The organism is Ruegeria sp. Alg231-54 (assembly GCF_900143525.1).
Classification (GTDB): Bacteria; Pseudomonadota; Alphaproteobacteria; order Rhodobacterales; family Rhodobacteraceae; genus Ruegeria.
This window is the reverse complement of the sequence record NZ_FREZ01000005.1, coordinates 114,197-226,981: the sequence shown is the minus strand read 5'-3', so window position 1 is coordinate 226,981 and position 112,785 is coordinate 114,197. Positions and strand designations below refer to the sequence as shown.

117 protein-coding genes and 2 pseudogenes (2 of these 119 only partly in view) are annotated in these 112,785 nt (G+C 57.5%); 48 read left to right on the top strand and 71 right to left on the bottom strand.

Features of this window, described 5'->3' with window-relative positions; translation table 11 throughout:
• From pgk to DHN12_RS11745, 7 genes are all read left to right on the top strand, one after another.
• Window positions 1–1,112, top strand: the 3' portion of a protein-coding gene (pgk, locus tag DHN12_RS11775; RefSeq protein WP_108860368.1) for a phosphoglycerate kinase. Its footprint begins 79 nt before the window's first position; only the last 1,112 of its 1,191 coding nucleotides appear in the window; the start codon falls outside the window, past its left edge; the stop codon is at window positions 1,110–1,112.
• A 61-nt stretch (window positions 1,113–1,173) separates the two neighbouring features.
• A complete protein-coding gene (locus tag DHN12_RS11770) occupies window positions 1,174–1,518 on the top strand; it encodes a lysozyme inhibitor LprI family protein (protein ID WP_159090020.1) in 345 nt (114 codons plus the stop codon).
• A 165-nt stretch (window positions 1,519–1,683) separates the two neighbouring features.
• Window positions 1,684–1,983, top strand: coding sequence for a septum formation initiator family protein (locus tag DHN12_RS11765; protein WP_199913500.1), 300 nt, complete (start codon window positions 1,684–1,686; stop codon window positions 1,981–1,983).
• Window positions 1,984–2,147: 164 nt separating this feature from the next.
• Window positions 2,148–3,137 (top strand): pyruvate dehydrogenase (acetyl-transferring) E1 component subunit alpha, encoded by a 990-nt coding sequence (gene pdhA, locus DHN12_RS11760; RefSeq protein ID WP_058273998.1) that lies wholly within the window; start codon window positions 2,148–2,150, stop codon window positions 3,135–3,137.
• Window positions 3,138–3,152: 15 nt separating this feature from the next.
• A complete protein-coding gene (locus DHN12_RS11755; RefSeq protein WP_108860366.1) occupies window positions 3,153–4,520 on the top strand; it encodes a pyruvate dehydrogenase complex E1 component subunit beta in 1,368 nt (455 codons plus the stop codon).
• 14 nt (window positions 4,521–4,534) lie between these two features.
• On the top strand, window positions 4,535–5,833 hold the full coding sequence (locus tag DHN12_RS11750; protein WP_108860365.1) for a pyruvate dehydrogenase complex dihydrolipoamide acetyltransferase: 1,299 nt from the start codon (window positions 4,535–4,537) through the stop codon (window positions 5,831–5,833).
• A 145-nt stretch (window positions 5,834–5,978) separates the two neighbouring features.
• On the top strand, window positions 5,979–6,215 hold the full coding sequence (locus tag DHN12_RS11745) for a hypothetical protein (protein WP_108860364.1): 237 nt from the start codon (window positions 5,979–5,981) through the stop codon (window positions 6,213–6,215).
• 6 nt (window positions 6,216–6,221) lie between these two features.
• Here the strand turns inward: DHN12_RS11745 and cysE are convergent, their stop codons facing one another.
• Window positions 6,222–7,031 carry a serine O-acetyltransferase gene (cysE, locus tag DHN12_RS11740; protein ID WP_108860363.1) on the bottom strand — a complete coding sequence of 270 codons (810 nt, stop codon included), beginning with the start codon at window positions 7,029–7,031 and terminating at the stop codon, window positions 6,222–6,224.
• 84 nt (window positions 7,032–7,115) lie between these two features.
• Between cysE and DHN12_RS11735 the strand changes: the two genes are divergently transcribed.
• Complete coding sequence (locus DHN12_RS11735; RefSeq protein ID WP_108860362.1) at window positions 7,116–7,454, top strand: TraR/DksA C4-type zinc finger protein; 339 nt, start codon at window positions 7,116–7,118, stop codon at window positions 7,452–7,454.
• Here DHN12_RS11735 and DHN12_RS11730 read toward each other — a convergent pair.
• The 11 genes from DHN12_RS11730 to DHN12_RS11675 form a co-directional block, all read right to left on the bottom strand.
• The gene (locus DHN12_RS11730; protein ID WP_108860361.1) at window positions 7,435–7,731 is read right to left on the bottom strand and encodes a hypothetical protein; all 297 of its coding nucleotides are present in this window, start codon (window positions 7,729–7,731) and stop codon (window positions 7,435–7,437) included. The two genes, DHN12_RS11735 and DHN12_RS11730, sit on opposite strands and share 20 nt — an antisense overlap.
• A gap of 7 nt (window positions 7,732–7,738) precedes the next feature.
• Window positions 7,739–8,149: a hypothetical protein gene (locus DHN12_RS11725; protein WP_234416627.1), complete on the bottom strand. Its 411-nt coding sequence runs from the start codon at window positions 8,147–8,149 to the stop codon at window positions 7,739–7,741.
• Window positions 8,150–8,221: 72 nt separating this feature from the next.
• Window positions 8,222–8,593, bottom strand: coding sequence for a hypothetical protein (locus DHN12_RS11720; RefSeq protein ID WP_159090019.1), 372 nt, complete (start codon window positions 8,591–8,593; stop codon window positions 8,222–8,224).
• On the bottom strand, window positions 8,571–9,050 hold the full coding sequence (locus DHN12_RS11715) for a hypothetical protein (protein ID WP_108860358.1): 480 nt from the start codon (window positions 9,048–9,050) through the stop codon (window positions 8,571–8,573). Before DHN12_RS11715 ends, DHN12_RS11720 begins: the two co-directional genes overlap by 23 nt.
• 170 nt (window positions 9,051–9,220) lie before the next feature.
• Window positions 9,221–10,399 (bottom strand): phage major capsid protein, encoded by a 1,179-nt coding sequence (locus DHN12_RS11710; protein ID WP_108860357.1) that lies wholly within the window; start codon window positions 10,397–10,399, stop codon window positions 9,221–9,223.
• Window positions 10,400–10,433: 34 nt separating this feature from the next.
• Window positions 10,434–10,979 carry an HK97 family phage prohead protease gene (locus DHN12_RS11705; RefSeq protein WP_108860439.1) on the bottom strand — a complete coding sequence of 182 codons (546 nt, stop codon included), beginning with the start codon at window positions 10,977–10,979 and terminating at the stop codon, window positions 10,434–10,436.
• Window positions 10,980–11,005: 26 nt separating this feature from the next.
• On the bottom strand, window positions 11,006–11,224 hold the full coding sequence (locus DHN12_RS11700; protein ID WP_108860356.1) for a hypothetical protein: 219 nt from the start codon (window positions 11,222–11,224) through the stop codon (window positions 11,006–11,008).
• Window positions 11,217–12,380: a phage portal protein gene (locus DHN12_RS11695; protein WP_108860355.1), complete on the bottom strand. Its 1,164-nt coding sequence runs from the start codon at window positions 12,378–12,380 to the stop codon at window positions 11,217–11,219. The genes DHN12_RS11700 and DHN12_RS11695 overlap by 8 nt, the downstream gene beginning before the upstream one ends.
• A 112-nt stretch (window positions 12,381–12,492) precedes the next feature.
• On the bottom strand, window positions 12,493–13,185 hold the full coding sequence (locus DHN12_RS11690) for a hypothetical protein (protein WP_108860354.1): 693 nt from the start codon (window positions 13,183–13,185) through the stop codon (window positions 12,493–12,495).
• A gap of 191 nt (window positions 13,186–13,376) precedes the next feature.
• On the bottom strand, window positions 13,377–14,603 hold the full coding sequence (locus DHN12_RS11685) for a DNA-packaging protein (protein ID WP_108860437.1): 1,227 nt from the start codon (window positions 14,601–14,603) through the stop codon (window positions 13,377–13,379).
• Between the two features lie 642 nt (window positions 14,604–15,245).
• Window positions 15,246–16,286: a linear amide C-N hydrolase gene (locus tag DHN12_RS11675; RefSeq protein ID WP_108860353.1), complete on the bottom strand. Its 1,041-nt coding sequence runs from the start codon at window positions 16,284–16,286 to the stop codon at window positions 15,246–15,248.
• Window positions 16,287–16,732: 446 nt separating this feature from the next.
• Here DHN12_RS11675 and DHN12_RS11665 point away from each other — a divergent pair, with 446 nt between their 5' ends.
• Window positions 16,733–17,989 carry a DEAD/DEAH box helicase gene (locus DHN12_RS11665; RefSeq protein ID WP_108860351.1) on the top strand — a complete coding sequence of 419 codons (1,257 nt, stop codon included), beginning with the start codon at window positions 16,733–16,735 and terminating at the stop codon, window positions 17,987–17,989.
• Window positions 17,990–18,030: 41 nt separating this feature from the next.
• Here the strand turns inward: DHN12_RS11665 and mltG are convergent, their stop codons facing one another.
• The 7 genes from mltG to fabD all read right to left on the bottom strand — a co-directional run bounded on the left by mltG (window position 18,031) and on the right by fabD (window position 24,357).
• A complete protein-coding gene (gene mltG / locus DHN12_RS11660) occupies window positions 18,031–19,191 on the bottom strand; it encodes an endolytic transglycosylase MltG (RefSeq protein ID WP_108860350.1) in 1,161 nt (386 codons plus the stop codon).
• Window positions 19,192–20,457 (bottom strand): beta-ketoacyl-ACP synthase II, encoded by a 1,266-nt coding sequence (gene fabF / locus DHN12_RS11655; protein ID WP_108860349.1) that lies wholly within the window; start codon window positions 20,455–20,457, stop codon window positions 19,192–19,194.
• 192 nt (window positions 20,458–20,649) lie between these two features.
• On the bottom strand, window positions 20,650–21,393 hold the full coding sequence (locus DHN12_RS11650; protein WP_108860348.1) for a HisA/HisF-related TIM barrel protein: 744 nt from the start codon (window positions 21,391–21,393) through the stop codon (window positions 20,650–20,652).
• Window positions 21,394–21,516: 123 nt separating this feature from the next.
• Window positions 21,517–22,056, bottom strand: coding sequence for a GNAT family N-acetyltransferase (locus tag DHN12_RS11645; RefSeq protein ID WP_108860347.1), 540 nt, complete (start codon window positions 22,054–22,056; stop codon window positions 21,517–21,519).
• 139 nt (window positions 22,057–22,195) lie between these two features.
• On the bottom strand, window positions 22,196–22,429 hold the full coding sequence (locus tag DHN12_RS11640; RefSeq protein WP_005982462.1) for an acyl carrier protein: 234 nt from the start codon (window positions 22,427–22,429) through the stop codon (window positions 22,196–22,198).
• A 209-nt stretch (window positions 22,430–22,638) separates the two neighbouring features.
• Window positions 22,639–23,376: a 3-oxoacyl-[acyl-carrier-protein] reductase gene (gene fabG / locus DHN12_RS11635; RefSeq protein ID WP_108860346.1), complete on the bottom strand. Its 738-nt coding sequence runs from the start codon at window positions 23,374–23,376 to the stop codon at window positions 22,639–22,641.
• 42 nt (window positions 23,377–23,418) lie between these two features.
• Window positions 23,419–24,357 carry an ACP S-malonyltransferase gene (gene fabD, locus DHN12_RS11630; protein WP_108860345.1) on the bottom strand — a complete coding sequence of 313 codons (939 nt, stop codon included), beginning with the start codon at window positions 24,355–24,357 and terminating at the stop codon, window positions 23,419–23,421.
• A gap of 161 nt (window positions 24,358–24,518) precedes the next feature.
• Here fabD and DHN12_RS11625 point away from each other — a divergent pair, with 161 nt between their 5' ends.
• Window positions 24,519–25,745, top strand: a complete 1,227-nt coding sequence (locus DHN12_RS11625; RefSeq protein ID WP_108860344.1) for a cytochrome b/b6 domain-containing protein — start codon at window positions 24,519–24,521, stop codon at window positions 25,743–25,745.
• 71 nt (window positions 25,746–25,816) lie between these two features.
• Here the strand turns inward: DHN12_RS11625 and DHN12_RS11620 are convergent, their stop codons facing one another.
• Complete coding sequence (locus DHN12_RS11620; RefSeq protein WP_108860343.1) at window positions 25,817–26,389, bottom strand: YceI family protein; 573 nt, start codon at window positions 26,387–26,389, stop codon at window positions 25,817–25,819.
• Window positions 26,390–26,517: 128 nt separating this feature from the next.
• The gene (locus DHN12_RS11615; protein ID WP_108860342.1) at window positions 26,518–27,036 is read right to left on the bottom strand and encodes a hypothetical protein; all 519 of its coding nucleotides are present in this window, start codon (window positions 27,034–27,036) and stop codon (window positions 26,518–26,520) included.
• A 284-nt stretch (window positions 27,037–27,320) separates the two neighbouring features.
• Here DHN12_RS11615 and rpsF point away from each other — a divergent pair, with 284 nt between their 5' ends.
• From rpsF to DHN12_RS11580, 7 genes are all read left to right on the top strand, one after another.
• A complete protein-coding gene (gene rpsF, locus DHN12_RS11610; RefSeq protein ID WP_082637099.1) occupies window positions 27,321–27,674 on the top strand; it encodes a 30S ribosomal protein S6 in 354 nt (117 codons plus the stop codon).
• A 27-nt stretch (window positions 27,675–27,701) separates the two neighbouring features.
• The gene (gene rpsR / locus DHN12_RS11605; RefSeq protein ID WP_005982441.1) at window positions 27,702–27,929 is read left to right on the top strand and encodes a 30S ribosomal protein S18; all 228 of its coding nucleotides are present in this window, start codon (window positions 27,702–27,704) and stop codon (window positions 27,927–27,929) included.
• A gap of 12 nt (window positions 27,930–27,941) precedes the next feature.
• Window positions 27,942–28,562 (top strand): 50S ribosomal protein L9, encoded by a 621-nt coding sequence (gene rplI / locus DHN12_RS11600; RefSeq protein ID WP_108860341.1) that lies wholly within the window; start codon window positions 27,942–27,944, stop codon window positions 28,560–28,562.
• 240 nt (window positions 28,563–28,802) lie between these two features.
• Window positions 28,803–29,159: a hypothetical protein gene (locus DHN12_RS11595; protein ID WP_108860340.1), complete on the top strand. Its 357-nt coding sequence runs from the start codon at window positions 28,803–28,805 to the stop codon at window positions 29,157–29,159.
• Window positions 29,160–29,313: 154 nt separating this feature from the next.
• Window positions 29,314–29,802, top strand: coding sequence for a lytic transglycosylase domain-containing protein (locus DHN12_RS11590; protein WP_108860339.1), 489 nt, complete (start codon window positions 29,314–29,316; stop codon window positions 29,800–29,802).
• Window positions 29,803–30,016: 214 nt separating this feature from the next.
• Window positions 30,017–30,718, top strand: a complete 702-nt coding sequence (locus tag DHN12_RS11585) for a LuxR family transcriptional regulator (RefSeq protein WP_058274014.1) — start codon at window positions 30,017–30,019, stop codon at window positions 30,716–30,718.
• Window positions 30,719–30,815: 97 nt separating this feature from the next.
• Window positions 30,816–31,667 (top strand): acyl-homoserine-lactone synthase, encoded by an 852-nt coding sequence (locus tag DHN12_RS11580; RefSeq protein ID WP_108860436.1) that lies wholly within the window; start codon window positions 30,816–30,818, stop codon window positions 31,665–31,667.
• 95 nt (window positions 31,668–31,762) lie between these two features.
• Here the strand turns inward: DHN12_RS11580 and tig are convergent, their stop codons facing one another.
• From tig to DHN12_RS11565, 3 genes are all read right to left on the bottom strand, one after another.
• Entirely contained in the window at window positions 31,763–33,094 is a 1,332-nt protein-coding gene (gene tig, locus DHN12_RS11575) for a trigger factor (protein WP_108860337.1), read from the bottom strand.
• A 184-nt stretch (window positions 33,095–33,278) separates the two neighbouring features.
• A complete protein-coding gene (locus tag DHN12_RS11570) occupies window positions 33,279–34,403 on the bottom strand; it encodes a porin (protein WP_108860435.1) in 1,125 nt (374 codons plus the stop codon).
• Window positions 34,404–34,704: 301 nt separating this feature from the next.
• Window positions 34,705–36,282, bottom strand: a complete 1,578-nt coding sequence (locus DHN12_RS11565) for an NAD(P)H-hydrate dehydratase (protein WP_108860336.1) — start codon at window positions 36,280–36,282, stop codon at window positions 34,705–34,707.
• A 169-nt stretch (window positions 36,283–36,451) separates the two neighbouring features.
• On the opposite strand from DHN12_RS11565, the gene DHN12_RS11560 reads away from it, so the two are divergent.
• The 5 genes from DHN12_RS11560 (at window position 36,452) to DHN12_RS11540 (ending at window position 40,940) form a co-directional block, all read left to right on the top strand.
• Window positions 36,452–36,790 carry a P-II family nitrogen regulator gene (locus tag DHN12_RS11560; RefSeq protein ID WP_108860335.1) on the top strand — a complete coding sequence of 113 codons (339 nt, stop codon included), beginning with the start codon at window positions 36,452–36,454 and terminating at the stop codon, window positions 36,788–36,790.
• Window positions 36,791–36,823: 33 nt separating this feature from the next.
• Window positions 36,824–38,230, top strand: a complete 1,407-nt coding sequence (gene glnA, locus DHN12_RS11555; RefSeq protein ID WP_058277498.1) for a type I glutamate--ammonia ligase — start codon at window positions 36,824–36,826, stop codon at window positions 38,228–38,230.
• A 99-nt stretch (window positions 38,231–38,329) separates the two neighbouring features.
• A complete protein-coding gene (locus DHN12_RS11550) occupies window positions 38,330–38,974 on the top strand; it encodes an MSMEG_1061 family FMN-dependent PPOX-type flavoprotein (protein ID WP_108860334.1) in 645 nt (214 codons plus the stop codon).
• Between the two features lie 66 nt (window positions 38,975–39,040).
• Window positions 39,041–39,829 (top strand): lytic transglycosylase domain-containing protein, encoded by a 789-nt coding sequence (locus tag DHN12_RS11545; protein WP_108860333.1) that lies wholly within the window; start codon window positions 39,041–39,043, stop codon window positions 39,827–39,829.
• Between the two features lie 199 nt (window positions 39,830–40,028).
• The gene (locus DHN12_RS11540) at window positions 40,029–40,940 is read left to right on the top strand and encodes a hypothetical protein (RefSeq protein WP_234416626.1); all 912 of its coding nucleotides are present in this window, start codon (window positions 40,029–40,031) and stop codon (window positions 40,938–40,940) included.
• A gap of 36 nt (window positions 40,941–40,976) precedes the next feature.
• On the opposite strand, the gene DHN12_RS11535 is transcribed toward DHN12_RS11540, so the two are convergent.
• Entirely contained in the window at window positions 40,977–41,720 is a 744-nt protein-coding gene (locus tag DHN12_RS11535; protein WP_108860331.1) for a DUF3445 domain-containing protein, read from the bottom strand.
• Between the two features lie 123 nt (window positions 41,721–41,843).
• On the opposite strand from DHN12_RS11535, the gene dddP reads away from it, so the two are divergent.
• Window positions 41,844–43,187 (top strand): dimethylsulfonioproprionate lyase DddP, encoded by a 1,344-nt coding sequence (gene dddP / locus DHN12_RS11530; protein WP_108860330.1) that lies wholly within the window; start codon window positions 41,844–41,846, stop codon window positions 43,185–43,187.
• Window positions 43,188–43,191: 4 nt separating this feature from the next.
• Here the strand turns inward: dddP and DHN12_RS11525 are convergent, their stop codons facing one another.
• On the bottom strand, window positions 43,192–43,386 hold the full coding sequence (locus tag DHN12_RS11525; protein WP_108860329.1) for a hypothetical protein: 195 nt from the start codon (window positions 43,384–43,386) through the stop codon (window positions 43,192–43,194).
• A 241-nt stretch (window positions 43,387–43,627) separates the two neighbouring features.
• On the opposite strand from DHN12_RS11525, the gene DHN12_RS11520 reads away from it, so the two are divergent.
• Window positions 43,628–44,842 (top strand): bifunctional alpha/beta hydrolase/OsmC family protein, encoded by a 1,215-nt coding sequence (locus DHN12_RS11520; protein ID WP_108860328.1) that lies wholly within the window; start codon window positions 43,628–43,630, stop codon window positions 44,840–44,842.
• A 9-nt stretch (window positions 44,843–44,851) separates the two neighbouring features.
• On the opposite strand, the gene DHN12_RS11515 is transcribed toward DHN12_RS11520, so the two are convergent.
• The 5 genes from DHN12_RS11515 to DHN12_RS11495 all read right to left on the bottom strand — a co-directional run bounded on the left by DHN12_RS11515 (window position 44,852) and on the right by DHN12_RS11495 (window position 47,319).
• The gene (locus tag DHN12_RS11515; RefSeq protein ID WP_108860327.1) at window positions 44,852–45,202 is read right to left on the bottom strand and encodes a hypothetical protein; all 351 of its coding nucleotides are present in this window, start codon (window positions 45,200–45,202) and stop codon (window positions 44,852–44,854) included.
• A 10-nt stretch (window positions 45,203–45,212) separates the two neighbouring features.
• Window positions 45,213–45,770, bottom strand: a complete 558-nt coding sequence (locus tag DHN12_RS11510) for a hypothetical protein (RefSeq protein WP_108860326.1) — start codon at window positions 45,768–45,770, stop codon at window positions 45,213–45,215.
• A gap of 141 nt (window positions 45,771–45,911) precedes the next feature.
• A complete protein-coding gene (locus tag DHN12_RS11505; protein WP_108860325.1) occupies window positions 45,912–46,499 on the bottom strand; it encodes a biotin transporter BioY in 588 nt (195 codons plus the stop codon).
• A gap of 68 nt (window positions 46,500–46,567) precedes the next feature.
• Window positions 46,568–46,990, bottom strand: coding sequence for a DUF6314 family protein (locus DHN12_RS11500; RefSeq protein ID WP_108860324.1), 423 nt, complete (start codon window positions 46,988–46,990; stop codon window positions 46,568–46,570).
• On the bottom strand, window positions 46,987–47,319 hold the full coding sequence (locus DHN12_RS11495) for a hypothetical protein (protein WP_108860323.1): 333 nt from the start codon (window positions 47,317–47,319) through the stop codon (window positions 46,987–46,989). The genes DHN12_RS11500 and DHN12_RS11495 overlap by 4 nt, the downstream gene beginning before the upstream one ends.
• 89 nt (window positions 47,320–47,408) lie before the next feature.
• On the opposite strand from DHN12_RS11495, the gene purB reads away from it, so the two are divergent.
• From purB to DHN12_RS11475, 4 genes are all read left to right on the top strand, one after another.
• Window positions 47,409–48,713, top strand: a complete 1,305-nt coding sequence (purB, locus tag DHN12_RS11490) for an adenylosuccinate lyase (RefSeq protein ID WP_108860322.1) — start codon at window positions 47,409–47,411, stop codon at window positions 48,711–48,713.
• A gap of 379 nt (window positions 48,714–49,092) precedes the next feature.
• Window positions 49,093–49,632: a hypothetical protein gene (locus tag DHN12_RS11485; RefSeq protein WP_108860321.1), complete on the top strand. Its 540-nt coding sequence runs from the start codon at window positions 49,093–49,095 to the stop codon at window positions 49,630–49,632.
• Window positions 49,633–49,700: 68 nt separating this feature from the next.
• Complete coding sequence (locus DHN12_RS11480; RefSeq protein ID WP_108860320.1) at window positions 49,701–50,789, top strand: flagellar motor switch protein FliG; 1,089 nt, start codon at window positions 49,701–49,703, stop codon at window positions 50,787–50,789.
• Between the two features lie 115 nt (window positions 50,790–50,904).
• Entirely contained in the window at window positions 50,905–51,828 is a 924-nt protein-coding gene (locus DHN12_RS11475; protein ID WP_108860319.1) for a lysophospholipid acyltransferase family protein, read from the top strand.
• Here DHN12_RS11475 and DHN12_RS11470 read toward each other — a convergent pair whose 3' ends face one another.
• Complete coding sequence (locus DHN12_RS11470; RefSeq protein ID WP_108860318.1) at window positions 51,829–52,530, bottom strand: thioredoxin family protein; 702 nt, start codon at window positions 52,528–52,530, stop codon at window positions 51,829–51,831. It abuts the gene before it with no gap.
• A gap of 231 nt (window positions 52,531–52,761) precedes the next feature.
• On the opposite strand from DHN12_RS11470, the gene acnA reads away from it, so the two are divergent.
• Window positions 52,762–55,452 carry an aconitate hydratase AcnA gene (gene acnA, locus DHN12_RS11465; protein WP_108860317.1) on the top strand — a complete coding sequence of 897 codons (2,691 nt, stop codon included), beginning with the start codon at window positions 52,762–52,764 and terminating at the stop codon, window positions 55,450–55,452.
• A 114-nt stretch (window positions 55,453–55,566) separates the two neighbouring features.
• Here the strand turns inward: acnA and DHN12_RS11460 are convergent, their stop codons facing one another.
• The 10 genes from DHN12_RS11460 to yajC all read right to left on the bottom strand — a co-directional run bounded on the left by DHN12_RS11460 (window position 55,567) and on the right by yajC (window position 62,561).
• Window positions 55,567–56,103 (bottom strand): DsbE family thiol:disulfide interchange protein, encoded by a 537-nt coding sequence (locus DHN12_RS11460; RefSeq protein ID WP_108860316.1) that lies wholly within the window; start codon window positions 56,101–56,103, stop codon window positions 55,567–55,569.
• Window positions 56,096–56,254, bottom strand: a complete 159-nt coding sequence (ccmD, locus tag DHN12_RS11455; protein ID WP_199520000.1) for a heme exporter protein CcmD — start codon at window positions 56,252–56,254, stop codon at window positions 56,096–56,098. Before ccmD ends, DHN12_RS11460 begins: the two co-directional genes overlap by 8 nt.
• Complete coding sequence (locus DHN12_RS11450; protein WP_058274037.1) at window positions 56,251–57,024, bottom strand: heme ABC transporter permease; 774 nt, start codon at window positions 57,022–57,024, stop codon at window positions 56,251–56,253. Before DHN12_RS11450 ends, ccmD begins: the two co-directional genes overlap by 4 nt.
• Window positions 57,025–57,085: 61 nt before the next feature.
• Complete coding sequence (ccmB, locus tag DHN12_RS11445; RefSeq protein WP_058274038.1) at window positions 57,086–57,742, bottom strand: heme exporter protein CcmB; 657 nt, start codon at window positions 57,740–57,742, stop codon at window positions 57,086–57,088.
• A complete protein-coding gene (gene ccmA, locus DHN12_RS11440) occupies window positions 57,739–58,353 on the bottom strand; it encodes a heme ABC exporter ATP-binding protein CcmA (RefSeq protein ID WP_108860315.1) in 615 nt (204 codons plus the stop codon). The genes ccmB and ccmA overlap by 4 nt, the downstream gene beginning before the upstream one ends.
• A gap of 146 nt (window positions 58,354–58,499) precedes the next feature.
• Window positions 58,500–58,853, bottom strand: a complete 354-nt coding sequence (locus DHN12_RS11435) for an Mth938-like domain-containing protein (RefSeq protein WP_108860434.1) — start codon at window positions 58,851–58,853, stop codon at window positions 58,500–58,502.
• Entirely contained in the window at window positions 58,840–59,610 is a 771-nt protein-coding gene (locus DHN12_RS11430; RefSeq protein ID WP_108860314.1) for a sulfite exporter TauE/SafE family protein, read from the bottom strand. The genes DHN12_RS11435 and DHN12_RS11430 overlap by 14 nt, the downstream gene beginning before the upstream one ends.
• The gene (gene secF, locus DHN12_RS11425; protein WP_108860313.1) at window positions 59,603–60,577 is read right to left on the bottom strand and encodes a protein translocase subunit SecF; all 975 of its coding nucleotides are present in this window, start codon (window positions 60,575–60,577) and stop codon (window positions 59,603–59,605) included. The genes DHN12_RS11430 and secF overlap by 8 nt, the downstream gene beginning before the upstream one ends.
• A gap of 1 nt (window position 60,578) precedes the next feature.
• Complete coding sequence (gene secD / locus DHN12_RS11420; protein WP_108860312.1) at window positions 60,579–62,240, bottom strand: protein translocase subunit SecD; 1,662 nt, start codon at window positions 62,238–62,240, stop codon at window positions 60,579–60,581.
• Between the two features lie 33 nt (window positions 62,241–62,273).
• Window positions 62,274–62,561 carry a preprotein translocase subunit YajC gene (gene yajC, locus DHN12_RS11415; protein WP_058274044.1) on the bottom strand — a complete coding sequence of 96 codons (288 nt, stop codon included), beginning with the start codon at window positions 62,559–62,561 and terminating at the stop codon, window positions 62,274–62,276.
• Window positions 62,562–62,762: 201 nt separating this feature from the next.
• Here yajC and DHN12_RS11410 point away from each other — a divergent pair, with 201 nt between their 5' ends.
• Both DHN12_RS11410 and serS read left to right on the top strand, forming a co-directional pair.
• Window positions 62,763–64,427, top strand: a complete 1,665-nt coding sequence (locus tag DHN12_RS11410; RefSeq protein ID WP_108860311.1) for a mechanosensitive ion channel family protein — start codon at window positions 62,763–62,765, stop codon at window positions 64,425–64,427.
• Window positions 64,428–64,499: 72 nt separating this feature from the next.
• Window positions 64,500–65,792: a serine--tRNA ligase gene (serS, locus tag DHN12_RS11405; RefSeq protein WP_108860310.1), complete on the top strand. Its 1,293-nt coding sequence runs from the start codon at window positions 64,500–64,502 to the stop codon at window positions 65,790–65,792.
• 54 nt (window positions 65,793–65,846) lie between these two features.
• Here the strand turns inward: serS and DHN12_RS25125 are convergent, their stop codons facing one another.
• From DHN12_RS25125 to DHN12_RS11380, 5 genes are all read right to left on the bottom strand, one after another.
• Window positions 65,847–66,455: a helix-hairpin-helix domain-containing protein gene (locus DHN12_RS25125; RefSeq protein ID WP_108860309.1), complete on the bottom strand. Its 609-nt coding sequence runs from the start codon at window positions 66,453–66,455 to the stop codon at window positions 65,847–65,849.
• A gap of 91 nt (window positions 66,456–66,546) precedes the next feature.
• Entirely contained in the window at window positions 66,547–67,533 is a 987-nt protein-coding gene (locus DHN12_RS11395; protein ID WP_108860308.1) for a fatty acid desaturase, read from the bottom strand.
• A gap of 164 nt (window positions 67,534–67,697) precedes the next feature.
• On the bottom strand, window positions 67,698–69,161 hold the full coding sequence (gene der / locus DHN12_RS11390) for a ribosome biogenesis GTPase Der (protein ID WP_108860307.1): 1,464 nt from the start codon (window positions 69,159–69,161) through the stop codon (window positions 67,698–67,700).
• A gap of 48 nt (window positions 69,162–69,209) precedes the next feature.
• Window positions 69,210–70,532, bottom strand: coding sequence for a PQQ-like beta-propeller repeat protein (locus DHN12_RS11385; protein WP_108860306.1), 1,323 nt, complete (start codon window positions 70,530–70,532; stop codon window positions 69,210–69,212).
• Between the two features lie 42 nt (window positions 70,533–70,574).
• Window positions 70,575–71,246, bottom strand: coding sequence for a hypothetical protein (locus tag DHN12_RS11380; RefSeq protein WP_108860305.1), 672 nt, complete (start codon window positions 71,244–71,246; stop codon window positions 70,575–70,577).
• A gap of 225 nt (window positions 71,247–71,471) precedes the next feature.
• Between DHN12_RS11380 and DHN12_RS11375 the strand changes: the two genes are divergently transcribed.
• On the top strand, window positions 71,472–72,704 hold the full coding sequence (locus DHN12_RS11375; RefSeq protein ID WP_108860304.1) for an efflux RND transporter periplasmic adaptor subunit: 1,233 nt from the start codon (window positions 71,472–71,474) through the stop codon (window positions 72,702–72,704).
• A complete protein-coding gene (locus DHN12_RS11370) occupies window positions 72,701–76,498 on the top strand; it encodes an efflux RND transporter permease subunit (protein WP_108860303.1) in 3,798 nt (1,265 codons plus the stop codon). The genes DHN12_RS11375 and DHN12_RS11370 overlap by 4 nt, the downstream gene beginning before the upstream one ends.
• A gap of 59 nt (window positions 76,499–76,557) precedes the next feature.
• Here DHN12_RS11370 and DHN12_RS11365 read toward each other — a convergent pair whose 3' ends face one another.
• The 3 genes from DHN12_RS11365 to DHN12_RS11355 form a co-directional block, all read right to left on the bottom strand.
• Window positions 76,558–76,881 carry a hypothetical protein gene (locus tag DHN12_RS11365; protein WP_108860302.1) on the bottom strand — a complete coding sequence of 108 codons (324 nt, stop codon included), beginning with the start codon at window positions 76,879–76,881 and terminating at the stop codon, window positions 76,558–76,560.
• Between the two features lie 158 nt (window positions 76,882–77,039).
• Window positions 77,040–78,839 (bottom strand): ABC transporter ATP-binding protein/permease, encoded by a 1,800-nt coding sequence (locus DHN12_RS11360; protein ID WP_108860301.1) that lies wholly within the window; start codon window positions 78,837–78,839, stop codon window positions 77,040–77,042.
• A 79-nt stretch (window positions 78,840–78,918) separates the two neighbouring features.
• Window positions 78,919–80,256 carry a LysM peptidoglycan-binding domain-containing protein gene (locus DHN12_RS11355; protein ID WP_108860300.1) on the bottom strand — a complete coding sequence of 446 codons (1,338 nt, stop codon included), beginning with the start codon at window positions 80,254–80,256 and terminating at the stop codon, window positions 78,919–78,921.
• Between the two features lie 126 nt (window positions 80,257–80,382).
• On the opposite strand from DHN12_RS11355, the gene DHN12_RS11350 reads away from it, so the two are divergent.
• Window positions 80,383–80,934 carry a TIGR00730 family Rossman fold protein gene (locus DHN12_RS11350; protein ID WP_108860299.1) on the top strand — a complete coding sequence of 184 codons (552 nt, stop codon included), beginning with the start codon at window positions 80,383–80,385 and terminating at the stop codon, window positions 80,932–80,934.
• A gap of 49 nt (window positions 80,935–80,983) precedes the next feature.
• On the opposite strand, the gene DHN12_RS11345 is transcribed toward DHN12_RS11350, so the two are convergent.
• Complete coding sequence (locus tag DHN12_RS11345) at window positions 80,984–81,436, bottom strand: host attachment protein (protein WP_108860298.1); 453 nt, start codon at window positions 81,434–81,436, stop codon at window positions 80,984–80,986.
• Window positions 81,437–81,784: 348 nt separating this feature from the next.
• Here DHN12_RS11345 and DHN12_RS11340 point away from each other — a divergent pair.
• The 3 genes and pseudogenes from DHN12_RS11340 (at window position 81,785) to DHN12_RS24615 (ending at window position 84,962) form a co-directional block, all read left to right on the top strand.
• Window positions 81,785–83,150, top strand: a pseudogene (locus DHN12_RS11340) (transposase).
• A 409-nt stretch (window positions 83,151–83,559) separates the two neighbouring features.
• Window positions 83,560–84,612: a hypothetical protein gene (locus tag DHN12_RS11335; RefSeq protein ID WP_108860297.1), complete on the top strand. Its 1,053-nt coding sequence runs from the start codon at window positions 83,560–83,562 to the stop codon at window positions 84,610–84,612.
• Window positions 84,613–84,737: 125 nt separating this feature from the next.
• Window positions 84,738–84,962: a hypothetical protein gene (locus tag DHN12_RS24615; RefSeq protein WP_199913499.1), complete on the top strand. Its 225-nt coding sequence runs from the start codon at window positions 84,738–84,740 to the stop codon at window positions 84,960–84,962.
• On the opposite strand, the pseudogene DHN12_RS24815 reads toward DHN12_RS24615, so the two are convergent.
• Together DHN12_RS24815 and DHN12_RS11325 are read right to left on the bottom strand one after the other, a co-directional pair.
• Window positions 84,955–85,243: pseudogene (locus DHN12_RS24815) on the bottom strand (IS481 family transposase); the annotation flags it as partial. The gene DHN12_RS24615 and the pseudogene DHN12_RS24815 overlap by 8 nt on opposite strands.
• Before the next feature lie 129 nt (window positions 85,244–85,372).
• Window positions 85,373–85,972 (bottom strand): superoxide dismutase, encoded by a 600-nt coding sequence (locus DHN12_RS11325; RefSeq protein ID WP_108860296.1) that lies wholly within the window; start codon window positions 85,970–85,972, stop codon window positions 85,373–85,375.
• Window positions 85,973–86,073: 101 nt separating this feature from the next.
• On the opposite strand from DHN12_RS11325, the gene DHN12_RS11320 reads away from it, so the two are divergent.
• The gene (locus tag DHN12_RS11320) at window positions 86,074–86,835 is read left to right on the top strand and encodes an FkbM family methyltransferase (RefSeq protein WP_108860295.1); all 762 of its coding nucleotides are present in this window, start codon (window positions 86,074–86,076) and stop codon (window positions 86,833–86,835) included.
• Between the two features lie 331 nt (window positions 86,836–87,166).
• Here DHN12_RS11320 and DHN12_RS11315 read toward each other — a convergent pair whose 3' ends face one another.
• From DHN12_RS11315 to DHN12_RS11295, 5 genes are all read right to left on the bottom strand, one after another.
• Window positions 87,167–87,733: a sarcosine oxidase subunit gamma gene (locus DHN12_RS11315; protein ID WP_108860294.1), complete on the bottom strand. Its 567-nt coding sequence runs from the start codon at window positions 87,731–87,733 to the stop codon at window positions 87,167–87,169.
• A complete protein-coding gene (locus DHN12_RS11310; protein ID WP_108860293.1) occupies window positions 87,726–90,740 on the bottom strand; it encodes a sarcosine oxidase subunit alpha family protein in 3,015 nt (1,004 codons plus the stop codon). The genes DHN12_RS11315 and DHN12_RS11310 overlap by 8 nt, the downstream gene beginning before the upstream one ends.
• A gap of 43 nt (window positions 90,741–90,783) precedes the next feature.
• Window positions 90,784–91,113, bottom strand: a complete 330-nt coding sequence (locus tag DHN12_RS11305; RefSeq protein ID WP_108860292.1) for a sarcosine oxidase subunit delta — start codon at window positions 91,111–91,113, stop codon at window positions 90,784–90,786.
• 19 nt (window positions 91,114–91,132) lie between these two features.
• Complete coding sequence (locus DHN12_RS11300) at window positions 91,133–91,930, bottom strand: FkbM family methyltransferase (RefSeq protein ID WP_159090018.1); 798 nt, start codon at window positions 91,928–91,930, stop codon at window positions 91,133–91,135.
• A 109-nt stretch (window positions 91,931–92,039) separates the two neighbouring features.
• Window positions 92,040–93,284: a sarcosine oxidase subunit beta family protein gene (locus DHN12_RS11295; RefSeq protein ID WP_108860433.1), complete on the bottom strand. Its 1,245-nt coding sequence runs from the start codon at window positions 93,282–93,284 to the stop codon at window positions 92,040–92,042.
• 196 nt (window positions 93,285–93,480) lie between these two features.
• On the opposite strand from DHN12_RS11295, the gene ccmI reads away from it, so the two are divergent.
• From ccmI to DHN12_RS11280, 3 genes are read left to right on the top strand one after another with little or no spacing between them, the layout of a single operon-like run.
• The gene (gene ccmI, locus DHN12_RS11290) at window positions 93,481–94,707 is read left to right on the top strand and encodes a c-type cytochrome biogenesis protein CcmI (RefSeq protein WP_108860290.1); all 1,227 of its coding nucleotides are present in this window, start codon (window positions 93,481–93,483) and stop codon (window positions 94,705–94,707) included.
• Window positions 94,704–95,168 (top strand): Holliday junction resolvase RuvX, encoded by a 465-nt coding sequence (gene ruvX / locus DHN12_RS11285; RefSeq protein ID WP_058274067.1) that lies wholly within the window; start codon window positions 94,704–94,706, stop codon window positions 95,166–95,168. The genes ccmI and ruvX overlap by 4 nt, the downstream gene beginning before the upstream one ends.
• 18 nt (window positions 95,169–95,186) lie before the next feature.
• The gene (locus tag DHN12_RS11280) at window positions 95,187–95,420 is read left to right on the top strand and encodes a DUF1289 domain-containing protein (RefSeq protein WP_058274068.1); all 234 of its coding nucleotides are present in this window, start codon (window positions 95,187–95,189) and stop codon (window positions 95,418–95,420) included.
• A 268-nt stretch (window positions 95,421–95,688) separates the two neighbouring features.
• On the opposite strand, the gene DHN12_RS11275 is transcribed toward DHN12_RS11280, so the two are convergent.
• The 6 genes from DHN12_RS11275 to DHN12_RS11250 all read right to left on the bottom strand — a co-directional run bounded on the left by DHN12_RS11275 (window position 95,689) and on the right by DHN12_RS11250 (window position 101,699).
• Window positions 95,689–96,417: an STAS/SEC14 domain-containing protein gene (locus DHN12_RS11275; protein WP_108860289.1), complete on the bottom strand. Its 729-nt coding sequence runs from the start codon at window positions 96,415–96,417 to the stop codon at window positions 95,689–95,691.
• A 33-nt stretch (window positions 96,418–96,450) separates the two neighbouring features.
• Window positions 96,451–97,233: a hypothetical protein gene (locus DHN12_RS11270; protein ID WP_108860288.1), complete on the bottom strand. Its 783-nt coding sequence runs from the start codon at window positions 97,231–97,233 to the stop codon at window positions 96,451–96,453.
• Window positions 97,230–98,054, bottom strand: a complete 825-nt coding sequence (locus DHN12_RS11265; protein WP_108860287.1) for a sulfite exporter TauE/SafE family protein — start codon at window positions 98,052–98,054, stop codon at window positions 97,230–97,232. Before DHN12_RS11265 ends, DHN12_RS11270 begins: the two co-directional genes overlap by 4 nt.
• A gap of 40 nt (window positions 98,055–98,094) precedes the next feature.
• The gene (gene dusA / locus DHN12_RS11260; RefSeq protein ID WP_108860286.1) at window positions 98,095–99,132 is read right to left on the bottom strand and encodes a tRNA dihydrouridine(20/20a) synthase DusA; all 1,038 of its coding nucleotides are present in this window, start codon (window positions 99,130–99,132) and stop codon (window positions 98,095–98,097) included.
• Between the two features lie 186 nt (window positions 99,133–99,318).
• Window positions 99,319–99,765: a phasin family protein gene (locus DHN12_RS11255; RefSeq protein ID WP_058275892.1), complete on the bottom strand. Its 447-nt coding sequence runs from the start codon at window positions 99,763–99,765 to the stop codon at window positions 99,319–99,321.
• Window positions 99,766–99,896: 131 nt separating this feature from the next.
• Complete coding sequence (locus DHN12_RS11250; RefSeq protein ID WP_108860285.1) at window positions 99,897–101,699, bottom strand: alpha/beta hydrolase; 1,803 nt, start codon at window positions 101,697–101,699, stop codon at window positions 99,897–99,899.
• 110 nt (window positions 101,700–101,809) lie between these two features.
• On the opposite strand from DHN12_RS11250, the gene phaZ reads away from it, so the two are divergent.
• The gene (gene phaZ / locus DHN12_RS11245) at window positions 101,810–103,081 is read left to right on the top strand and encodes a polyhydroxyalkanoate depolymerase (RefSeq protein ID WP_108860284.1); all 1,272 of its coding nucleotides are present in this window, start codon (window positions 101,810–101,812) and stop codon (window positions 103,079–103,081) included.
• A 5-nt stretch (window positions 103,082–103,086) separates the two neighbouring features.
• Window positions 103,087–103,671 carry a DUF6151 family protein gene (locus tag DHN12_RS11240; protein WP_108860283.1) on the top strand — a complete coding sequence of 195 codons (585 nt, stop codon included), beginning with the start codon at window positions 103,087–103,089 and terminating at the stop codon, window positions 103,669–103,671.
• Here the strand turns inward: DHN12_RS11240 and DHN12_RS11235 are convergent.
• The 5 genes from DHN12_RS11235 to DHN12_RS11215 all read right to left on the bottom strand — a co-directional run bounded on the left by DHN12_RS11235 (window position 103,662) and on the right by DHN12_RS11215 (window position 107,264).
• Window positions 103,662–104,378 carry an alpha/beta fold hydrolase gene (locus tag DHN12_RS11235; RefSeq protein WP_108860282.1) on the bottom strand — a complete coding sequence of 239 codons (717 nt, stop codon included), beginning with the start codon at window positions 104,376–104,378 and terminating at the stop codon, window positions 103,662–103,664. The two genes, DHN12_RS11240 and DHN12_RS11235, sit on opposite strands and share 10 nt — an antisense overlap.
• An 84-nt stretch (window positions 104,379–104,462) precedes the next feature.
• Window positions 104,463–105,077, bottom strand: coding sequence for a hypothetical protein (locus tag DHN12_RS11230; RefSeq protein WP_108860432.1), 615 nt, complete (start codon window positions 105,075–105,077; stop codon window positions 104,463–104,465).
• Between the two features lie 17 nt (window positions 105,078–105,094).
• Entirely contained in the window at window positions 105,095–105,523 is a 429-nt protein-coding gene (locus DHN12_RS11225) for a VOC family protein (protein WP_108860431.1), read from the bottom strand.
• Window positions 105,523–106,518, bottom strand: a complete 996-nt coding sequence (locus DHN12_RS11220; protein WP_108860281.1) for a carboxylesterase — start codon at window positions 106,516–106,518, stop codon at window positions 105,523–105,525. The genes DHN12_RS11225 and DHN12_RS11220 overlap by 1 nt, the downstream gene beginning before the upstream one ends.
• Entirely contained in the window at window positions 106,515–107,264 is a 750-nt protein-coding gene (locus DHN12_RS11215; RefSeq protein ID WP_108860280.1) for an alpha/beta fold hydrolase, read from the bottom strand. Before DHN12_RS11215 ends, DHN12_RS11220 begins: the two co-directional genes overlap by 4 nt.
• Window positions 107,265–107,458: 194 nt before the next feature.
• Here DHN12_RS11215 and thrS point away from each other — a divergent pair, with 194 nt between their 5' ends.
• From thrS to DHN12_RS11190, 5 genes are all read left to right on the top strand, one after another.
• The gene (gene thrS, locus DHN12_RS11210) at window positions 107,459–109,417 is read left to right on the top strand and encodes a threonine--tRNA ligase (RefSeq protein WP_108860279.1); all 1,959 of its coding nucleotides are present in this window, start codon (window positions 107,459–107,461) and stop codon (window positions 109,415–109,417) included.
• 222 nt (window positions 109,418–109,639) lie between these two features.
• Entirely contained in the window at window positions 109,640–109,942 is a 303-nt protein-coding gene (locus tag DHN12_RS11205) for a DUF2282 domain-containing protein (RefSeq protein ID WP_108860278.1), read from the top strand.
• Window positions 109,943–110,012: 70 nt separating this feature from the next.
• The gene (locus DHN12_RS11200; RefSeq protein WP_108860277.1) at window positions 110,013–110,870 is read left to right on the top strand and encodes a DUF692 family multinuclear iron-containing protein; all 858 of its coding nucleotides are present in this window, start codon (window positions 110,013–110,015) and stop codon (window positions 110,868–110,870) included.
• Window positions 110,867–111,628 (top strand): putative DNA-binding domain-containing protein, encoded by a 762-nt coding sequence (locus tag DHN12_RS11195; protein ID WP_108860276.1) that lies wholly within the window; start codon window positions 110,867–110,869, stop codon window positions 111,626–111,628. Before DHN12_RS11200 ends, DHN12_RS11195 begins: the two co-directional genes overlap by 4 nt.
• The gene (locus tag DHN12_RS11190; protein WP_108860275.1) at window positions 111,625–112,143 is read left to right on the top strand and encodes a DoxX family membrane protein; all 519 of its coding nucleotides are present in this window, start codon (window positions 111,625–111,627) and stop codon (window positions 112,141–112,143) included. The genes DHN12_RS11195 and DHN12_RS11190 overlap by 4 nt, the downstream gene beginning before the upstream one ends.
• Before the next feature lies 1 nt (window position 112,144).
• On the opposite strand, the gene DHN12_RS11185 is transcribed toward DHN12_RS11190, so the two are convergent.
• Both DHN12_RS11185 and DHN12_RS11180 read right to left on the bottom strand, forming a co-directional pair.
• Window positions 112,145–112,513 carry a hypothetical protein gene (locus DHN12_RS11185; protein WP_108860274.1) on the bottom strand — a complete coding sequence of 123 codons (369 nt, stop codon included), beginning with the start codon at window positions 112,511–112,513 and terminating at the stop codon, window positions 112,145–112,147.
• A 39-nt stretch (window positions 112,514–112,552) separates the two neighbouring features.
• On the bottom strand, window positions 112,553–112,785 hold the 3' portion of the coding sequence (locus DHN12_RS11180; protein ID WP_108860273.1) for an ArsC/Spx/MgsR family protein. It continues 85 nt past the right edge of the window; 233 of the gene's 318 nt are visible here — the last part of the coding sequence; the start codon falls outside the window, past its right edge; it ends in the stop codon at window positions 112,553–112,555.

The window sequence follows — 112,785 nt, the reverse complement described above, 5'->3', positions numbered from 1 at the left end:
TCGACGGGGTCGTGACCGACGCCACCCGTATTGAGCGCATCGTGCCGACCGTTAAGGACATCTTGGCCGCTGGCGGTAAGCCCATCCTGCTGGCGCATTTCGGACGCCCGGGCGGAGAGCGCCGCCAGAACCTATCGCTGAAGCAGCTTGTTCCGACGCTGGAGACGACCTTTGGCACCAAGGTTCGGTTTGGCGATGACTGCGTCGGGATCGAGGCGGAAACCGCAACAGCAAACTTGGGCGCTGGCGAGGTGCTTTTACTGGAAAACACGCGCTTTCACGCTGCGGAAACAAAGAACAGCCCTGATCTGGCTGCCGGCATGGCAAAGATGGGCGACGTGTACTGCAACGATGCCTTTTCGGCGGCGCACCGCGCGCACAGCTCGACCGAGGCGCTGGCCCGTCTTCTGCCCGCCTGCGCGGGCCGCCTGATGCAGCAAGAGCTGAGCGCGTTGGAAGCCGCGTTAGGCGCGCCTAAACGCCCGGTGACTGCGGTTGTCGGCGGCGCCAAGGTTTCAACCAAGCTGGACCTGTTGGGCAACCTGATCGAAAAGGTGGATTACCTGATTATTGGCGGTGGCATGGCGAACACGTTCCTCGTCGCGCAAGGCGTAAACGTCGGCAAGTCGCTGGCAGAAACCGCGATGAAGGACACTGCCGCCGAGATCCTGACTAAGGCTGAAACAACCGGCTGCCAGATTGTCCTGCCCCGCGACGTCGTGGTTGCTGAAAAGTTCGAAGCCCACGCCCCCAGTAAGATCCTGCCAGCTGATCAATGCCCCGAAGACAGCATGATCCTTGACGCTGGTCCGGAAACCGTTGCGGAAATCACTGCGATTTTCGACAAGAGCCAAACGCTTATCTGGAACGGTCCGCTGGGTGCATTCGAGATTGAACCATTCGATGCCGCCACCAACGCAGCGGCCCTGAAAGCGGCTGAGCTGACAAGGTCGGGACAGCTTGTGTCGGTCGCAGGCGGTGGTGACACGGTCGCTGCGCTGAATGCGTCCGGTGCTGCCAGGGACTTTTCCTACATTTCGACTGCAGGGGGTGCCTTCCTGGAATGGATGGAAGGCAAAACGCTGCCCGGTGTTGCGGCACTGGATCAGTAACCCCTATCTGTCTGGCAATCGGCATTCATGGTATTCTCTTCGTCAAACCGGGAGATGCACCATGAAAGCTGTTGCCGTCCTTGCCACCACGCTGCTGCCCGTCACGACATATGCGCAATCCCACTGCAACGGGCACACACAGCTCGATCTCAATTTCTGCGCCAAAGAAAAATGGGAAATTGCTGATCAAGAGTTGAACCGCCTTTGGTCAGAGATCAAACCCTTATCGGACACGCGTGGTGATGGCCAAGCCCTGCTGACCGAGCAACGCGCCTGGCTTAAACGTCGTGACGCGACCTGTGACACCGAGCTGGAAAGCGACGGTAGCGCGGCCCCTATGTTTTATTGGGCCTGCATGGAAGAACAAACCCTGCAGCGCAATCAAGCGCTTGAGGCTTGGCGATAGCCACTTTTCACCCCAGCCAAATTCATCGGGCGAACATGTTTTTTCTGCTGATCATCAAAAAGTGCGAATCGAGGGATTCACAAGCCGAATCACCTGTGACATAGTGCAGACAGATGTCCGAAAAGGGCACGTTTTTGAGGCAGACTTCATACGGCGGTAAACAGAGTGTCCCGTTCCCATCGGCCCGGTTTGGGCTCAGTTGTATTCTTCATGGTGGCTTTCACGCTGGGTGTCTATTTCACCTTCGCCGCCGTGCAGGGCGACTATGGCCTGTTCCGACGGGTCGAGATCGCAGCGGAACGGGACGCCCTGTCGCGCGACCTAGCCAAACTTGACGCCGAAATCACAGAAATGGAAAACCTGACGCGCCGCCTGTCAGACAATTACCTGGATCTGGATCTTCTGGATCAGCAGGCGCGGTCCGTGCTGGGCATGATCCGCTCGGATGAGATCGTCATTCGCTGACCCCCCCCAGCTATGGATGCCACCCCACGGGTTAACCGCATGATCACGCGCTGAATTCTGCCCGGCCGGACGCTGCGTCACATTTCCCCTCGCCAGAAAGCAACAAATGCTTTATGAGATAGTTTAACGCTAAACTATCTTGCCGAGAGGGGGAGATCGCCACAATGGCTGCGCGAAAAACCACAAAGAAACCAAATGTTTCTGCGGAGGAACTTACCGAATACTACCGTGAAATGTTGCTGATCCGCCGATTCGAGGAAAAGGCCGGTCAGCTTTATGGCATGGGTCTGATTGGCGGTTTCTGCCACCTCTATATCGGCCAAGAGGCCGTTGTTGTCGGCCTTGAGGCTGCGACCGAAGAAGGTGACAAGCGTATTACCTCTTACCGCGACCACGGCCATATGCTGGCCTGTGGGATGGATCCGGGTGGCGTTATGGCCGAACTGACCGGGCGCATTGGCGGTCTGTCCAAAGGCAAGGGCGGCTCAATGCACATGTTCTCGAAAGAGAAGCATTTCTATGGCGGCCACGGTATCGTTGGCGCGCAGGTTCCGCTGGGTGCGGGTTTGGCCTTTGCTGACAAGTACAAGGGCAATGGCCGCGTAACCTTCACCTATTTCGGTGACGGTGCGGCGAACCAAGGCCAAGTCTATGAGACGTTCAACATGGCCGCCCTCTGGGACCTGCCCGTAGTGTTCGTGATCGAGAACAACCAATACGCCATGGGTACGGCGCAGGCGCGCTCGACCTCGACCAAGGATATCTACCACCGCGGCGAAGCGTTCGGTATCCCCGGTGAGATCGTCAACGGCATGGATGTACTTGCAGTCAAAGCCGCTGGGGAAAAGGCTGTCGCGCACTGCCGTGCAGGCAAAGGCCCCTATATCCTCGAGATCAAGACCTACCGCTACCGCGGCCACTCGATGTCCGACCCGGCCAAGTACCGCACACGCGAAGAGGTTCAAAAGGTTCGTGAGCAAAGCGACCCGATCGAACATGTGCGCGAGCTGCTGCTGACCGGTAAACACGCGACCGAGGATGATCTGAAGGCGATCGACAAAGAGATCAAAGAGATCGTCAATCAAGCCGCCGAATTCTCGAAAGAAAGCCCCGAGCCTTCCGTCGAAGAGCTCTGGACCGACATTTACGCCTGAGAGGACGACTAAGACATGGCAACCGAAATTCTCATGCCCGCCCTTTCGCCCACAATGGAAGAGGGCACATTGGCCAAATGGCTGATCAAGGAAGGCGACACCGTATCCAGCGGCGACATCATGGCCGAGATCGAAACCGACAAGGCGACAATGGAGTTCGAAGCCGTCGATGAAGGCATCGTCGGCAAGATCCTGATCGCCGAAGGCACCGAAGGGGTCAAAGTGAACACTCCTATCGCGGTGCTGGTTGAAGAAGGCGAAGACGCCTCCGCCATTCCCGCAGCTGCACCTGCGGCGGTAGCCGAGGCGGCCCCTGCGGCGGCAGAGTCCGCTGCCCCTGCTGCAGCCGCACCTGCCGCGCCTAAGGTGGATCTATCCCCGGACTGGCCAGCAGATGCGCCGATGGAACAGCAGACCGTTCGTGAAGCCTTGCGCGACGCGATGGCCGAAGAAATGCGCGGTGACGAAGACGTTTACCTGATGGGCGAAGAAGTCGCAGAATATCAAGGCGCCTACAAAATCAGCCAGGGCATGCTGGACGAGTTCGGCAGCAAGCGCGTGATCGACACCCCGATTACCGAACACGGGTTTGCCGGCATCGCCGTCGGATCCGCCATGGCCGGACTGAAACCGATTGTCGAGTTCATGACCTTCAACTTCGCCATGCAGGCGATTGACCAGATCATCAACTCGGCGGCCAAGACGCTCTATATGTCCGGTGGCCAGATGGGTTGCCCCATTGTGTTCCGTGGCCCCAACGGCGCCGCTGCTCGCGTCGGTGCACAGCACAGCCAGGATTACGCAGCGTGGTATATGCAAATACCCGGCCTGAAAGTGGTGATGCCCTATTCAGCAGCCGATGCAAAAGGTCTGTTGAAGTCGGCGATCCGCGATCCGAACCCGGTTGTGTTCTTGGAAAACGAAATCCTTTACGGTCGTTCTTTCGACATGCCGCAGGTGGATGATCTGACCGTCCCGCTGGGCAAGGCGCGTATCTGGCGCGAAGGCACGGACGTGACCATCGTCAGCTTTGGCATCGGCATGCAATATGCGCTTGAGGCCGCCGACAAGCTGGCCGAGGACGGTATCAGTGCCGAGGTGATCGACCTGCGCACTATCCGGCCAATGGACACAGGCGCGATTATCAACTCGGTGATGAAGACCAACCGTCTGGTGACCGTCGAAGAAGGCTGGCCGCAAGGCTCGGTCGGCGGCTACATCTCGTCTGTGGTGATGCAGGAAGCGTTCGATTACCTTGACGCGCCGGTCATCAACTGCACCGGCAAGGATGTTCCGATGCCTTATGCCGCAAATCTGGAAAAGCTGGCCCTGATCACAACCGAAGAAGTGATCGCCGCCGTCAAACAAGTGACCTACCGGTAAGGAGCGACAGACAGATGCCTACAGAAATTCTGATGCCCGCCCTGTCGCCGACCATGGAGGAAGGCACCCTTGCCAAATGGCTGGTCAAGGAAGGCGATACCGTCTCGTCCGGCGACCTGCTGGCCGAGATTGAAACCGACAAAGCCACGATGGAATTCGAGGCTGTTGACGAAGGCGTGGTAGGAAAGATCCTGATCCCTGAAGGCACCGAAGGGGTCAAAGTCAACACTGCCATTGCAGTCCTGCTGGAAGAGGGCGAGAGCGCCGATGACATCGCGGCCACGCCAGCTGCAACACCCGCGGTTGTGCCCACAGCCGCCGCGGGCAACGAGGCTGCCGCGCCAGCGGCGTCCGAGGCGCCTGCCCCGGCTGCTCCGGCCAAGGCGGATGGCGGTCGGATCTTTGCGTCACCGTTGGCCCGCCGTATCGCGGCCCAGAAAGATCTGGATCTGGCGCAGATCGCTGGTTCTGGACCACATGGGCGGATCGTGAAAGCAGATGTCGAAGGCGCAACTGCAACTGCCCCGGCTGCCTCATCCGCACCCGCCGCTGCTGCACCGGCAGCCGCCGCAGCTCCGGCCGGTCCGTCCGCGGATGCTGTTGCCCGGATGTACGAAGGTCGCGACTACGAAGAGATCAAGCTTGACGGGATGCGCAAGACCATCGCTGCCCGCCTGTCCGAGGCCAAGCAGACGATCCCGCATTTCTACCTGCGCCGCGATATCAAGCTGGACGCGTTGCTCAAGTTCCGCAGCCAGCTGAACAAGCAGCTGGAAGGCCGTGGCGTAAAGTTGAGCGTCAACGACTTCATCATCAAGGCCGTCGCCAACGCGCTGCAACAGGTTCCCGCCTGCAACGCTGTCTGGGCCGGTGACCGGGTTCTGCAATTGAAACCCTCGGACGTAGCGGTCGCGGTTGCGATCGAAGGCGGTCTGTTCACACCGGTCCTGCAGGACGCCGACACCAAGTCGCTGTCCGCATTGTCGGCTGAGATGAAGGACCTCGCCGGTCGCGCGCGTGAGCGCAAGCTGGCCCCGCATGAATATCAGGGGGGCACCTTCGCGGTCTCGAACCTCGGCATGTTCGGCATCGACAATTTCGACGCCATCGTGAACCCGCCGCACGCGGGCATCCTCGCGGTTGGAACAGGTGTCAAAAAACCGATCGTCGGAGATGACGGAGAGCTGGCCGTAGCGACCGTGATGTCAGTTACCATGTCGGTCGATCACCGGGTCATAGACGGTGCCCTTGGGGCTGAACTGCTCAAGGCCATCGTGGACAATCTGGAAAACCCGATGGTCATGCTGGCTTGAAATTAAGCGGGCCGCGCTGAAAATCACCAGCGCGGCCCACCCCATTCAAAACTGTGACGTGAGCGTTTGTGATCACCGCATTTGTTGCTCAATCACACGCAGTTACCCAACTTGTTTGTTGAGGAACCTCAAACACAGGTGCGCCATGGTCTCCGACCATTCGACAAAACTCTTGCTGGTCGCGGCCATTGCGATCGCTGTACCAACCGGAGTCTATGCAAAGCCCAACAGCTATTTGGGTGAACATTCTGCCTTCAGCTCTGACCCGGTCGACACCGCCAAGCGTGAAGCCGAGCGCGCCAAACGAAAAAAAGAGCGGAAAATGAGGCGTGAAGAACGGCGTCGCAAGCGATTGATCGAAAAGAACAATCGCTTGAACTGACTTGAGTTACTGGTCTTTGCCCAGCATGTGGTCCATCGAGATCGACGGCTGATCACACCCGGCCTCTCCGACGATCTTCGCCGGAATCCCGGCCACGGTTTTGCACGCAGGAACTTCCTGCAGCACCACGGAACCCGCAGCGATGCGACTGCAATGGCCGACTAAGATATTCCCCAGAACCTTGGCACCCGCGCCGATCAGGACACCGTCGCCAATTGTGGGGTGCCGTTTTTCTTCTTCTTTTCCGGTCCCGCCAAGAGTCACCGAATGCAACATCGAGACGTTGTCCCCGACAACGGCCGTTTCACCGATCACGATGGAATGCGCGTGGTCGATCATGATCCCCTTGCCGATCTTTGCCGCAGGGTGAATATCGATCCCGAAAATCTCGGACGAGCGCATCTGGAAGAAATATGCCAGATCATGCCGCCCTTTGCGCCACAACCAGTGCCCCACGCGATAGGCTTGCATGGCCTGATACCCTTTGAAGTACAGGATTGGCTGCAACAGACGGTGGCAAGCCGGATCGCGTTCATAGACAGCCATCAGATCCGCGCGCGCCGCCTCGATCAGCGAGGCGTCGTTGGCATAGGCTTCGTCCACGATCTCACGCAGCACCATCATCGACATTTCGTTCGAGCACAGCTTGGCCGCAATCCGGTAGGACAGCGCCCGCTCCAGGCTGCGGTGATGCAAAATACAGGCATGCACCAGCCCGCCCATCAAAGGCTCGATTTCGACGGCCGTCTGAGCTTCGGTCGTGATGCGATCCCAAACAGGGTCTACAGTGGTCACATGACTGCGCGTTTCGAACATGGCTTTTCATCCTTTGCTGCGCCTAGAATGCCATTTAGTTGTAAAATCACCAAACGCAAACCCGTGATCTGCAGGGCAACGAAAATGAATGAAACCCAGTTAGAGGATTTCGAAGCCCGTATCCGCGCGCGATTGGACGAATTGGCCGCGCACTCTGCGCTTGGAACCGAGGCGCAGGCAGTTGTTGAACTGGACCAACAGGCCGTCGGGCGGCTCAGCCGAATGGACGCCCTGCAAAATCAGGCCATGGCCAAGGCTCAGCAAGCAAATCGGGATATCGAAACACGCCGATTGTCAGTGGCCCTGACCCGGATCAAAGATGGTGAATTCGGGTATTGCGAGGATTGCGGCGAAGAGATTCCGGTTGGTCGTCTGAACCTTGATCCGGCGGCCAGCAAGTGCGTCAGCTGCGCATCCGGGTAACGCGGAATTGAACCAGGCATCGCAGAACCATCTCAAAACACTGGCAATATTGCAAATCGTCAAAGCTTGGCTCATTGGCCAATGGCCGGGTTCGGGCCACTGTCATCAATGAGCCATTGCCAAACAGCGGGTGTAGCCGGCCTGTATGGCCGACATAGATGTCGGCCAGTTCAGCTTCGTTGATCATTCTGGTGCACAGGCGTTCCCGGTCGGAAGGCGGCGCGTTCAGCAATACCCGCGCCGCGGCACTTACATCGCCGTGCAAAACAGGACGCATACGTGCCTTATCCAACCAGAAGACGTGCGGCGGAACCCGGCCCGTAGCTGGCAGAGATCTGTGCAACATCAACCTCGTAAGTGCCGGTTACGCCATCTGCGGCCTTCATCGTTGATGGGTATGTCCAGCGCGGCTCTGACGTAACCTGTTCGCGTATTACTGACCCGTTGATCCTGATTTTCACCAGATAGGATTCAGTCTCTTCCCCCAGCGGCACGTCAAATCCATCCCAGCCATCGCCATCCAGCCGGGTTCGACGGATCCACGAAATTTCGTCACCCGCTCCGATTTTCGCCGATTTGACATGCACCGGAGCATATGGCCGAAGTCCGTTGCCGTCGAAGGCGTGAACCTGGTGGAGGAAAGAAGGATCGTCATAGGCACGCGTTCCGGGTCCGATGCGATAGTGTTTCGCCACCCGCCTTTCAGACCGAAACAGCCCGGTTTGGAACACTCTTTCATCCAGCAAGATAAAAGTTGAACCTTCAGGCTAGGTTTTAGGCATGACACTGTCCGTCCCCAATTGCCCACGCAGGCGCCCCGATAGGGCGTAGGTCCCCTGACCCACAAGTTCGGCGCTGGCGAACTGGAACAGTTCCCAGTTGCCGAGCGTCCCGTCCCCTATTGCGACCAGATTGGCACCATTCAACAAAGCGTCGCGCGGGCGCGATTCCAGCAAGCCATCGACCAGCCTGACGCGCAGCGGCGCACCGTCGTCACAAACCCCCACGCCGGCGCGCCGCAAAGGCGATTGAGTAAACCCGATAACGGCCTGCGCCGAGATAACCTCTTGCAAGGTATAATCCTCATCATTCACGGCCGAATACACTGCGGCGCTGCTAGGCCAGGGGTCGGCGGACACAGCTAGGTGAGGCGCATGCGGCACCTCTGAGCCGGTTATCAGCGGCAAAGACGATCCTGATAGAACTACCCTTTGACATCTTCGGCATCAGTGGCCCCACGGGGCGTAACCGGGGGCGCTGAGCATCTTTTTCCAACCGGTATCTATCCGGGGCGACGACAGTCTCTGCACCTTCTGCATCTGCCAGAGTCACACTCTTGACGTCGGTGACCGGAGCCACCGGCAGCACCTCTCCCGACTGGTTTCGCCAGACGGTCAGGCTCCAGGAAAAATCGCGCTCGATCAAAACCTTGCCTGTGCGCGCTTCGATTGCCGCAGCGGCTGCGCGCAGAAAACCTTTCAGCACATCGTCCTGTACGCTGTCTTCGGCAAAGCCCGTGCCCAGCCGCAGATGCGCCTTAAACTGATCCACCGGCAGCGCCGCATCCGCGATGGCGGTTTCTTCGATCAACATCATCCATTCACTCCGCAATCTCGGACCCCTCCGGGGGCCTCACTCAGGAAAATGACGGGCACGCGCCGCCCCACGTTGCTCGGACGGAGGGGAGCAGCTAGACAACGCAGGGGATCTCACCCCGGCCCGCGCCCGCGCCCGAGGGGCCAATTGCCCCCCGGATCCGTCACCGCTTAGGCGGTGCCGAATTTCACTAGCTTGATCGCGGCAAAGTCGCTCACGTCGCCGCCCACGCGCTTGGTCGCATAGAACAGAACGTGCGGCTTGGCGCTGAACGGATCGCGCAAGACACGCAGATCAGGTCGTTCGGCAATGGTGTAACCGGCCTGGAAGTCACCGAATGCGATCGAGAAGCTATCGGTGCCCGCATCCGGCATATCCTCGGCAATCAGCACCGGATACCCCATCAGGCGTGCAGGCTCACCCGCAGCCAGACCGTCAGACCAGAGGAAGCGACCATCGCTGTCTTTCAGCTTGCGGATCACACCGGCGGTTTTTGAATTCATCACGAAAGTTCCATTGACGCGGTATTGCGCGCCCAGCGCATAGACCACATCGACAATCGCATCCGCATCGACACCACCGTCAATGCCGGTCGGGACATAGCCCAGATTGCCCCAGGTCCAGACATCATTGTCGACCTTGGCATGGTTCAGAATGCCGTTGGGTTTGTCCGCGCCATCGCCCGAGATGAACGCCGCCGCTTCGGCACGGGCAAACTTGTCAGCAATACGACCGGCCAGCCATCCCTCGACATCAAACGCGCCGTCATCCAGCAAACGTTGCGACGCCTTGGGCAGCGCGCTCAGCTCGTGCAGGGCAATCGAGATTCGATCAATTGACGGGGTCGCTGTCTCGGTGGCCGCTGAGCTTTCATCCGCCCAGCCGGCGCCCACGTCGGTGTGGTCGATCAACACGTCGAACGAATTTGCCTCGACATTCACTACCGAAGCGATCGAACGGATCGAGGCCGTGGATTTCAGCACCGACTTGATCATCTCGGCGGTTTGCGGATCGACCAGATATCCGCCATCGCTGTTAACGGCGCTGGACAGCGATTTGGCTTCCATATCAAGACCACGCAGGCCGTCATCGTCACCGCATCTTACATAGGCGTCGAAAGCCTTCTGATGCGGCGCACCGTCCTCGATTGATGCCGCAAGATGCGGGCGCGCCGCGATGATTGATTTACGATCCAGCATGGTAAGTCGCTCTTCTGTCTGTTGCAGTTTTGTTTTAACTTCAGCCTTCAGGCCCTTGAATTCGTTCACGAAGCCAGTCATCGCCTGCTTCACCTCTTGAACCAGGGGCACACCCTCTCCGGTCAAGGCCGGGGTCTCGGTCTTGCTCATCAGCACTTCCTTGTATGAGTGGGTTTGAGGCGCGCTAGGTTCGCGCCAGCTCCTGCCGGGCGTGATCAAACACCTCGGCAATACAGCGCAGGGTGTCCTCGGCGTCCGGGGTCGACCCCTTTGCCGCCACCCGCGCACTGGGCAGCATCGGAAAAGTCACAAGCGACACCTCCCACAGCTCCAGTTCGGTCAGGACCCGATGGCCCTTTTCATTTTTTATGGCTCGTTTGGTACGATAGCCGATCGACAGCCCATCAATGGCCCCGGCCCGGATCAATTCCGCGGCTTCACGACCTTTCTGCGTGCTTTCCAACATACGTCCCTTGACCCAAAGCCCGCGCTCATCCTCGCGCACGTCGTCCCAAACACCGATGGGCTGCGCCGGGTTGTGCTGCCACAGCATCTTGACCCGCTGACCTGCCGCCTTCAGCCCGGCCAACGACCTGCGATAGGCGCCTTTCTGCACCACATCGCTCCCTTGATCGACCTGCCCAAACAGGCTGGCATAACCCTCGATCACCGCGTCCTCGGTCACCGACAATCCATCGCTAAACCGCGCAAACTTGTGTTCTAAATCCATGAACACCTCCTCATAAGCCTCTGAATTCATGGCGACACCACCAGAATTGACTGAAACGCTTGCGCCAGGATCACCGCAACGACTCCATAGACCGTCAGCCACAACCGTTTCTCCAGCCGCTCCATCATCTCTTCGATCTGATCCAGCCGCCTGCATAGATGCGCGTGCTGAATCTCGGCCACCCGTTCATGCGCAGCCAAGCGCAGGCCCGGCGCACAGTCAAACGGCGGATACCCCTCAGCCATCTGCACGCTCCGGCAGCCCCAGCATCCCGCGTTTTTCAGCGTCTGTCAGGAACTCGGCACCGTTGACTCGCGCCCATTGCGCATCCCGCTCCGCCGACAGCGCCGGCACCTGATCTAGGTCGGGTTTCAACACCAGTTCTTCGCCAGTAAAGCCCGCCAACCATTCCGACACCGCCGCCGCCACCCGCGTCACCAGGGGCAGAACGGTCAGGCGGTAAAACGCCCGGTTGGCCTCCTGATAGTTCGAATAGGTCGCGTCGCCTTGGATCCCCAGCAGCATCGGCGGGACCCCAAAGGCCAGCGCGATCTCGCGGGCGGCGGCTTCCTTGGTCTTTTGAAACTCCATGTCAGAGGGTGAGAAACCCATCGGCTTCCAATCGAGCCCCCCTTCCAGAACCATCGGACGGCCTGCATTGCGCGCCCCGCGATAGTTCTGCTCAATCTCATCGGACAAGCGGCGGAATTGATCCTCGGCCATCACCCCATGTCCATCGCCGCCTTTCCACACCAACGCGCCCGAAGGCCGCGCAGCATTGTCCAGCAATGATTTCGACCACCGCGACGCGCTGTTATGCACATCAATCGCCATCGCCGCAGCTTGCATCGGCGAGAACCCATAGTGGTCGTCTTGCGGGTGGAATAATTTGATATGACAGATCGCATCAGCCGGGAAACGATGCGTCTTGCCGCCCGCCGTATAGTCATACGCCTTGGGCCACCCATCCGCCCCCGGCACCACACTCATCCGGTCCGAGCGCAGGACGTGCAGTTCAATCGGCAATCCATCCTCGGCCTGTGCCGCCTCGACATAGGCGTTCCCCGACAGCAACAACTGTCCGAACAGAGCCTCCATCAACTCCGCCCGCCCCTGCGCCGCATTCGGACGGCGAATTAGGGATATGATCGGATGCACATCATAGCGCTGCGCCTGATCCTGCAGCACCAGAGGCAAAGCGGCTGCCGCCTCGGCAATCAACTTGACCGAGCGAAACCCCACCGGGTTCCCCGAAAACCCAGTCCGCGTCAGCGACACCGCATCTCTGGGGCTCCACGCCGCGCGCCCGCCCGTCTGCCACGCCACCACCGGCCCCGCCGCGCTCGCCTTCGCCTCGGGCGCCTCATCAGCCGATCCACGACGCAAGAAATCGAATACCATCTGTGCTCCTTTCTGCCGCCGCTCTGCCCGGCTTGTTGAAAGGAGTTATGACGGAAAGAAGTTTAGGGCTTGGGAACGGGGCGTACGGGGGGTGGGCAACGGGTTGCGACGTTCAGTGTTGGGAATTACTGGATTCACTCTCGAGCCGCCAGCCGCGCAATAGATTTAGCAAACGGCCTTCAAGTTCTTCGGCGTCTTCGGGGGCGATGGATGGGGATTTGATTGCGTAGTTGAGTTGTCCAAGCTCAGTGTCAGTTGCAACGCGGCACTTTTCCCCATCGCTATATGTGTTACACGAAACTTCACGTTTCCGGCTGAGTTCACGATAAAACGGAGAACTCGTGTGTCGGATACTAAAACCCGTACGTTCGCACTTTTTGTCATCCGGTCTACGGCCCCCGCCAAAATCATGGGCACAGTACACCACCCGCAATCCACCTCCCGGCGGTCCATAGTCCAAACCTACGGCGTATGAACGCGGCACCCTGTATCCTTCGCTTCCGATATGCTGGAACCTCCAAGGTTCGTCTTTGACCACATAATAGCCGACTAGCAGCACCATTGCTCCGCTTACAAAGATTACTAGCGGCGCAAAAACAAACCTTTCGGTAAAACCGAACAAGACTGACGTCATGAGCAGCGAGGCAATTACTGCGCAAGCTTTCGCAACGAAGAACTTATAGGCTAGACCAAAGTTATTGGCGTCATCGTGGAAGTCCCACATCGCGTGGCCGAGGAAATAGATGGCGAGAACAAAGTAAAGTATGCCCGAACCAATCGCCAGCAGAGTCAATTTCTTCTTCACGGGTGCCTCGACGGAATTTGCATGAGAGGGCTACAAGTTTTTGGTTCAATTCGATTGTGAGCATTAAAACCCAAGATAGCTAAGCAAACTCAAATTGCAGGCTGTTTAAACGCAAAAAAATCACCCTACAGTTGAAGAAATCCTAGCGGTCCTAAAGCGACCTCAAAAGTATGGATTTCAAGCCCTTGCCTTCACAACGCCCTTACCCTCGGCCGCCGATACGCCCCCGCAGGCCCCACAACCAACTCATGCAGCGCCCAGACCAGCGCGTCGACCCGGTCGGACGAGCCCTGCCCCTCGAACCCGCGCGCGGTCATCTGGCACATCTGCTCCTCCAGCGCGTCCAGCCCGGCCACATGGCTGACCCGCCCCTGCTCGTACAACGCCGCCACGGGCTCGGCCCGTGCCACCTTGCCGCGCGACGCCCGCACCGCGCGATAAGGCACCAGAGGGTCCACCTGTCGCACAACCTCTTCCACCAGTTGCCCGCCCTGATTGACCTCAGCCACCAGCCGTTCCGCCCCGAACTCGTCCATCGCGTCAATCGCCGCCTGCGCCCAGCCCGCCGGGCCAACGCCCTGCACCGTCCGGTCGGCCAGCAAATAGGCGCGCCACTCCTCGGGCGGCCCTTGCACTTGTGCGCCCACGACAACGATCCCGCAGGCATCCGCATTCGACCCAGCAGTCACCGCTGGGTCCAGCGCCACTACTATACGGTCCAAATCAGGTACATTCTCAACTCGCGCCGCGTCCAGCATCGCCCCGGTCCACAACGCCCCCTCGGCATCCGACAACAGCACCCCGTCCAACTCCTGCCGCCCCAGCCGCGTGCCCGCATAGCGCGCCCGCACTTCGGCCAGAAACGAGTCCGCCAGGTTAGCCCGGTTCGCCTCAGTCGGCGCATGGGTTTGCACGGTGGACGGAGATGCCAGCAATTCCTTCAAGACCTTCACATTCCTAGGCGTGGTCGTCACACAGACCCGAGGCCGCTCACCCAAGCGCAGCGCAAATTGCAGCATATCCCAGGTCTCGCCAGCCTTCTTCCACTTGGCCAGCTCATCCACCCAGGCCGCATCGAACTGAGGCCCCCTCAGCCCTTCGGGATCATGCGCCGAAAACGCTTGCGCCTCGGCCCCGTTGGGCCAGACCAGTTTCCGTTCGGACGCCTTCCAAACAGGTCGCCGATCCGGCGGCGAACACTGTAAAATCCCGCTATCGCCAAAGATCATCACATCGCGCACCTGATCAAAGGTCTCACCCACCAACGCCACACGACGCGCCTCGCCGCGATCCAAGGGCAAAGACCCCTCGACCACCTGTCGCAACCATTCGGCCCCGGCCCGCGTCTTACCAGCCCCACGCCCCCCCATGATGACCCAAGACCGCCAGTCGCCTTCGGGCGGCAACTGATGCGGCAGCGCCCAGAACTCGAACAGGAAAGGGAGGGCGCACAGCCCCCCCTCCCCGATCTCACTCAGAAATCTGTCCCGAACCGCAGCAGGCGCGGAGGCGAGCCAGCCTGCACCCAATCTCAAATCGAGCGCTCTCAAGGTCGAGCGCATATCCCCCTTGGGCAATTCCGGCTTGTCTGTGATGTTGTTCGACAAAGCTTGTCTCCACTTTCTGACAACTTCGGATCAGCCCCTCTAACTGCCCGAGTTGCTTGGCTGAACCAGCAAGATCTGCATCCTCCCCGGCACCGATCTGCCTGCGCAGTTCTTCCGCTGCTTGGCGCAGATCGCGAATGGATCTCTCAAGCGACTGCAACAAATCAGCCGTCTGGGACATCCGCTCTTCCGGGGTAATCAAAGTCATGTGTGCCTGTGACCTCATGCGTGAGTGATCTCCGCACGAGAGAAACGAAAAACGGCCACCGGGTCGCCCCGGGGCCGTCGCCCACCTCTTCTAGCATGACACAACTTATACGCGAGAAAGTCCGCAAAGTCAATGCGTTGCGCAACAACGGCGCAACGGGTAACGTGCGCTGATAGTTAAGAGACCTTTACTGATAGGGCCATGTGGCAGACGGGCGTCAGTGGTTGAGCTCCGTGATTACAACGTTACGTACCGCCGAGAAAAAGAAATGGCTCGGAGGGTTCAAAGCTGGCCGAAACCTCGCCCGCAAGGATGGGCTTTTCGCCAAGTTCCAGTTTCAGGGTAGAAGCCCCATCGGAGAGATCAAGATTTTCGATATCCACCCAAAACAATGTTGGGCTGAACACGCTCTCATAGTAGTAACGACCCAGCTCATGATCAGCGACCGTACGCCAGGTTGTTGATGCGATGTTTGGGCGCTCCGGGTCCGTCACACCAAATGGTACGGAAATTGATCGCACAAGAGAGAACACCGCTGCCGTCGCATCGTTTTTGTCTTCGAACGAGAGAACGGCATTCAGATTCCAACTCAACCGCGCAAACCGGTCGGAAGACCGATGGGTTCCGGGCAAAAACGAAAGACCGTTAACTTCACCCCAATAAGTGGTGATAGCGAGTTGTTCGTTAAAAGTAGGAGAGTTCGTCATGACAGTAAATTCGCGGCCATGGTGGATAACCAACTCGCCATCGAGATACTCGAATATTGCACTGTCACCAGACGCATCAGAAAGCGCAATATGCCCCCCTGCCTCATGTCCGCTGGGCAACATCGGCGCTACAATCACAAATGGCTCTTGCTCCATAGCTGCAACGGCTTCTTCACCTGTTGCAAGGTTATCCAGAAAATACTGCAACCACCCTCCAACAGAAATGAGAGGTTTGTCTCCGGCATTTTCCGTCCCGTAATCCGCTTCGGCAAGATAGAGAGCATTGCCGACCAGCCCGCCATCATTCATGCCGTCAACAGTTGCTCCGTCATAGATCGTTGCCACGACAGAACCGTATTTGGATGTCCATTCGACCGAATTCTCTCCGGCACCACCGTCACGGTCCATGCCCCGCGGGAAGGCCCAAATATCTGTTGAAGTATCTTCGAACCAGTCAAGCGTCCTCCCCGTGAGGAAGGATCCGTCTGCCGTTTCATAGACGATCCTAGAGCGTGCAATTGCTGAAGACGCGGCTAGAACCACGGTCAAAGTGGAAGCTACAAGTATTTTCACGCACATTTATGGATTCCTTTTTTGGTAATACACAAAAAATCATCTCCCCTAAGGATCGGATATTTACCGATGTTATGAAAGCCAAGAAGCACCTCGCGATTTTAAAGCCCGGCCGGACAAGGTTTTTCTATTTGAACAATCCGTTCTCTGACGGCCGCAGCAGGTACATGTTCCCACTTCGCAATTCATGCCTTGACAATTGTTAACAAAACTAGCATGTGCCACCTTAAGACAGCGCTGACGCGTGAGCATTGACGGTCGCAGCAGACCCCACAGCGCATCACTACTTCTCCTAGTTCCCATTCACGCAGGGTTCTTGACGCGACGCCAGATGGCGCAGGGTTCGCCTGCACGTCCCGAGGTTTAGCGGAAACCCTGCCGGTCACGCGCTGCGTGGCCAGACACGTCTTGTCCGTACGGCTATCGCCTTGCGGATTACAAAGGATAGTTATTTGTTCGACTTCGACATGCTGGGTCTTGCACCAGCCCTCAACGATGCACTGAAACGTGCCAATTTCTCACAACCGACCCCTATTCAGAACCAGGCCATCCCGCTGGCGCTGAACGGTCACGACATCCTGGGCCTGGCGCAGACCGGCACCGGTAAGACGCTGGCCTTCGGGCTGCCGCTGATCGACCACTTGTTGGCGCAGTCCGGCAAGCCCGCGCCCAAAACCGCCAAGGCGCTGATCCTTGCCCCCACCCGCGAGCTGGTCAACCAGATCGCGGATAGCCTGCGCAACCTGACCGACAAGACCAAGCTGCGCGTGGCCACCGTCGTCGGTGGCCAGTCGATCGGCAGACAGATTTCGTTCCTGTCGCGCGGCACCGACATTCTGGTCGCCACGCCCGGGCGTTTGATCGACCTGATGGAACGTGGTGCTGTTGACCTCGGCTCGGTGCGACATCTTGTACTGGATGAGGCCGACCAGATGCTGGACATGGGTTTTATCCACGCCCTGCGCAAAATCGCACCCAAGCTGGGCACGCCGCGTCAAACCATGCTGTTTTCGGCCACTATGCCGAAGCAGATGGAGGAACTCAGCCAATCCTATCTGACCAACCCACAGCGGGTGCAGGTCTCGCCTCCAGGTAAAGCGGCTGACAAGATCACGCAGTCTGTGCATTTCGTCGATAGGGCCGGCAAACCGCGGAAACTCCGCGAAATTCTGTCCGCTGACATGGAAGCTCTGACCTTGGTGTTTTCCCGTACCAAACACGGTGCCGAGAAACTGATGAAAGGCCTTGTGGCCGATGGTTTCAACGCGGCCTCAATCCACGGCAACAAAAGCCAGGGACAACGCGACCGCGCAATCAAGGCGTTCCGGGCCGGAGAGATCAACGTATTGGTCGCGACCGACGTGGCCGCGCGTGGCATCGACATTCCAGGTGTTGCCTATGTGATCAACTATGACCTGCCCGAGGTGCCCGACAACTATGTCCACCGTATCGGGCGCACAGCCCGTGCTGGTCGCGAAGGTGAAGCAATCGCATTTTGCTCACCGGACGAGGTGGATCAGCTGCGCCAGATTCAGAAGCTGATGAAGATCGAAATTCCGGTCGCCAGCGGCACCATGCCCGAATTTTCCGAACCCAAGAAAACCCGCAATCGCGGAGGGTTCCGGGGACGAAAACCGCAGGGGGCAAATTCGACATCGAAGCCCGCGTTTTCGAAACGTCGTCGTCCACGCGGACGTCCCGCCGCATGACAAAAAGAAAAAAGGCCGCGTTTTTCGACGCGGCCTTTTTCTTAGTTGCTTGAGCTGTTTCTCTCTGCCTCAATCTCACGCCACTTGGCGACGTTCCGATTGTGTTCCTGCAAGGTTTCCGCGAATGCGTGCCCCCCGGTGCCATCCGCAACAAAGAAGACAAAGTTGGTCTCTTCCGGGGCAACGGCAGCCTCAAGGCTGGCCAGACCTGGGTTGGCAATGGGTGTCGGCGGCAAACCGTCTATCACATAAGTATTCCAAGGCGTTGCACGGCGCAGCTCACTGCGACGCAGACCGCGCCCCAGCGTGCCTTGACCCTTGGTGACGCCATAGATGACCGTCGGGTCAGTCTGCAGCTTCATGCCTTGCTCAAGCCGGTTCACAAAGACGCTTGCGACCTGCCCGCGTTCATTGGGAACACCGGTTTCCTTTTCGATGATCGACGCAAGGATCAGCATTTCCTCTGGGCTGCTGATGGGAAGGTCGCCTTGGCGGTTCTCCCACACTGCGTTGATGCGCAATTGTTGCTTGTCTTGCATCGCCTGCAGAACGGCCGTCCGGTCATCACCCAGTGCCAAATCATAGCTGTCAGGCGCCAACATCCCTTCGGCCGGGATCTCGGCAATCTCACCTGTCAGCGGTTCAATCGCCTGCAAGCCTTGCGCCACCTGCCAAGAGGTCACGCCCTCGGCAACGGACACACGGTATCGGGTATCGGCCTCTTCGCGCTTCTGACCGTATTCGGCAGGAATTTCCTCGTCGGTCACATCAAACGATGCGATCTCGACAAATTCCAGCGTTGCCGGGTCCAACTCGCGTACCCGGGTCTGGATGCGCGTGACACCGATACGGTATTCAATCTCGGACCCGCAGGTGCTGGCACCGCTGCTGGTGATCTCATCGATGATCTGCTCCATCGACGCACCTTCGCGCACCAGAAAGCTACCGGCTTTCAGTTGCTGCGATTTATCCGTGTAGTCCGCCGCCATGCGAAAGATCATGGCGCTGCTGATGGCTCCGTCATCTTCAAGCTCTTGGCTGACACGGGTCATATTCGACCCGCTTCTGACCTGCAGGCACATGGCGGATTCCAGCGGACCCTCGGCCTTGTATTGCGACTGCCCCCACACAACCAGCCCGCCCATTAGGAACAAGCCTACAATCAGCAGAGTCAGCGCGTTCGAAGCAAGAGCCCGCAACATTTAGCTGACCTTTCCGAAGATCACGCTGGCATTGGTGCCGCCAAAGCCGAACGAATTCGACAACGCCACATTGATCTCACGCTCACGCTTGGCGTTGGGTGCCAGATCAATCGGAGTTTCAACGGCTGGGTTATCCAGATTGATCGTCGGCGGAGCCACCTGATCACGGATCGCCAGGATCGAGAAAATAGCCTCGATAGCGCCCGCCGCACCCAAAAGGTGACCGGTGGCCGATTTGGTCGAGGTCATGGTAGCCTTGCTGGCGTGATCACCTAACAGGCGCTCAACTGCGCCCAGTTCGATCGTATCCGCCATGGTCGATGTGCCATGCGCGTTGATATAGTCCAGATCCGAAGGCTCCAAACCGGCGCTGCGCAATGCGGCCTTCATGGAACGCTCAGCGCCATCACCATCCTCGGACGGTGCAGTGATGTGATAAGCGTCGCCGGACATGCCGTAACCCAGTACTTCGGCATAGATCTTCGCACCGCGCGCATTGGCGTGCTCGTATTCTTCCAGAACCACGATGCCTGCGCCCTCGCCCATGACAAAGCCGTCACGATCCACGTCATATGGGCGGCTGGCTTTCTTCGGATCGTCGGCATATTTGGTCGACAGCGCCTTGCACGCGTTAAAGCCAGCGATACCGATCTCGCAGATGCAGCCTTCGCCGCCACCAGCAACCATGACTTCCGCGTCGCCTGCGCGAATGATGCGGCTGGCGTCGCCGATTGCATGCGCACCTGTCGAACAAGCCGTCACGACCGAGTGGTTGGGGCCCTTGAACCCGTGGCGGATCGAAACCTGACCGGACGCCAGATTGATCAGTGCGCCTGGGATAAAGAACGGCGATACACGGCGCGGACCTTTGTCGCGGATCAGGTTCGCCGTTTCAGCAATAGAGCCCAGCCCGCCGATACCCGATCCGATCAGGACACCTGTACGCAGGCGGTCCTCTTCATCCTCGGGCAGCCAGTTTGCATCCTGACAAGCCATGTCAGCGGCAGCGATCGAATACAGGATAAAGTCTTCGATCTTGCGTTGCTCTTTTGGCGACAACCAATCGTTGGGATTGAATGTCCCTTCAGTTCCATCGCCGCGCGGAACTTCGCAGGCATAGGTCGTGGTGACACCGCTTGCTTCGGCATCAAATTTCGTGATCGGGCCCGCGCCGGATTCCCCATCCAACAGCCGCGACCAAGATTTCTCGACCCCGCTGGCCAAAGGAGTGACCAATCCCAGACCGGTTACAACGACTCTGCGCATGAAATGCCTCTTGCCTGCTTCCTATTTGAGAACCGCTCATACCCCGGCCCGGGGTCCGGGGGCAAGAGCAACGGCACATTCCCACCCGGCACCATTTCGCCGGACGGTCCGTCTGTGCGGCTTGTACCAAAACAAATTGCCCCGGCCCTTTCACGGAATTGAAAGGCCGGGGCAATGACGTGCAAGACAGGATTACTGGAATTCAGCGACCGGCTCGTGGGCCTGCTCGGCCACGTTAAGCGCGTCTGCCAAGTCAATCGTTTTGCGGAACAAAGCCCGCCCAACCAATGCGCCCGAGATGTTGTGCACATAGGCCAGACGCGAGATGTCATCTGATGTCCGAACGACACCGCTGGCAATAACCGGCGTGCGTGACAGCTGTGCAAGACCCGAGATCAGACCCAACTGCGCATCGACGTCTTCGATGTCGCTGTCAATATCGGTCACCAGAATCGCCGCAAAGGGCGTGCCCTCGAACGCTTGAATAAACGCTTCGGGCGTAAACGCACTCTGACTGCGCCAGCCTTCAGTCATGACCTGACCTTGCCAGACATCCACGGCCAGAACGATCTGGTCCGGATAAAGCTTGGCCAGTTCTTTGACCAGATTCGGATCCCAAGCCGCCAGTGTGCCAATCACGATCCGTCCCGCGCCTTTGTCGATCCAGTACTCGACCTGTTCCCGTGTCCGCATTCCGCCGGCCAGTTGCACCGACATCTCGGACGTGCGGATAATTTCCTCGACCAATTCGGCGTTAGTATCGCGGCCTTCGATCGCATCGAAATCCGTCAGGTGCATCCACATGGCACCGGCTGCAGACCAGCTGCGTGCCGTGTCCGCCGGATTCACATGCCAGATCATCGCGTCGTCCAGACGGCCTTTGTCCAGTGTTACACACCGGCCGTTCTGCAATTCCATCGTGGGGTAAATCCTCATGAGCATTCTCCTCCGCTCAATCGCTCTGCAATTCCAGAGTACCATACACGCGGAAGATCGGTCCGTTATTACCAGGATCGGCAAACTACGGCCGGTTTGCGGCATTCAGGAAGTCTCAAATTGTCAGTGTCGCGGCGGCGGTCCGTTGCGACGCATAAGCGTGACGTCGCTGCCGTTGAACGCACATTCGCGCATCGGGGTATAGCCCAGCTTGCCCGCCAGATTGCGCGAGACCGAGTTCGCCGAATTCACCATCGCGACCAACGGACCGGGCATGATCCGGTCAAACCAATCATGCGCGGCTTGTGCCGCCTCCAGCCCCAATCCCTGTCCCTGTGCCTCGGGGACCAGAATCCATCCGGCCTCCGGGAAACTGTCGAAATCCTCGCCAATCGAACGGTTACCGTAAAAGAACCCCGCCTGACCGACCATCTGGCGATTCGACTGCTGGACCACGGCCCATTGCCCGAAACCGGCCATTTGCCAGTGCCCGGCATTTCGAAGGAATGAATCCCAAGCCTCTCCGCGCGACCGTGGCTCGCCGCCGATGTGTCGCACGATGCATGGGTTGCGCCAAATCTCAGCGAACCGGTTGAAATCTTCTGGCCGCATGGCGCACAGCGTCAAACGGGCCGTATTGATCATAGGGGTGGATCGTATCATGCCCTGCCCGCTTTGAATTATGTGCCTCGGGCAAAAGGTTGCGAACGAATACGGCACCTTGCAAGGCAGAATTGAACAAGGCACAAAAAAACGGCGCCTCCGTTGCCCGGAAGCGCCGCTTTTTGATTATTTCGAAGCTTTAGGAAGCTTCTGAGATGAATTTGACGGCGTCGCCAAATGTCTGGATGGTCTCGGCTGCGTCATCGGGGATTTCGATGCCGAACTCTTCTTCGAAGGCCATAACCAGCTCAACAGTGTCCAGGCTGTCTGCGCCAAGATCGTCGATGAAGGACGCGTTTTCGGTCACTTTGTCTTCTTCAACACCCAGGTGCTCAACAACGATCTTTTTAACGCGATCTGCGACGTCGCTCATGTCTATTCCTCATTCCGTTTTCAGGGCCTAGTGCCCGGTTCTGCCCTTGCCCGCTCAGGCTGGCTTTGATTTGCCCGGTGCGGGCGGTTGGGTCCCGGATGACCGGGAAAGTAGAAGGCCGACCATTTGGTCGACCCCAGCATTTATGCGCCGCCTATAGCATAGACAACGCGCGAGGCAAACGCTTTCGCACCTGCCCCTGTCCGCGCTCACAACATGGCCATACCGCCGTTAACATGCAAGGTGGTTCCGGTAACATATCCGGCTTCGGGGCTGGCAAGATACAGAACAGCCGCCCCAATTTCCGATGCATCACCCATGCGACCAGCCGGAACCTGCCCCAAAATGCCCGATTTCTGATCGTCGGTCAGCTTGTCGGTCATGGCCGTGGTGATAAAGCCCGGAGCAACTGCATTTGCTGTGATCCCGCGGCTGGCAACCTCATAGGCCAGGGATTTGGTCATGCCTACCATACCTGCCTTGGACGCTGCATAGTTTGCCTGACCGGGGTTCCCGGTGGCACCGACGACGGATGAGATGTTGATGATCCGACCCCAGCGCGCCTTCATCATACCCCGCAGCACGCCTTTGCACAGCTTGGCGGTCGAGGTCATGTTCACGTCGATCACGCTCTGCCATTCGTCATCCGACATACGCATGAACAGGTTGTCCCGGGTAATCCCAGCGTTGTTGACCAAGATATCAACCGACCCCATCGCCTCCGCCGCCTGCTTTGGCAGTGCGGAAACAGCTTCGCCGTCGCTCAGGTTACATGGCAGGACATGCGCCCGCTCACCCAATTCGGCGGCCAATGCCTCGAGGGGTTCCACGCGTGTGCCGGACAACGCAACCGTAGCCCCCGCACCGTGCAGCACGCGCGCAATCTCGCCGCCAATCCCGCCGGACGCACCGGTGATCAACGCATTCTTACCTGTCAAATCAAACATTCGATCTTCCCTTTGCAGCGCAACTTGCGTCGCACGTTGTTCTTATGATTCGCTCTTAACCACATTCTGCACGTCGTCCGGCGTGCCAACAGCCTTACCGGCAATCGCACGGTCGATCTTGCGGATCATGCCCGACAACGCCTTGCCTGCGCCGATCTCCCATGTCTCGGTCACGCCTTGCGCCGCCATATACAGCACGCTTTCGCGCCAGCGCACAGAACCGGTTATCTGCTCGACCAGCAACGGACGGATCAGGTCCGGATCGCTGACGGCCTCAGCGCGCACATTGGCGACCAGCGGAACCGCCGGGGCTTTGATCTTAACCGCGGCCAACGCCTCGGCCATCACATCGGCAGCCGGCTGCATCAGCGCGCAATGGAACGGAGCACTCACGGGCAGCATCACGGCGCGCTTGGCACCTTTTTCCTTGGCAATCTCAGCCGCGCGTTCCACGGCGGCCTTCGCGCCCGAAACAACAACTTGTGTGGGGTCATTGTCATTCGCCGCCTGACAGACCTCGCCCTGCGCAGCCTCTTCTGCAACGGCGCGAACGGCCTCGAGATCCAGTCCCAAAATGGCGGCCATTGCCCCCTCACCCACGGGAACCGCGCTTTGCATGGCCTGGCCACGCGTCCGCAACAGGCGCGCTGTGTCCGCAACCGAAAGTGAGCCGGCAGCCGCCAAGGCCGAGTATTCGCCCAGCGAATGCCCGGCGACAAATGCCGCACCCGTCACGGCAACGCCTTCGGCCTCCAACGCGCGCATTGTAGCAATCGAGGTCGCCATCAGCGCAGGCTGCGCATTCTGCGTCAGCGTCAGTTCGGCAATGTCACCTTCCCAGATTAGGTCGCTCAGCTTTTCACCCAGCGCTTCGTCGACCTCGTCGAAAACAGCCTGAGAAGCCGGATAGGCCTCGGCCAGTGCTTTACCCATACCGATAGTTTGGGCGCCCTGCCCCGGGAAAACGAACGCGCGTGTCATTGCAGCCTCTTGGATGACGTTAGGTTGCGATGGGGTGTAAACCGAGTGAACGAGCGGCACAAGCTCTGCATCCTGACACGCAATCTGTGCGTCAGAGGCTATTGTGTCCGACTTCGCTATACTTAGGGTGGCCATAGTAAACAGTCCGGAGGCCGCACCCTATGTCCCTTGCCAACACCGCCCAACGCTATGGTGGCATTTCCAAAACTTTTCACTGGCTTACGGCCCTGCTTATTCTGACGGCGCTCCCGATTGGTTGGTTTGCAAATCAACTGGCACACGCGATTGAAGATCCCGCCATCTCGACGACACCGGAACAACTGCAGCAAGCTGCCCAGTTATTCTCATTTCACAAAACCATCGGTGTCACGGTCTTTTTTGTGGCCCTTGCCCGTATCTTGTGGGCGATCAGTCAGCCCAAGCCCGGCCTGCTGAACGCTGAAAACAAGCCCGAGGCATTTGCCGCGGAAACCGTGCACTGGCTGCTTTACGGCTCACTTGTTCTGGTGCCCCTGACCGGTTGGATCCACCATGCGGCCACCGAAGGGTTCGCGCCGATCCTTTGGCCGTTTGGGCAGAACCTGCCATTTGTGCCAAAATCCCCCGCACTGGCCGAAGTGACCGGAGGTCTGCACAAGGTTCTGATGTTGGTGCTGGTAGGTGCGTTGTTGCTCCACATCGTCGGCGCGCTCAAGCATCACGTGATTGACAAAGACAGCACTCTGCGCCGCATGCTGCCCGGACGGGTCGAGCTGCCGGAACTGCCGGACCAATGGCACTCTCCAGCCCCCGCCGCCGCAGCAATCGTCATCTGGGCCGCCGCGCTTGGCGTTGGGTGGTTCGACGGAGCCTACTCGGCACATCCGACCGGTGATCATGCATCTGCCGAATTGGAGGCGGTGCAATCCGACTGGCAGGTGCAGGAAGGTTCGCTGGCGATCACGATTACCCAGCTCGGCAGCCCTGTCAGCGGTGCATTTTCCGACTGGACCGCTGCAATCACATTCGACGATCCGGCGGAACCCGGCCCGGCCGGAACTGTCGATGTGACAATCGCCATCGGCTCATTGTCCCTGGGCACCGTGACACAGCAGGCCCTAGGGTCGGATTTCTTTGACAGCGCTCAGTTCCCAACCGCAAATTTCGCCGCAGATCTATTCAAAACCGATTTGGCCTATGAGGCACGCGGCACATTGACCATTCGGGATAAAAGCGTGGGCGTCGTCCTGCCATTCGAGCTGGATCTGCAGGACGGGACTGCCATGATGCAGGGTGAGCTAGAGTTGAACCGTATGAACTATGACGTCGGTACGTCACAGCCCACCGAAGCCTCGCTGGCCTTTGCCGTCAAAGTAGCCGTTGAACTGACGGCTACCAAAGCTGAGTAGTAGAGAGCCGAACAAAAAAACCCGCCGGGGCCTGACGGTCCCGGCGGGTTCTATTTGTCTATTAGGCAGGCCTATTCGGCTTTCTGTGCTTCCACCGAAATGCGAATCTCGACCTCATCGCTTACAAACGGTGCGAACTGGCCCAGGTCAAACTCGCTGCGGACCAGTGTGGTGGTGGCATCAAATCCGGCCCAGGGCTTGCCCGCCATCGGATGCTCGCCAACCTGGTTCAGCTTGGCGTCCAGAACGACCGACTTGGTCACGCCGTTCATGGTCAGATCGCCGGTGATGTTCGCAGTGTTTTCACCGGTGACTTCGATACCGGTCGAGGTGAACGAAATCAGGTCACCCTCGGCGACACCAAAGAAGTCTTCGGTCATGAAGTGATCTTCGCGCGGCTTCCAGCCGGTGATCATTTCGACCACAGGCATCGACACGCTCACGCTGGAATCTGCCGGGTTTTCCTGATCGAACATGATCTCGCCTTCAAAGCCCGAGAACATGCCAGTCGTGGTGGAAAAACCAAGGTGGTTATAGTTGAAGACAACCTGGCTGTGGCTGGGGTCCAAAACGTATTTCTCGGCGCTTGCAAACGCCGAGGTCGCCGATACGGCCAGTGCAGCAGCAAGAAGGGTGGATTTCATGACTATCTCCAAAAATGTTGTGAGTGCAAACCAGTTGGAATGCTCAACAACAAAAATGTGCCGCCCTTGGGCGGCACACAAGACTTATTCTCTAACAATTTCTGTTCCTAAATGAACAGAAGTGAAAATCAGGCGAAGATCGTTACACTTCCGCTCAATTGGCCTTTCAGCGCTCGGCCAACATCCGCCGATTGTAGCGGCAACTTCATCAGCAGGCTGCCGTCCACATCATAGAGTTCGACCTGATCATCATCGAACCGTGCACCACCCAAGGTGTCATAGCTGCGGCGCAGTACTGTCTGAGGACGCCCGTTTTCATTCTTTTGCAGCACGCGTACTTCGCGGCGGATCGGATCAAAATAGGCATCGGGGCGCGCATCAAGCACCTGAATGGTCAGCAGGCTGACGCCGATCAGTAAGAATGTCAGCGACGCAGCCAGTTTGATCGGCCAAACTTCGGTTGCCATCACCGCGCCAGACATCAGCCACATGGAAAACGCGACAACGATCAACAACGCCCCCGCGATGCGTGCCAGAACGGTGCGTGCCCTCCAGTTCGGCGCAAATGCGATAAGAACTGGAACCGATTGATCATAAGTCGTGCTGGTCGCAGACTTCTCGAAGGTATTCGTGTTCATCGCGGTCATTTCTCTGTACCCTAGTTCACGTTGCCGTCTTTGGTTCGGTCTGTCCGGTTAGTTCCCGGTATGCAAAACAACTTTGAGCCGAAAAGCGTCAGGAATTGGGCAGCGCAAAGGAAATAGCGCGACTTCACCAAGGCATGTGTGACGGCCCTTGCCCCCCGACGCGAATGGTGTATATGGGGCCATCCTTCGCAAGAGTTATGAATCGCGCAGCCTCTCGTGGCAGGGTCGCGAAGGACGAACCGGCCCCGCCTTTGAAATGCGCCTTGATAGAAACAGGAGTGCACATGCCACTGTATGAGCATGTAATGATCGCGCGTCAGGACCTGTCCAACGCGCAGGCAGAAAGCCTCGTCGAACATTTCGGCACCGTTCTGGCTGACAACGGCGGCAACGTCGTCGAAAGCGAGTACTGGGGCGTCAAGACGATGGCCTACAAGATCAACAAGAACCGCAAGGGTCACTATTCCTTCCTGAAGACCGACGCCCCAGCTGGCGCCGTTCAGGAAATGGAGCGCCTGATGCGCCTGCATGACGACGTTATGCGCGTTCTGACCATCAAGGTCGACGAGCACAACGAGGGCCCTTCGGTCCAGATGCAGAAGCGCGACGAGCGCGAAGGCCGCCGCGAGCGCCGCTGATCAACGCCTGACGAAAGGACATATACCATGGCCGCAAAACCATTTTTCCGCCGCCGCAAGGTCTGCCCGTTCTCGGGCGACAACGCGCCGAAGATCGATTACAAAGACACACGTCTGCTGCAGCGCTACATCTCTGAGCGTGGCAAGATCGTTCCCTCGCGCATCACCGCCGTTTCGGCGAAAAAGCAGCGTGAACTGGCCCGTGCTATCAAGCGCGCCCGCTTCCTCGCCCTGCTGCCCTACGCTGTGAAGTAAGGAGAGACTGATATGCAAGTTATCCTGCTGGAACGCGTTGCGAAACTGGGTCAGATGGGCGACGTCGTTGACGTCAAGCCTGGCTACGCCCGCAACTTTCTGTTGCCCCAAGGCAAAGCGCTGAGCGCTTCGAACGCCAACATTGCGTCGTTCGAATCCCAAAAAGCGCAGCTTGAGGCGCGCAACCTGGAAACCAAGAAAGAAGCTGAATCTCTGGCTGAAAAGCTGGACTGTCAGCAATTCATCGTGATCCGCTCGGCATCGGATGCTGGTGCTCTGTACGGTTCGGTCACCCCGCGTGACGCCGCAGATGCCGCAACCGAGGCTGGCTTCACCGTCGACAAAAAGCAGATTGCTCTGATCGCTCCGATCAAAGAGCTTGGCCTGCACTCGCTGGCGGTCAAGCTGCACCCCGAGGTCGAAGTCAAGATCCAAATGAACGTTGCCCGTTCGCAAGAAGAAGCCGAACTGCAGGCTTCGGGCAAGTCGATCCAGGAACTGGCTGCCGAAGAAGAGGCCGCCGCTGAATTCGAAATCGCCGAACTGTTCGACGATATCGGTTCCGCAGCTTCCGACGATGACGATTTGGTTGCCGAAGAGGCCCCGGCTGAGGAAGACGAAGCCAAAGCCTGATCCGGCTGCCTTTGAAAGATTGATTGGCCGCGCCGAAGGGCGCGGCCTTTTTTTGTGTTCGAACCCCAGACCGTGACAAAGAGTGACGTCAGGCACGACCAGGAATTTGGATTGAAATTATGCTATCCTACGGTCACGCGGCCCCTGCCGCCCCAGCCGCATTTTTTTTGAAGTTCATTTTATTAGCAATTTGCGTGATCGCACATCTGGGCGGATCGCGATCCGACAGGAGAAACCACTATGGCATCCTTGTGCAACTACATCGTCGTGAATGATGGCTCTTTTTCTTTAAACGCCGGTGAAAGCCAGACCTTCAGCGACCCGATCCCTTCCAACCTGATCATCGGAACCAACCGCGCGAAGCCTATCCTTGCCTTCAAAGCCTGGGCAACGCCGTCCGGAGGGGCTTTTCAGATCGAAATTAACGACACCTTCGTTTATAGCCCGTCCATATCGGGCGGCGACATTCGGGGATTATGGGAGGCCTTTCCCGGAACCGTCCTGAACCCGGGGATCAACAACACCGTTCAGTTTCGCGCGACAGAGAACAAGATCTGGTTTGCCGATATCATTATGTGGTTCCAGGTCGAAATTTAACGACGCGCCTTTCCGACCTGATAATTACGGAACACTCTGGTACCAAGTTATGACGCAACGAGACCCGGCATAAATCAGCGCGCGGGCTGGCTGTCTGCTTGCGGTTGCGTTCGGCGGGACTATCATGCGCCCAACCCCCATCCGGAGACTACACATGCCCCACTACACGCGCCGCGCCCTACTTGTTGCATTACTCGGCGCACCTGCCTTGGCTGCCTGCGGCGGCCTGGATGGCAAGCAGAGCTCTCGCAATGCCCCTTTTGATCCACCGCTATTCCCCAACGAGACCCCTGAATTGCGCGCATCAATCAACAAGTGGGCTGACCATTATGAATTGCCACGCGAGCTGTTGCACAAGCTCGCTATAAGGGAAAGCACGCACCGGCCATGGGCCGTCAACAGCCCCTATTACGGGTTACTGCAGATCCTGCCCGCGACAGCGCGATCCATGGGGTACAAAGGCAACGCTAAGGGTTTGTTGGATGCAGACACCAATCTGGAGTTCGCCGGAAAATACCTGCGTGGGGCGTGGCTCTTGTCAGATGGCGACCAGAAGCGGGCTATCTTCCTTTATGCCAAAGGTTACTACCCCGAGGCGAAGGCCGCCGGGATGCTGGTTGAAACGGGCCTAAGGTCAGAGTGACGTTGGGTAAGGATATAGCGTGTCATTAGCGTAAAGGTTGCAATAATGACTTATGCAATCGCTAAGGTATTCTGTTGCCATAACCACGCATTATGCTTAAGCGATATGTATAATTAGCTTGCGTCAGGCACCACAGTTGACGCAACGTATTCGGTGAAATGGACAGATTTGGCATGTCTTTGGGGAAAGATTTGCCGCCGCAAAGGTTGGACAGGTGAAACTTATAGACTTGGCCGCGATCGACCACGAGGAAAAGTCGGCAGCCGACATAATTAATGCTGTCTGCGATGAATTGGGCTTCGATTACGCGTCTTATGCCACTTTTAACCCTGTAAAGGGTGACGTTCAGGGATATGCCAACTACCCGGACGAATGGAAGATTCACTATGGCAGCCAAGGCTTCCACCATTTCGACCCGACCTTGTATCAATCTGCTCTCAGCATCGCTCCGGTAGACTGGGGCAGATTTAATCACGACGAAAAGTTCCATTCGGTTTTTCGGGATGCACATGATTTTGGTATTACTTCCCGTGGCTTAACCGTTCCGGTACGTGGCCCATACGGGGAATGTGGCCTGCTGAATGTGACCCGCAATTGCTCGGATTCCGAGTGGGCAAAGCTGAAGAAACATGTGATGGGGGACCTGCAGATGGCCGCAGTTACAGCGCATGATACCGTGATGCAGTCTGGCCTGCTGGCCAAAGCGCTGTATTTACCAGCTCTTTCGACGCGAGAGAAAGAGATCCTGCAGTGGGTTGCGGATGGAAAATCGCAGCAGGACATCGGTGATATCCTGTCGATTTCACACCGAACCGTTGAAGTTCACATGCGATCCGGGCGTGAAAAAATGGGCGCTTTGACAACACCGCAAGCCATTGGAAGAGCTATTGGATTGGGCCTAATTGCCCCAGGATAATCAAAAAAGATCAAAAAATACGGGAAACCCCCAATAGTCTTAGCTCAAATCTTAGTTAACGTCATCCTTACGGTAACCAGACTGTAGGGGGATGGAAATGATCATCGTAATTGATGGTATCAACCAGTATAAGTTTAAGCATGTCTTGGACGAGATGTACAAACTGCGCGCGCGCGTTTTTGGCGACCGCCTTGGTTGGGATGTAAATATCGTTGATGGGCGCGAACGCGACCATTTCGATGACCTTCATCCAGCACATGTAGTTAGCATCGACGACGAGGGGGACGTTGTTGGGTGCATGAGACTACTGCAAACGACCGGGCCACACATGCTGTCCGACGTTTTTCATTCAATCCTGGACGGCGAACCGCCGATCCGCAGCGCGCAGGTCTGGGAAGCAACCCGGTTTTGCGTCGACACCAAAAAGCTTGGGCGAGGACGTGGGAAAAACTCGGTATCCTATGTCACCAGCGAGATCATGATCGGCTCGTTCGAATATGCCAAGATGGCCGGCGTATTGGACTCGATTGCCGTGATTGACCCTGTAATGAACCGCGTCCTGCAACGATCCGGCAACGCGCCTTACGACTATCTTGGAACTGCCAAGCCAATGGGCAAGGTTGTGGCCATGGCCGCCCTTATGGACTGTTCGGATGAACGGATCGCTGGAATTCGGGATTACGCCGACATTGAACACGATGTCTTCCTGACCGAAGAACAGGCCCTGGAGCTGTTTGAAGGCGCAAAGGCCAAGCAAAGTGCCGCAAACTACGACCACCAGCCGCTGACTCAGTTGGAAAAGTACTTTGTTGAACAGATGAGTTCGGCAGCATCGAAAACCGAAGTCGAGTCTGTCCTGAAGCTGGCCGAGGCGCTTTCAGACCGCTTTACGCCAGAGCAGAAGACCGCTCTGTTAAGAACCCCCCGTGCTTTTGCTCATGAGGCCTAACCCCCTCACCTCATAGGTTAAAGCCACCCAAGCGGAGCCGTCTTTTTTCAGACGGCTCCGTATTTTTTACGCCCATGGGGATGGGCGAATGAGGATTACTCCTCGTCCAGTGCCTCAACGGCTTTCTGCAGATCGTCTTTGCTGACTTCTTTGTCCGCGACCTGAGCCAGTTCAAAGACATAGTCGATGACTTTGTCTTCGAAGATCGGCGCGCGCAGCTGTTGCTGCATCTGAGCGTTCTGCTGAACGAACTCAAAGAACTGACGTTCCTGACCAGGGTACTGACGTGCCTGGTTCATGATCGCCTGGGTCATCTCGGAATCAGTGACCTCAACCTCGGCCTTCTGGCCCAGTTCAGCCAACAGAAGGCCCAGACGCACGCGCCGTTCGGCCAGCTTGTTGTGCTCGTCTGTGGGCTCAATCTCGGCGTGGTCGTGACCTTCCACTTCCGGGTTTTCCTCGTGCCACAGCTGATGTGCGATCTGCTTGGCTTCGGCTTCAACCAGCGACGGCGGCAGGTCGAACGATACCTTCTCGTCCAGCGCGTCCAGCAGGCCACGCTTCATAACCGCGCGCGATGCACCGGAATATTCCGCTTCCAGACGCTCGGCGATTTGACCTTTCAGCGCGGCCAGATCTTCTGCGCCGAACTTGGTTGCCAGCTCATCGTTTACTTCTGCAGCAACGGGTTCCTTCACCTCTTTGATGGTGCAAGTGAATACGGCGTCTTTGCCGGCCAGATGCTCTGCGCCGTATTCCTCGGGGAAGGAAACGTTGACGTCTTTGACTTCTTCGGCCTTCACGCCAACCAACTGCTCTTCAAAGCCAGGGATGAAGCTGTTGGAACCCAGAACCAGCGGATAGTCTTCAGCCGAACCGCCTTCGAACTCTTCGCCGTCAACCTTGCCAACAAAGTCGATCACAACCTGATCGCCGTCCTTGGCTTTAGAACCCTTGCGGCGCGCTTTGAAGTCCTGCGCGGTTTCTGCCAGGCTGTTCAGCGCTTCTTCGACGGCTGCGTCATCCGCTTTGACAACCAGCTTTTCCAGCTCGACCGATTTAAGGTCAACTTCGGGGATCGCAGGCAGTGCCTCATAGGACATTGCGACCTCGACGTCGTCGCCTTCTTTCCAGTCTTCGTTGGTCATTTTGACCTCGGGCTGAAGTGCAGGGCGCTCGCCGCTGTCTTCAAAATGCTGGTTCATCGCACCATCGATGCTTTCTTGCATCGCTTCGCCCAACAGGCGCTGACCGAACTGCTTCTTCAGCAGTGCCATCGGCACTTTGCCTTTGCGGAAACCTTTCATTTCGACTTCCGGCTGCGCTTCGACCAGTTTCTCGTTAACTTTGTCGTCGAGCTCGGCTGCGGATACGATGATATTGTAGCCGCGTTTCAGACCTTCGTTCAGCGTCTCGGTAACCTGCATTATGGTAGTCCCCATAGGATTCGGGGCGCGCAAAACGGCGCGCCGGGCAAATTTGACGCCTTCTATTTGCCCAGCCGCTTACGTGCAAGAGGCAATGGCCAGATCAGCCTTGTTTTGCCGCCGATTTGAACAAAAAAAACGCCCCAGTCAGACCGGGGCGCCGTTAGTTTACGGGGAAACGTCATCAGAACTTCCAGAGCGCACCCAGTACCCAGGCTTCGTTCTTGTCAAAGTCGACCGTGTCGTCGAAATCATGATTGCGGAATTTAAGGTAGGCGTCTGTGTTGATCGCGTCGATCCGCTGAACAACGGCAATACCCCAAGACTTGGTGCTGGACCCCTGATTTTCGAAATCGGAACCGTCGAAATAGTCGATACCAACGCCGGTTTTACCCCAGGACACCCAATCCCCTTCATAAGCAAGTTTAGTGTACCAATAGTCCGGGTCGCTGGCGCCGGTAGAGGTATCGTCCCGCGTGCCGAGGGCTGCAGTAAAGCTGAATCCGCTGGGCAACAGGACCGACGCGGACCCAATGGTATCCTTGCGTTCGCCGGGTTGGCCGTCGAAATCCCTTACTGCGTAGGCAATGCTCGCTGCGAACTCGACACCGTTGGCGAAGGTGTTCCGGTACTTGACTGCGAGATCGTAATAATCGTCGTCATCGCTGCTGGACAGGATGTTCTGACCATAAGCAATCGCCGCTGAGAAGCCGTTGAAATCGGGCGTGTCATACCGGACCCTGCCCCGACGCGCGCCATCAAAGTTGCTGGCCGAGTCGCCGACGGTGATGCCACTCAGGATACCATCTGCTCCCCGGTAGAAAAACGCGCCGTTTTCATCGTTCGTAAAAGAATACAAAGCCGTCCCGACGTAGGACAAATCAGTCTCGGCAGCCCCGTCCGAGGCCATACTGCCCTGACCGGCAGAGAACTTGCCGTATCCACCTTTGAGCGAGAAATCGACGTGGCGGATATCTTCACGGCTCCAACCGTTTGTGTTGGTACCATCCTGGTTGGCTGTCCCGGTACTTGGCAGACCCAGACCGGTTTCGAACCGGAACATGAACTCATTGCTGCCATAGGGTTGCATGACGCGCAAACCTACGCGGCTGTTGGACAGGTCATTGTCCAGCAACCGGGTCTCGGTCTCCTGGCCGTCATCGACCGATACGATCACCGGATCGAGCTGACCGTACAGCACCACATAACCGCCGCTGTTATTTTCGTACTTCAATTCAGCGGCGGCAGGGATCGCCGTGGTCATCGCCAGAACAGCGGCAACCGATGGGAGTTTCAAATTCACTGTCATTTCATTCACCTTGAACGTTTCGTTTGTGGGAACCATCAAAAGAAAAACCGATGTGGCAGCCCACTCCGCAAGGAACCGAGTTAGTCGCGTTTAGGATTTCTGCCTTACGGCTCAAATCGGCAGAAAGTAAATTTTAATCATATCAAAGATTTGGCTACCAAGACTTCGTAGGCAGGAAAATCTGGGTACAAGTCTGCCACTCTGTCCGATGTCTTTCAAAAGGAATGACATGCACTGATGCGTATACGTGCGGCCATTTCTTGCCGAACGCTGAAAAAAGCGGCCAATTTCCGCCCATGCGTCATTTGGCCAGATGCCGAAAGACCGCGGGTAGTTGCTCGGGCAGATCCTCGGCAATCAACCCGGGACCGAAATGGCGCGCACATTCCACATGCAGCCAGGCCGCCGTTTCCGCAGCCTGCATCGGAGCGAACCCACGCGCCAGCAACCCGGTGATAAACCCGGCAAGCACATCGCCAGAGCCAGCCGTCGCCAACCACGGTGCCGAACGCTCATAATGGGCCGAATTGATCGCGCAGCGCCCATCCGGCGCGGCAATCACCGTGTCCGACCCCTTGAACAGAACGACGCACCCTGCCCGCTTGGCCGCCTCACGCGTTGCGTCAACCTTGGAATAGGCCGGGCCTTCGGTGGGAACAGCCTTGAACTTTTCAGATATGTCAGGGAACAGGCGTGCGAACTCTCCACCATGCGGTGTGAGAACGCATTTATCGTGCAATTGGTCAAACAGAACGGCAGGGTCGTCCCCAAACGCGGTCAAAGCGTCGGCATCCAAAACCGCCGCCCGATTTGCCGCCAGAGCAACCGGCACCAGATCCCGCGCACGCTCCAATCCCAGACCAGGTCCAAGACAAAGCGCATTCAACCGCTCATCGTTGAGAACATCGGACAACCCGTCGCCACCCTCAACCCGCTGCAACATAATGGCCGTGACCTGCGCCGCAACTTCCATCTGCGCGGCCGGAGGGACACCCAACGTTACCAACCCGGCCCCAATCCGCAAAGCACCGCGCGCTGCCAATCGCGCCGCGCCAGTCTTTCCGGAGTCACCAGAAATAATCAGGGCGTGACCATGAGAGTACTTGTGCATTGCTTTGTTCGTTCGGAGATTGGAAGGGTACTTTTCTGACGCTTGCCAGCGGGAATTCCCGGTCTCGTATTGAATGGAAGAGTTCCGTCGAAAAGACGGAACAAAATCGGCAATTCCAATTTCCTTGACTTTCAACGTTTCCGCCTGATCCGCCAAAAGGCCAATTTTATGGCCAAGCCGCTTGCGTTCGAACGTTACAATGAGACCGACGCCCTCGGGTCCATCGTAGAACTGTGTTTCCTCGTCCAGAAACTTCCCGCTATCGGAACAATATCCAGAGGGAACATCGATAGCCACATCAATGCCAGCTTTGAACATCTCAAGGCAAAACGCCTTGGCGTCTCCAGAAAGCGGTCGCGACAACCCCGTTCCGAACACGGCGTCAATAACAAGGTCAAATTCGTTCTGCAGCAATTCGCCAGCCACCGGATTACTGCCTTCGATCTCTCCTATCTTGCTCCACCGTACATAATTCGCCTTCGCATCTGGTGGCAGTGTGCCCGGGTCACCGAACAGATACACCTGAACTGCCCAACCCCACTCTTTCAACAGCCGCGCAACGACAAAGCCGTCACCGCCATTATTGCCGGGACCACACAAAACCACCGCACGGCCTGAGGTTTTTGCCAACTCCGGCCAATTCTCGAAAATCGCCTCGACGACCCCGCGACCGGCGTGTTCCATCAGTTCCAGACCGGTCACCTGACCGGACTCAATCGCCGACGTTTCAATCGCCCGTATCTGCGCCGCTGTTAGCAATTCCGTCATCTCAAATCCTCTGACGATTCAGTTTCGCTTACTTTTTGTGCAAGTTGACCAAAAATTGACCCGACGCCCATTTTCTCAGCGCCCTGCTCGGGCCGATATCGCTATCACATTGCCGCCCGAATTTAGACGTGGTCAGTGCCAAACTGACAAGAGTTAACAGGAGCCCGGAATGAAGAAGATCGAAGCGATCATCAAGCCGTTCAAACTCGATGAGGTTAAAGAGGCGCTGCAGGATGTCGGCGTCCAGGGTCTCAGCGTGATCGAGGTTAAGGGCTTTGGCCGTCAGAAGGGCCACACCGAATTGTATCGCGGCGCGGAATATGTCGTCGATTTCCTGCCCAAGGTGAAGGTTGAAGTCGTGCTGGACGACGATCAGGTCGACGCAGCCATCGACGCCATCGTCTCGGCAGCGAAAACCGACAAGATCGGCGACGGCAAGATTTTTGTCTCGACCGTTGAACAAGCCATTCGCATCCGGACCGGGGAAACCGGCCCGGAAGCGCTGTAACAGAACAAACTCAAAGCAGAGGAATATTAAGTTATGAGCAAGGACGCAGTTCTTCAGCTGATCAAAGACGAGGACGCCGAGTACGTCGACGTTCGCTTCACTGATCCCCGCGGCAAGCTTCAGCACGTCACGCTGATGGCCGATCAGGTTGACGAAGACTTCCTGGAAGAAGGCTTCATGTTCGACGGTTCGTCCATCGCGGGCTGGAAGTCGATCGAAGCATCCGACATGAAACTGATGGTCGACACCAACAGCGCATATGTCGATCCGTTCTACGCGGAAAAGACGATCTGCGTGCACTGCTCGGTTGTTGAGCCCGACACCGGCGAAGCCTATGAGCGTGACCCGCGCGGCACCGCTCAGAAAGCCGAAGCCTATCTGAAAGCATCGGGTATCGGTGATGTGGCCTATATGGGCCCTGAAGCGGAATTCTTCTTGTTCGACGACGTCCGTTTCTCCAACAGCATCAACAAGGTATCTTACGAAGTTGATGCGACCGACGCGTCGTGGAACACTGACACCGAATACGAGATGGGCAACATGGGCCATCGTCCGGGCGTCAAGGGCGGCTACTTCCCGGTGAACCCGATCGACGAAGCGCAGGACCTGCGTTCAGAAATGCTGTCTACCATGAAGCGTCTGGGCATGAAGGTCGACAAGCACCACCACGAAGTGGCGTCGTGTCAGCACGAGTTGGGTCTGATCTTTGACAGCCTGACCAAACAGGCCGACGAGCTGCAGAAGTACAAGTACATCATCCACAATGTTGCGCACGCCTACGGTAAATCGGCCACGTTCATGCCGAAACCGATCGCAGGTGACAACGGCACCGGCATGCACGTGAACATGTCGATCTGGAAAGACGGCAAGCCACTGTTCGCAGGCGACAAATACGCCGATCTGTCGGATGAGGCACTGTACTTCATCGGCGGCATCCTGAAGCACGCCAAAACGCTGAACGCCTTCACCAACCCGGCGACCAACAGCTACAAGCGTCTGATCCCTGGCTTTGAGGCCCCAGTTCTGCGCGCCTATTCGGCCCGTAACCGTTCGGGTTGCGTCCGTATTCCTTGGACCGAAAGCCCGAAAGCCAAGCGCGTCGAGGCTCGCTTTCCCGATCCAGCGGCGAACCCCTACCTGGCATTTGCCGCTCTGCTGATGGCTGGTCTGGACGGCATCAAGAACAAGATCGATCCGGGCGAAGCCATGGACAAGAACCTGTACGATCTGCCTGCCGAAGAACTGGCCGATATCCCGACCGTCTGCGGCAGCTTGCGCGAAGCTCTGGAAGCTCTGGCATCGGATCACGACTTCCTGCTGCAGGGCGACGTGTTCACCAAGGACCAGATCGACGGCTACATCGCACTGAAGATGGAAGAAGTCGAAACCTACGAGCACACCCCGCACCCGGTTGAATACGGCATGTACTACAGCTGCTGATCCGATTTGCGGTTTAAAATTCAAGGGCGTCCACTCGGGCGCCCTTGTTTCGTTTGGTACGATCTCTCACACTCGACCCACCCGGTTAGGAGAGATCGCATGTCATCAGACGCCCCCTTTTCTCAATTCACAGACTTCATGACTTCGAGCGATGAACTGGAGCGCATAACCGGAGCGCCCCTGCCCCAGATCATCGCCAAAGAGCTGTTCGGGCTGGACCAGATGTGCCGCGACTTTATTGCTAAATCCACATTCTGCCTGATCGCATCAGCCAATCCAGGTGGTCATCTGGACATCTCGCCCCGAGGTGATCCAGAAGGGTTCGTAAATGTGTTATCCGACACACTGATCGCAATCCCTGATCGACCCGGCAACAAGCGCGTGGATACGTTCCACAATATTTTGCTGGACCCACGTGTCAGCCTGATTTTCTTCGTGCCGGGTAAGATGGAAACTCTGCGCCTTCGTGGCACTGCCCGTTTATGCAAAGACCGCGACTTGCTGGATAGCATGGCAATAAACAACCGCTCGCCGAAACTGGCCTTGGTCATTCACGTCGAAACAGTGTTCGCACACTGCCCCAAATGTGTGATCCGCGCGAACCTGTGGCGACCGGAGGAATGGCCGGATTCCTCGGACCTACCCAATATGAACGCGATGATGGTCAAACACGCCAAAATCGACAAAACACCAGATGAGTGGTTTGAAAGTTTGAAAGGTACCGGAGAGTTGGACCTGTACTAACGTCTTTTCGGACAGAGAAATGCAGCGTACTCTTTTCCTGACAATGCAATTTTCCGGGTTTCCCTGATGCTTCGCTTCGCTCTCTTGTTCGCCCTATCCCTTCCCGCCCTTGCTTCCGCGGCACCTTGCGGCAACACCAGCAGCGGCTTTGAGACATGGAAGAAGGACTTTGCCAAACAGGCGAAACGTGCGGGCGTCAAAAAGAAAGGATTGCAGGCACTGGCCCAATCCCAATACGCCACGCGAACCATAGCCGCGGACCGCAATCAAAAGAGCTTTAAATACTCGTTAGACAAGTTCATGCGCGTCCGAGGGGCAGACACCATCGTGGCGCAAGGGCGCAAACGCAAAGCGCGCAACCCACAATTCTATGCGGCACTCGAACGTCAATACGGCGTACCGGCCGGGGTGCTGATCGCCATTCACGGCATGGAAACCGGGTTCGGAAACTTCATGGGGGACAGTCAGGTTGTTTCCGCAATCACAACACTGGCCTATGACTGCCGCAGGTCCGAATTTTTCATTCCTCACGCGATCGGGGCGCTGAAGCTGGTCGATCAAGGCAGCATTACGACAGCGACAAAAGGGGCAAAACATGGCGAACTTGGGCACACCCAGTTCCTACCGGGCAATGCCATGCAATACGGGGTTGATGCCACCGGCGACGGTCAGGTCGACTTTTACAATATGACCGATGCATTGGCCTCAACTGCCAATTTTCTGCGTAAGAAGGGCTGGAAACCCGGTCGGGGCTATCAACAGGGTCAGCCAAACTTTGCAGTCATTCAACAGTGGAATGCCGCCTCGGTTTACCAACAATCCATTGCAATAATGGCTGCCCGAATCGACGGTTGAAGCTGGCTTGGGATTCCGGCAGTTACACCCGATTTCGGCCACATTGTCGCCACAGACGCCAAAAGGCCCTTAAAATGCCTAGGTTTCCATAGCGTAATCAATCTGCCCGATTTCTCATTTTTTTCCATTTTTGCCCAAATCTGCCCCAGATCGCTTGCTAGATTGTTTCCGAACACAGGATGCGACAAAGGACAGCGCAGTGACTCCGAAGCACAGCTATCACGGTGGTCTGCAATTCGACGGTAAGACCGAGGACGCGATCGAGCGGTTCAGCGACATCGTTGCCAAGACCCTTGCGGACTATGGTCACCTGGTCGAGCGCAAGTCTCTGCAGAACAGCACCGAAGCCAGCATTGTGTCCAGTCAGTATCTGGTGCGCCTGACGCTGGATACTAAGGTTGCCGAAACCGAAGACCGGTTCGAGCGCCTCAACCGCGCCGCAGGTCTGAAGACAATCCAGAGACCCATCGTCACCCTGCCGAATAACCGGCTGACGATCACTGTGACCCCGGTTTCCCCCCTATTGGATGACAGCGAAGTTTCTGAGCTGATGCTGGTCGTGATCCTTTACAGAATGGTTGACGTCTGCGCGACCCAGCGGGTCGAATGGCTGTCGCCCAACACCGTTCTGACCATCGAACAATTCATGAGCGCATTTGACACGCTGGCCCCAAGCAGGCCGCGTGACAGAAAACAGATTTTCGAGGCAGTGACAGGCCCGTTTGCCGGACTGAATGTTACTGACGCAGAAGACCTGGATGAGCCAGAAAAAAAGGCGCTGACCCCAGTAGCCCGGCCAATCCAGCTGTCGGATGAGCAGTTGCTCAGCATCGCTTTTCGGACAGAACCTATCGAGCAGCCTACCGATCGGGACGACACGCCCCCCCTCGTCCACGAGCAACCCAGCGATATCCTCCGACTGACCAGTTGGGGATTGACGGGTGCCGTGGCAAGCGTGTCCGTCCCGATTGCGGCCTCTTTGGCCGCTGTGAACCTGATAAGGGGCGAAGACTTCCGCCTGAACACTCAGGTGCTGGTATATTCGGTCGCGATCTCCGCTCTCAGCACAAGCGGGGCACTTGCGGGCGCTGCCAGCGCGCTGGGCATGTAGCCTGGTATGAAATGACCCTCCTTGGAGGCCCCGCCGTCAGGCGGGGTTTTCCATTTTTGGCACCTGCTCTGCCGCCAGAACATATGTATGGATCGAGAAAACCACGGCCTGTGTCTCAGGCAGTCGCAACAGCGTCTGCCGCTCACTTCGCAGGAACCGCGCGTGTCCTGGCTTCTGCGGGGCCCGCCGGTCGTTTGCACTGCGGGGTTGATGCAGCTCAGCGTCCTCATACCACAGCGCATTGAACCGCCACAGAGGGCGTCCCGGTTGTATCCCGTCAAACAACCGCTGAACCCGCCGGGCGATGTCGGCGTTGTAGCTGTCAACCGGCAGATGGATGTCGATTAGGGGCCGCATGAATTTCTCGGATAAACGCCAACTGGCAGGAAAACAAAGGATCGCTCCGGTCAGAACATGTTCATCCCCTTGCTTTTGCAAGATGCAGAAATCTTCCTGCACCAATCGGCACAGTGTGTCCAATGGCTGATCCCGATCGATCGTAACACCTATCCCGTCCGGCCGAGCGACGTGATCTGTGCACTCGGGATAGACTTGTTTCAGGACAAGATCCAACAACTCCTGCGCAGCGGGTTTGGCGCCTGCATCCATCGCCAGAACATCCGAACGATGACTGACCAACAGGTCCTCGCGTCTTTGCATCTGGGCGGCGAACGCATCATCGCGCTGCAGCCAGTTGTCCATACTTGCTGGCTGAATGCCTGGCAAAGGGCGCTTGTTCAGCGGGTCATACGGAATTGAAGTCTGAAGAAAGGTCGTCATGAATTTGACGTATCATCAGAATTTCCGCTTGTCGGTCAAAAAGCGACGAACGCACCGTCGCAAACCTTCAAGACGTCGGGAGATTGATTCTTCACGCTCAAAGTACAGGCAGGGAGACCCACCATGAACCGACACTACCGCGACAGCCGCAAGATCGACCCGACCAAAGGTGCGACCCTTGGTGATGGTACCCCGAATGAAAACGACCGGATTCAGATTGGCCCGACGCAACTTGCGTTTTCAGAATGGGAAAAGGCCGGCCTTGCCCTGCCCGATCTGGCCCGGATGCGCGAACACCGGTGGAAACGGTTGACGCAAGCCATTGTCGATCGCGGCTATGGTGGTCTGTTGATGTTCGATCCGCTGAACATTCGTTACGCCACTGACAGCACCAACATGCAGTTGTGGAACACGCATAACCCGTTCCGCGCGGTTCTGCTGTGCGCCGACGGCTACATGGTGATTTGGGACTATAAGAACTCTCCGTTCCTTTCCACGTTCAACCCGCTGGTGCGCGAACAGCGGTCCGGAGCTGATCTGTTCTACTTTGACCGCGGTGACAAAGTCGACGTGGCCGCGGACGTGTTCTCAAACGAGGTGCGCGTTCTGATCGACGAACATGGTGGCGGCAACAAACGCCTCGGCGTGGACAAGGTCATGCTGCACGGCCTGCGCGCACTTGAGGCGCAGGGCTTCGAGATCATGGAAGGCGAGGAGGCTACGGAAAAGACCCGCGCCATCAAAGGCCCGGACGAAATCCGTGCCATGCGCTGTGCCAATCACGCCTGCGAAACCGCTGTGGCGGAAATGGAGAAATTCGCGCGCGCCAATGTGGGTGACGGCAAAACCTCGGAAGACGACATTTGGGCGGTTCTGCACGCCGAAAACATCCGGCGCGGCGGCGAGTGGATCGAAACCCGCCTGCTGGCCTCGGGCCAGCGAACAAACCCGTGGTTTCAGGAATGCGGCCCCCGGATCACGCAACAGAACGAGATCATCGCTTTTGACACCGACCTGATCGGTTCATATGGCATCTGTATTGATATCTCTCGCACATGGTGGATCGGCGACGAAAAGCCCCGGCCTGACATGGTCTACGCTATGCAGCACGCTCATGAGCACATTATGACCAACATGGAGATGCTGAAACCCGGCGTGATGATCCCCGAACTGACGGCCAACGCACACAAGCTGGACGACAAATTCCAGGCTCAGAAATATGGATGCCTGATGCATGGTGTCGGCTTGTGCGATGAGTGGCCTCTGGTTGCTTATCCGGACAAGGCAGTGGCGGGCTCTTACGACTACGCGCTCGAACCCGGCATGGTCCTGTGTGTCGAGGCTGCCGTTGGAGAGGTTGGCGGAGATTTCTCGATCAAGCTGGAGGATCAGGTTCTGATCACCGAAGACGGATATGAGAACCTGACCACCTATCCCTTTGATTCACAGCTCATGGGCCGGAGCTAACGTTTCAGTTCGACCAATGTGACCGCCTGACATTTCCGTGCCAGCCTTCGGACACGGGATCAGCAACCTGCGCCTCAGTAGATGCCACCGGCGGCAGGGTTTGACCAAGCGCAAATCCGATCACCCCAGCCAGAGCAATCACGGCCAGTATATCCGGGCGTAGAACCACGCCCCTTGGATCCATTGCAGTATGTGCCATTTGAACCTCCTGGGCTGCACGTTTGCGATGGTCGTAAGATGGGGAGGTGACGTAAATTAGTAAAACGAATATTTTTTAGAATATACTTCACAAAATTTGATTCTTTAGGTTCACAGGGCGGACAAAGGATTGCGCTCAATCTGTTCGCTTCACTCACCTTCCCGTGACGCTTCTTACAATGGGGTTGAGCGGCCAGTAGGAAGCACACACTATTGGTCATCCCGACGAACAAGGAACTGTCATGCCCACCGAACGCATTACCTTTGCCGGTCACGACGGCAACCAATTGGCCGCGCGCCTGGATTTGCCGGACGGGCCGGTCTTGGCCACGGCGCTATTTGCGCATTGTTTCACCTGTTCCAAAGACATCCCTGCCGCGCGCAGGATTGCGGCCCGACTAGCGGCGATGGGCATCGCCGTTCTGCGATTTGATTTCACCGGGCTGGGTCATTCCGGCGGGGAGTTTGCCAACACAACCTTTACCTCCAATGTCGAAGACCTGATCGCGGCCTCGCATTATCTGGCTGGCCGCAACATGGCTCCGGCATTGCTCATCGGCCATTCGCTGGGTGGTGCCGCTGTGTTGCGCGCCCGTGCTGGCATTCCCAGCGTCAAGGCCGTGGTCACTTTGGGTGCACCCGCAGATCCCGGCCATGTAGCGCATCACTTCGAAGATGCGCTGCCTGAGATCACGCAGGCTGGATCAGCGGACGTGATGTTGGGCGGACGTCCCTTCCGCATTGGCAAGGCCTTTGTGGATGATATTTCCGAAGCGGCCCTGATACCGGCCATCGCAGACCTGAAGGCCGCTTTGCTGATCTTGCATGCGCCTCGGGACGAGACCGTAAGCATCGACAATGCCAGCACAATCTTCCTGGCCGCCAAACATCCCAAGAGCTTTGTGACCCTCGACGATGCCGATCACCTGATTACCCGCGCATCCGACGCGGAATACGCCGCAGACGTGATCACCGCTTGGGTTACGCGCTACGTCAAGCTCTGCCCGCCGGCCCCACCACCTGGCGCACCCGAAGGTGTTGTTCGCGTGACCGAAGCTGATCCGGAAGGGTTCCTTCAAGACATTCAATCCGGTCCCCGGCACCATGCCGTCGCGGACGAGCCCGCCTCATACGGTGGCACCGACCGTGGCATGTCGCCCTACGGGTTCGTGTCATCTGGACTGGGGGCTTGCACATCGATGACTATCCGCATGTACGCGCGGCGCAAGCGGTGGCCGCTGAAAACCGTTTCAGTCGATGTGTGCCACAACAAGGTGCATGCGCAGGACGCGGGGCTGGCCAACGAAGGAAAAGTCGATCAGTTCCGCCGCAAGATCCGCCTTGAAGGTCCGCTGACGGCCGAGCAACGCGCGCGATTGCTGGAAATCGCGGACAAATGCCCGGTCCACAGAACCTTGGAAGGGTCAGCCCAGATCACGACGGAATTACTGGACTGACCCGCTAGCTCAGCGCCGCCCTGCGGGGCGGTGAATAGGTGGCCGTGCCGCCGGGGGTCGCGCAACCGGTGGCCGTGGCCTGTTCGGCGGTCGCGACACCGGCGGTCTGTTCGGCGGCTTGGCGATTGGCGGAACGGGACGAGCAGGTGGGCGGCCATCGGGCGGCCGGGGGCGATCCGGCCGGTCGATGTCAATATCCACGTCTACGTCGTGATAGTAGTCATTCCACAGCATCGAGTCGTAGAAGGGGTCATACCCGTATCCTACGCCAACAGTTACGCCGTCACAGGCCGAAAGCGTCAGACTTGCTGCACCCAATCCAAGAGCAAGGGCTGCGCGTTTGATCAATTTGCGTGTCATGTGCGCCTCCTCACTGCAGGGACCGGAACGACGCGAACACGGCGTTCAGATCGTCCACATAAGCCGGATCGGCGCCGTCGCGCAGGATCGCAACTGCAATGGCCACGCGCCCCTTCGGCAAGTCAATCACGGAAACTGTGAAGTTCACACCGCGCCCTTCGCGACTGCCGGTCCCGCGAATGACACGCGCGGGCAACCCGCCAATGCGCGTCGTGGTGGTCTCGGACACTGTTGGATCCTTGACTAGAAACCTGTCGATATCCTCAAGATACCGAAGACCGCCCTCGATCGAGGCCACTCCAGCAGGCGACACAAAGCCCATCCAAACATTGTCGTCCGTGACTGGCCGCATCCCCATGACCCGGGCCACGGCACGTGCATCGCCCAGCTCGGTATCTTCAATTTCGCGCGGGCCACCGGTGCGCAGCGCCCAGAAGTCGGGTACAGAAAAGCCGAACAGCGCACGCCCGTTATCCAGATAGGTAACCGGAGTGTCGGCGGATGCCGTCCCACCGCTCAGCAAAAGCGAAGCACAAACCGCGAGTGCTGAAGCTAATTGAATACGCATATCTCAATAACCTGATGATTTCATTGAGTGCAGATTGGCCCGTAGTGGCCCCTTTTGTCCAGCATCCCGATCTGCGGGTACAAAAAAACCGCGCCGGGATATCTCCGGGCGCGGCTTCGTCAGATTTGGATTGGTTGGAAATTACGAACGAGCGTCGCCCACCATTTTCCACAGCGCAGGGATCAGCATCGCAGCCAGCGCCAGCTTGATCACGTCACCCACCAGGAATGGTGTCAGGCCCCACTGCAGGATCGGCTGGTCCCAGCCATAAAGCTGACCCAGCCACACAAGACCGGGAACGTAGATCACGACATTGGCCAGAACCAGCGCCAGCGCCATTTTTCCAACCGAACGATCCCAGCCGCGTGCGGCAAGAGCGCCCAGGAGAACGGTTGCCAGCAGGTAGCCGACCAGATAACCGCCGGTTCCGCCCATCATGTAGGTCAGACCGAATTTTTCGGCCGAAGAGCCCGCGAACACGTCAAAGCCCAGCGCGCCGATCAACAGGTAGCCCAGCATGGTGGCCAAACCCAGACGCGTGCCATAGGCGGTGCCGATAGTCAGCACGGCAAAGGTGCCCATCGTGATCGGGACAGGCCACATCGGAACCTTGATCTTGGCGGCGATTGCCAGAGCCAGAATACCCAGAGCGACCAGCACAACCTGTTTGACGCGCAGCGCGGTGCCTTCGCGCGGGCCAATCGCATTGGCCAGTACATTCGCATTCATTCTTATGTCTCCACCTATTTTCAACCGCAGAAATGCCCGCTTAGAGCTCTGACTGCAACATGATTACGCTATCTTAACCGATAATCGGTGCTCATTTCATAAGATTTTCTGGGTCCCGAGACGATCCAGCGCACTGACCAGACTGGCCAGGCCGAAAAATCGTAGACAGCATCGTAGCTGTCGGGCGGGCAATCGTGGTGGTCAGACGCATGTGCCTGACCCAAGGCCAGCCGGTGAAAATAGCGGCCGTCGTCAAAATGTATGGCAATCGCCTCACCCGCCGCGTGCCACAGGTACCTGCGCGTGCCTTTCATCTCGGCTTGCCCCGGCACACGCAGCGTGACTTCTTCGTCGTATATCAAGCCGTCCTCGGTCGGGCTCAGGACCGTGTGACCATCGGCTTGCACCACCTGCCCCGCCTGCGCGTCCAGAATGGTCCGGGTCAGGCTCCACTGGCCTTTGAAATCCGACAGATTGCGCGGCAGGCTCATTCGGCGAGTGTCCCGTCGGTCGTGGCACCGTTATCATCCACGAACCGGATCGCTTTGCCGCTTTGCTGGACCTCATAGCAGGCCCAAAAATCCGAAGGCGGCCAGACCGAGCAATAACGATCCTCGCGCACCGCCCACCGCCCGGCGCTGGGTCCGCCCGAAAAATACTGTGTCAGCATCGTATCGTCGAAGGTCTGCCAGATACCTTTCCCGTAATCGAGCTTCTGGCCGGTCAATGCAGACAGAATTTCATCCCACGTCAGCGTTCTGAACTCCTCAGCCACCAGAAAACCGGGCCAAAGGGCCAAAATCAGGGCAAACCGTCTCATATTCGCACTCGCGCCTTGTTCCTTTGTCTGCGCGGGTTTAAACCCCGCCGCAACGCCTCCTGCCAAATCACAATAAGGTGCCGCTGCCAATGATTCCACGCTATTCCCGCCCCGATATGGTCGCCATCTGGTCGCCCGAATCCAGGTTCCGCATCTGGTACGAGATCGAGGCCCATGCCTGCGACGCCATGGCGGATCTGGGTGTGATCCCACGCGAGAATGCCGAGGCCGTCTGGAAAGCCAAGGATGTGGAATTCGACGTGGCTCGCATCGACGAAATCGAAGCGGTTACCAAACACGACGTCATCGCCTTCCTGACCCATTTGTCCGAACATGTCGGCAGTGAAGAGGCGCGTTTTGTCCACCAGGGCATGACCAGCTCGGACGTACTCGACACATGTTTCAACGTGCAACTGACCCGCGCCGCCGACCTGCTGATCGCAGATCTCGAAGGTCTGCTGGCTGCCCTGAAACGCCGCGCGATCGAACACAAGGACACGGTCCGTATCGGCCGCAGCCATGGTATCCATGCGGAACCCACCACCATGGGCCTGACTTTCGCGCGTTTCTACGCCGAGATGGACCGCAACCTGTCCCGCATGCGCGACGCCCGCGCTGAAATCGCCACTGGCGCTATCAGCGGCGCGGTTGGCACCTTCGCCAATGTTGACCCGCGTGTGGAAGAGCATGTCTGTGACCAGCTGGGTCTGGTGCCCGAGCCGATTAGCACTCAGGTCATACCGCGCGACCGTCACGCCGCCTTCTTCGCCACGCTGGGCGTCATTGCCAGCAGCATCGAGAACGTCGCCATCGAAATCCGCCACATGCAGCGCACCGAGGTGCTTGAGGGGGCAGAGTTCTTCTCGATGGGGCAGAAAGGCTCGTCTGCCATGCCGCACAAGAAAAACCCGGTCCTGACCGAGAACCTGACCGGGTTGGCCCGCATGGTGCGCGCGGCAGTGATCCCGGCTATGGAAAACGTGGCGCTCTGGCACGAGCGCGATATCTCGCATTCCTCGGTCGAACGCATGATCGGGCCGGATGCCACGATCACGCTGGATTTTGCACTGGCGCGACTGACAGGCGTGATCGACAAGATGCTGATCTTTCCCGAGAACATGATCGAAAACATGAACAAGTTCCCCGGTCTTGTGATGAGCCAGCGGGTTCTGCTGGCGCTGACACAAGCAGGTGTCAGCCGCGAAGATGCCTATGCCATGGTTCAGCGCAACGCCCTGAAAGTCTGGGAACACCGCACCGATTTCAAAGAAGAACTGCTGGCAGACGCGGACGTCACCGCCGCGCTGAGCCCGGAAGAAATCGAAGAGAAATTCGATCTCGGCTATCACACCAAACACGTTGATACGATCTTCGCCCGCGTGTTCGGCGAATAAACCACGATTGATAAATTGGTTCGCAGGGCCCGGTTCGCACGACGCGATCCGGGCCCTGCTCTTTTGCCAGACAGGCCAAAACCGGCTATGATGCCCGCGTATGTCCGGACAGGAGAAACACGATGATCCGCACTTTGATTTGCGCTTTGGCCCTTAGTTGTTCAGCTTCCGTTGCCTTGGCTTGTAGTGGCCATTCCAAGCAAACCCAGTCCTGCGCGCCGGGCACGTATTGGGATGCAGAAGCCCAAACCTGCGCCAAAATTGTGAATAGCTGAGAAAAAAATTCCTTATTCGTGAATAAACACGAGCCTTCGGTTGTTAGCTTTTGAGAGAAACGCACTATGCTTTCTGTAAGTAGCTCAGACAACGGAGTAGGAAAATGCGCCTAGTACTCGCTTCAGCCATCGCCCTTCAGGCCTTTGCATTCGCGCCGGTCGCGCTTGCCGCTGGCGGTGACAGCAGCCCGCCAAAGCCGACCAACACGACCAAGAAGTGTTTCTTCGGTCGGGTCTATGACAAAGACGCCGGACGGTGCGTGAAGCCGGACAAGACCAACTTTACTGAAGAAGAGCTGTATGACGCCGTGCGCGAACTGGCTTATGACGGACAGTTCGAAAATGCACAGGACATCCTGCGCATCATGGACCAGGATGATGATCGCGTATTGACCTACTGGGGTTTCACCTACCGCAAAATGGGTGAGCTTGATCTGGCGAATGCCTTCTATTCGAACGCCATTGAGGCAAATCCCGACAACATACTGGCGCGCAGTTACATGGGCCAGGGCTTTGTCACCGAGGGCAAAACCGATCTTGCCATCGCCCAGTGGCGCGAGATCAAGGCGCGCGGCGGTGAAGGCACTTGGGCCGAGGCATCCCTGCGCGAGGCGATCCGCACCGGGCTGACTTACAACTACTAAACTTCAACCTTTCTTTACCCGACTCTCCGTAATCTGCCTGTGGAATAGAATCTTGGCACCACAGGCAGATGCAGGACACAAACTCTTTGGTTCAACTGGTACCGGGGACATCAACACCCACAGCCGACGCCCAGAACGACGCGCCCCGCGTCGGCCCCAAGGCGCTGAGCAGCCGACAAAAAGCCGCTGTCGTTGTGCGCCTTTTGTTGAATGAGGGCGCAGATATCCCCCTAGAAGAACTTCCAGACGATTTGCAAGAAAAGCTGACGCACCAGCTGGGTCAGATGGGCATTGTGGATCGCATCACGCTGGCATCCGTCGCACATGAATTTGCCGAAGCGCTGGACAGTATCGGCCTGTCTTTTCCACATGGGTTGGCCGATGCTCTGGACGCGGTCAGCGACCGGATAGCGCCTGCAGCAACTCGGTTGCGGAAAGAAGCCGGGGTGCGCCAGATCGGCGATCCGTGGCAACGGTTGCGCGAAATCCCGACAGAAGATTTGGCCACCATCGCTCTGGCCGAAAGCACTGAAATTGCGGCGGTCATGTTGTCCAAGCTGGAGACTGCGAATGCCGCGCAACTTCTGGGTCACCTGCCCGGCCCGGTCGCGCGGCGCATCACCTATGCCGTGTCCAAAACGGCCAACATCACGCCCGAGGCCGTTGAACGGATTGGCTGGTCGCTGGCGGCGCAACTTGATCGACGCCCGGCCACGGCCTTTTCGGATGGCCCCGGCGCGCGGGTCGGTGCGATTCTGAACCAATCGGCCGCAGCGACGCGCGACGGGCTTTTGACGGCCCTAGATGAAGAAGACACCGACTTTGCAGCTTTGGTGCGCCAATCGATATTCACCTTCGCCCATATCCCGGCCCGCATCCTGCCCAGGGACGTGCCTGCGATTCTGCGTGGATTGGATCAGGCTGATCTCGTCACCGCCTTGGCTGGCGCCACGGCCGAGAATGACAAAGCCGCGGTCGATTTCCTGCTATCCAACATGTCGACGCGTATGGCGGATAACCTGCGCGAGGAATTCACCGAACGCGGCAAGGTGAAACTGGCAGAAGCAGAAGAAGCTATGACACTTGTCATCGGCTCAATTCGAACACTGGTCGACGAAGGCGCAATAGCGTTGATCGAAGAGGATAGCGAAGAGTGACGGGCTAGTCCGATCCGGCAAGACAAAGCATGGCTTTGTTTTGCAACGCTTGTGGTTGCGGTTTCCGCCTTGTATGTCTTGCCCGGCAAATCGCAACAGCCGGTGAGACCTATTCATGCCCGTCGAAAAGTCGGAACTAAGCCGCACAGAGCTTAGAAAATACTACATCACTGGATTGTTCATGAAGGGCGTCATCGGGACCTTGCGGTTGCTGCCCTATGAAGCTCGCCTGGCCACCATGGGCGCAATCGCGCGTGGGCTTTCACCGTTGATCGGCTTTACCAAACGCGTGCGCAGCAACTTGAAATTGACCCGCCCTGACCTGTCAGAGGCCGAGGTCAACAGAATTTGCAGTGCCGTTCCGGACAATGCCGGTCGCGCGATTATGGAGCATTTTTCGCCCGAAGGGTTCACCGAACGTCAGCGCACGGCAAAGGTAAGCGGTTCGGGTGTTGCCGCATTTGACACTGCCGTCGCCGAAGGGCGACCGATCATGATGATCACCGCGCATTTTGGTCACTATCTTGCAGCACGCATCGCCCTGCAGGAACGCAGCGGTCAACCGATTGGGTGCCTCTATCGCCGCATGGCGAACCCTTATTTCAACGACATGTATGTCGAGGCGTTCCATAAGACCGGCTCGCCGATGTTTGAACAGGGCCGTCGCGGAATGGTGGAGATGGTTCGTTCGCTCAAAAAAAATGGGATCATCGCGATCGTATCCGATCTGCACGCCCATGGCGGTGAAGAGCTGACATTCTTTGGCAAGCCCGCCGTGACCTCAGTCCTGAATGCAGAACTGGCAATGAAATACAACGCCGTCCTGATCCCATGCTATGCGGTGCGGCAACCAAACGGCGTGGACTTTGAAATCGTGCTACACGATCCGGTTCCGCATACAGATCCGAAGACCATGACCCAGTTCACCAATGACGATCTTGAGGCCATGGTAAGACAGCATATGGGTCAGTGGTTTTGGATCCACCGGCGCTGGAAAGCCTGGAACGGTTTGGGCGTGCAGCCCGAGGACATGCCCTGATTATTTGACCCGCGCGGCTGCCACGATCGGGCCGTGCCCTGCCCTTTGCACCAGCACAACTGCCGGATAATCTGTGTCGACGGTTACCGAATACGCCTGAGGCGCGACGCCGTCCCATTGACCTGCCATATGCCAGGCCTCGACAACATTGGCATAGTCCAGATCGTGGCCAGCCAGCTCTCCGCGTCGGATCGAGGCATGGCGCATCGGTGAATACTGAATGACCCGGATGTCATAGGTTTCTCCGGCCGGCAGTTCGACCGGCGTCACATCCACCGTCACATCATCACCTGAGCGCGCGGCCGTCACGGACGCTTGCGGGGCGGCCTTGAGATGCGCATTGATCAGGCGATCCAGTTCCCGCGATTGCGCCCCGACCACATCCTGCTGGCCATTCACCACCATCTGAGGCGTATAGATCATCGACCGCCCCCCTTCCCGCGCATAAGTGCGCTGGCGCAGTGTGTGATCCGGATCGGCATATTCGTCCTTCCACCCGATGTAGTCCCAGTAGTCCACATGCAGTGCCAGGCCAATCACATCGTCGCGTTCGGCTAAATCATGCATGATCCGGTCGGCAGGCGGACAGGACGAACAGCCTTGAGATGTGAACAACTCAACCACAACCGGATCGCCCTCGGCCAGGGCTGCTGTGGAGAGAAACAAGGAAACTAACGCTGTTGCGCGAATGGATCTGAACATTACGGGTCTCGGGCCTTTGGCTGGATGTACCGACCGGTTTAAACGCAAGCCCGTTCAACCTCCAATCAACGTTTCTTGAGACATGCGACCATCGTTACCCTTAAATTATGTGTGCAATGGTATACATAACTCAACAAGCTCACCACCTTGGTCCTTGAACCAAAGACTTTGGTGATGCAGATATCTATTAGCGAATCCCGGGGTCCAAGTCATTTCAGAGGGAGGCCACAGATGCCCATCAAAGTCGGACAAGATACCGCGAAAACACGCCGCAACCTTAGCGTGAATGGCAAATCCATTTCATATTACTCGATCCCTGCCGCGCAAGAGGCTGGTCTGGGTGATTTTTCCGAGCTTCCCGCCGCGCTCAAAGTGGTTCTCGAGAACATGCTGCGGTTCGAGGATGATGGCTTTTCCGTCGCGGTCGATGATATAAAAGCCTTTGGCGAATGGGCACGCAATGGCGGCAAGAACCCGCGCGAGATTGCGTATCGCCCTGCCCGCGTGTTGATGCAGGACTTTACCGGCGTTCCGGCTGTAGTCGATCTGGCTGCGATGCGCGATGGCATCAAAGGGCTGGGCGGCGATGCGCAGAAGATCAACCCGCTGAACCCGGTTGATCTGGTCATCGACCACTCAGTCATGATTGATGAATTCGGCAACCCGCGCGCGTTCCAGATGAACGTGGATCGCGAATATGAACGCAACATGGAGCGTTACCAGTTCCTGAAATGGGGGCAATCGGCCTTTAACAACTTCCGCGTTGTTCCCCCCGGAACCGGTATCTGCCATCAGGTGAACCTAGAATATCTGGCCCAGACCGTCTGGACCGACACCGACCAGAACGGCGACGAAGTCGCCTACCCCGACACGCTGGTTGGTACCGACAGCCACACCACCATGGTCAACGGTATGGCCGTTCTGGGCTGGGGTGTTGGCGGGATCGAAGCCGAGGCCGCGATGCTGGGCCAGCCGATATCGATGCTGATCCCCGAGGTTGTAGGTTTTGAGCTGACCGGCGCGATGCTCGAAGGCACCACTGGCACTGACCTTGTTTTGAAAGTCGTCGAGATGCTGCGCGCGAAAGGCGTGGTGGGCAAATTCGTCGAGTTCTACGGGAGCGGTCTGGACCGTTTGCCGCTGGCTGACCGCGCGACGATTGCCAACATGGCCCCCGAGTATGGCGCGACCTGCGGCTTCTTCCCGATTGATGGTGAGACCCTGCGCTATATGCGTAACACCGGTCGGGATGAGGATCGCCTGGCACTGGTCGAAGCTTATGCCAAGGAAAACGGCCTTTGGCGTGATGAGAACTACGCGCCCATCTACACCGACACTCTGACGCTGGACATGGGCACGATCGTTCCCGCTATCTCCGGCCCGAAACGCCCTCAGGACTATGTTGCGCTGACCGACGCCAAAGCAGCATTTACCAAAGAAATGGCGGATACCTTCAAGCGCCCGATGGGTAAGCAGATCGAAGTCAAAGGTGAAGAATACGGCATGGAATCGGGCAAGGTCGTGATCGCCTCGATCACATCCTGCACCAACACTTCGAACCCTTACGTGATGATCGGAGCCGGTCTGGTTGCAAAAAAGGCGCATGAGCTGGGCCTGAACCGTCAGCCTTGGGTAAAAACATCGCTGGCCCCCGGCTCGCAGGTTGTGTCTGAATACCTTGAGGCGGCTGGCCTGCAGCAACATCTGGATGCCATCGGGTTCAACCTGGTTGGTTATGGCTGCACCACATGCATCGGCAACTCTGGCCCGATTCAGAGGGAGATCAGTGAAGCAATTGCCGAGGGTGATCTGGTCGCTACGTCCGTTCTGTCCGGCAACCGCAACTTTGAAGGCCGAATTTCGCCGGACGTGCGGGCCAACTACCTGGCCTCGCCACCGCTGGTTGTAGTCTATGCGTTGGCTGGCACCATGGATATCGACCTGACATCCGAGCCGATTGGGCAGGACAAGGACGGCAATGACGTCTTCATGAAGGACATCTGGCCAACCCAAAGCGAAATTGCCGAATTGGTTCAGGAAACGGTCACACGCGAAGCGTTCCAGTCGAAATATGCGGATGTCTTCAAAGGCGATGAGAAATGGCAAAGCGTCGAGGTTCCGCAACAGGAAACCTATGACTGGCCGCCGACTTCGACCTATATCCAGAACCCTCCCTATTTTCAGGGAATGGGTGCCGAGCCGGGCACGATCTCAAATATCGAAGAGGCCAAGGTGTTGGCGGTTCTTGGGGACATGGTCACGACCGACCACATCTCACCCGCAGGGTCTTTTGCAAGCACTTCACCTGCCGGTCAGTACCTGATCGAACGTCAGGTGCAGCCACGCGAGTTCAACTCCTACGGTTCCCGCCGCGGCAACCACGAGGTCATGATGCGTGGCACATTCGCCAACATCCGCATCAAGAATGAGATGCTGGACGGCGTCGAAGGCGGCTATACCAAAGGTCCTGACGGCGAACAGGCTTCGATCTACGACGCATCAATGGCCTACCAGGAACTAGGCCTTCCGCTGGTCGTCTTTGGTGGCGAGCAATACGGCGCCGGCTCATCCCGGGACTGGGCTGCCAAGGGCACGGCCTTGCTGGGCGTCAAAGCCGTGATCGCCGAAAGCTTTGAGCGTATCCACAGGTCCAACTTGGTTGGAATGGGCGTAATCCCGTTCGAGTTCACCGGCGGCGACACCCGCAAGACATTGGGCCTGACAGGCGATGAAACCGTATCAATCCACGGCTTGGATTCGGTCGAGCCACTGCAAGAGGTGCCCTGCACCATCATTTTCGGCGACGGAACCGAGAAAACAATCACGCTGAAATGCCGGATCGATACCGCGCCCGAGGTCGAATACATCGAAAACGGCGGCGTGCTGCAATACGTGTTGCGGAACCTTGCCAAGGACGCTTAAAGCAACAAAGCCCCGGCCAATGCGCCGGGGCTTTTTCTTGGGTGCCAGCGCAACTAGCAGAAACAAGAAATAGAGCGCGTGCAGCAGGCACGCTCCGCATGGCAACGGATCAGATCACTGGCCAGCTTTTTCCAATGCCGGGCGTATCCTGCTTTCGATGACGCGCTGCGTAATCGGACCGGCAAAGCGCAGGATGATCGTGCCCTCCCCGTCGATCACATAAGTTTCCGGAACACCGTAAAGACCCCAGTCCAGCGCCATGCGCCCTTGTTCATCCCGACCGATGGCCTCATATGGGTCACCCAGTTCGGTCAGAAAACCTTCGGCATTGGCCAACTGATCCTTGTAGTTGATGCCATAGACCGGGATGCCCTCTTCGGACAGCGCCTCAAGGTTGGGATGCTCGGCCCGGCAAGGGGCACACCAGCTGGCCCAATAGTTGACCAGCTTGACCTCACCATCACGCAGGGTGTCATCGTCGAACAACGTTTTACCCGGAAACTCGGTCAGAACGACAGGTGGCGCGGGCTGCCCTTCGCGTGCAGATGGCAAGGCATCGGGGTCATCCCGGAACATGCCAATGCCGGCCAAAACGGCAAAAGCGCCGAAGATCAACGGCGGCGCAACCATCAGGGGTGAGATTTTAGCCATTGCGTGACATCCTGTGTTCGAGCTTTTCCATTTCCGCCCGGACTTTGCGCCCACGCATGACGCTAAGAGCGACCAGTGCAATCAGCAACCCCAGCGAGGCCGCATAGGACCACAGGACCGCGTCGGCATATTTTCCAAGATCAGGGATCATCCGTTTAGCCTTTCTCGCGCCAGCAGCGCCTTAATCCGTCGCGCCCGGATTTCCGTTCCTGTGCGATACAGAACCAACGCAATGAACAGCAGCACAAATCCGATGATACATACCAGCAGCGGATAGAAATAAATGTTGCTGACTTTTTCTTCGGTATCCGCGCCGGTGACGGCTGCGGCTCGCATCACGGATGCCCCCTGATGCAGGCCTTGGTTCCAGAAGTTCACCGCATAGCGGCTGAGCAAGGCAAAAACCGACCCCACCAGACACAGGACCGAGGTCAGATCAGCGGCTGTATCGGAATCCTCGATCGCTTCCCACAGGGCTACGTAGCCAAGGTAAAACAGAAACAGGATCAGGAACGCGGTTAGGCGCGGATCCCAGGCCCACCACGTGCCCCACATCGGTTGCCCCCAGATCGCGCCGGTTGCCAACGCGATCAGGGTCATCACGATACCGATGGGAGCTGCCGCTCGCGCAGCGAGTGCACTGACATGGTGGCGGCGCACCAGCCAGACCAAAGATGTGGCCAGCATCATCAGCCAGCAATTGATCGCCATCAGCGCCGCAGGCACATGCAGGTAGATGATCTTGACGGTCGAGCCCTGTTTGTAGTCATCCGGCGTGAAGAAAAAGCCCCAGATCAGCCCGACGACCAGACACACAAAAGAAGTCATCCAGAAGAACGGCAGGACCCGCTCGCTGGTCGCGAGGAATTTGCGCGGGTTGGCGTATTCCCAGAGGGTATTGGCTTTGGCTGCGATAGACATGGGCTCTACTTAGTCCGACTCGTGTTTGTTCTCAATTGACATCAGTCAAACTGCGACCGTGTCACCGAAGGTTGATCCGCAGCACGGCCGCACTGGCAAAAGGCAACAGAGCAATCGTGGCCGCCGTGATCCCTGCCAGCATCAACAGCGGTGTCTGCGTTTCCATCCCCGTGGCGCCGCGGCGTGCGACTTCGGCCCCGAAGATCAGCGTGGGAACATACAGCGGCAGGACAAGCAATGACAACAATAGCCCCCCGCGTTTCAGGCCGACAGTCAGAGCTGCGCCAAAGGTCCCGATCACACTCATGGCCGGGGTGCCGACCAAAAGTGAGATCACCAGCCAGAAAAAGCCTGGCACCGGCAAGTTCAGTAGCACACCCAGAAACGGCGCGGCTAGAACCAGTGGCAAACCCGTTGTTATCCAGTGGGCCAGCGCCTTGATCGACACAACCGCCTCAAGCGGCAAGGGCGCGGTGGCCAACAGGTCAAGCGACCCGTCTTCCCAATCCAGCGCAAGCAGACGATCAAGCGATAACAGGCAGGCCAAAAGCGCGCCCAGCCAAAGCACACCCGGCGCAATGGTCGACAGCAGCGAAGATTGCGGGCCGACTGAGAACGGCACAAGAACGGTCACAATCAGAAAGAATGCAAGGCCAAGGCCAAAACCCCCACCCGCTCGGAAGGCCAGTTTCAGGTCGCGCAACAGCAGGGCGATCACAGGAAGCCTCCGTCAAAGTCGTCGATGGATTTTGGTTTGGCTTTGTTGGGACCCACATCCAGAACCGCGCCGTCAAGACCAAGGTCGATATGGGTCGCGATCAGGGCGGAACCGCCCTGCCTGAGATGGGCACGAACGGTATCGGCAAACATCTGGACGGCGCTTTTGTCCAGTGACACGGTCGGTTCGTCCAGCATCCAGATAGGTCGTCCAGTGACCAGCATCCTGGCCAGTCCAAGGCGGCGTTTCTGGCCGGCGGACAGATTTCCCGCATGGCGGTCCGACAGTTCGTTCAAAGCAAAGGCATCCAATGCGGGTTGGATGTCATCTGTCCCAAAGACCGAGGCCCAGAAGGTCAGGTTTTCCACAACCGTCAACGTTGGCTTCAACCCGTCGGAATGCGAGGCATAGGCAATTTGATCCTCGGCCCCGTCAATGGTTCCGCTCAACGCCGGCTGCAACCCCGCAAGTGTACGCAGCAAAGTTGTTTTGCCGATCCCGTTTGGCCCACGCAGGATCAGTGCTTGCCCAGGTTGAAGCGAGAAGTTGAGCCCCTCGAGCACGGGGATACCCCCGCGGGTGATGGCAAGATCGGTTACGGTCAGTGTCATACGGTCCCGCTTATCTTATTGCGCATAGGGGCAAAAGGCGGGATTTGCCGCAGGGCAATACCCGACCCGCTTTCGGATAAGCATGGGAATGAGGGGCCAGCACTCGCGCTCCCCGGGATATTTTTGGCCTGATGAAGCGGATTTCGTCAGGTGGGAAGCAAAGCCAACGCGATGCGGCGGCCTTCGGAGAGCAGTACATTGTAGGTACGGCAGGCTGCGGGTGAGTTCATGATCTCAACGCCCATGCCGGCTTGCTCAAGCGCCGCTCGAAGGTCAGAGGGGATATGGGCCAGATCAGCGCCCGTTCCGATCAACAGGACATCCACATGCCCAGCCAGTGCAAGCAAAGAGGATTGATCGTCGTATCCGCCCCAACCGGTGGTGCCCGATGGACCGGTCAGAACCGCCCCTTCGTAGACCTGGCCACCAATACGGAAAAAGCCGGGCCCGTAGCCATCGACCGGTGTTGCGTTGTTATATGTGATCTCATTCAACCGCATGGATATCTTCTATGCCCCAAAGCGGCAGGCCCGACAAGGCGGCCAGCGCGATGACAACGTAGGCGGCGGTGCGGTAGAGTTTTTCCTTTTCCGGGTTGAACAGCCAACCGCCCAGCCAATTGCCCAAAAGGTTCGGAACCGACAAAGCCAGCCCCAGAACAACACTGTCGAAAGTCACGCGACCCATGGCAGACAAAAAGCCGAAAATAAGAAAGTCGAAGCCGAAAAGGAACAGCAGGATCGTGGCCCGAATGACTTCTACCGGCAGCGGACGTGACATGTAGAACAAGATCACCGCCGGTCCAGGCAACCCAGCGACGCCACCGAGAAAGCCCGCAGCGCCACCGATTGCGGTCACCATCGCGCGCCGCACGCGGCCTTGATAGCGTAATCCGAGGATCAGGATTGCGAGCATGAATAAGGCCAGAAAGCTGACCGCGTATCGAAAAACCTCAGGTTCGACCTGCGTAAGGACCCACAGGCCAACGGGCAGGACCAGGGCGCAGCCCAGCAGTAACCGTGCCAGGTCGCCGCGGTCCACGACGCGCCACGCCCGTCGCAGGTTGGGGAGTGGCCCGAAGATATCCATGATCGTCAGTCCGATCAGCGCCCCAAACGGGCCGAGGAACGGTGTGGCCAGAGGCAGAAAAATCAGCGCGGTGCCAAAGCCGGAAAACCCGCGTACGATGCCGCCTAGCGTCGCGGCAAAAAAGATAATGGCCAGCCCCATGGGGGACTGGCCGAGAAGGTCAGGCATCCACATTTGCGAACTGGTTGCCCGCGTTGTTGGAAGGCTTCGACCAGTCGCGCTTGACGCCCAGCCACAGCAGGATCGTCGAGGCGACAAAGACCGAGGAATACGTCCCCACGATCACGCCCCAAATCATCGCGAAAACAAAGCCGCGGATCACGTCCCCACCCAGCACATAAAGCGAAATCAGAGCCAACAGGGTGGTAACGGAGGTCATCACCGTCCGACTGAGCGTTTCGTTGATCGAAATGTTCAGAACCTCTTTCAGGTCCTTTTTCTTGTATTTCCGCAGGTTCTCACGGACGCGGTCAAAGACGACCACGGTGTCGTTCAGCGAATACCCCACGATGGTCAGCAATGCCGCGATGATGGCCAGATCGAACCGGATTTGCAGTTCCGAGAATATGCCGATGGTGAGGATTACGTCGTGGACCAATGCGGCCACCGCGCCCAAGGCGAACTGCCATTCGAAACGCAGCCAGATATATACCAGCACCGCCCCGATCGCCAACACCACGGCGATAACCGCAGTTTGGATCAGCTCACCCGAGACTTTAGGACCGACGGATTCAACGCTTTCAAACGGCAATTTGAGGCCCGGATCAGCAGCAGCAAGCACCTCGCCGACCTGAGTGATCACGTCCGATGTAACCGCCTCGGTGTCTTCTTGCGCCTGGATGCGGATCATCGCAACATTCTCATCCGGCCCAAAGTTTGGATCGAAGATCTCTGTGATTGTCACATCCCCCAATTCCAACGGGGCAAGGGCGTCACGATAGACACCGACATCAATCTCTTGGGTGCTTTGCGTCCGGATCGTTGTGCCACCGCGGAAGTCGATGCCGAAGTTCAGCCCCTGAAGCATGAAGGACGTAAACGCCACGATCATCATCAAAGCCGAGATACCCAGCCAGATTTTCCATCGGCTGAAGAAATCGAACGAGGTATTCTGGGGTACGAGTTTCAGTCTCATGTCAAACCTCGATCGTTTTCGGGCGGCGGCGTTCAAACCAGATCACGATCATCAGGCGCGTCACGAAGATCGCGGTGAAGACCGAGGTCAGAATGCCCAGACCCAGCGTGATGGCAAAACCGCGTACCGGACCGCTGCCCATGGCAAACAGGATAACAGCGGTGATGAATGTGGTCACGTTTGCGTCCAGAATGGCCGACAACGCCTTTTCATAACCCAGCTCGATTGCGCGCGCCGGGCCTCTGGCGGATTTCAGTTCTTCGCGTATACGCTCAAAGATCAGCACGTTGGCATCCACCGCCATACCAACCGTCAGCACGATACCGGCAATACCGGGCAGTGTCAGGGTGGCTCCGATCAGGGACAACAGACCAAACAGCAAGCCGACGTTGATGATCAGGGCGATGTTGGCAAAGAGACCAAACAAACCATAGCTGAGCGCCATAAAGGCCAGCACCGCGACAAAGGCCACAATAGTTGCGACCTTACCGGCGTCGATGCTGTCCTGCCCCAGTTCGGGGCCGATGGTACGCTCTTCGAGGAATTCCAGCCCGGCTGGCAACGCGCCTGCGCGCAACAGAACGGCCAAGTTGGTGCTTTCCTCAACGGTGAAGTTACCGGTGATGATGCCCGAACCGCCAGGAATGTGGCTTTGAATGACAGGGGCCGAGATGACCTCATCATCAAGAATGATGGCGAACGGCTGGCCGATATTTTCCAGCGTATAGTCGCCGAACTTGCGTGCCCCCGAAGTGTTGAACCGAAAGCTGACCGCAGGGCGACCGTTCTGGTCGAAGGCTGGCTGCGCGTCCACCAGCTCTTCGCCGGTGACGACTGGGGCCGACTCGACTGTGTAAAACAAACCGGTTTCGTCGATGGAGGGGAGGACCTGTTCGCCAATCCCCGGGACCGCGTCCGGGTTGGTGCCCCGCCCCACAACGGGATTGAATGTCAGCTGAGCGGTGGTGCCGATGATCTCTTTCAGTTCACCAGCACTGCCGATACCCGGCACCTGTATCAGGATACGATCCGCACCCTGGCGTTGGATCGTGGGCTCACGCGTTCCGACCTCGTCAATACGGCGGCGCACAATCTCAAGCGACTGGCGCACAGTGCGGTCGTCTGTGGCAAGTTTTTCAGCCTCGGACAGTTGAACGACGATTGTGTCGCCATCAGCCCGCGCCTCGATATCGGTTGCACCTACACCGGTCAGGGTCTGCACCTGACGGGCCAGGCCGCGCACAACTTCAAGCGCGCGGGACATGCCCTCGGGCTGGCTGATGCGCACCCGAATCTCGTCCGGAGCCGACTCTTGTTTGCGGATCGTGCCTACGGTGGCGCGCTCATCCCGCAGCGCATCGCGAATTTCGGGCCACATGGCCTCCATCCGGGATTCGTACACATCGCCGACCTGAACTTCGGCCAACAGATGCGCACCACCGCGCAGATCGAGGCCCAGATTGACCAGCGATGACGGCAACCAGTTCGGCCATTGCGCCGCCTCGGCCTGCATTTCGGGAGTGTCGATACCAAGCTCAATTGCGGCCTTGGCATCATTGGATTGCTCGACGCGCGTATAAAACGCATTCGGCAGGGCAAGGATCAGACCGATCACGCAGACCAGCCAGATCAGAACCCGCTTCCAGGTATCAATTTGCAGCATTACCCTGCCTTTTCAAGGAATTGTGGCGCGAAGTTACTTCGCGGGCTCAGTCTTGTTCAGAACCTGCGCAATGGTCGACTTGACCACACGAACCTTCACACCCTCGGCGATTTCAACTTCGATCTCGTTGTCGCCTTCCTTGACCTTGGACACCTTGCCGATCATTCCACCCTGGGTGACGACCTGATCGCCGCGACGCACGGCTTCGACCATGGCCTGATGTTGCTTCATCTTTTTTTGCTGCGGACGGATCAGCAGAAAATACATGATCGCGAAGATCAGGATCAGCGGGAGAAACTGGGCGATTGCGCCACCTTCCATGGGATATTCCTTTGTTTTGGTGCTGCGGAGATACTCCGCAAATTTGGCGGGAACCTATGCTCTGAATTGCGCCTTTGCAAGCGAAGGCAACGCTGTACACCGCTATGACCTGGCCACAGTGCACAAAGAACAAGCTAGGCGTTGCAGATATGTCCTAGGCACCTCGCTGAAACCGGGTATAGTTCGGGTTAAGGGGGACATATGGCAAGGCAATTCAAGCCCTTCCTTTTGCTGGTTTATTTTCTGACAGCCCTGGCGTCCAGCCTGTGGTTTTCCGATGTCGTACTAGCACAGGAAACACCGGCAGAGTCCCCTGCTTCTGACGGGGCGGATTCGGACAGTTTCGTGGCTCCGGTCATCGTGGACGGGGACGTATTGTTTCAGGTCCGGGGATCCAGTGCCCTGCCCGCACCAGAGCGGGCGGAAGATGTTCAGGACATGATCATCGAAATCGCCGAAGCCTCGGACGCGCTAACGGTTGAGGTGACATACGAAGAGACCGAGTTCGGCATTTGGACTCTGGCCGATGGCGAGAGAGTCTCTATCGTCACCGAAGCTGATGCCGAGTTGGATCAGATGGAGCTGAGCGTTCTAAGCGTTTTGCACGGGAACGCGATCAAACAATCCATCGAAGACTATCGCGCCAACCGCACCGAACGGGCGCGCGTTTCCGGTGCAATTGAGGCGGTGGCGTGGACCGTAGGGTTTGTTGCGTTTGTGGTGGCAATCCTGTGGGTGCATCGTCGGATTCGACGGAAGACATTGAAATTTGTCTCGCGTCACCTCAGGGACGTGGAAACGGCCACAGCTAAAAGCGTTCAGGCCGAAGCGATCGCTGCGCTGGTACGATATGGGCTGAACTTCGTTCTGCTTATCATCTTCTTTCTCGGTTTTTATTACTACCTCTCGTTTGTTCTGCTGGCTTTCGCCGAAACCCGCTATTTTGCGCAGCTGTTGCTGACCTATCTGACAGAGCCAGTATTGCTGATCTTCAAAGGCGTTATCAGCTACATCCCCAATTTGATCATGTTGGGCCTGATTTCTTGGGTGGCGCTGTACATAATCAAGGGGATGCGGGTGTTCTTTGACGCGGTCGAAGCGGGTTCCTTCGACATGGGCGATTTCGAAAAACACTGGGTCAGCCCAACCTTCAACATTGCCCGTGTTGTGGTGATCATGATCGCCCTGGTCTTTGCCGTTCCCTACATCCCCGGGTCCGACTCGGCCGCGTTCCAGGGGTTGACGATCCTGGTGGGCGCCATGCTGTCGCTGGGTGCAAATTCTGTCGTCTCAAATATGCTGGCTGGTCTGTTCGTGATCTATCGTCGCTCGACCTCGATCGGGGACCGCATTCAGATCGGCGACCATATCGGCGATGTAGTTCAGATCAAACTGATGGAGACGCATCTGAAATCCATTAAGAACGAACTGATCTCGATCCCTAATGCGCAACTGATGAATTCGGATGTGGTGAACTTCTCGAAGAAAACAGACGGCAGCGGACTGCTGCTGCACACCACGGTTGGCATCGGCTACGAAGAGCCGCCCGAGAAGGTCGAGGCGATGCTGATTGAGGCCGCCAACCGAACCAAAGGCATCAAGGCCAAGCCTGAACCCTTTGTTTTGTGGACCGCATTGGCGGATTACGCGATCAACTATCAGATCAACGGCTATACGACCCGTGGCAGCATCATTCCAAAAATCCGGTCAGACCTGCATCGCAATATCGTGGCTGTATTCAATGAAAACAGTGTGCAGATCATGACGCCCTCTTACATGGCTGATCCACCTAATCCCAAGATCCCAACGGAACATTGGGATGGCCATCTGGCGCATGAAACACACGAGGATGCCGATAAGTCGTAACCGGCGCTACACCCCGCCTTTCAGATGGTGCATAAGCGGTTTCAGTGATTCACGCATTTAAGGATCTGAACCATGCACGACATCCGCGCCATTCGCGAAAACCCCGCCGCCTTCGACGCCGCACTTGCGCGCCGTGGGGACGCGCCGGTGTCGTCAGATTTGCTAAGGCTGGACGAAAGCCGCCGGGCCAAGATTCAGGCCGCAGAAACGGCACAAGCCGAACAGAACAAGGCCAGCAAAGAAGTCGGTGCCGCCAAGGGGCGCGGCGACGAGGCGGAATTTCAACGCCTGCGCGCACTGGTCGCCGAAAAAAAGGCCGAAATCGCCCGGATGCAGACCGAGGCCAAGGATCTGGACGCGCTGCTGACTGATCAGTTGATCCGCATCCCGAACCTGCCAGCCGAGGACGCACCAGAAGGTGCGGACGAAAACGACAATGTCGAAGTCAACCGCTGGGGCACTCCGCGTGAGTTGGATTTTGCACCGAAAGAGCATTTTGAAATCGAGGCCGTTCAGAACGGCATGGATTTTGAAACGGCGGCAAAGCTGTCCGGCTCGCGCTTTGTCCTGTTGTCCGGCGGCGTCGCCCGCGTTCACCGCGCACTGGCGCAGTTCATGCTGGACACACACATCAACGAAAACGAACTGACCGAAGTGAATGCTCCGGTTCTGGTTTTGTCCGAGATGATGCAGGGAACAGGCCAATTGCCGAAGTTTGGCGAAGACAGCTATCAGACCCGCGAAGGCTGGTGGCTGATCCCGACGTCCGAGGTATCGCTGACCAATATCGTCAACGACACGATGATTGAAGAAAACTATCTGCCGCGCCGCTACACCGCGCATTCCTTGTGCTTCCGGTCTGAGGCCGGATCGGCTGGCAGGGACACGCGCGGCATGTTGCGCCAGCACCAGTTCGAAAAGGTCGAAATGGTCTCGGTCACCCATCCCGACAAGTCGGATGATGAGCAAAAACGCATGCTGCGCTGTGCCGAAGGTATTCTGGAAAAGCTGGGCATCCCCTATCGCACAGTGATCTTGTGCACAGGCGATATGGGCTTTGGCGCGCGCCGAACCTATGACATCGAAGCATGGCTGCCGGGTCAGGATACGTACCGAGAGATCAGCTCAGTCTCGACTTGTGGTGATTTTCAGGCGCGCCGGATGAACGCGCGATTCCGTCCCGAGGCTGGGGGCAAACCGGAATACGTTCACACGCTGAACGGATCCGGTCTGGCTGTTGGGCGCTGCCTGATCGCCGTGCTGGAAAACGGCCAGAATGCAAACGGCACCGTCACCCTGCCGGAGGTTCTGGCCCCCTATCTGGGTGGCAAACTGACGCTGCAGCTGGACGGCACGCTGGCATAAGAAAACCGGCGACTAACAGGGCGCCGGTTCAAGAAGCTGCAAGGCGGAGAAGGCTTACTTCTTCGCCTTTTTCTTATCCTTCTTCTTGTCTTTTTTCTTATCTTTCTTCTTGTCCGTCTTGTCGGCCTTTTTCTTTTTATCTTTCTTCTTATCCTTCTTCGTCTTGGCCTTCACCTTGTCCTTGGCTTTCGAGAAGACAGCTTCCATCTCCTGAAGCTTTTTAGCGGCCTTTTCAGCCTTGGCTTTGGCCTTGGCCTTCTTTTTTGCCTTCGCTTCTGCCAGTTCGGCTGCGACCTTTTCCTCAGCCGCTTTGCGCGCAGCCTCTTCCGCCCGCTTCTCGGCAGCGGCGGCGGCGATCGTTTTGCGGGGCGCTGTTCGGCGCGCTGCAGGCTTTTTGGCAGGCGCGCGGCGCGTACTTGTTTTCGCTGCAGAGCGTTTGGCGGCTGGTTTCGCCGCGGCGGGTTTTGCGGCTGGCGGCTTCTCTGCAACCGCCTCTTTCGCGGCGGCAATCAGGACGGCTGCGCGGGCTTTGCCGATACGAGGAACTTTGACCAGTGCAGCGGGGCTTGCCTTGGCAACGGCTTCAGCGGTTTTGAAACCGTTGGCTGTAAGTGACTTTCCTAGCCCCTCTCCAACGCCATTTATTGCGGTCACTGCGGTCATTCTTTGTCCTTTCCGATTTTCCCTGCGTTATCTTATGTATACCAGATACACGTTCTCACAAGCCAGTGCCCAGGGATGCAGGTCATTTGTGTCAGCTACTGTGTGCGAGGTTACCGGATTGATCCTTTCCGGGAAACGGAACAAGCCGCTTGGCGTCTTCGTCCCACAGTTTCAGATTTAAAGCGGCAACAGCCTCGGGGAATTTGATCCGGCGGGGCGTGAATTCGGGCGGTAGGTTGTAGTGGCATGCACGCAGCCGATAAGACGGAATGCGCGCATTGAAATGATGGATGTCGTGCAGCGTGATGCACGCAACCGCATTGTCGAACCACCACCCGAAATCCAACGCCGATGATCCCTGCAGCGCCGCTAGTTGCGGGTCCAGATCCGGACGACGGTCCCAGTATGTGTCTTCGAAATTGTGCTGCAGATAGACCAAAAACACACCCAGCATTCCGCCCAAAAGCGAAAACACCAACCAGACCAGAATACCCGTGGTGCCAGCTATCAGGTAAAGAAGGCCAAGAAAGACGATGATCGACAAGTTGTGGAGCAATACACCCTTCACGCCAAACCGAATCGTGTTCTTGGGCCACCGATAGCGGATGAAATACGTGAACAGCGCCCCGGCCGGAACCAGGATGAAGGGATTTCGGTAGAGCCTGTAAAACAGGCGCGCTTTCCAATCCGCCTTGTTCCATTCCCGCACGGTCATCGTATGGATTTCGCCCGTCTCGCGGTGCTCGAGATTGCCGATACCGGCATGGTGCAGGTTGTGATTCTGTTTCATCACCTCGAAGGGCGCAAAGGTGAACGGCGAAAGCCCGTGCCCCGCCCACTCGTTTTGGCGACGTGTCTCAAACAGCGAGTGATGCCCGCAATCGTGCTGAAGCACGTACAGGCGCACCGCCGAAAAGGCAAAGACGACCCCGGCCGGGATCATGACATACCAGCGATCCACATAGGCAATCGCCAGCGCCAGCGATGTGAAATACATCGCGAAGGTTCCAAAATAGCTCAGCGCGGCCAATCTGTTGTCCTGAACCGCGTATTGCCGAGTGTATTCCCTCAGATCCATCCAGCCGCTCCCCACGTTGGTTAGGTCCAGTGGTTATCAAAAACTGGTGCGGAAGCTCCGCGTGAAATTACGCGCATACAAAAACAGATGCACGCCAGTGAATGCTAGCGCGGGGAAATGGGGCTGTCACGCCCCTCAGCCGAAAATGCTGAAAATTGGCGCAGTTACGCGCGACCCTTGAGATGTTTGGCCAAGGCGCCCGCGTTTTTCTTGCGGCGACCCTTGTACGGGTTCTTGTCCCCCTGCCCGCGCAAAGTCAGGCGGATCGGAGTACCGGGCATGTCAAAAGATTCGCGCAGACCGTTGACCAGATACCGGGTGTAACTGGCTGGCATCTTGTCAGGGTGCGAACACATGACAACAAAGCCCGGCGGTCGGGTTTTCGCTTGGGTCATGTAACGCAGCTTGATCCGGCGACCTTGCGGGGCTGGCGGCGGGTGCTGTTCCAACATGGCCGTCAGCCAGCGGTTCAGCGCGGCCGTCGGCACACGGCGGTTCCAGATGTCATGGGCCCGCAGAATCGCGGCGCGCAGGCGCTCTAGCCCCCGGCCCGTCTTTGCCGAGACCGTCACCAGCGGTGCGCCACGCAATTGCGGCAGCAAACGCTCGAACGACTCTTTCAGATCCCGCAGCTTTTCCTGTTTGTCTTCTTCGATGTCCCATTTGTTGATGGCGACAACAACGGCGCGACCCTCGCGCTCGGCCAGATCGGCAATACGCAGGTCCTGCTGTTCGAAGGGGATGGCGGCGTCCAGCAGAACCACCACTACTTCAGCAAATTTCACAGCACGCAGACCATCCGAGACTGAAAGCTTTTCAAGCTTTTCCTGCACCTTGGCTTTTTTACGCATACCGGCCGTATCAAAGATACGCATTGGCGTGCTGTCCCCGTCCGGGTCGGCCCAGTCGATCCGCAGACTGATGGCATCGCGTGTAATACCAGCCTCTGGCCCGGTCAGCAGGCGGTCTTCCCCAATGATCTTGTTGATCAATGTGGATTTACCGGCGTTCGGGCGGCCGACAACTGCCACCTGCAAAGGCTTTTCAGCGCTGATCAGGGGCGTCTCGCCCTCGCCGTCTTCATCCAGTTCAATATCGGTTTCCGGCGCATCCTCGACCGCCTGTTCTTCGGCGGCATCGGCCAACGGCATAAGCTGGGAATAAAGATCAGTCATCCCCTCGCCATGCTCGCCCGACAGGCGCACCGGCTCACCCAGACCAAGGTTATAGGCTTCAAGCACACCCGCATCCGCTGCGTTTCCTTCGGCCTTGTTGGCCGCAAGGATCACATGTTTGGAACGTTTGCGCAGAATCTCGGCAAACAATTCGTCGGTCGGCGTGACCCCGACGCGCGCGTCAATCATGAACAGGCAGACATCTGCCATGTCCACTGCACGCTCGGTCAGGCGGCGCATGCGGCCCTCAAGGCTGTCGTCGGTCGCGTCCTCAAGCCCCGCAGTGTCGATCACGGTAAAGCGCAGATCCCCCAAACGCCCTTGGCCTTCGCGCAAATCGCGCGTCACGCCGGGCTGGTCGTCGACCAAAGCCAGACGTTTGCCCACAAGGCGATTGAACAGGGTGGATTTGCCCACATTCGGGCGCCCCACGATGGCGAGGGTCAGCGACATGATACTCAACTTTCAAGACTCAGACGCGCCCTTTAGCGCATCTTGTGGTCAACGGAAAGCGTGCAAATCACCTTTGGTCGACACGACGTACAGTGTTTGACCCGCCACAACCGGTGCCGTGGTCGCGCCACCTGGCACTTCGACACGGTTCACGAGTGCTCCGTCAACAGGGCTGAAGAACCGAACATAGCCGTCATTCGAGGCGATAACGATGCGCCCACCCGCTATGATCGGACCATAATGCGCGTAGACTGGGCCCCGGCGTCCCGGCTTATCCTTGACAAAACCCGGCAGGTCCTGCGCCCAGACAATCGCTCCGGTCGCAGCGTCCAATCGGACCAGTTGGCTGCGGTCGCTGATTAGGAAAATACTGTTGCCAGCGGCCCAGACCGTATCGACGGCCCCCTCGTCTGCGGTCCATATCCGTTCGCCGGAATTGGCGTCAAACGCGACTGTGCGCCCGGAATGGTTGCCGATATAGATCTTATCGCCCGCAACCATTGGTCCACCGGTTACATCGACGATCTGCGCCGCCGCACGTCCGCGGCGTCCCCCGGCCACTGATGCGTTCCAGCGGCGAATACCCCCTCGACGGAACGTCGCTGCGACATCACCCGAGCCAAAGGCAAACACGGAAAAATCTGATGCAATCACTGGCGCCGGCGCACCCAGAACGTTTCCAACGCTTGGGGTGCCCTGAATTTGCCAGGCGATGCGGCCGTCCTTGGTGTTGACCGCCCAGCCAGTTTCGTCACCTGCCACCAGATACAGAAGCCCGTTACTGACCAAAGGCGCGCCGCTACCGGTCGCATTCAACCTTTTTTGCCAACGAACTGCACCGGTTTTGGCATCCAGCGCTGTCAGGCGGCCATAACCGGAAGACACATAAAGCACACCGTTGTCATAGGCCATGCCACCACCCGTGGCATCCGAGTCGCCATCACTTGGCGGAATAAGATCGGTGTTCCAAACAACCTGCCCTTGCGGCGACACTGCAGACACCGTTGCGCCGGCATCAAGCGTATAGATCAACCCGCCCGCAACAACGGGATCAGCCGTGATCCGCTGCTTGCGCGAGTCACCCTGACCGATTGATGCGGACCAGATGCGCTGCGGCGTTGCGCGCAACTGTGCATTGGTCGTCCGAAACGCGGCCGTACCCGGGCTTTGCGGCCAGCTTGCGTTGGCTCTTTGCGCCGGAAGGCTGATCGGTTTTGAGCCGCGGGTTTCCACGGTTTCGGTATCGGCAGCGGGCCGGATATCTTCTCGCGGTCCCGGCAAGATAACCTCGGGTTCCCGGCAGGCGGCGACCAGGGTCAATGAAAGGGCTGCCATCGGCAATCCAATACGGGAGAATAGACTTGCTACCATGATGTTCCGAACTCGCCTGTAAGTTTTCCTGCCGCCACCGGATCAGCCCTGCCGGGCGATCAACGGCTCTGGTTCGCCACCCAGCGCTACAATCAACTGAGCCGCACGCTGTTGCTGATCCACGCCAACTTCTGCGTCCTGACGCAAGGCCTGAAGCCGCGTGATGGCCGCGTCAACATTGCCCTCGGACACATCGATCAGGGCCAACTGTTCTTCGGCCAGCAACCGCAGCGGAGCACCCGGCGCAGCCAACGCTTCGAATTGAAGACGGCGATCGGCTGCGGGCAGAGTTTCGCTCTGCAACAGCAGCGCCTTGAAAGCCGCGATCGCGCGATAGATTTCCGGCAGATCCCCTTGGGACGCAATGGCATTCAGGCTGGCAACCGCATCCTGCTCTGATCCGGCCTCAACCTGAGAGGCCGACAACAGCATGTTAAGAACCGCATCCCCACCCGGCGACTGCGTTTCGACAGCGGCTAGGCTGGCTGCACGGTCTTCCGACTGATTCTGTGCCAGCGCCGCCAGGATTGAATCACCCAAATCCTGCGCCTGACTGGTTGCGCGCGACTTGCGGACTTCATTGAACGCAGCACCGCCCACGATCAGGACAACCACAAGCACACCGACCCAACCCCATCTGCGCAATAGCAAGAACAGACGGTCCCGGCGCACCTCTTCGGTCACCTCATCAATAAAACTGTCGACGTCGCTCATCCTTGCCCTCCGGGGCTGCATCCTTGGTGTATGGCGCCATGTCATACCCCGGCGCAATCGCCAAGCCAAGAGCCCGATTTTTTACAATCCCGCCGGTGGCCTGCCCTCTTGTAGAAAAAAACAAACCGAACTATTCAGTTTAGTGTGGAAACGATACATAGTCGTCCCCACTTTCTAGCATGACCGCAAAAAATATGTGGCGCAGAATTCTGGGAGTAGTCCTGCATGCGATTGATTTCATTAGTAAACGCCGCTTTGGTTATTGTTGTTTTGTTTTTTTTGGTTTTCGAACGGGACAGCCTGTTCTCTTTCGCCGGGCGCGCGGAAGCCGAGGCCAGCCCTGAGGTTGCCAGCGAATCTGGCGAAGTCGCGGACGTGGATCAGGCGACGATTGGCGTCGTTGCCGTTAGGTCAACTGCACGTGAAATTGACAGCGCTGTGTTGTTGCGGGGCCAGACCAAGGCCAATCGTCAGGTCGAAGTACTGGCCGAAACCACATCGACCGTCATCTCAGAGCCCAAGCGCAAAGGCACGTTCGTCGAAGCCGGCGATCTTCTGTGCGAGCTTGACCCAGGCACCCGCCCCGCCAGTTTGGCCGAAGCGAAGGCCGCCAAGTTAGAAGCCCAAAGCCGCATTCCAGAAGCCGAAGCCCGCCTGGAAGAAGCGCATGCACGCGTCGCTGAGGCCGAGATCAACCTGACGGCTGCGAATAAACTGTCTGACTCCGGGTTTGGATCTGAGACACGCAGAATCTCAAGCGAGGCGGCGATGAGAACCGCTGAGGCTGGTATCAAGACCGCCGAAGCCGGTCTTGAGGCCACCCGCGCCGGAATCGAAGCCGCAACCGCCGAGGTCAAAGCCGCGGAACGCGAAATCGACCGCCAGACCATCAAAGCGCCCTTCAAAGGGTTGTTGGAAAGCGATACCGCCGAATTAGGCAGCTTGATGCAGCCCGGCGCGCTGTGCGCGACCGTTATCCAACTGGATCCGATCAAGCTGGTGGGTTTTGTGCCGGAAACCGAGGTGAACCGCATCATTGTCGGAACCGAAGCCACGGCGCAGTTGGTCACTGGCCTCCAGGTTTCTGGTCGTGTGACATTCCTGAGCCGCTCGGCCGATGAAACAACCCGTACGTTTGAGGTCGAAATCACTGTTCCGAACCCGGAACTGGCCATTCGGGACGGCCAAACCGCCGACATCCGCATTTCGGCCGCCGGGGCCAAAGCGCATTTCCTGCCGCAATCGGCACTGACGCTGAGCAATAACGGTCAACTCGGTGTCCGCACCATTGGCCAGAGCAACGTCGTCGATTTCCAACCTGTCGTTCTTCTGCGTGATACCGCCGAAGGCGTTTGGGTCGGTGGCCTGCCGGAAACTGTGGACATCATCGTCATCGGGCAAGAGTTCGTGACCCGCGGCGTCACAGTTGAACCCACATATCGGGAAACTTCGAAATGACCGGAATCGTCAGTTGGGCCGCCGGCCGGGCCAGAATGGTTCTGGCCTTCATCGCCATCTCATTGGTGATTGGCGGCTTTGCCTATGTCAGCCTGCCGAAGGAAGGCGAGCCCGACATTGAAATCCCTGCCCTGTTTGTCTCGGTTCAGTTTCCGGGCATCTCGGCCGAGGATTCGGAAAATCTGTTGGTCAAACCAATGGAGACCGAACTTGCTGACCTTGATGGGCTGAAAGAGATGACCTCGACCGCCGCCGAAGGGTATGCGGGCGTGGCGCTGGAGTTCGATTTCGGCTGGGACAAAACCGCGATCATGGCTGATGTGCGCGACGCGATGAACAGCGCGCAGGCCGATTTCCCCGACGGAGCCGAGCAATACTCGCTGACCGAGATCAATTTCTCAGAGTTCCCCATCGTTATCGTCAACCTGACAGGTGCAGTCCCCGAACGCACTATGGCCCGGGTCGCCAAGGCTTTGCAGGACGACCTTGAGGCGATGGATTCGGTGCTCGAAGCCGGTATCGCGGGCAACCGCGACGAATTGCTTGAGGTCATCATCGATCCCCTTCGGCTTGAGGCGTACAACGTCACCGCCGCCGAGCTCATCGATGTGGTGCGTAACAACAATCAGTTGATTGCTGCCGGTGAGGTTGAAACCGCACAGGGCACATTCTCGGTCAAGATCCCCTCTTCCTTCAAAACCGCGCAGGATGTTTATGGCCTGCCGGTCAAAGTGAACGGCGACAGGGTCGTCACCCTGGGGGAATTGGCGCAGATCAACTATACTTTTGAAGACCGCGAAGGCACCGCCCGTTTCAACGGCGAACAAACCGTCGCGCTGCAGGTGGTCAAGCGCAAGGGCTACAACCTGATCGACACAGTCGAGGGTGTGAAACAAACCATTGCCGCTGCGCAGGCCAAATGGCCACCCGAAATGCAGGCCGCAATCCAGCTGGGCACCTCGAACGACCAAAGCCGCATCGTCGGCTCGATGGTCAGCCAGTTGGAAGGCTCGGTTCTGACGGCCATCGCACTGGTGATGATCGTTGTTCTGGCCTCTTTGGGCACACGCGCCGCATTGCTGGTGGGTTTTGCGATCCCGACCTCATTCCTGCTGTGTTTTGCGTTCCTGGCAGTCATGGGCATCAGCATCTCGAACATCGTGATGTTCGGCCTGATCCTTGCAGTGGGTATGCTCGTCGACGGGGCCATTGTTGTTGTGGAATACGCTGACCGGCGCATTAAAGAGGGCGTCGGCCCGATGCACGCCTATGTCGAGGCCGCACAGCGTATGTTCTGGCCTATCGTGTCATCCACGGCCACAACATTGTGCGCCTTCCTACCCATGCTGTTTTGGCCAGGTGTCCCAGGTGAATTCATGGGCATGCTGCCTGTCACGCTGATCTTCGTTCTGTCCGCTTCGTTGATCGTTGCACTGATCTATCTGCCTGTCATGGGTGGTGTTTCAGGCCGCCTGAGCCGCGTCTTTGAACGCACATCCGACTGGCTGTGCGCACGCACCCGGTGGTGGGTTCGTGCGGTTATGGTGCCGCCATCGCTGTACCTGATCTTCCTTGGTGCGATGCAGCTGCTGAATCCGACCTATTTGTTGCCCGAAGGCGCATTCGGAGCAGTTCTGCTTGGTGCCTTCTTGTTCATTTTCGGAGCATTTGCCGGTTCTGTTACACTGAGTGCCGCGAAAATCGAACGCGCGCCCGATCAGCATGTGCATACGGCGCGCGAACACACGCCCTTTGGCTATGTCATCAAGTTCCTAGTCGGCAACCCGATCATGCCGATTGTTTCGATTGTCGTCATTGGCTTCGCCGTGATGTCAGTCATGACCGCATTTGGGAACAATAATCGGGGTGTGGAGTTCTTCGTCGAAAGCGAACCCGAGCAAGCCACGGCCTATGTTCGTGCACGCGGCAACATATCGCTGGTCGAAAAGGACCAAATGGTACTGGCGGCCGAAGAAATTATCAGTGCACACCCCGCAGTCGTGAACGTGTTTTCCTTTGCCGGGGAAGGCGGGCTGAACCAGAACAATGGAGGTGCTCAAGCACCGGCAGACACTGTCGGTCGCGTCCAGTTCGAAATCATCCCGTGGGAAGACCGGCCGAACGTGTCCGAACCGATCTTCGGCGGGTTGATCGACCGTGAAACGGTTGCCCCGGAATATGACGGTGACTTCGTGCTGGATCAGTTAAACGCCGAACTAGCGAAGATTCCGGGCTTCATCGTGGAAATCCTGCCGCTGGAACAGGGTCCGGCCTCGGCCAAGCCCGTTCATCTGCGCATCAAGGCGGATGGCTGGGAAGAACTGAACTCAGCCACTGCTGCGGCCCGAAAGATGTTCGATGAAACACCCGGCCTGATCAAGATCGAAGACACCCTGCCCTTGCCCGGCATCGACTGGCAAATCGACGTCGACGTTGCCAAAGCGGGTCGTTTTGGCGCAGATGTGGCAACCGTGGGCGCGATGGTGCAGCTGGTCACGCGCGGGCTGCTGCTGGGCGAAATGCGCCCCGACAGCGTGGACGAGGAAATCGAAATCCGCGTTCGCCTGCCCGATGAAGACCGGGTTTTGTCGACATTGGATACGCTCAAGGTGCGTACGCCGGATGGGCTAGTGCCTTTGTCGAACTTTGTCACCCGCAAGCCTGTGGCCAAACTGGCCGAGATCAACCGGATCAACCAGCAGCGCTATTACGATGTGAAAGCGGATGTTGAGCCGGGTCTGAGCAAAGTTGTGATAGATAACGCGGACGGCACGGAACAGCGGCTGGCAGTTGTGCGCGGCGTCGTGGAAGGTACAGAACCCACAGGCGCGATCTTCGCTGGACCGACCGGCAGCAATTTCGAGCTTGTCATGTTGACGGGTGCGGAAGATGTCGATGCGGTGCGCGCCGACCTGGAATCTGGAAACGCCCGGATTAGCCTGATCAATCCCAACGAACGCATTGCAGTGCTGACCGAGTGGCTTGAAACCAATCCCTTCGGCAGCACCGTCAGTTGGGAATGGACCGGCGATCAGGAAGATCAGGCAGAAAGCCAGGCTTTCCTGTCCAGCGCTTTCTTGGCTGCTTTAGGCCTGATGTTTGTGATCCTGCTGGCGCAGTTCAACTCGTTCTACAATTCGGTGCTGGTTCTGCTGGCTGTTGTGCTTTCGACCACCGGCGTTTTGATCGGGATGATGGTCATGCAGCAGCCGTTCTCGATCATCATGACCGGGACAGGGATTGTGGCCTTGGCGGGGATCGTGGTGAACAACAACATTGTTCTCATCGACACCTATCAGGAATACAGCCGTTATATGCCCCGGATCGAGGCGATCATCCGTACGGCTGAGGCGCGTATCCGGCCGGTTCTGCTGACCACCTTGACCACGATGGCCGGTCTGACGCCGATGATGTTCGGATTGTCGCTGGACTTCATCAACGGCGGCTATTCCATCGACAGCCCAACTGCCCTGTGGTGGAAACAGCTGGCGACGGCGGTTGTGTTCGGGCTGGGTATTGCAACGGTTCTGACCCTGATCGTGACGCCATCGTTCCTGGCCCTGCGGGTGTGGGTCACCATATATGCGGTACGGCTGGCCAAGGCGATAGCGCGGGCCACCGCAGGCCGTTCCAGCCAAATCGCCCAGGATATGGCGGTTGGTCACGCTGCCCGTCAGGTACAGGCTACCGAGGTTGTCTGGGGGGATGAAACGCCGACCGCGCCCACACCGGATGCTGGCAAGGACGAGCGTCCTGATCACCCGCCAACGTCACCCCTAAAGGCGGCCGAGTAATACAAATGGCGAACCGCAAGGTTCGCCATTTTTCTTCTCCACGACTTAGTCTCTAAGCCTTAGTCGGTGAATACATATTCACCCAAATCACACAGATTCAGGCCGAAGTCTTCAGCCGACGACCCATCGTCGAACGCCCCCCGAATATCGTAGACACATGCGGTCAGACCATCCGCGATAACAACATCAATTTCATAATCGGGCGCGACATAGCCACCGCTCAGCAGGTTGCCCTCCCAGCTGCCGGAAGACGCAGGTGAGACATTGAACTCGACCAGATCCGCGCTGGACTCATTCACAACCAGAAATTCAAGATCCTCGGCAAATGCCGAAGTCGCCGTAAGAACAGTTGCGGCCAAGGCTGCTGCTGCACGCAATTTCATTAGATATTCCTTTGATTAAAGTCCGGCCAAAGAACCTGGCACCGTGACTTTTGGTGATTTGTCACCAAGGAAAATGAACGTCAAATTAAACTTGGAGGACTGAACGCATTTTTGCAGCGCTGTTCTGCCTGGTCTCTGGAAATACCCTGGTGACCGGATCAGGCGGCGTCCGCTTGCTGACGACTCCAGAGCTGCGCGTAACGGCCCTCGCGCTGCAAAAGCTGGTCATGGGTGCCTTGTTCAAGGATTTCACCGCGTTCCAGAACGACAATGCGGTCCGCTTCGGCAATCGTGCTAAGGCGGTGCGCGATCGTCAGCACGGTCCGTCCCTCACCAGCCCGCGCCAATGCGTCCTTGATGTCCTGTTCGGTGTCCGTATCCAGCGCCGAGGTCGCCTCGTCCAACAGTAGGATCGGCGGGTTCTTCAGAAGGGTGCGCGCAATGCCCACCCGTTGTTTCTCACCACCCGACAGCTTCAGGCCCCGCTCTCCAACCTTGGTGTCATAGCCTTCGGGCAAGGTCACGATAAAGTCGTGGATCTGCGCAGCTTTCGCGGCAGTTTCGACATCTTCCTGAGTGGCCCCATCCCGGCCATAGGCGATGTTGTACCGGATGGTATCATTGAACAGCACCGTGTCCTGCGGCACGACGCCGATGGCTGCATGCAGGCTGTTCAGGGTCACGTCGCGCACGTCCTGCCCGTCGATCTTCAATGCGCCCCCGGTGACATCGTAGAACCGGAACAGCAAGCGGCCTATCGTTGACTTACCCGAACCTGTGGCACCGACAATTGCAACAGTCTGGCCAGCAGGTACCGTCAGCGATACACCTTTAAGGATCTCGCGGTCCGCATCATAGCCAAAGCGCACATTGTCCAATGTCACCTCACCACCACTGACCACCAGATCTGGCGCGCCGGGCTTGTCCTGCACCTCGGTCGGTTGTTCCAACAGGTCGAACATCTGCCCCATATCCACCAGCGATTGGCGAATTTCCCGGTAGACGGTGCCTAGAAAGTTCAGCGGCACGGTGATCTGGATCATATAGGCGTTGACCATGACGAAATCGCCGACGGTCAGCGTACCCTGCTGCACCCCCATGGCCGCCAGGACCATCACGCCGATCAGTCCACAGGTGATCAGAAGGGACTGACCAAAATTCAGGAAGGCCAGCGAATACGCCGTCTTAAGCGCTGCCCCCGCATAGGCCTTCATCGACACGTCGTACCGTGCCGCCTCGCGCGATTCAGCATTGAAATACTTGACGGTTTCGAAATTCAGCAGGCTGTCGATGGCGCGTTGGTTGGCCTCGGTATCCTGATCGTTCATTTCGCGGCGCAGTTTCACCCGCCATTCGGTCACCGCAAAGGTGAACCAGATGTACAGCGCGATGGTGACAGCAACGACAACCAGATACCAGACGTCGAACAGCCACATCAGAATGATCGCGACCAGCAGCAGTTCCAGGATCAACGGACCGATGGAAAACAGCAAAAAGCGCAGCAGGAATTCCACGCCTTTCACCCCGCGCTCGATGATCCGGCTCAACCCCCCGGTGCGGCGCGTTACGTGGTAACGCATGGATAGCTGGTGGATGTGCTGGAAGGTCTCCAATGCCAGTGCGCGCAAGGCCCGCTGCCCTACCGGGGCAAAGGCCGCATCGCGTAACTGCTGGAAACCAACTGTCATCATGCGTGCGACGCCATACGCCACGGTCAGGCCAACAGCGCCCAAGGCCAGTGGCGGAACACCCTCGCCCGCCAGCCCATCGACAGCGCCCTTATAAAGGATAGGGGTATAGACGGCGATCAGCTTGGCCAGCACCAGCATACCCATGGCCAGAACGACGCGACGTTTTACCCAAGGCTCGTCCTCGGGCCACATATAAGGCGCAACCTTCCGGATCGTGCGCCAGCCGGAGCGGCGGTCGTCGGGCGTGGGCGTATCGGCTGAGGTCATTGGCGCTGCTCGTCTCATCACGTACCTGATCTGCGGTCAGAGATAGACCGCTGGCCCACCAAGGGCCAGCAGCAATAGTTCATTCCGGGATAGTAAAGATCTGGCCCGGATAAATCAGGTCAGGATCGCGGATCGCGCCGCGGTTGGCCTCGAACAGTTTCACGTACAGGATACCATCACCGAACCGGTCGCGCGAAATAGCCCAAAGCGTGTCGCCTTCCTGCACGGTCACCGCCCGGATTGGGGGCGTAACTGTTTCGCCCTCGGGCTCATCGCTGGCCTCTGCCGCGCGCAGCACCTCTAGCGGTTCGCGCTTGAACGGGGTTTCCAGGCGGCTGACCACTGTACCATCCGAGGCGATTTCATCGACGCGCAATGTATATATACCGGGATCAATTCCCTCGAGTTCGCTGCGCCATTTACCATCATCAACCGGTGACAGATCATCGACAAGCTGGTTGTCCAGATACAGTCGAACCGCAGACCCGTCCGGGACCCGGCCGGTAAGCTCTACGTCGCCAACGTCGGAATAGCCGATCGTGTCCAAAGCCACCTCGTCCGCAGCGTTGGGTTCGGCAGTTGGAGACTGAACCAGTTCAACCCCGTCCTCGCCGGAACGCAGGATGGCAACTTGTTGATTTTCATCGCCTTCTTCAGTGGCTTCTTGTGCCGTCTCCTGGGGTTGATCCGCAGACGGTTCCGCAGGCGCATCCGCCGTTTCGACATCCCCGGTCGTCGCTTCATCTGTTGGCTCTGACGAGGATGTGTCTTGCGCCCCTGCAGTTTCGTCGCCGGAGGGCGCGGCGTCACCCGTTTCTGCGGCGGCGATCTGCTCGGTTGTCGGTTCAGGCTCAGGTTCAGGTTCAGGTTCAGGCAAGGCTGCAATCAAATAGTCGTCCGAACGAACGGGTTGATCCTGGCCCGCAGTTTCCAAGGTAAGCCCGCGTGCATCGTCTGAGAATGGGATCGAAAGGAACTCGGCAAACTGACCGGTGTTATCGACGGTAAAGCTGTGCACTTGCTCACCATCCAGCAAGACACGAACATCCGTGCCTGGCTCTGCATTGCCGGAAAGAACAGTATTGCCGTCCGGCTCAACAAAGATCTGGTCCAGAGTCGGTGGCGCGACACCCGGGTCGGCCTCAGCCGTTTCCGTCGCTGGTGCGGTCGCGGAATCAGACGTATCAGCGGTTTCCGGTTCCTCAATTGCCGTGCTCTGATCCTCGGACGTGGTGGAAACCGAACTGGCCTCTTCCGTGGTTTGGACGGCGGTGTCTTGCTGCGGTGAAGCTTCCTGAGGACCCGTCCCGAAGACGCCGGACAGGTACAACCCGCCCGCCCCGACCAATGCAACGATGCCGGCAATCACCCCCCAGATGAAAGTACCGGAGCTTTCGCTTCCCGACTTGGAGTTCATTCTTTTCCTTTCGCTCCGCAGCGCAAGTGCTTTGAGTAAAACACATTCTGCCTAACGGTTGAGCCAATCTATCAATCCCGCTATCACGGGTCAAAACACCATATACAAGCCCGGAGAAGCCATCCCATGTCTCAGAAATCTGTCTGTGTGTATTGCGGGTCACGAAATGGCGCGAATCCGGCCTATTCCGACGCAGCGCAACACTTCGGAACCCTTTTGGCCGAAGAAGGCTGGCGGCTGGTCTACGGGGCCGGGGATGTGGGGCTAATGGGTGAAGTAGCGCGGGCCGCGCAAGCCGCCGGTGGTGACACGTTTGGCGTCATCCCGGTGCACCTTCTGCAACGCGAAGTCGGCAAGACGGATTTGACCCGTTTCGTGGTCACCGAGACGATGCACGAGCGCAAGAAGGTCATGATCATGAACGCCGATGCGGTTATTGTCCTGCCCGGCGGTCCGGGGTCGCTGGATGAGTTGTTCGAGGCGCTCACCTGGCGGCAACTGGGCCTGCACGACAAGCCAATTCTGGTCATGAATGTGGATGGCTATTGGGATACGCTGCACGCGCTGTTGCAACAGGTCATCGGCCAAGGCTTTGCAGACGCATCGTTGTCGGATTTCATCACATGGGTCGATGGGCCGGAGGCTGCAATGTCAGAGCTCAGGAAAGTTCTTACTTAGGCTGTCCGGTATACGGGCGGTCAGGACCGCCCGTTTGTTTTCGCCGATTTCAAGTCGCAGGGGCAAGGCGTTGGCGCAACACCTGTTCAACTTTATGCAGCGGGTGATTGGTCAGCGTTTTATCCACCTCGGCAACCACTTTTCCCAGCACTTCGCTGTGCAACCGCCGACGCAGCAACCCCAGAACGTGCGGGCTGGCCACCAGGACCAGACGTTTATAGGCCCCTTTTAAACCCTTACGGTTCAACAGGTTGGCGACATCCTGCACGAACAGGGATTTCGCGTGGGTTTTCCATTTGCTCTCTTCCACGGCCGATTTCTGATGTGGTGCCGTGTCAAAACGACGACCGGCCCGGTCCGAAGGCTTGGTCCTTGGTCCATCGCTTTCTTCTACGGATACGACAACCAGATTGGGATCTTCAGCGTCGGTGATATTCTCCATGAACAGCGCCTTTTCCCCGTCGGCGATGACAACCCATGTTCCCTGTGCAAGTTCGACCATTGTGTTCTCCTGTAATGGCGTTTTTTGGCCATCCCTCATGCGTCAGGCACAACTTACCCGAGACGCACCGAAGTCATTCGGCGCGTTGCCTGACCGTTTTCTTAGTGGTTTACGGCTCTCTCCCTCCGCATACTTTAGCTAGGTATTGCGGGACGGCGTACAATAGGTCTCAATTCGAAAGTTGACGTATAGGCAGGTTTTCTCCAGCGGCGGAGTTGCAGGATAGCACCGGTAACGTCGAATGGCCTTTTTTTTCAGAAGTCAGCTTTGTCCGGATACTGTTAAAAAAGTCCGTTGATTGGTTGTTGTTGCTCTGATTCACTTGCAATGAAAGTGGAGGGTTCGGCATTGATGGGATCAAGGCAGATGGCGCACGGCGCGCTGCTCTATGAATCTCATTGAAGCGTTTGTGCCGCAGGACCACCCGTTACGGGGGATTGATCGGTTTCTTGACTTATCAGATGTACGTCCGTTGCTTTCGCCGTTTTACAGTTTGCATGGCCGCCCTTCGATTGATCCTGAGTTGATGATCCGGATGTTGTTGCTTGGCTATTGCATGGGCAACCGGTCCGTGCGACGGCTTTGCCAAGAGGTGAATGTCAATCTGGCTTACCGCTGGAATTGCAGGCTGGACCTGGCCGATCCAGTGCCGGATTATTCTACCTTCTCGAAGAACCGTCACGACCGTTGCCGTGAAAGTGGCCTGTTCCGGCAACTGTTCGATGCGGTTTTACAACGCTGCATGGATGACGGCCTAGTCGGTGGTCACAGCTTTGACGTTGATGCTAGTCTGATCCCGGCCAATGCGAACCAGATGCGTGGGACTGATGGCAAAAAAGGTTTGCCATCGGATCTGACGTCGCGCGCAGTAGATGAAGATACTGAGACACTCGATCACGTTGCTTTGGGAGCAGCGACAAAGGTAATCCACAAATACATCTCGTCGGTCGATCCAGCTGCTCGTTGGACAGGAGCAGATGGAGTGCCCATACTTTGCCTATTCTACCAACTACTTGGTGGATTTGGACAATGCGGTCATTGGGATGTCGAACCGACGGCCCCAATGCGGCCCGCTGAAGCGCGAGCCGGAAGGGACATGATTGACCGGATACAGGATCGATTTGGGATCAAACCTGATAAGCTTTTGGGTGATACAGGCTATGGATCAGCCGAGATGTTGGGCTAGCTGCTGGAAGATCGTCAAATCGAACCCTACATTCCGGTCTGCGACAAATCCAAACGAACCGATGGAACATTCTCTCGTGAGGATTTTGCATATGATCCAGCGACCGATAGCTACTCTTGCCTAGGAGGCCAATCGCTTCAAACGTACCGAAGGAAGTTCTCAAAGCCGCGTGTTGCGAACCTGGGAAAAGACGGGTTTATCAAATACCGCGGATCCAAACTGGATTGCGAACTATGCTCCTTGAAGCCGATGTGCTGTCCAACACAACCGGCGCGAAATTTGCTCCGCTCGGTTCATGAAGCCGCACGCGATGTCGCCCGGGATATCCGCAAGACAGACGCCGAGATGACCTCGTTCATCCAGCGACGAAAGGTCGAGATACTATTTGCGCTCCTCAAAAGATACATCGGCTTGCGGGTGATGCTGCTTCGCGGCCCCAAAGGTGCAACAGAACAGTCCCAACTCGCAGGAACCGCCCAAAACCTACGCAATCTGGCCAAATCGGGGCCATCACCAGCGCCTGCGTGAAGGGAAGCGCGGCTGGCCTGCTTTTTGATCAACATCAAGCACGCCAAAACATCGCCTTCTTCAACAGTATCCGAACAGAATAGCCATTCAACAAGTTGGCTCAACGTTGACATCAAGGATTCTGCATAGACCATCCAGATCCGGACCTTACCTTATTCGACACCACGGCGCTCAATATGGGGCGTGAGAATGGTTGGTTCAGAGTTCAGTTGCAGTTCCAGGCTGGCATCTGGCATTTTTTGGCATGGTGAACGGTCAAGATGGCAACATCAATGCCCAGTCTTCCTGAAAAGTATTACCCAAACACAATGCAACCGTGGCTTGGTACGTGATATCGCAAAGCGTCCAATTCTTGCCATCATCTTTTGCCACTTAGAGAAAAAGAAAGATAAGCTAGAGGGTTTTGGGCATGACCGTTGCAACTCAGGCAGACCGCAAAAGCGAGAGCTTGCCGTGGATTAGGAACGCACAATTCGATATTGGGTTCATCTTCGGGTTACTCGCACTGTCGCTATTAACCGGGTTAGTCATCCTCTGGGAGCCAAGCTTGTTTTATCCGATCCTTGTGATCGACCTTTGGGTTTTGGGCTATCACCATGTGATATCGACTTTTACGCGCATATGTTTCGATAAGGAGAGCTTTCAGGAACACAAATTTCTGATGGTCGGACTGTTGCCCATTGTTATTGTTGGCACGCTCGGCATTGTTTGGGCGTTTGGGCTCTGGACGATCGTCACCATCTACTTTTATTGGCAATGGTGGCACTACACCCGTCAAAGCTGGGGTATTTCGCGCGCTTATCGTGGGAAAGATCGCAATGCAATATATGAAAATGGCTGGTTAGATCAGGCGATATTTTATTCTATTCCAGTGTTCGGCATTGTCAGTCGCTCAGCTGAACAACATCAGACATTTATCGGCATGGAGCTTTGGTCCATTCCAGTGACGTCTCAAATCTCTGAACTTTTTGGCTATATCGCAATCGCACTGCTGATATACTGGCTGCTTGCCCGTGTGCGAGCAGCTGCACTTGGTCGACTAGCTACTGTTCACACGATGTACTTGCTAAGCCACTTTGCAATTTTCTTTCTTGGTTACTTGGCAACAAGTGACATTACGCTGGGTTGGCTTATGATCAACATCTGGCACAATGCGCAGTACATCTTGTTTGTCTGGATGTACAACAACAAGCGGTTCAGTAATGGCGTCGACCCAAATGCGAAATTTCTTTCGTACATTTCGCAGAACGGGCGGATGTGGCTCTACATGCTCACCTGTCTTGCAATCACCGGTATTGTCTACTGGGGCGTGCTTCGGGCTCTTGATTGGCTGTTTTTTGCGGGCCTCTCAGCGACGATTGTGCTCTATCAGATTGTGAACTTCCATCACTACATGATTGACACAAAAATCTGGAAACTGCGCAAACCTAAAATTCAGCAAACACTCCAGATTGACAGCTGATTGCCGGCCATGGTGGTAAAGCCATTGAGTCCGCGAAGGCGACTATCCGAAGCCTATGTAGCCAACCCGGCTGATAACGCCTAGCTGGATTGCCTGTGCACAGTTGCTATCGCCCTGGACGTCGAATGTCTGAAGGTGCCGCTAACACCAGTTTCAGGGAGGTATTCAAGCTCAATGGATCGGCAGGTGCTGACCTCTTTTTCGTTTTGGGCGGCTACATTGTTACTGCAGTACTGCTACAGGCATTTGCGGACGAGGATTCCATAGAAGTGATGCACTATGCGACAAAACGCATCCGGCGGATCGGGCCTGCCTGTGTTTTTGTCGTTGCGTTGGTCGTCGTCGGCTAAGACGAGGAATGGAGGGCTGTAGAGCATATAAACAGTCATCAAGCGGTAGCAAAGTATGACGCCAAAAGGCAACGATCACCGCCTCTTCATCTTTGCTTGGAACAGTCGATCTCGGCTCCTTTGGTCCTGTCCTCAACCGTTTGGCGCTTTCGCCGTCTGGAAACGGTTTTCACGTTGATTCCAGGTTCGCGGCTCAGCTCCGCATTCAAAGCTTGCGATCGCTGTATTGTTGCGCGGATGACATGCGTTGTCGTGGCGCAGCCGTGACGTATCTGTCCCATAAGATTCCATCGAATGGATCGCACCATCAAACCTTCGGATCAAACACCCAGAAGCAACCATCTAAATAAGGAAAAGCCTGCCAACGTCACCGCCAGCAGGCCTTTGAAAAACCCTTATTAGGTTATTAGTCACATCCGCGATGCAACGTTGTCCCAGTTCACCAGATTGTCGAGGAAGTTCGACAGGTAAGCCGGACGCTTGTTGCGGAAATCGATGTAGTAGGAGTGCTCCCACACGTCGCAACCCAGCAGCGCGGTTTGACCAAAGCACAGCGGGTTCACGCCGTTCTCGGTCTTGGTCACGGCCAGCGAGCCGTCTGCGTTTTTGACCAGCCACGCCCAGCCCGAACCGAACTGACCGGCACCAGCAGCGCTGAACTGCGACTTGAACTCGTCAACCGAGCCAAAGCTCTCGGTCAGGGCTTTTTCCAGGTCACCGGGCATTGCGCTGCCGCCGGGGCCCATCATTTCCCAAAACTGGTTGTGGTTCCACAATTGGCTGATGTTGTTGAAGATGCCGTTTTGCGCGACGGCATTTGCGTCGTAGGTGCCAACGATGATCTCTTCCAGCGACTTGCCGTCCCACTCGGTGCCGGCGATCAGCTTGTTGCCGTTGTCGACATAGGCCTTGTGGTGCAGGTCGTGGTGATATTCCAGTGTTTCCGCGGACATACCCTTGGCTGCCAGCGCGTCATGTGCATAAGGAAGATCAGGAAGTTCAAAAGCCATATCGGCCCCCTGTTAAAAATGTAAGTTGCGGTTCCCAAGGTTAAATGCTTTGGCAGCCGCCGCAGGTCAAGAGCCGAGACAAGAAAACCCGGAGGCAGGCGATGCTTACACAGGCGCGCAAGATGTTTTACCGCGCCCGCGGATACTATGCGGGCCAGTTGAATGGCGAGCCGTTTCGGCTGGACCCTTATCATTCGAAATTTTGGCGCAAGGCGTCTGATGGCAAGTGGGAGCCTGAAACCTTCGCGGTACTCGACAAGTATCTGTCGGCAGATCGGGATTATCTGGACATCGGCGCGTGGATTGGCCCCACGGTCCTGTACGGTGCCCGCAAGGCGCGGCACGTCTGGTGTTTCGAACCGGACCCGACGGCATTTCGGCATCTGGCCTGGAACCTCGAGTTGAACGACATCCACAACGTTTCGGCCTTTGGCGTGGCGTTGTCGGATCAGTTCGGAGTGGCACGCATGGCGTCGGTACGCGGCGAGCCGGGCGATTCCACCAGCTCACTTTTGCATGACGGAACACACGGCAACGACGCCTTGACGATCGCATGGGACCAGTTCGAGGCCGCGAATGACCTGTCGGGTGTATCTCTGGTCAAGATGGATATTGAGGGGGCTGAGTTTTTTGTGCTGCCAACGATCCTGCCCTGGTTGAAACGGACGCGACCTACTCTGTACCTCTCACTCCACTCACCGCTTTTGCCCGAAGAAGACAGGTACCAGCGGACATCGGACCTGCTGGAAAGCCTCTCCTTTTATTCTGAAGTAAGCGACGAAACCGGAAGCCCGCTGGATGTGCAAAAAGCGCTCAGCCCAACGGAAATAACTCGGTACCGCACGGTACTTTTTTCTAACTAGTAATGCGGCCGCTAGCCCTGTCTAAGTGGTTGTTTCCTCACTTACCAATCTGGCGGGTGCTAGTTGAATAGCACCCACGGAAGAGTTTTTTAGAAAGCAAAATGACAGCATCGCCTACGGGGATTGCTGAGACGATCTTTTCCGTACAATCAGTTCTGGCTGATACTGTCGAATACAAATGTGAAATCACGAAGTCGGACGGCCATGGCTGGATCGCGCCAGTTTTGCGCATACAAGCGCTGCCAACAAACCATATGGTTCGGGAGTTTGCAGCGTAACCACCGGGTAAAGAAAACCCCGGCGTAGCCGGGGCTTTTCAGTTCACTTCGGTTCAGTAAACCCCAACCTCGCTGCCGGGCTGCGCCGCAACTTTAAGCAGCTTGAACACGTAGTCCGCGGCCGATCGGAAACAGACAACGCGGAAGGTTTCAGCGTCATCCATCCAGAACGCCCCTGCCACCTGAGCCAAGCGCGAGCGGCGGATCTGACCGGGTTGAAATGCCTCAGCCGACAGCTCGACTGGGGCAAGTTTGCCCAACACCTCACGCGCATTGCTGCCCGAGATACTGAACACGGCGCGGGCGTCCGAGACGTTGACGGCCAACGCGTGTGTACCGCTTAGCGCGTTGGTCATGGCCGCCAGTTTGGCCTCAACCTCGGCGTAAGGAACAAGCACCAACAATTCATCGGTGGACATCCAGCAGACGCCGGAATCACCGTAGACCAAGGCTTCGCGCTGACCGGGCATCTTCTGACCCGTTGCGTCCTTGACGGCCTTGGCCAACACCTTGTCGGACAGGTCGCCGCGCAAGGTAATCATACCCTGCAGGCCACATTCCCGGACCTTGGCGATGCCATCATAGCTTGCGTGGTTCAGTGCGCTGATGGGTTCAGACATTCTGCTTCTCCCCGTCCTTATCGAAGAAGATCGGGTCCACGATCTTAGCTTTGTAGGTTTTGCCATCGGTACCCGGGAACTCGACGATCTCGCCCATGCGGTCGGGACCGTGCTTGATCAGACCCATTGCGATGCCCTTGCCCAGATTGGCCGAGTAATAGGTCGAGGTCACCCGCCCGATCATATTGCGCTGCCCGTTGGCATTGACGCCCTCGCCGACTGCGTAAGCTCCGTCAGGGATGACCGAACCATCCACAGTCTCAAGACCAACCAGTTTCCAGCGGTCCGGATCGGCCATGTGGCTGCGCGAATGGGCACGTTTTCCGAGGTAGTCCTCTTTCTTTTTCGAAAGCGCCCAGTTCAGCCCCAGATCCTGCGGGATCACGGTGCCGTCGGTCTCGTCCCCGATCATGATAAAGCCCTTCTCGGCCCGCAGGATGTGCAGACATTCCGTGCCGTAAGGCATCACGCCGAATTCTTTGCCCGCCTCCGTCAGGGCATCCCAGAACGCCTGACCCTGCGATGCGGGAACCGCGATCTCATAAGACAACTCGCCAGAGAACGAGATGCGGTAAGCGCGGCAGTCAAACTCACCGATCTTGCCATCACGCCATTCCATGAAGGGCAGCGCTTCTTTCGAAACATCCGTACCGCCCAATTTTTCCAACACCTTGCGGGCGTTGGGGCCAACCACCGCGACCTGCGCGTATTGCTCGGTCACGTTGGCGACGTAGACTTTCCAGTCCCACCACTCAGTCTGCAGCCATTCCTCCATATGGGCATGGATGCGCTCCGCTCCGCCGGTGGTTGTGTGGCACAGCCAGGTATCCTCGTCGATGCGGGCCACAACACCGTCGTCGATCAGGAACCCGTTTTCCGAACACATCAGGCCATAGCGGCATTTGCCGACCTTCAGCGTGGACATCATGTTGGTGTACATCATGTCGAGGAACTTGCCGGCGTCCGGGCCTTTGACGATCAGTTTACCCAGTGTGGACGCGTCCAGCAGACCAAGGTTTTCGCGGGTGTTCTTGACCTCACGGTTTACTGCGTCGTGCACGGACTCACCGGGGCGCACATATGCGTAGTTCCGGCGCCAGTGGCCGACCGGTTCCCAATCCGCGCCGTTCTTGTCGTGCCAGTTGTGCATCGGCGTCTGACGGATCGGTTGGAACACGTCGCCACGCGCTTCGCCCCCAATCGCCCCCATCGAAATGGGCGTGTATGGCGGACGGAACGTGGTGGTGCCCACCTTCGGAATTTCCGATTCCAGTGCATCAGCAAGAATCGCCAGCCCGTTGATATTGCTTAACTTACCCTGATCTGTCGCCATACCCAGTGTAGTGTATCGCTTAGTATGCTCGACGCTTTCATAGCCCTCGCGCGCGGCCAGTTGCACGTCAGAGACTTTGACGTCGTTCTGGAAGTCCAGCCAGGATTTCATGCGTAACTGCACTTCGGCGTTGGCGGGCATCAGCCAGACCGCTTGCATAGCGGCCTCTTTCGTGGCCTCACCAGCCGGAGCTTTGGTGTTCTTTGGCTTGAAGCCAGCTGCTTTGGCGGCCGCTTTGCCCGCAGCGTGCGCGTCCGTCAGGACATCGCCCAATGCCAGAGGGCCATTAGACGCACCGGCAGCCACAACAAATCCCTCGCCGTTGGCCCCCAGTGGTGGCCGCGCCGGATCAGGGCGGAAATGCGCGTGCGCCTCGTCCCAAATCAGCTTGCCGCCGCAATGCGACCACATGTGAACAACCGGGGACCAACCGCCAGACATGGCAACCGCGTCGCACTCAACTTCTTCGCGAGCGCCACCGATACCTTCCTGATTGCAGATTTCGACCTTTTTAACGCGCTTGCCGCCTTTGACTTTGGCAATGGCTTTGCCGGGGTCGACCCGGATGCCAAGCTGTCGCGCCTCTTCGGCCAGCGGTCCGGCCGCAGCGCGCGCATCAATAACACGCAGAACATCGACACCCGCCTGTTTGAGGATGATCGCTGTGCGATATGCGTCGTCATTGTTGGTCGCAACGATCACACGTTCGCCCGGGGTTACGCCCCAATTCACCACATAGTCGCGCATGGCCGCGGCCAGCATGACGCCCGGCACATCATTGCCCGCAAATGACAGCGGACGTTCGATTGCGCCTGTCGCAGTGACGACCTGCTTGGCCCGGATACGCCACAGGCGATGACGTGGACCTTGTGTGCCCGGTTTATGGTCGTTCAGACGCTCATACCCCAGCACATAACCATGGTCGTAGACGCCCGCGCCCATGCAGCGGTTGCGCATGATAACGTTGTCCATTGTTTCCAGTTTGGAAACCATTTGTTCCACGAACTTATCCACAGGCTCATCATTGATGGTCCCGCCATCGACCGGAGCACGCCCACCCCAATGCGCGGTTTGCTCGATCAGCAGAACCTTGGCACCGGTCTCGGCCGCAGCCATGGCCGCCTGCAACCCGGCGACGCCGCCACCGATCACCAGAACGTCGGTGAAGGCGTAGAAGTGCTCATAGGTATCCGCGTCGCGGTTGTCCTTGTCGGGTGCTTTACCCAGACCGGCCGACCGCCGGATGATCGGCTCGTAGACGTGTTTCCAGAATGGCTTGGGGTGGATGAACGTCTTGTAGTAGAAGCCCGCCGGTAGGAACCGCGCCAGCGCTGTGTTCACGGCACCGATGTCGAATTCCAGGTTCGGCCAGTGGTTCTGTGAAAGTGACGTCAGACCGTTGAACAGCTCGGTCGTTGTGGCGCGCTGGTTCGGCTCGAACCGGTTGCCCTGCCCCAGGCCAACCAAAGCGTTCGGCTCTTCCGCACCGCTGGCGACAACACCGCGCGGCCGGTGGTATTTGAATGACCGGCCTATCATCATCTGATCATTGGCCAGCAGGGCCGAGGCAAGCGTGTCGCCCTCGTACCCCTGCATCGAGGTGCCGTTGAAGGTAAAGGTGACCTGTTTCGACCGGTCAATCAGCCGGCCTTGTTTTGCGAGACGGGTGCTCATGTTGCGGACCTTTCGCAGGCGGAATTAGGGATGGCAGCGCGGATCATTCGTACTCTCTCCACGTCCAGCCAGGGCGCTTTGCAGTGATCGCGTCCTTGAGTTCTTTCGGCGGCTCGGTGGTCTGGGCGGAATAGGTTCCGAACACTTCGAGCGTTTGTGTGCAGCGAACGGCGTGGAACCACTTGCCGCAGCCGTTGCTGTGGCGCCAGCGTTCGAAATGAACGCCTTTGGGGTTTTCACGCATGAACAGGTAGTCGTGGAATTCGACATCCGACGAGCCGGGACCGAAGCGTTTCAGATGCGCCTCACCTCCGGCGGACAGTTCAGATTCTTCGGCGTCGACGCCGCAATACGGGCAGTTCAGGATCAGCATTTGTTCATCACACCTATTTTCATTGAGTAGGTACGGGCTGTTCTTCGACAGCCAATGGAACCATGTTTTCAAAGTGGAACATGGCTTCGATGGGGATAGTGTTGGCGTTTGGGCGCACTCCGACAATGTCATCCGCAATCTGATACGCAATCATTCCAGCAGCATTTAATGTGGAAACGATCGATCCCTTGGATTCACGATTGCCAACATTGCATTCGATCAAGGCAACCTTGGTTTCGAGGCTGGAAAAGTCGACGCTGTTTAGGACAGCGACTTCGTGTCCCTCAACGTCCACCACAAGTACATCAGCTTTGCGAGTTCCATGCTCAGTCAGAATATCATCCAAACGTCTGGTACGCACTTCTGTGCTGACAACCGCGCTTTCCGGAATAGTTAATCCCTGTTTGCGATTGGCACGTTGCACCGCGCTTTCCATTCGACCTTTTTCGACGGAAGCACATCCACGCAGCCATCCCGGGCAGCTGCTCCTCAGGCGTTCATCCATATGATACAATGCCATCGTACCCGGTGACTCAGAAACCGCAGCGTTCACCAAGACAACGTTTGGATTTTTGCCATGCAAGCCCTCAAGTTCCTTGAAGTAAACCGGATGCGGTTCAATAAGCACACCTGTCCAAGTGTCTTTTGACCAATAGCGAAATAGTGGGTCCTCCAGTTTACCGTCATTTGCACCGACCTGAACAACGTGCATGTGCCCGGCCCGGGCATCCAAACTGGCAAGCAGGAAGTCCCGCATGGCAAGTTTGGATTTGCGGGGTCGCCCCGGCACGGAAGTCGGTAGGTCGTTCAGGTTCACAGGCTTGCTCCTTGCGCCAAACGAACGAAGCCACAAGCGCGACCCGACGGCATCGCAACCAAACTATTGTGTGCAGCGGAATATGCAGGGATGAACATTAGTCCACGCATCAGTGCGCCACCCCGGCGGCGACGCTTTCGTCGATGAAGCGGCCCTCTTTGAAGCGATCCAGCGTAAAGGCTTCGGTCAGCGGTGAGTGACCTGTGGCCATCAGCTGCGCCATGCCCCATCCCGATCCAGGGATCGACTTGAAGCCACCCGTGCCCCAGCCACAGTTGATAAAGCAGCCGCCCAAAGGCGTTTTTGACAGGATCGGAGACCGGTCACCGGTCATGTCCACAATCCCGCCCCACTGGCGCAGCATCTTCAGGCGCGAGATCATCGGGAAGGTTTCGACCAGTGCGCGAACGGTTTCTTCGATATGATGGAAGCTGCCGCGCTGGGTGTAGTTGTTGAAGGCATCAGTGCCGCCGCCGATCACCATCTCACCCTTGTCGGACTGAGACATATAGCCATGCACGGTGTTGGCCATCACCACCACGTCCATGCAGGGCTTGATCGGCTCGGACACCAACGCCTGCAGGGCAATGGCTTCAAGCGGCAAACGGAAGCCCGCCATCTCGGCCAGCTGACCGGAATGGCCCGCAACCACCATACCCAGCTTGTCACAGTCAATCGAACCCTTGGTGGTATCGACGCCAACGACGCGGCCATTCTCAGACCTGACGCCTTTGACCTCGCATTGCTGGATGATGTCCATGCCCATTGCGGAACAGGCGCGCGCATATCCCCAAGCCACGGCGTCGTGACGAGCGGTGCCCCCGCGTTCCTGCCACAATGCGCCCAGAACCGGATAGCGCGGGCCGTCGATGTTGATAATCGGTACCAGCTCCTTAACGCGCTCAGGGGTGATCCACTCGGTCTGCACACCTTGCAAAGCGTTGGCATGTGCCGTGCGCTGATAGCCGCGAATTTCGTGTTGAGTCTGCGCCAGCATCATGACGCCACGGGGGCTGAACATGATGTTATAGTTCAGTTCCTGGCTCAGATCCTCGTACAGGCTACGCGCTTTTTCGTAGATCGCTGCCGAAGGGTCCTGCAGATAGTTTGAGCGGATGATAGTCGTGTTCCGACCGGTGTTACCACCGCCCAGCCAGCCTTTTTCGATCACGGCGACATTCTGGATGCCGTAGTTCTTACCCAGATAATATGCTGTGGCCAGACCATGACCGCCCGCACCAACGATGATCACGTCGTATTTCTTCTTGGGTTCGGGCGAACGCCAGGCGCGTTCCCATCCGGTGTGATAGCGCAGCGCTTCGCGCGCTACAGCAAAGGCTGAATAGTGTTTCATAGGCGAATCCATCCGGTTCGGTGATTGCGCGAAGATATGCCGCGTAACGCCAGCGCGCCCCTGCCGTTCAACGCCGTAATATCGCACTATTGCGACATAGGCCCCATTATTGCGACACGAAGTCGGCCAGCGGCCATTTGTCCCTTTTGTCGGCCCGCCGAGAGGTCTAAGTCAGGGCAGCCACTTCGGAGAAGCCATGTCGTTCTGGGTCCTGATCATCCTAACAGCTGCCGTGACTGCAGTGTTCCTAGGCTATTCTATCCTGCGCTCGCGTGACACACGCGAACCCGCAGCGGCCTATGACCTGCGTGTTTATCGAGAACAATTGGCGGGCGTGGACAAGGATCTGGCCCGAGGTGTCATCGGGGAAGCAGATGCCGAGCGTGTACGCACCGAGATTTCACGCCGTATTCTGGCCGCAGACGCACAGATACAGGCACAGTCCACCCGACCGGGACCGCCACTTTGGGCCTCGGTCACCACGATCGCAGCCGTGGGTCTCATCCTGGTCGGCGGTGCGGCCTGGATGTACGACCGGATGGGTGCGGCGGGGCTGCCGGATCAACCTCTGTCGCTGCGCATTGATCGAGCGGAAACCTTGCGTGCGGAACGCCCCAGCCAAGCTGAATTCGAAGCCACCACAACACCAGCCCCCCTGCCGCAGCTGGAAAAAAGCTATGCGGCGCTTTTGGAGCAGTTACGTGAAACCGTCGAAGCGCGTCCCGATGACCTGCAAGGCCATGTTCTTTTGGCGCAACACGAGGCGAACGCAGGCAACTTTTCGGCCGCTTACAAGGCCCAGCTGCGCGTGATCGAATTGTCTGGCGACGCTGTCCCTGCAGACGCTTATTCGCATCTGGCCGAAATGATGATCTTGTCGGCGGGTGGATATGTATCCCCCGAAGCCGAAGCTGCATTGCGCGAAGCGTTAAAACGCGATCCGCGACATGGCCCGGCGCTGTATTACCTTGGCCAGATGATGGTGCAGGTCGGGCGCCCCGACATCGGGTATCGCATCTGGACCGACGCATTGCGCAACGCACCGGCCGGCGCGCCATGGGTCGACGCAATTCTGGCCCAACTGGATGAGCTGGCCTTTCGCGCAGGGGTGTTCAACGCGCCCGAGGTTTCGGCCCCCGCAGGACCCGGCCCAAGCCAGGATGACGTCGAGGCTGCCGCTGCGCTGACCCCGGAAGAACGACAAGAGATGATCCGAGGCATGGTTAATCAGCTCTCCGACCGGTTGGCCACCGAAGGAGGCGCGCCCGAGGATTGGGCCCGTCTGATCGCTGCACTGGGCGTTCTGGGCGAAGGACAGCGCGCGATCGACATAAGGAACGAAGCCATGGCAGTCTTTGCCGGAAACGCCGATGCGCTGGAGATCATCGACGCTGCCGCACTTCAGGCAGGTATTGCTCAATGATTTACGACGAGTTCGAAGACTTCGCCGCCGCATTGCCCCCTATGACTGCCCTGATGGGGTTGGATCTGGGCGAAAAGACCATCGGCGTGGCCGTGTCCGACCGGATGCGCGGCGTGGCCAGCCCGCTTGAGACCGTGCGACGCAAGAAATTCACCCTGGATTCGGCCCGATTGCTGGACATCATCGCGGACCGAGAGATTGGTGGTGTCGTACTCGGCCTGCCCAAAAACATGGACGGCACCGAAGGCCCCCGGTGCCAATCGACCCGCGCTTTTGCCCGAAATCTGTCACGTCTGACCGAGGTTTCAATCAGCTTCTGGGACGAACGGCTAAGCACAGTCGCGGCGGAAAAGGCACTTCTTGAGGCGGATACGTCACGAAAACGTCGCGGACAGGTTATCGATCACGTCGCGGCAGGCTATATTCTACAAGGAGCGCTGGATAGGCTGCGCTTTCTTTAAGGGCAACGGGGTATACCGATGACAAACATGGTCTGGAAAAGGAACGAGGTCGAGAGCCCTTGCATCCAGATATGCGTCGTGCACCCGACAGAGCGCATCTGTACCGGTTGTTATCGCACAATTGATGAGATCACGCGCTGGTCGAAAATGGACAGCGTTGAGCGTGCCGAAATCATGGAAGATCTGCCTGCGCGCAAACCCCGCCTTGCCAAACGTCGCGGTGGACGAGCTGCGCGTATGAACAAATCCTGATATCTACTTCTGGCTTTTTGGCTGAATTCGCGCCGCTGCGGGTCGGTCTGAACTCCGAGGGGGGATCAAGTTCGACGACATGCGTAAGTGAGTGGCAACCCACAGCGGCGCTCTTCAGCATTTAAGTTCTTCCGAAGTGGTCATACGGAAGACTAAAACACGTTTAATCTTTTTTTGACCGACTGATCAAGAAAAAATAAACAGCCGAAAATTCAACCTTACGTAATGGTAAAGCTAGGCGAAATCTTTCGCTCTGCCGGCCGCCGCCTTACCCGGCTGCAAGCCAGGATTTTGCGTTTTCGAAATCCTCAGAAGGGAAGAACTGCGTGCGGGCACGCAGAACGTGACTGGCGACACGCTGCGCCATATGCTGCCACGCTTTGTCCCCGACGATGGCGGCGCGATCCAGCATTCCCACATGCCCTCGGGCCAGGCGGAAATGCGCGGCTAGTGCGGTCAGCCCCTGCCAGCCGTCAAACTCGCGCAGGTCAATCAACAGACGGAACCCGTTCTTTGAACTCAGCAATGTATCCAGATCACGCTCTGCCTGCTGGTACTCTTCGGGATCCAATTTGCCCATCAGGCTGATCTGCACGCAGGGTCCGCCCAGATCGGTCACATGAATGGCCCCCAGCGACTCGCGCATCCAACGGCGCGCGGCCTCAAGTTCCGAAAGTTCAAACACCTGAACGGGGCATGGCAGAATCGGCGCGGCCAGACGGATGCTGGTCTGCACCCAGCCCTGATCAGCCGCAACTGCGATACGGTCAAACCCGCGCCAGTGGCTGAGACCCAGCTTGGTATCGGACCACGCGGCCCCAAGATCATAGCCTTTGAACTCTGGCTGCACGATCGCCAACAGACGCACCGCATCATGAGCCTCTAACGCCGCTTCGATCGCGGGGACCAATGTCTCGCTGTAATCTTTGCTTGTCACTTCGCCGGACAGCTCGACCTCAATCTGGGCCCCTTCAGAATGCGTATGAACCGTAATCATCAAAAACCTCCAAACCTGAATAATGGCAACAGGTTACGGGGATTCGATCCACTCGGCTACTCCCCCCGCGCATTCCGGACGAAAATAGGCGAACATCCGTCCATCCGGCCCGGCGGTCGCCGCTTTGGCCCAGGGTGCGACACCATGCAGGCAGTGGCGATGCAGCAGATAGGCCTCACCCGGTTTTGCAGGCAGTTCGATACGGGGGCAGGTTTCAAACACCTCACGACGGGCGGTCTGATATATGTCGGTGATGTCAATCTGGTGCAGACTGTCCGTGGGTTGGCCTTCCATGGCACGCTGAAAGGCTACCCCCAGCATCTTGTGGCTGCCTTCCCACAGAACCATCGGTGCGGCATCCGCGCTGGCCTCGGTTAATGGAATACCGAGGATCCATGCGTGTGGCTCATCCACCCGTCGTCGGCGATCCGGCCCCATCGGACGCAAACCGTCCACGTGCGCCGCGTCACGGTTCCGCCGGTATCTGCAGGCGGCTTCGTTTTCGCCACGACGTGGGCGGGGATAACCGGGATAAACGACCGAGACTTGCCCCTTGTGCAGTGGCAACCGCCCGTAATGTTCGGCGATAAAGTCCATCGCCTGTCCTGATAAAAGGTCTGATTGCCCCACCCTGCCCTGTGGATCGTTATCCAGCGCATCCACGCCGATGAACCACGTGCCTTCGCAATCCAGCCACTCCGCATAGGTTGGATCTGTAACCGAGGCGCGGGCTTGCGGCAAAGCGTGTTCGACCCATTGGGCAAGTGTCGGATCGTGTGGAAACCTGATCCAGCCCTTGTCCCAAAAATCGGTCATAGCCCCAGCGCCTTTCGCAGCATATTCAGGGCGACCAGCGTCAGAAACACCGCGAACACGCGCTTCAATGGCTTGGGGTCCATCGCATGCGCCAGCTTCACCCCCCAAGTCGCGGTGATCATCGTCATGGTCACGACAATTGCAAATGCTATCAAATTTACAGCGCCAACTGTAAACGGCGGGCGGTGTTCAGGCGCAATGTCCAAGAACAGAAAGCCCAGAACTGAAGGCACGGCGATGACCACGCCAAACCCGGCCGCCGTTGCAACCGCTCTGTGGATGGGCGTGTTGAACAGGCTCATCAGCGGCACGCCAAAGCTGCCGCCGCCAATGCCCATCAGAACTGAAAGGAACCCGACCGAAGGCGACAAAACGGCCCGCTTCACGCCCTTTGGCATCGCATCACCAAGCCGCCATTCCGATTTGCCCAAGCCCAGATAAGCACCAATGACCATACCCAACACTCCGAACAACGCCTGCAACGCTTCGGTTCGTAGCGCCGAGGCGACCAGCACGCCGACAATGGCCCCCACTGCAATTCCTGGCCCCCAGCCGCGCAGGATATCCCAGTCCACCGCGCCTTTCTTGTTATGCGCCAAGACGGATCGAAGTGAGGTGATGATGATGGTTGCCAGCGAGGTCGCAAGACACAGCTGCATCAACTGTGGGCCGCCATATCCAAGTGTTTGGAACGCATAGAAAAACGCTGGCACCAAAACGATCCCACCGCCAACACCCAGCATTCCGGCCAAGACACCGGCCAGCGCCCCGATTACAAGCAAAAGGCCCAGCATCTGGGCCAGTAACATCGTCTCGGGCATCACCCCCCCAAATCGACCATTTGGCCGTATCCTGTTCCTGTCAAACCTCCGCCAAAGGCGCGATGCTGTCCAGCGCCCGCAGCATCACCTCGGGACCTGCCCCGTCGTGAACCGCCCCCTCGGACAGGGACCGCCTCCAGGCGCGCGCACCGGGACGACCGGCGAACAGGCCCAGCATGTGACGCGTGATCTGGTGCAGACGACCGCCCCCGGCAAGGTGGTTTTCGACATAGGGCACCATTTTGTGAACGACATCAATCGGGTCGGCCACCTGCCTACTGCCGAAGATCATGGCATCCGCCTGGGCCAGAATATCCGTGGGTTGGTGATAGGCCGCACGGCCAATCATGACACCGTCCAGCCCGGCGTCCAGTTGCGCCTTTGCCTGTTCCAGAGACGTGATACCGCCATTGATCGAGATATGCAGGTCCGGGAACGCCGCTTTCATCCGATGCACAAGATCATAGTCCAAGGGGGGGATATCCCGGTTTTCCTTAGGGCTAAGCCCTTGCAACCAAGCCTTGCGCGCGTGGATTGTTACGCGTCGGCATCCGGCCGCATGAATGGCCTGCAGGAATTCAGGCAGAACCTGTTCCGGATTCTGATCATCGACCCCAATACGGCATTTGACCGTAACGTCGACATCAACAGCGTCGCGCATCGCGGCAACGCAATCAGCAACACGGGCGGGATCTTTCATCAGGACGGCCCCGAATGTACCCGATTGCACCCGATCTGAGGGACAACCGCAGTTCAGGTTGATCTCATCATACCCCGCTTGCGCGCCCAACCGGGCCGCCTGCGACACCTCCTCTGGGTCTGAACCGCCCAATTGTAGCGCGACGGGGTGTTCTTGCGAACTGAAGTCCAACAAATGCAATGCGCCACCCCGCACCAAAGCTGGGGCGGTTACCATTTCCGTGTATAGAAGTGTCTGCTGACTGAGCAGTCGGTGCACAAATCGGCAATGCCGGTCTGTCCAATCCATCATCGGCGCAACCGACAGCCTCGCAGCCTTGGCGACAAGGACGTTTGAAGCCGACTGGCGCTGTAAAACAGGGTTTGACGATGCGGTCATGGATGGGTCTCGGTGTACACTAAATAAGTGGCTTACTGCACCGGACGGCGTTTCGCAACCGAGGGCGCACTGTGGTCAAGACGCGCACCAAAAAGACGCTCCGCCAACAAAGAAAGGGCAGGTCTTTCGACCTGCCCTGCGCGATAGCACCGATTGGGAGGAGTGGGTGCGCCTCGCGGCGTTTGCTTACTTGGCAGCAGTTGCCTTCTTGGCAGCTGCGGTCACGTCGTTGGTGGCTTTTTTAACGGCCGCGGTTGTGTCTTCGGCTACGTCTTTGCCAGCTGCCATCAGCAGCTCAACGGTTTCGGACTGAACTTTTTTTGCGATCTCTGCGAAGGCTGCCATGTTTTCAGCTGCAACTTCAGCCGATGCGCTGGCGAAGTCGGTGGCCGCTTTGGCGTAGTCTGCAGGCTCTGCCTTGGCTTTCGACATCTCGGTCAGCTTGGCCAGGGTGTCCTTGGTCCATTTACTCGAAATCTCAGCCGACTTTTCAGCCGCTTCCAGCGCAACACCCGACAGCTTTTCGTTCAGCGTCGCGGTCGATTTGAAAGCACCTTCCAGAGCGGTGGTGTCAACGGGGAACGCGCCCATAACGTCTTTCAGGGTCGCGGTGAAGTCTTGCGTCTTTGCCATGTCTAAAATCCTTTTGCCGAACCGGGCCCACCCCGGTTTTCATCAGCTTGACGACAATATGGATGCCGCATTGCAGCATTGCAAGAATTTTCTTGCTGCAATGCAGAAAATCTTCACAGAATGATTTGGAATCAACCGCTTGCCTTGACCTGCACATAGGTCCCTGGCGCCAGAGCCAGGGCGGGATGCCCCGAATCGCCGGGCGCGCGCGCGGGCACCTGCTTGCCCGACCGCTTCTTCAGCCAGGCCTCCCACCGGGGCCACCAAGACCCTTCGTGATACGTAGCCTCTTTCAGCCAGGTCTCGGGATCTGCCTTCAGATCGGTATTGGTGTAATGGCCGTATTTCTTCTTGCTGGGTGGGTTCACGATGCCTGCAATATGCCCCGATTCCGAAACGATGAAGCTTTTCGACCGCGACCCCATCTGCTGCACACCGCGATAACACGCCTTCCACGCCGCGATGTGGTCCGTCTCACAGGTGATCGCCATCAGGGGCACGTCCACGTCGCGCACATGCAGCTTATGCCCCAGCAATTCGAACCCATCGGTGACGAAGTCATTGCGCTGACACAGGCCGCGCAGGTATTGGACCGCCATACGACCGGGCAAATTGGCCCCGTCCCCGTTCCAGAACAACAGGTCAAACGCGGGCGGTGTCTCACCCATCATATAACTGCGGATCGCAGGCCCATAGATCAGGTCCTTTGATCGCAGAAACGACATCGTGCGCCCGATTATCCACGCTTTCAGAACCCCGTCCTCCGAGATCTGATCCTCGATCCCGTCCACAAAGTCGTTCTGCAAGAAGGGCGTGAACTCACCCTGATCACCAAAGTCGGTCAGGGCCGTGAAGAACGTGGCCGATTTGATCGATTTGTCGCCGCGTTGCTTGAGCAGCGACAGCGTCAGGCTCAGCGTGGTGCCCGCGATGCAATAGCCGACCGCGTTGACCTGTTTGACCTTGCAGATCGATTTGACCTTTTCGATCGCGGTCAGGAATCCGTCCTGGATATAATCCTCCATGCCGATATCGGCGTGAGATTCATCGGCGTTCACCCAGCTGACCACAAACAAGGTATAGCCCTGCTCGGTCACCCATTTGATGAGGCTGTTCTGCGCCTTGAGGTCCAGAATGTAGAACTTGTTGATCCAGGGCGGGAACAGCACCAGCGGCGTTTCGTGCACCGTCTCGGTCGCAGGCTTGTACTGGATCAGCTCCATCAACCGGTTGCGATAGACCACATTGCCGGGCGTCGTCGCGATATTGCCGCCGACCTCAAAGGCGCTGTCATCGGCCAGCTTCACAACCATCTCACCGTCATTGGCCTCAAGATCGGCCACCAGGTTTTCCAGACCCTGGATCAGTGACTGGCCTTCCGTCTCGACCGCCTTTTCCAACGCATCCGGATTGGTCGCCAGAAAGTTCGTCGGCGACATCATGTCGATGATCTGCTGCGAGAAGAACGCCAGCCGCTGCTTGTCCTGCACATCCAGATCCTCGACCGAAGCCACCGCCTGCGCGATGGCATCGGCATTTGTCTGATACTGCTGACGGATGAATTTGAAATACGGATTGGTATCCCACAAGGGGTTGGAAAACCGCTTGTCCCGGGGTCCGGATGCGGCCTCTTCTGCCTCGCTGCCCACCAGCGCCTGCTGCGCCTCGGCAAAGTTCATAACAGACTGGCCCCAGAACTCGATCTGCTGCTCCATAAGCCGAGCTGGATTTTGCATCGCTTCAGCCCAATACGCCGATGCTGCCTTTGCATAAAGCTCTTGATTCGGACCGTCCAAAGCAGGGTTATGACCCTTCTTTCCCGACATCGCATCAACAAGTCGCTTCGAAAGCTCCTCCACCTTGTCCATATTTTCTTTAAGCCTCTCAAGGTGTTCCGGGGATAGCTCCGGCGTCCGGTGTTCACTTGTTGTCATTTTAACAATTCCCCCTTAACCTCGCTGCTATGCAGAATAATCGTCGTGGGCTTGGGGAGCAAAGCGACGAATGGTCCGACACTCACACCGGCAGCCAGGAGGCCCCCTAAATGCGCTACATGATGACCTACGACCTTATGGAAACCATGCGCAACACGAACCAATGGATGGGTGCAACTGCCAGTGCTATGGCGTCTTACCCACTGTTTTCCATGATACCCAATCCTGCGTTCAGCATGATGGCTGCATGGGGCGAGGTGACCGAACGCACGTTTCAGCGCATGATCGCAAAGCCGGACTGGGGTATTCGAACGTTCACGTGTGAGGATGGCAAAGACCACCTTGTTGATATTGTTCCCGTAATGGAGCGCCCATTTGGCGACCTGATCCATATTCGCGTCAATGGACGCGAAGAACAACCCCGCAAGGTGCTGTTGGTGGCGCCAATGTCCGGCCACTACGCGACTTTGTTGCGTTCCACGGTCAAAAGTCTGCTGGTCAATTGTGAGGTTTACGTAACCGACTGGCATAATGCGCGTGATATCCCTGTTTCCGAAGGCAAGTTCGATGTCGAGGATTACACGCTGTATCTTGTCGATTTTATGAAAGAGCTGGGCCCGGACACTCATGTTGTTGCCGTTTGCCAGCCCGCCCCTCTGACGCTTGCCGCAACCGCTTATCTGGCCGAGGTCGAGCCCAAGGCCCAGCCCAACACATTGACCCTGATCGGTGGTCCGGTTGACCCTGATGCAACCCCGACCGACGTGACCGATTTCGGCCGTCGTGTGACCATGGGACAGCTGGAAGAAACCATGATCCAGCGCGTCGGCTTCAAATACAAAGGCGTCGGCCGCATGGTATATCCAGGCTTGCTGCAATTGGCGTCCTTCATGTCGATGAACGGGGATCGCCACTCCAAAGCGTTCACCGATCAGATCCAGCGCGTGATGCGGGGCGAAGCGTCCGATCACGATGCGCATAATCGCTTTTACGATGAATACCTGGCGGTCATGGACATGCCCGCCGAGTTTTACCTTTCCACGGTCGAGCGCGTGTTCAAAGACCGCGAGATCGCCCGCAATGAGTTCGTTGTCGCAGGTCACAAGGTCGATATCGGCAAAATCACCGATGTTGCAGTCAAAACGGTTGAAGGCTCAAATGATGATATCTCAGCGCCCGGCCAGTGTATTGCCGCGCTTGAACTCTGCACCGGTTTGCCGGATGCAAAAAAGGCAAGCCACGTCGAACCCGGCGCGGGTCACTATGGCATTTTTGCAGGCCGCAGCTGGCGGGATAACATCCGGCCGCTTGTGATTGACTTCATGAATGCAAATACGCGCAAACCAAAGCGTCGCGCCGCAAACAAAAACAAAGTGGCTTAAAAATCATGAGCAGGAAAGTGGCGAAAGACACCCCATTTTCCTGCTCTTGCGGTTCCCTACATGGACGGATCAGCGCCGCAGGCGTGAAACACGGCACACATGTCGTGTGCTACTGTCACGATTGCCGCGCGGCTCAGTTGTATTTTGGGCAACCCGATCCTGCCCCCGGTCCTGTTGAAATCCTGCAGATGCTTCCGGAAGAGATCATTTTTGACGGCGGTGCCGAGCATCTCGCGCTGATGCAACTGAGCCCCAAAGGGATGATGCGCTGGTATGCCAGTTGCTGCAATGCGCCACTGGCGACCACACCAACAACGCCGAAGTTCCCATTCGCAGGTTTTATCGTCAAACGTATCCCAGACCCAAGTGGGTTGGGGCCAATCACCACGCGCGGGTTTATCCCCACAGGCCACGGCAAACAGACCCATGAAAAGATTGGGTCGGCCGTATACGGGCTGGTGACCCGCGTCGCGAAATCGCGGATGTCAGGCAGTTGGAAGAACACACCCTTCTTCGGCCCAGGTACCTTCGACCCGGTTGTCGAGCCTGTGATCCTCAGCAAATCCGAGCGTGCAGCCCTTTACCCATAAGTGGTTCGCGCAGGCATGTTTAACCAGTTCTCAAGTGCTTCATTGACAACCTGAGGCGCTTCGAGCGTTGGCAAATGCCCCGCGTCCTCAACCACATTGAGTTCCGCATTTGGGATCAGATCTGCCATAAAGGCGTGCTTTCTTACTGGTGTCAGCAGGTCATGCGCCCCACACAAGACCAACGTGGGAACCTTGATCATCCTCAGCGCACCTTGCTGATCCGGACGCCGCTGCAAAGCGCGCATCTGGCGTTCGAACACATCTGCCCCCTGATCCAATGCCATGGCAGTCACGTCACTCAAAATGGGAACGCGCCTTGGCCCCAGGGCCAGCGTGTCTGACCCAAGGATTTTACGCATAACTTCCTCTAGCCGTCCGGCCTTGGCACCAACCATATACTCTTCTCGTGTCGCCGCGATCTGAGGCGTGTCGGACTGCGCATCGGTGGCCATCAAACACAGGCGCAAAATCCGGTCTGGCGCGCGACGAACAAGTTCAAGAGCCACCACACCACCCATACTAAATCCCGCAAGCGCAAAGCGGTGTGGCAGTTGATCCAAAAGGCCCGAGGCGATCTCTTCGATCCGCTCGCCCAACGAAACCGGTGCAACCGTGACCGCGCGTTGACGGGAAAAGTAGGCGATCTGTGGGGCAAACACCCTAGAATCGCACATCAATCCGGGCAATAAAACCAACGGCTCGATCAATCGCGGCCTCCTTCGTCTCAGCTTCTTGAGTGGCTTTGTTTTTTAACAGGATGAGAGGTTTTTACGGCCTGGGCAAGTTAAACTTCACGGATAGGCAATACCGCGAAACGTGGGAAAATCCGCATAGCGCTTTTGACGAGTCTTCAGGTCTTCGCCCGGATTTTCACCCGCACGCAACAGGCACCCGCGCGGGGCGATGTAGCTGTCGATACGCTTGAGGGGAATTGGCCGCCACACCAGATTGAAAGCACAGAGTTTTGGGAAAAACCAAATCTCGGAATATTCCAAATGATCGTGCATCCACCACGCCAGATCGCGCCAATCCCGGCCTTCCGCGTAACGATCCGCGAACCACGGAATGACAATCGACGCCCCGACAATCCGATCATCGCCGGTGCCCCAATCCCAGATATGGCACTCCAGTGGATTATCGTTTCGGGCGCAGTTCAGCCGGTTTTCATTGCCATATTGATTCAACGACGGCGATCGGTAACCGGACCGGACTGCCACGCGTCCGAACGTCTCTTCTAAAGGGTCCAGCAACGTCTGACAAAAGGCTCGGCCGGTTTCGATGGCAAGATCAGGATTGTCGGGAAGATTTTGTTTTTCATGGAAATTTCCAATCTCGGAATACAAGAAATCACGCATGAAAAAGTGCCGGGACAGGCGCACGCGGCCAAGAGTTTCAAGGCTCCACATGCTGCCCGGCTTACGCATCACCCGTACCCGTTCCAACGAAACGCCCCATCAGGCGCCAAAGGTGAGAACGGGTTGAAAGCGACCTCCCATACCGTGCCGTCGGGCGCGCGGAAGTAACCGTGATGCCCGCCCCAGAACACATCCGAAGCCGGTTTGAGAACCTCGGCACCGGCCTCTTCGACCTTGCTCAGGACCTGCGCGACATCTTCCTTCGACCGGCAGTTATAGCTCAGCGTCAGCGCCCCAAGGCCCAAGGTGCCCACGTCAACACCAATCTCATCGGCCAGTGCCGGCAGCGGATACAACCCCAGCGTCTGCCCGATCAGATCAAAGGCAATCACACCGTCCGGGCTGTCGACACGTTTCCAGCCGATCTTTTCATAGAATGCAGCGGCGGTTTCAGGGTCTTCCACCCCGACAATGATTAGGCTGACGCGCTGTTCCATCATTCGATCCCCTGCTCTTTCAACCATGCCACAATACCAGCGACCGCAGCATCAGTCTGTCCCGGGGACATCAAACGTCCCGCAATAACATGGGACGATGGGTCATCGCCCGGCCCCATCGTAACCGTCTGAACACTTGCAGGTCCGCCCCAAGCTTCGGCCACCTTGTGAGTCAAGTCCGGGCGCACAACCCGATCATCGTCAGAGAACCAGAACAGCGCCGGGACACGCGCCTGCGAGAAGTCCATGGCATAAACAGTCTCAACCAAGGCGGTCATAGGCACAACTGCCTCCCACGGATAAACCGACGACCAGTACTTGTTCTTCTCGGGATCCGGCCCCGAGACGTCCCGTTCTTCCCCCATGATCAATGGCAACCAGCTTCGCGCCCATGGAAGGCCCGGTATCCAGGCACCGGGCGTGTTCACACCAAAGTTCGGAGAGACAAAGACCAAACCGGCTACATTCTCTATAAGCGCGTCGTCCAATGCTGCCGCCGCAGCCAGCGTTCCGCCGGTCGAGGTTGAAATCACGACGACCTGATCGCCCACTGCACGGGCGGCGGCCAACCCTTCGGCCATATCCTGCATCCAGCCCGAGGCGGTGCCTTCGGCCATCGCCTCCCCGCCGCGCCCATGACCCTGCAAGCGGGTGTAGACCAGATTGGCCCCCAACGCATCGGCGACCATGTCCGGGACAGGGCGAATTTCCTCGGACGAGGCGGAAAACCCATGCAAATACAATATGGAAACCGGGGTGCGCTGTTCCTTGAACCCGTCTTGCCAGACAACCCGTTTCTCGACACCGGGAGTGATGTCATTGAAAGTGGACTCGACGCTTTCGAAATAAACCTGCACCCCCTCACCAAACTTGCGTGGCTCGAACGTCGGGTTCAGGTTCACCTCTTCGCGCGGACCGAACAAAAAGATCAGAACGCCAGCCGCGACCAACACCAGAATAACACGGCCGATGGCTTTGCCCACCCCCCGGATCATTGCGCGCCCATCACTTCAAGCACGGCGTTTTCGATGATTTCCAGGCATGGCCCGTCCGAGAACCTGTGGTCTGCATCTTTGAGCAATAGCAAGCGCATGTCGGGGCCAGTGGCATGATCCATCAGCTGCACGGCAGTTGCAGTGGAAACGGCGGTATCCGCAGTTCCTTGCAGGAAACGCACCGGAAATGGCAAATTCATTGCGCCCCGCAAAACCAGCTGCTGCCTTCCGTCTTCGATCATGCGTTTCGTGATGATGTATGGCTCCATATAATCTGAAGGAAGTTCGACATACCCTTCGGTTTCCAGCACCTGTTTCTGCGCGTCAGAAAACGATGCCCAATATCCGTCCTCGGTAAAATCCGGCGCCGCGGCGATAGTCACCATCCCCGCCACCCGGTCTGGGATCGCTTTTGCCAACAAAAGCGCCTGCCAGCCGCCCATCGACGATCCGACAACGATCAGAGGCCCGTCGGTCAGCTCAGTAACGGCCGCGACGGTGTCTTCGTGCCAATCGCCGATGCACCCTTCTTCAAACTTGCCCGAGCTTTCACCGTGACCGGAGTAGTCAAACCGCAGAAATGCCTGTCGACGGGCTTTGGCCCAGGCCTCAAGATGCACGGCCTTGGTGCCCTGCATGTCGGACTTGAGCCCTCCCAGAAATACAATGGTCGGCCCTGCCCCCTCATTCTTGTGATACGCCAGTCGCCGCCCCTGCGCCGTGTTCAGAAAATCCGTCGCTGCCATTTAGCCCTCTTTCTCTTTGCCAATCATCATGCACGGCTGCCAACGGGCCGCAATTGCCGAAATCCAACCTCTCGCTGCGTCAGGCACGGCTTAGTTGGACGCTTGACAGGTCATGCTGCAACTGCCAAATGGATCAAACACCATAACCGGCAACCGGGCGTTCAGTGGGCGCCAAACCGACGAGGAGAGCCGATATGGCCCTGGACTCACAGTCAGTCTCCCTTACTTTTCCCGATGGCAATGCACGATCCTATGACGCAGGCGTCACGCCAGCTCAGGTAGCTGCTGATATCTCGAACTCATTGGCCAAAAAGGCCATCTCGGCCACCGTGAACGGCCAGCACTGGGACCTGCAGTGGCCCATCGAATCTGACGCGCAGATCGCCATCCACACCATGAAAGATGAGGAACAGGCCAACGAGCTGATCCGCCACGATCTGGCGCATGTGATGGCGCGTGCAGTGCAAGAAATCTGGCCTGCTACCAAGGTCACCATCGGCCCCGTGGTTGACAACGGCTGGTACTACGATTTCGACCGGGAAGAACCGTTCACGCCCGAAGATCTCGGCCTCATCGAGAAAAAGATGAAGGAGATCATCAACAAGCGCGATCCCGTGACCACCGAAATTTGGGACCGTCAGCGCGCAATCGAATTCTACAAGGCCAATAACGAGCCTTATAAAGTCGAGCTGATCGAGGCCATCCCGGGTGACGAACCGCTTCGCATGTACTGGCACGGCCACTGGCAGGATCTGTGCCGCGGCCCACATTTGCAGCATACCGGCCAGTTGCCGGGCGACGCCTTCAAGCTGATGAGCATTGCTGGCGCCTATTGGCGTGGCGACAGCGACCGCGCGATGCTGCAGCGCATTTACGGCGTGGCCTTCACCGGCAAGGAAAAGCTGAAAGCGCATCTGCATATGCTGGAAGAGGCTGCCAAGCGTGATCACCGCAAGCTGGGGCGCGAGATGAACCTGTTCCACATGCAGGAAGAAGCGCCGGGCCAGATTTTCTGGCATCCAAATGGCTGGAAAATCTACACCACCCTGCAGGACTATATGCGCCGGATGCAGGAACGAGACGGCTATGTCGAGGTGAACACCCCGCAGGTCGTGGACCGCAAGCTGTGGGAAGCGTCTGGCCACTGGGACAAATATCAAGAGAACATGTTCATCGTCGAAGTCGACGAAGAACACGCCCGCGAAAAGGCGATCAACGCGCTGAAACCGATGAACTGCCCGTGTCACGTGCAGGTTTTCAATCAGGGCCTGAAATCTTATCGCGACCTGCCTCTGCGCATGGCCGAGTTTGGGTCGTGCGCCCGGTACGAACCCTCGGGCGCTTTGCATGGGATCATGCGGGTCCGCGGTTTCACGCAGGATGACGGACATATTTTCTGCGCCGAGGAACAGATCGAATCTGAGACCGCCAAGTTCATTGCGTTCCTGTCCAAGGTCTATGCTGACCTCGGGTTCCATGACTGGACCATCAAACTGTCGACTCGCCCGGAAAAGCGGATCGGATCGGACGAAAGCTGGGATCTGGTCGAAAAGGCGCTGGGTGATGCCTGTAAGGCAGCGGGCTATGACTATGAGGTTCTGGAAGGCGAAGGCGCGTTCTATGGCCCCAAGCTGGAATTCACTCTGACCGACGCGATCGGCCGGACATGGCAGTGCGGCACCCTGCAGGTTGACCCCAACTTGCCCGAACGTCTGGATGCCAACTTTATCGGAGCCGATGGAGCCAAGCATCGTCCGTTCATGTTGCACCGTGCGACATTGGGCTCGTTCGAACGATTCATCGGTATCCTGATCGAAGAGCACGCTGGCAAGTTGCCGTTCTGGTTGGCCCCGCGACAGGTCGTGGTCGCCTCGATCACGTCCGAAGCGGATGACTATGTATTGGAAGTTGTCGAAACGTTGAAGGCCGCAAGCGTGCGGGCCGAGGCGGATATTCGCAACGAAAAGATCAACTACAAGGTTCGCGAGCACTCGGTCGGCAAGGTGCCGATCATTCTGGCCGTCGGTCACCGCGAAGTTGACGAGCGTACGGTAAGTGTGCGCCGCCTTGGCGAAAAACAGACACAGGTTCAATCGCTTGAGGCTGTAACAAAAGAGTTGTCTTTGGCGGCTACCCCGCCTGACCTTCTGTAACATTCGGCGATAATTTGCACGAAATCCGACCCCAAAATCGGGGTCGGATTGAAACATTTTCCATTTTTCATTTCAAAAACAGTTTGTTAACCTTCAAGGGGGCATTACGCTCTTTGACGGGGTTGTGAGACACGGGCTCGTGAATTCACCTGCCCCGATTTAGCTACTACCTTTGTCATTGTCACAAGAAGACATACGCAGTCATCAAAAGGGATTACCGAGATGTCGAACACCGCAAAAACCCTGGTTATCGCAAGCGCAGTTGCAGCAGCCGTAACCGGCGTCGCCACAACCGCCTCCGCACAAGCCAAAGAGAAATGCTATGGCGTTTCGCTGGCCGGTCAGAACGACTGTGCCGCTGGCCCTGGCACCACCTGCGCGGGCACCTCGACCGTTGACTATCAGGGCAATGCCTGGACACTGGTCGACGCTGGAACCTGCGCCGATATCGAACTGCCCAAGTCGGCAGATGGTGCAGCGCGCGAAGGTTCGCTGGAACCGCTGGAGCGCGACCTGCCGGCATAAGCCCAAGCATCTGAGAATCGGAGGGGCGGGCCCTATCGCCCGCCTCTTTTCGTGACCGGAGGATTTGCACATGCTGGATAGTTCACTTCGATCGAACAGGCTGCCCGCGGCACCGGGCGTCGGGTATAAACCCCAGCATTACGACCAGATTCTGGACCATGCGCATCCGGTTGGCTGGCTTGAAATCCACGCCGAAAACTACATGGGTGACGGCGGCAGACCGCTTGCGCAATTGCGCCACCTCTCTGAAAAATTTCCTATTTCCGTCCACGGCGTTGGCCTCTCGATCGGTGGAGAAGGCCCCCTGGACCCCGATCATCTGGCGCGCCTGAAACACTTGGTGGGGTGGCTGAATCCGGCCAGTTTTTCCGAGCATCTGGCCTGGTCGACCCATGACAGTCATTTCCTGAACGATCTTCTGCCCCTGCCCTACACGGACGAAACGCTGGAGCGAATCTGTGCCCATATAGACCAGGTTCAGGAAACCGTGGGGCGGCAAATGCTGTTGGAAAACCCGTCCAGCTATTTGGCTTTTGAAGAAAGTACATGGTCCGAGCCTGACTTCCTGCGTGAAATCGCACGTCGAACAGGATGTGGTCTTTTGCTGGATGTGAACAATGTCTTCGTGTCGGCCACCAACCTGGACTTCTCGCCGCAGAGCTACATCGACGCCTACCCGCTGGACAATGTCCACGAGATACACCTTGGCGGTCATGACGAAGACGAAGACGACCATGGGCGTCGCTTACTGATCGACAGCCACGGTCGCGAAGTCGTCGAGCCGGTGTGGACGCTGCTGGACTACGTGTTGGACCGTTCCGGTCCCAAACCCGTTCTGATCGAATGGGATACGGACGTACCCGATTGGTCCGTTCTTCGGGCCGAAGCAGATCGGGCGCAGGCGGCACTGGACCGCATCCCCGCATGAGCGTTTCGCAAACCACATTCCGCGCAGCCCTGCTTGACCCCTCGGCGGCAGTTCCGGACGGTTTGTGGGATGCCGCAGAACGCCCCGCCGGGCGGCGGTTCAGCGTTTACCGCAACAACGTGGCTGTTTCGCTGACCGAAGCGATGCATCAGGCCTTTCCGGTGATCGCACGACTGTTGGGCACACAGAACATGGATGGGCTTGCCGGGCTTTTCCTGCGCAAACACCCCCCGTCTTCACCGCTGATGATGTACTACGGTGAAGAATTCCCCGAATTCCTTGCTGGGATGGAGCAGTTGTCGCACCTTGGCTACCTTGCCGACGTCGCGTGTCTGGAACTGGCGCTGCGCCAGTCCTACCACTCTGCCGACAGCCAGGCAGCACCGCATGATGCTCTGGCCGTCCCACCGGAAGAGATCGTTCTGGCGAAGCTGGAATTTGCGCCATCCATGAAGTTTCTTCGTTCGGACTGGCCGCTGTATTCGATCTGGCGCTTCAATTCCGAAGAGGGTGCACCAAAACCTGCACCCGGGTCTGAAGACGTCCTGATCACCCGACCCGAATTCGACCCGGCCCCGCACTTACTGCCCAAAGGCGGAGCGGACTGGATCGCGCATGTTCAGGCCGGACTTACCATTGGCGAGGCATTCGAACAAACCTCTACTGTATTCCCCGAATTTGACCTTGGGGCCACTCTGGCGCTGCTTTTGCAGGGCGGCGCAATAACCTCTGTGACTATCGAAAGGCTGGCAACATGACTGCCCTGATCTCATTGCACAATAATACCCTGGGAAGGTTGGAATTGACCTCTGGCTGGTTGACACCGACCCTGGCACGGGTCGTGTTCATCGCGGTTCTGCTGTTCTATTTTTGGAATTCAGCAATGACGAAAATCGACGGTTCGATATTTTCGCCGTCTGCAGGCGCATTTGGTCAGATCTTCCCAAAAGCGGCCGAAGCCGCCTTGTACGATATTTCTCAGCTGACCATTATTCAGCGTATCGTGATTTTCCTGGGTACCGTTGCAGAGTTCGTTCTGCCCGCGCTGCTGCTGATTGGCCTGCTTACACGCCTGGCAGCACTGGGCATGATCGGTTTTATCTGGGTTCAGACCGCCACTGACGTTACCGGGCATGGAGTGAAACTTGGCAGCCTGTTCGATAATGCGATCTCATTGATAGATCAACGCATGATGTGGACTTTCCTGTTCCTGGTCATCGTCATTAACGGCGCAGGTCCGCTCTCGGCCGACCGAATCCTGCGCATTAAGTGACCTAGAAATGTGCCTTGGGCTCGTCCGGTTTTCCCGCGGCCAGCCCAAGGATGCCCGCCACGGCGGCAAAGGCCACCGGAAACATCGTAAAGGCGTTGAATCCAAACGCAAAATACATCCCGACGGCTGAGACCAGCAGCAATATTCCACCGATCAGAGCCCGCGCATGGGCCATTGCGCCCCCCGCGATGGCCAGCAAAGGCGCAATAATGGAAGCAGTCTGGATGAACTGTACGTTGTCCACTTGTTCAGCAAGGCCTTCGATCTCACCGTAATGGTTTATGAATTCGATATAGCCATAGCCAAAAAAGCCAACAATCATTCCGATCAAACCGGCAATGACGCCCAAAATCATTGATGCGTTGCGCATTTAAACCCTCATATTTACGTCAGTCACATAAGCGCCCGATCAGGCAACGCCAAGGCTTGCCTTGGTTTTCGCAGCCCAGCCCAATAACAACGTACCGTCATCCTCGATCAAGGGGCGCTTCATCAAAGTCGGATGTTCCTTCAGCAACTCCAGCGGTGGTCGCGTGCGTTGTTCCGCGTCCAGTCCACGCCAAGTTGTCGACCGGGTATTGAGCAAAGCTTCGCCGAATGTGTCAAACGCCTCTGTCAGGACAGAATCGGGAACACCTTGCG

Coding starts and splice junctions, on each gene's coding strand:
- DHN12_RS11770 (WP_159090020.1), top strand. CDS start 1,174: ATGAAAGCTGTTGCCGTCCTTGCCACCACGCTGCTGCCCGTCACGACA.
- pdhA (WP_058273998.1), top strand. CDS start 2,148: ATGGCTGCGCGAAAAACCACAAAGAAACCAAATGTTTCTGCGGAGGAA.
- DHN12_RS11755 (WP_108860366.1), top strand. CDS start 3,153: ATGGCAACCGAAATTCTCATGCCCGCCCTTTCGCCCACAATGGAAGAG.
- DHN12_RS11750 (WP_108860365.1), top strand. CDS start 4,535: ATGCCTACAGAAATTCTGATGCCCGCCCTGTCGCCGACCATGGAGGAA.
- DHN12_RS11745 (WP_108860364.1), top strand. CDS start 5,979: ATGGTCTCCGACCATTCGACAAAACTCTTGCTGGTCGCGGCCATTGCG.
- cysE (WP_108860363.1), bottom strand. CDS start 7,031: ATGTTCGAAACGCGCAGTCATGTGACCACTGTAGACCCTGTTTGGGAT.
- DHN12_RS11735 (WP_108860362.1), top strand. CDS start 7,116: ATGAATGAAACCCAGTTAGAGGATTTCGAAGCCCGTATCCGCGCGCGA.
- DHN12_RS11730 (WP_108860361.1), bottom strand. CDS start 7,731: ATGCGTCCTGTTTTGCACGGCGATGTAAGTGCCGCGGCGCGGGTATTG.
- DHN12_RS11715 (WP_108860358.1), bottom strand. CDS start 9,050: ATGATGTTGATCGAAGAAACCGCCATCGCGGATGCGGCGCTGCCGGTG.
- DHN12_RS11710 (WP_108860357.1), bottom strand. CDS start 10,399: ATGAGCAAGACCGAGACCCCGGCCTTGACCGGAGAGGGTGTGCCCCTG.
- DHN12_RS11705 (WP_108860439.1), bottom strand. CDS start 10,979: ATGGATTTAGAACACAAGTTTGCGCGGTTTAGCGATGGATTGTCGGTG.
- DHN12_RS11700 (WP_108860356.1), bottom strand. CDS start 11,224: ATGGCTGAGGGGTATCCGCCGTTTGACTGTGCGCCGGGCCTGCGCTTG.
- DHN12_RS11695 (WP_108860355.1), bottom strand. CDS start 12,380: ATGGTATTCGATTTCTTGCGTCGTGGATCGGCTGATGAGGCGCCCGAG.
- DHN12_RS11675 (WP_108860353.1), bottom strand. CDS start 16,286: ATGTGCGTGAAAATACTTGTAGCTTCCACTTTGACCGTGGTTCTAGCC.
- mltG (WP_108860350.1), bottom strand. CDS start 19,191: ATGTTGCGGGCTCTTGCTTCGAACGCGCTGACTCTGCTGATTGTAGGC.
- fabF (WP_108860349.1), bottom strand. CDS start 20,457: ATGCGCAGAGTCGTTGTAACCGGTCTGGGATTGGTCACTCCTTTGGCC.
- DHN12_RS11650 (WP_108860348.1), bottom strand. CDS start 21,393: ATGAGGATTTACCCCACGATGGAATTGCAGAACGGCCGGTGTGTAACA.
- DHN12_RS11645 (WP_108860347.1), bottom strand. CDS start 22,056: ATGATACGATCCACCCCTATGATCAATACGGCCCGTTTGACGCTGTGC.
- DHN12_RS11640 (WP_005982462.1), bottom strand. CDS start 22,429: ATGAGCGACGTCGCAGATCGCGTTAAAAAGATCGTTGTTGAGCACCTG.
- fabG (WP_108860346.1), bottom strand. CDS start 23,376: ATGTTTGATTTGACAGGTAAGAATGCGTTGATCACCGGTGCGTCCGGC.
- fabD (WP_108860345.1), bottom strand. CDS start 24,357: ATGACACGCGCGTTCGTTTTCCCGGGGCAGGGCGCCCAAACTATCGGT.
- DHN12_RS11625 (WP_108860344.1), top strand. CDS start 24,519: ATGTCCCTTGCCAACACCGCCCAACGCTATGGTGGCATTTCCAAAACT.
- DHN12_RS11620 (WP_108860343.1), bottom strand. CDS start 26,389: ATGAAATCCACCCTTCTTGCTGCTGCACTGGCCGTATCGGCGACCTCG.
- DHN12_RS11615 (WP_108860342.1), bottom strand. CDS start 27,036: ATGACCGCGATGAACACGAATACCTTCGAGAAGTCTGCGACCAGCACG.
- rpsF (WP_082637099.1), top strand. CDS start 27,321: ATGCCACTGTATGAGCATGTAATGATCGCGCGTCAGGACCTGTCCAAC.
- rpsR (WP_005982441.1), top strand. CDS start 27,702: ATGGCCGCAAAACCATTTTTCCGCCGCCGCAAGGTCTGCCCGTTCTCG.
- rplI (WP_108860341.1), top strand. CDS start 27,942: ATGCAAGTTATCCTGCTGGAACGCGTTGCGAAACTGGGTCAGATGGGC.
- DHN12_RS11595 (WP_108860340.1), top strand. CDS start 28,803: ATGGCATCCTTGTGCAACTACATCGTCGTGAATGATGGCTCTTTTTCT.
- DHN12_RS11590 (WP_108860339.1), top strand. CDS start 29,314: ATGCCCCACTACACGCGCCGCGCCCTACTTGTTGCATTACTCGGCGCA.
- DHN12_RS11580 (WP_108860436.1), top strand. CDS start 30,816: ATGATCATCGTAATTGATGGTATCAACCAGTATAAGTTTAAGCATGTC.
- tig (WP_108860337.1), bottom strand. CDS start 33,094: ATGCAGGTTACCGAGACGCTGAACGAAGGTCTGAAACGCGGCTACAAT.
- DHN12_RS11570 (WP_108860435.1), bottom strand. CDS start 34,403: ATGACAGTGAATTTGAAACTCCCATCGGTTGCCGCTGTTCTGGCGATG.
- DHN12_RS11565 (WP_108860336.1), bottom strand. CDS start 36,282: ATGACGGAATTGCTAACAGCGGCGCAGATACGGGCGATTGAAACGTCG.
- DHN12_RS11560 (WP_108860335.1), top strand. CDS start 36,452: ATGAAGAAGATCGAAGCGATCATCAAGCCGTTCAAACTCGATGAGGTT.
- glnA (WP_058277498.1), top strand. CDS start 36,824: ATGAGCAAGGACGCAGTTCTTCAGCTGATCAAAGACGAGGACGCCGAG.
- DHN12_RS11550 (WP_108860334.1), top strand. CDS start 38,330: ATGTCATCAGACGCCCCCTTTTCTCAATTCACAGACTTCATGACTTCG.
- DHN12_RS11545 (WP_108860333.1), top strand. CDS start 39,041: ATGCTTCGCTTCGCTCTCTTGTTCGCCCTATCCCTTCCCGCCCTTGCT.
- DHN12_RS11535 (WP_108860331.1), bottom strand. CDS start 41,720: ATGACGACCTTTCTTCAGACTTCAATTCCGTATGACCCGCTGAACAAG.
- dddP (WP_108860330.1), top strand. CDS start 41,844: ATGAACCGACACTACCGCGACAGCCGCAAGATCGACCCGACCAAAGGT.
- DHN12_RS11525 (WP_108860329.1), bottom strand. CDS start 43,386: ATGGCACATACTGCAATGGATCCAAGGGGCGTGGTTCTACGCCCGGAT.
- DHN12_RS11520 (WP_108860328.1), top strand. CDS start 43,628: ATGCCCACCGAACGCATTACCTTTGCCGGTCACGACGGCAACCAATTG.
- DHN12_RS11515 (WP_108860327.1), bottom strand. CDS start 45,202: ATGACACGCAAATTGATCAAACGCGCAGCCCTTGCTCTTGGATTGGGT.
- DHN12_RS11510 (WP_108860326.1), bottom strand. CDS start 45,770: ATGCGTATTCAATTAGCTTCAGCACTCGCGGTTTGTGCTTCGCTTTTG.
- DHN12_RS11505 (WP_108860325.1), bottom strand. CDS start 46,499: ATGAATGCGAATGTACTGGCCAATGCGATTGGCCCGCGCGAAGGCACC.
- DHN12_RS11500 (WP_108860324.1), bottom strand. CDS start 46,990: ATGAGCCTGCCGCGCAATCTGTCGGATTTCAAAGGCCAGTGGAGCCTG.
- DHN12_RS11495 (WP_108860323.1), bottom strand. CDS start 47,319: ATGAGACGGTTTGCCCTGATTTTGGCCCTTTGGCCCGGTTTTCTGGTG.
- purB (WP_108860322.1), top strand. CDS start 47,409: ATGATTCCACGCTATTCCCGCCCCGATATGGTCGCCATCTGGTCGCCC.
- DHN12_RS11485 (WP_108860321.1), top strand. CDS start 49,093: ATGCGCCTAGTACTCGCTTCAGCCATCGCCCTTCAGGCCTTTGCATTC.
- DHN12_RS11480 (WP_108860320.1), top strand. CDS start 49,701: ATGCAGGACACAAACTCTTTGGTTCAACTGGTACCGGGGACATCAACA.
- DHN12_RS11475 (WP_108860319.1), top strand. CDS start 50,905: ATGCCCGTCGAAAAGTCGGAACTAAGCCGCACAGAGCTTAGAAAATAC.
- DHN12_RS11470 (WP_108860318.1), bottom strand. CDS start 52,530: ATGTTCAGATCCATTCGCGCAACAGCGTTAGTTTCCTTGTTTCTCTCC.
- acnA (WP_108860317.1), top strand. CDS start 52,762: ATGCCCATCAAAGTCGGACAAGATACCGCGAAAACACGCCGCAACCTT.
- DHN12_RS11460 (WP_108860316.1), bottom strand. CDS start 56,103: ATGGCTAAAATCTCACCCCTGATGGTTGCGCCGCCGTTGATCTTCGGC.
- ccmD (WP_199520000.1), bottom strand. CDS start 56,254: ATGATCCCTGATCTTGGAAAATATGCCGACGCGGTCCTGTGGTCCTAT.
- DHN12_RS11450 (WP_058274037.1), bottom strand. CDS start 57,024: ATGTCTATCGCAGCCAAAGCCAATACCCTCTGGGAATACGCCAACCCG.
- ccmA (WP_108860315.1), bottom strand. CDS start 58,353: ATGACACTGACCGTAACCGATCTTGCCATCACCCGCGGGGGTATCCCC.
- DHN12_RS11435 (WP_108860434.1), bottom strand. CDS start 58,853: ATGCGGTTGAATGAGATCACATATAACAACGCAACACCGGTCGATGGC.
- DHN12_RS11430 (WP_108860314.1), bottom strand. CDS start 59,610: ATGCCTGACCTTCTCGGCCAGTCCCCCATGGGGCTGGCCATTATCTTT.
- secF (WP_108860313.1), bottom strand. CDS start 60,577: ATGAGACTGAAACTCGTACCCCAGAATACCTCGTTCGATTTCTTCAGC.
- secD (WP_108860312.1), bottom strand. CDS start 62,240: ATGCTGCAAATTGATACCTGGAAGCGGGTTCTGATCTGGCTGGTCTGC.
- yajC (WP_058274044.1), bottom strand. CDS start 62,561: ATGGAAGGTGGCGCAATCGCCCAGTTTCTCCCGCTGATCCTGATCTTC.
- DHN12_RS11410 (WP_108860311.1), top strand. CDS start 62,763: ATGGCAAGGCAATTCAAGCCCTTCCTTTTGCTGGTTTATTTTCTGACA.
- serS (WP_108860310.1), top strand. CDS start 64,500: ATGCACGACATCCGCGCCATTCGCGAAAACCCCGCCGCCTTCGACGCC.
- DHN12_RS25125 (WP_108860309.1), bottom strand. CDS start 66,455: ATGACCGCAGTGACCGCAATAAATGGCGTTGGAGAGGGGCTAGGAAAG.
- DHN12_RS11395 (WP_108860308.1), bottom strand. CDS start 67,533: ATGGATCTGAGGGAATACACTCGGCAATACGCGGTTCAGGACAACAGA.
- der (WP_108860307.1), bottom strand. CDS start 69,161: ATGTCGCTGACCCTCGCCATCGTGGGGCGCCCGAATGTGGGCAAATCC.
- DHN12_RS11385 (WP_108860306.1), bottom strand. CDS start 70,532: ATGGTAGCAAGTCTATTCTCCCGTATTGGATTGCCGATGGCAGCCCTT.
- DHN12_RS11380 (WP_108860305.1), bottom strand. CDS start 71,246: ATGAGCGACGTCGACAGTTTTATTGATGAGGTGACCGAAGAGGTGCGC.
- DHN12_RS11375 (WP_108860304.1), top strand. CDS start 71,472: ATGCGATTGATTTCATTAGTAAACGCCGCTTTGGTTATTGTTGTTTTG.
- DHN12_RS11370 (WP_108860303.1), top strand. CDS start 72,701: ATGACCGGAATCGTCAGTTGGGCCGCCGGCCGGGCCAGAATGGTTCTG.
- DHN12_RS11365 (WP_108860302.1), bottom strand. CDS start 76,881: ATGAAATTGCGTGCAGCAGCAGCCTTGGCCGCAACTGTTCTTACGGCG.
- DHN12_RS11360 (WP_108860301.1), bottom strand. CDS start 78,839: ATGACCTCAGCCGATACGCCCACGCCCGACGACCGCCGCTCCGGCTGG.
- DHN12_RS11355 (WP_108860300.1), bottom strand. CDS start 80,256: ATGAACTCCAAGTCGGGAAGCGAAAGCTCCGGTACTTTCATCTGGGGG.
- DHN12_RS11350 (WP_108860299.1), top strand. CDS start 80,383: ATGTCTCAGAAATCTGTCTGTGTGTATTGCGGGTCACGAAATGGCGCG.
- DHN12_RS11345 (WP_108860298.1), bottom strand. CDS start 81,436: ATGGTCGAACTTGCACAGGGAACATGGGTTGTCATCGCCGACGGGGAA.
- DHN12_RS11335 (WP_108860297.1), top strand. CDS start 83,560: ATGACCGTTGCAACTCAGGCAGACCGCAAAAGCGAGAGCTTGCCGTGG.
- DHN12_RS24615 (WP_199913499.1), top strand. CDS start 84,738: ATGTCTGAAGGTGCCGCTAACACCAGTTTCAGGGAGGTATTCAAGCTC.
- DHN12_RS11325 (WP_108860296.1), bottom strand. CDS start 85,972: ATGGCTTTTGAACTTCCTGATCTTCCTTATGCACATGACGCGCTGGCA.
- DHN12_RS11320 (WP_108860295.1), top strand. CDS start 86,074: ATGCTTACACAGGCGCGCAAGATGTTTTACCGCGCCCGCGGATACTAT.
- DHN12_RS11315 (WP_108860294.1), bottom strand. CDS start 87,733: ATGTCTGAACCCATCAGCGCACTGAACCACGCAAGCTATGATGGCATC.
- DHN12_RS11310 (WP_108860293.1), bottom strand. CDS start 90,740: ATGAGCACCCGTCTCGCAAAACAAGGCCGGCTGATTGACCGGTCGAAA.
- DHN12_RS11305 (WP_108860292.1), bottom strand. CDS start 91,113: ATGCTGATCCTGAACTGCCCGTATTGCGGCGTCGACGCCGAAGAATCT.
- DHN12_RS11295 (WP_108860433.1), bottom strand. CDS start 93,284: ATGAAACACTATTCAGCCTTTGCTGTAGCGCGCGAAGCGCTGCGCTAT.
- ccmI (WP_108860290.1), top strand. CDS start 93,481: ATGTCGTTCTGGGTCCTGATCATCCTAACAGCTGCCGTGACTGCAGTG.
- ruvX (WP_058274067.1), top strand. CDS start 94,704: ATGATTTACGACGAGTTCGAAGACTTCGCCGCCGCATTGCCCCCTATG.
- DHN12_RS11280 (WP_058274068.1), top strand. CDS start 95,187: ATGACAAACATGGTCTGGAAAAGGAACGAGGTCGAGAGCCCTTGCATC.
- DHN12_RS11275 (WP_108860289.1), bottom strand. CDS start 96,417: ATGATTACGGTTCATACGCATTCTGAAGGGGCCCAGATTGAGGTCGAG.
- DHN12_RS11270 (WP_108860288.1), bottom strand. CDS start 97,233: ATGACCGATTTTTGGGACAAGGGCTGGATCAGGTTTCCACACGATCCG.
- DHN12_RS11265 (WP_108860287.1), bottom strand. CDS start 98,054: ATGCCCGAGACGATGTTACTGGCCCAGATGCTGGGCCTTTTGCTTGTA.
- dusA (WP_108860286.1), bottom strand. CDS start 99,132: ATGACCGCATCGTCAAACCCTGTTTTACAGCGCCAGTCGGCTTCAAAC.
- DHN12_RS11255 (WP_058275892.1), bottom strand. CDS start 99,765: ATGGCAAAGACGCAAGACTTCACCGCGACCCTGAAAGACGTTATGGGC.
- DHN12_RS11250 (WP_108860285.1), bottom strand. CDS start 101,699: ATGACAACAAGTGAACACCGGACGCCGGAGCTATCCCCGGAACACCTT.
- phaZ (WP_108860284.1), top strand. CDS start 101,810: ATGCGCTACATGATGACCTACGACCTTATGGAAACCATGCGCAACACG.
- DHN12_RS11240 (WP_108860283.1), top strand. CDS start 103,087: ATGAGCAGGAAAGTGGCGAAAGACACCCCATTTTCCTGCTCTTGCGGT.
- DHN12_RS11230 (WP_108860432.1), bottom strand. CDS start 105,077: ATGTGGAGCCTTGAAACTCTTGGCCGCGTGCGCCTGTCCCGGCACTTT.
- DHN12_RS11225 (WP_108860431.1), bottom strand. CDS start 105,523: ATGGAACAGCGCGTCAGCCTAATCATTGTCGGGGTGGAAGACCCTGAA.
- DHN12_RS11220 (WP_108860281.1), bottom strand. CDS start 106,518: ATGATCCGGGGGGTGGGCAAAGCCATCGGCCGTGTTATTCTGGTGTTG.
- DHN12_RS11215 (WP_108860280.1), bottom strand. CDS start 107,264: ATGGCAGCGACGGATTTTCTGAACACGGCGCAGGGGCGGCGACTGGCG.
- thrS (WP_108860279.1), top strand. CDS start 107,459: ATGGCCCTGGACTCACAGTCAGTCTCCCTTACTTTTCCCGATGGCAAT.
- DHN12_RS11205 (WP_108860278.1), top strand. CDS start 109,640: ATGTCGAACACCGCAAAAACCCTGGTTATCGCAAGCGCAGTTGCAGCA.
- DHN12_RS11200 (WP_108860277.1), top strand. CDS start 110,013: ATGCTGGATAGTTCACTTCGATCGAACAGGCTGCCCGCGGCACCGGGC.
- DHN12_RS11195 (WP_108860276.1), top strand. CDS start 110,867: ATGAGCGTTTCGCAAACCACATTCCGCGCAGCCCTGCTTGACCCCTCG.
- DHN12_RS11190 (WP_108860275.1), top strand. CDS start 111,625: ATGACTGCCCTGATCTCATTGCACAATAATACCCTGGGAAGGTTGGAA.
- DHN12_RS11185 (WP_108860274.1), bottom strand. CDS start 112,513: ATGCGCAACGCATCAATGATTTTGGGCGTCATTGCCGGTTTGATCGGA.